112 protein-coding genes (2 of these 112 cut by a window edge) are annotated in these 112004 nt (G+C 68.9%); 72 read left to right on the top strand and 40 right to left on the bottom strand.

The genetic code is table 11. The features are described 5' to 3' along the window. The 5 genes from AC07U4_RS10315 to AC07U4_RS10295 form a co-directional block, all read left to right on the top strand. On the top strand, positions 1-449 hold the 3' portion of the coding sequence (locus AC07U4_RS10315) for an MFS transporter (protein WP_495195359.1). The gene continues 760 nt to the left of window position 1, outside the view; the window shows 449 of its 1209 coding nt (coding positions 761-1209); the start codon falls outside the window, past its left edge; it ends in the stop codon at positions 447-449. After that, the gene (locus AC07U4_RS10310) at positions 436-1665 is read left to right on the top strand and encodes an MFS transporter (RefSeq protein WP_495195358.1); all 1230 of its coding nucleotides are present in this window, start codon (positions 436-438) and stop codon (positions 1663-1665) included. Before AC07U4_RS10315 ends, AC07U4_RS10310 begins: the two co-directional genes overlap by 14 nt. Before the next feature lie 133 nt (positions 1666-1798). After that, the gene (epsC, locus tag AC07U4_RS10305; RefSeq protein WP_495179506.1) at positions 1799-2767 is read left to right on the top strand and encodes a serine O-acetyltransferase EpsC; all 969 of its coding nucleotides are present in this window, start codon (positions 1799-1801) and stop codon (positions 2765-2767) included. Next, positions 2767-3546 carry a gamma-glutamyl-gamma-aminobutyrate hydrolase family protein gene (locus tag AC07U4_RS10300; RefSeq protein ID WP_495195357.1) on the top strand — a complete coding sequence of 260 codons (780 nt, stop codon included), beginning with the start codon at positions 2767-2769 and terminating at the stop codon, positions 3544-3546. The genes epsC and AC07U4_RS10300 overlap by 1 nt, the downstream gene beginning before the upstream one ends. Next, entirely contained in the window at positions 3543-3779 is a 237-nt protein-coding gene (locus AC07U4_RS10295; RefSeq protein ID WP_038664143.1) for a hypothetical protein, read from the top strand. Before AC07U4_RS10300 ends, AC07U4_RS10295 begins: the two co-directional genes overlap by 4 nt. Positions 3780-3936: 157 nt before the next feature. On the opposite strand, the gene AC07U4_RS10290 is transcribed toward AC07U4_RS10295, so the two are convergent. The 3 genes from AC07U4_RS10290 to sucC form a co-directional block, all read right to left on the bottom strand. Continuing rightward, the gene (locus AC07U4_RS10290) at positions 3937-4866 is read right to left on the bottom strand and encodes an electron transfer flavoprotein subunit alpha/FixB family protein (RefSeq protein WP_495179508.1); all 930 of its coding nucleotides are present in this window, start codon (positions 4864-4866) and stop codon (positions 3937-3939) included. Next, a complete protein-coding gene (locus tag AC07U4_RS10285) occupies positions 4863-5609 on the bottom strand; it encodes an electron transfer flavoprotein subunit beta/FixA family protein (protein ID WP_495195356.1) in 747 nt (248 codons plus the stop codon). The genes AC07U4_RS10290 and AC07U4_RS10285 overlap by 4 nt, the downstream gene beginning before the upstream one ends. A 212-nt stretch (positions 5610-5821) precedes the next feature. Then, positions 5822-7021: an ADP-forming succinate--CoA ligase subunit beta gene (gene sucC, locus AC07U4_RS10280; protein WP_495195355.1), complete on the bottom strand. Its 1200-nt coding sequence runs from the start codon at positions 7019-7021 to the stop codon at positions 5822-5824. Positions 7022-7152: 131 nt separating this feature from the next. Between sucC and AC07U4_RS10275 the strand changes: the two genes are divergently transcribed. Together AC07U4_RS10275 and AC07U4_RS10270 are read left to right on the top strand one after the other, a co-directional pair. Beyond that, positions 7153-7671 (top strand): sterol desaturase family protein, encoded by a 519-nt coding sequence (locus AC07U4_RS10275; RefSeq protein ID WP_137898413.1) that lies wholly within the window; start codon positions 7153-7155, stop codon positions 7669-7671. A 24-nt stretch (positions 7672-7695) separates the two neighbouring features. Further along, positions 7696-8031: a PilZ domain-containing protein gene (locus AC07U4_RS10270; protein WP_137898412.1), complete on the top strand. Its 336-nt coding sequence runs from the start codon at positions 7696-7698 to the stop codon at positions 8029-8031. Positions 8032-8102: 71 nt separating this feature from the next. Here AC07U4_RS10270 and AC07U4_RS10265 read toward each other — a convergent pair whose 3' ends face one another. After that, a complete protein-coding gene (locus tag AC07U4_RS10265) occupies positions 8103-9038 on the bottom strand; it encodes a ribose-phosphate pyrophosphokinase (RefSeq protein ID WP_137898411.1) in 936 nt (311 codons plus the stop codon). A gap of 117 nt (positions 9039-9155) precedes the next feature. On the opposite strand from AC07U4_RS10265, the gene gltX reads away from it, so the two are divergent. From gltX to ribH, 7 genes are all read left to right on the top strand, one after another. After that, complete coding sequence (gene gltX, locus AC07U4_RS10260) at positions 9156-10484, top strand: glutamate--tRNA ligase (protein WP_495195354.1); 1329 nt, start codon at positions 9156-9158, stop codon at positions 10482-10484. 143 nt (positions 10485-10627) lie between these two features. Continuing rightward, positions 10628-11302: an energy transducer TonB gene (locus tag AC07U4_RS10255; protein WP_495195353.1), complete on the top strand. Its 675-nt coding sequence runs from the start codon at positions 10628-10630 to the stop codon at positions 11300-11302. 75 nt (positions 11303-11377) lie between these two features. After that, a complete protein-coding gene (locus tag AC07U4_RS10250) occupies positions 11378-11725 on the top strand; it encodes a hypothetical protein (protein WP_038664169.1) in 348 nt (115 codons plus the stop codon). Positions 11726-11748: 23 nt separating this feature from the next. Next, complete coding sequence (ribD, locus tag AC07U4_RS10245; RefSeq protein WP_495195852.1) at positions 11749-12780, top strand: bifunctional diaminohydroxyphosphoribosylaminopyrimidine deaminase/5-amino-6-(5-phosphoribosylamino)uracil reductase RibD; 1032 nt, start codon at positions 11749-11751, stop codon at positions 12778-12780. Continuing rightward, entirely contained in the window at positions 12765-13370 is a 606-nt protein-coding gene (locus AC07U4_RS10240; protein WP_495195352.1) for a riboflavin synthase, read from the top strand. The genes ribD and AC07U4_RS10240 overlap by 16 nt, the downstream gene beginning before the upstream one ends. Then, positions 13360-14499: a 3,4-dihydroxy-2-butanone-4-phosphate synthase gene (ribB, locus tag AC07U4_RS10235; RefSeq protein WP_137898407.1), complete on the top strand. Its 1140-nt coding sequence runs from the start codon at positions 13360-13362 to the stop codon at positions 14497-14499. The genes AC07U4_RS10240 and ribB overlap by 11 nt, the downstream gene beginning before the upstream one ends. 1 nt (position 14500) lies before the next feature. Continuing rightward, positions 14501-14920, top strand: coding sequence for a 6,7-dimethyl-8-ribityllumazine synthase (gene ribH, locus AC07U4_RS10230; protein ID WP_495195351.1), 420 nt, complete (start codon positions 14501-14503; stop codon positions 14918-14920). 356 nt (positions 14921-15276) lie between these two features. On the opposite strand, the gene AC07U4_RS10225 is transcribed toward ribH, so the two are convergent. The 3 genes from AC07U4_RS10225 to AC07U4_RS10215 form a co-directional block, all read right to left on the bottom strand. Continuing rightward, positions 15277-16635 (bottom strand): ammonium transporter, encoded by a 1359-nt coding sequence (locus AC07U4_RS10225; RefSeq protein ID WP_495195350.1) that lies wholly within the window; start codon positions 16633-16635, stop codon positions 15277-15279. 13 nt (positions 16636-16648) lie between these two features. Continuing rightward, positions 16649-16987 (bottom strand): P-II family nitrogen regulator, encoded by a 339-nt coding sequence (locus AC07U4_RS10220; RefSeq protein ID WP_137898404.1) that lies wholly within the window; start codon positions 16985-16987, stop codon positions 16649-16651. A 132-nt stretch (positions 16988-17119) separates the two neighbouring features. Further along, positions 17120-17326, bottom strand: a complete 207-nt coding sequence (locus AC07U4_RS10215) for a putative signal transducing protein (RefSeq protein ID WP_038664189.1) — start codon at positions 17324-17326, stop codon at positions 17120-17122. Between the two features lie 73 nt (positions 17327-17399). On the opposite strand from AC07U4_RS10215, the gene AC07U4_RS10210 reads away from it, so the two are divergent. Continuing rightward, entirely contained in the window at positions 17400-17636 is a 237-nt protein-coding gene (locus AC07U4_RS10210; RefSeq protein WP_495195349.1) for a type II toxin-antitoxin system CcdA family antitoxin, read from the top strand. A gap of 137 nt (positions 17637-17773) precedes the next feature. Beyond that, the gene (locus tag AC07U4_RS10205; protein WP_495195348.1) at positions 17774-17932 is read left to right on the top strand and encodes a CcdB family protein; all 159 of its coding nucleotides are present in this window, start codon (positions 17774-17776) and stop codon (positions 17930-17932) included. A gap of 9 nt (positions 17933-17941) precedes the next feature. Here AC07U4_RS10205 and tldD read toward each other — a convergent pair whose 3' ends face one another. Both tldD and AC07U4_RS10195 read right to left on the bottom strand, forming a co-directional pair. Further along, a complete protein-coding gene (gene tldD / locus AC07U4_RS10200) occupies positions 17942-19369 on the bottom strand; it encodes a metalloprotease TldD (protein WP_495195347.1) in 1428 nt (475 codons plus the stop codon). Between the two features lie 18 nt (positions 19370-19387). Beyond that, positions 19388-19621, bottom strand: a complete 234-nt coding sequence (locus tag AC07U4_RS10195) for a zinc-finger domain-containing protein (protein WP_038664196.1) — start codon at positions 19619-19621, stop codon at positions 19388-19390. Between the two features lie 116 nt (positions 19622-19737). Between AC07U4_RS10195 and AC07U4_RS10190 the strand changes: the two genes are divergently transcribed. Then, the gene (locus tag AC07U4_RS10190) at positions 19738-20661 is read left to right on the top strand and encodes an ABC transporter ATP-binding protein (RefSeq protein WP_137898402.1); all 924 of its coding nucleotides are present in this window, start codon (positions 19738-19740) and stop codon (positions 20659-20661) included. Then, positions 20658-22250 (top strand): L-aspartate oxidase, encoded by a 1593-nt coding sequence (gene nadB, locus AC07U4_RS10185; protein ID WP_495195346.1) that lies wholly within the window; start codon positions 20658-20660, stop codon positions 22248-22250. The genes AC07U4_RS10190 and nadB overlap by 4 nt, the downstream gene beginning before the upstream one ends. An 18-nt stretch (positions 22251-22268) precedes the next feature. On the opposite strand, the gene AC07U4_RS10180 is transcribed toward nadB, so the two are convergent. Continuing rightward, a complete protein-coding gene (locus tag AC07U4_RS10180; protein WP_038664205.1) occupies positions 22269-24053 on the bottom strand; it encodes a thiamine pyrophosphate-requiring protein in 1785 nt (594 codons plus the stop codon). 209 nt (positions 24054-24262) lie between these two features. Between AC07U4_RS10180 and AC07U4_RS10175 the strand changes: the two genes are divergently transcribed. From AC07U4_RS10175 to AC07U4_RS10165, 3 genes are all read left to right on the top strand, one after another. Then, the gene (locus tag AC07U4_RS10175; RefSeq protein ID WP_495195345.1) at positions 24263-25342 is read left to right on the top strand and encodes a serine hydrolase; all 1080 of its coding nucleotides are present in this window, start codon (positions 24263-24265) and stop codon (positions 25340-25342) included. A 131-nt stretch (positions 25343-25473) separates the two neighbouring features. Next, a complete protein-coding gene (gene polA, locus AC07U4_RS10170) occupies positions 25474-28230 on the top strand; it encodes a DNA polymerase I (protein ID WP_495195344.1) in 2757 nt (918 codons plus the stop codon). A gap of 133 nt (positions 28231-28363) precedes the next feature. Beyond that, a complete protein-coding gene (locus AC07U4_RS10165; protein ID WP_495195343.1) occupies positions 28364-29878 on the top strand; it encodes a lipopolysaccharide biosynthesis protein in 1515 nt (504 codons plus the stop codon). A gap of 37 nt (positions 29879-29915) precedes the next feature. Here AC07U4_RS10165 and purH read toward each other — a convergent pair whose 3' ends face one another. The 4 genes from purH to AC07U4_RS10145 form a co-directional block, all read right to left on the bottom strand. Beyond that, positions 29916-31478 (bottom strand): bifunctional phosphoribosylaminoimidazolecarboxamide formyltransferase/IMP cyclohydrolase, encoded by a 1563-nt coding sequence (gene purH / locus AC07U4_RS10160; protein WP_495195342.1) that lies wholly within the window; start codon positions 31476-31478, stop codon positions 29916-29918. Between the two features lie 58 nt (positions 31479-31536). Continuing rightward, positions 31537-33291 (bottom strand): heparinase II/III family protein, encoded by a 1755-nt coding sequence (locus AC07U4_RS10155; RefSeq protein ID WP_495195341.1) that lies wholly within the window; start codon positions 33289-33291, stop codon positions 31537-31539. Continuing rightward, a complete protein-coding gene (gene rpe / locus AC07U4_RS10150) occupies positions 33288-33959 on the bottom strand; it encodes a ribulose-phosphate 3-epimerase (protein ID WP_495195340.1) in 672 nt (223 codons plus the stop codon). Before rpe ends, AC07U4_RS10155 begins: the two co-directional genes overlap by 4 nt. A gap of 513 nt (positions 33960-34472) precedes the next feature. After that, positions 34473-35762 carry an RsmB/NOP family class I SAM-dependent RNA methyltransferase gene (locus AC07U4_RS10145; RefSeq protein ID WP_495195339.1) on the bottom strand — a complete coding sequence of 430 codons (1290 nt, stop codon included), beginning with the start codon at positions 35760-35762 and terminating at the stop codon, positions 34473-34475. A gap of 60 nt (positions 35763-35822) precedes the next feature. Here AC07U4_RS10145 and AC07U4_RS10140 point away from each other — a divergent pair, with 60 nt between their 5' ends. From AC07U4_RS10140 to AC07U4_RS10130, 3 genes are all read left to right on the top strand, one after another. Next, positions 35823-35984, top strand: a complete 162-nt coding sequence (locus tag AC07U4_RS10140; protein WP_137898393.1) for a DUF1674 domain-containing protein — start codon at positions 35823-35825, stop codon at positions 35982-35984. A 111-nt stretch (positions 35985-36095) separates the two neighbouring features. Continuing rightward, positions 36096-37919, top strand: a complete 1824-nt coding sequence (locus AC07U4_RS10135; protein ID WP_495195338.1) for an AsmA family protein — start codon at positions 36096-36098, stop codon at positions 37917-37919. Positions 37920-37990: 71 nt separating this feature from the next. Further along, complete coding sequence (locus tag AC07U4_RS10130) at positions 37991-38644, top strand: helix-hairpin-helix domain-containing protein (protein ID WP_495195337.1); 654 nt, start codon at positions 37991-37993, stop codon at positions 38642-38644. Positions 38645-38650: 6 nt separating this feature from the next. Here the strand turns inward: AC07U4_RS10130 and AC07U4_RS10125 are convergent, their stop codons facing one another. Genes AC07U4_RS10125 through AC07U4_RS10115 form a run of 3 tightly spaced genes read right to left on the bottom strand, consistent with a single transcriptional unit; the run spans position 38651 to position 41686 of the window. Then, positions 38651-39049: an acyl-CoA thioesterase gene (locus tag AC07U4_RS10125; RefSeq protein ID WP_495195336.1), complete on the bottom strand. Its 399-nt coding sequence runs from the start codon at positions 39047-39049 to the stop codon at positions 38651-38653. A 10-nt stretch (positions 39050-39059) separates the two neighbouring features. Continuing rightward, the gene (locus tag AC07U4_RS10120; protein ID WP_495195851.1) at positions 39060-39629 is read right to left on the bottom strand and encodes a DedA family protein; all 570 of its coding nucleotides are present in this window, start codon (positions 39627-39629) and stop codon (positions 39060-39062) included. Beyond that, a complete protein-coding gene (locus tag AC07U4_RS10115; protein ID WP_495195335.1) occupies positions 39626-41686 on the bottom strand; it encodes a S9 family peptidase in 2061 nt (686 codons plus the stop codon). The genes AC07U4_RS10120 and AC07U4_RS10115 overlap by 4 nt, the downstream gene beginning before the upstream one ends. Before the next feature lie 148 nt (positions 41687-41834). On the opposite strand from AC07U4_RS10115, the gene AC07U4_RS10110 reads away from it, so the two are divergent. Continuing rightward, entirely contained in the window at positions 41835-42767 is a 933-nt protein-coding gene (locus AC07U4_RS10110) for a DUF808 domain-containing protein (RefSeq protein ID WP_495195334.1), read from the top strand. 178 nt (positions 42768-42945) lie between these two features. On the opposite strand, the gene AC07U4_RS10105 is transcribed toward AC07U4_RS10110, so the two are convergent. Then, positions 42946-44415 carry an ATP-binding protein gene (locus AC07U4_RS10105; RefSeq protein WP_137899498.1) on the bottom strand — a complete coding sequence of 490 codons (1470 nt, stop codon included), beginning with the start codon at positions 44413-44415 and terminating at the stop codon, positions 42946-42948. Positions 44416-44529: 114 nt separating this feature from the next. Between AC07U4_RS10105 and AC07U4_RS10100 the strand changes: the two genes are divergently transcribed. The 11 genes from AC07U4_RS10100 (at position 44530) to AC07U4_RS10050 (ending at position 51312) form a co-directional block, all read left to right on the top strand. Beyond that, on the top strand, positions 44530-45069 hold the full coding sequence (locus tag AC07U4_RS10100; RefSeq protein WP_038664242.1) for a DUF1003 domain-containing protein: 540 nt from the start codon (positions 44530-44532) through the stop codon (positions 45067-45069). 29 nt (positions 45070-45098) lie between these two features. After that, a complete protein-coding gene (locus AC07U4_RS10095; RefSeq protein WP_038664245.1) occupies positions 45099-45842 on the top strand; it encodes a YebC/PmpR family DNA-binding transcriptional regulator in 744 nt (247 codons plus the stop codon). Between the two features lie 181 nt (positions 45843-46023). Next, positions 46024-46530: a crossover junction endodeoxyribonuclease RuvC gene (gene ruvC, locus AC07U4_RS10090; protein ID WP_038664248.1), complete on the top strand. Its 507-nt coding sequence runs from the start codon at positions 46024-46026 to the stop codon at positions 46528-46530. Next, complete coding sequence (gene ruvA, locus AC07U4_RS10085) at positions 46527-47123, top strand: Holliday junction branch migration protein RuvA (RefSeq protein ID WP_495195333.1); 597 nt, start codon at positions 46527-46529, stop codon at positions 47121-47123. Before ruvC ends, ruvA begins: the two co-directional genes overlap by 4 nt. 319 nt (positions 47124-47442) lie before the next feature. Further along, positions 47443-47649 (top strand): type II toxin-antitoxin system HicB family antitoxin, encoded by a 207-nt coding sequence (locus AC07U4_RS10080; RefSeq protein ID WP_495179535.1) that lies wholly within the window; start codon positions 47443-47445, stop codon positions 47647-47649. After that, the gene (locus tag AC07U4_RS10075) at positions 47642-47857 is read left to right on the top strand and encodes a type II toxin-antitoxin system HicA family toxin (protein ID WP_038664256.1); all 216 of its coding nucleotides are present in this window, start codon (positions 47642-47644) and stop codon (positions 47855-47857) included. Before AC07U4_RS10080 ends, AC07U4_RS10075 begins: the two co-directional genes overlap by 8 nt. Then, on the top strand, positions 47854-48879 hold the full coding sequence (gene ruvB / locus AC07U4_RS10070) for a Holliday junction branch migration DNA helicase RuvB (protein ID WP_495179536.1): 1026 nt from the start codon (positions 47854-47856) through the stop codon (positions 48877-48879). Before AC07U4_RS10075 ends, ruvB begins: the two co-directional genes overlap by 4 nt. Before the next feature lie 328 nt (positions 48880-49207). Beyond that, the gene (locus AC07U4_RS10065; RefSeq protein WP_038664261.1) at positions 49208-49519 is read left to right on the top strand and encodes a YggT family protein; all 312 of its coding nucleotides are present in this window, start codon (positions 49208-49210) and stop codon (positions 49517-49519) included. A 10-nt stretch (positions 49520-49529) separates the two neighbouring features. Further along, on the top strand, positions 49530-49832 hold the full coding sequence (locus AC07U4_RS10060) for a DUF167 domain-containing protein (RefSeq protein ID WP_322848373.1): 303 nt from the start codon (positions 49530-49532) through the stop codon (positions 49830-49832). Next, the gene (gene folD / locus AC07U4_RS10055) at positions 49829-50695 is read left to right on the top strand and encodes a bifunctional methylenetetrahydrofolate dehydrogenase/methenyltetrahydrofolate cyclohydrolase FolD (RefSeq protein WP_495195332.1); all 867 of its coding nucleotides are present in this window, start codon (positions 49829-49831) and stop codon (positions 50693-50695) included. Before AC07U4_RS10060 ends, folD begins: the two co-directional genes overlap by 4 nt. Then, a complete protein-coding gene (locus AC07U4_RS10050; RefSeq protein ID WP_038664271.1) occupies positions 50692-51312 on the top strand; it encodes a MarC family protein in 621 nt (206 codons plus the stop codon). Before folD ends, AC07U4_RS10050 begins: the two co-directional genes overlap by 4 nt. Positions 51313-51399: 87 nt before the next feature. Here the strand turns inward: AC07U4_RS10050 and AC07U4_RS10045 are convergent, their stop codons facing one another. Then, a complete protein-coding gene (locus AC07U4_RS10045; protein ID WP_495195331.1) occupies positions 51400-53181 on the bottom strand; it encodes an AcrB/AcrD/AcrF family protein in 1782 nt (593 codons plus the stop codon). A gap of 59 nt (positions 53182-53240) precedes the next feature. Between AC07U4_RS10045 and AC07U4_RS10040 the strand changes: the two genes are divergently transcribed. Beyond that, positions 53241-53672 carry a GtrA family protein gene (locus AC07U4_RS10040; RefSeq protein ID WP_081974442.1) on the top strand — a complete coding sequence of 144 codons (432 nt, stop codon included), beginning with the start codon at positions 53241-53243 and terminating at the stop codon, positions 53670-53672. Beyond that, on the top strand, positions 53672-54400 hold the full coding sequence (locus AC07U4_RS10035) for a class I SAM-dependent methyltransferase (protein WP_495195330.1): 729 nt from the start codon (positions 53672-53674) through the stop codon (positions 54398-54400). The genes AC07U4_RS10040 and AC07U4_RS10035 overlap by 1 nt, the downstream gene beginning before the upstream one ends. Positions 54401-54412: 12 nt before the next feature. On the opposite strand, the gene AC07U4_RS10030 is transcribed toward AC07U4_RS10035, so the two are convergent. Then, positions 54413-55432: a glycosyltransferase family 2 protein gene (locus AC07U4_RS10030; RefSeq protein WP_495195329.1), complete on the bottom strand. Its 1020-nt coding sequence runs from the start codon at positions 55430-55432 to the stop codon at positions 54413-54415. A gap of 94 nt (positions 55433-55526) precedes the next feature. After that, complete coding sequence (gene pyk, locus AC07U4_RS10025; RefSeq protein WP_038664282.1) at positions 55527-56981, bottom strand: pyruvate kinase; 1455 nt, start codon at positions 56979-56981, stop codon at positions 55527-55529. A 75-nt stretch (positions 56982-57056) separates the two neighbouring features. Here pyk and AC07U4_RS10020 point away from each other — a divergent pair, with 75 nt between their 5' ends. Both AC07U4_RS10020 and AC07U4_RS10015 read left to right on the top strand, forming a co-directional pair. After that, complete coding sequence (locus tag AC07U4_RS10020; protein WP_495195328.1) at positions 57057-57446, top strand: DUF1244 domain-containing protein; 390 nt, start codon at positions 57057-57059, stop codon at positions 57444-57446. 104 nt (positions 57447-57550) lie between these two features. Then, the gene (locus tag AC07U4_RS10015; protein ID WP_052075679.1) at positions 57551-57817 is read left to right on the top strand and encodes a DUF2312 domain-containing protein; all 267 of its coding nucleotides are present in this window, start codon (positions 57551-57553) and stop codon (positions 57815-57817) included. A gap of 212 nt (positions 57818-58029) precedes the next feature. Here the strand turns inward: AC07U4_RS10015 and AC07U4_RS10010 are convergent, their stop codons facing one another. Continuing rightward, a complete protein-coding gene (locus AC07U4_RS10010) occupies positions 58030-58704 on the bottom strand; it encodes a queuosine precursor transporter (RefSeq protein ID WP_038664288.1) in 675 nt (224 codons plus the stop codon). Positions 58705-58822: 118 nt separating this feature from the next. Between AC07U4_RS10010 and AC07U4_RS10005 the strand changes: the two genes are divergently transcribed. The 3 genes from AC07U4_RS10005 to clpS all read left to right on the top strand — a co-directional run bounded on the left by AC07U4_RS10005 (position 58823) and on the right by clpS (position 61804). Continuing rightward, positions 58823-60592, top strand: coding sequence for a PHA/PHB synthase family protein (locus AC07U4_RS10005; protein WP_495195327.1), 1770 nt, complete (start codon positions 58823-58825; stop codon positions 60590-60592). A gap of 90 nt (positions 60593-60682) precedes the next feature. Beyond that, positions 60683-61351, top strand: a complete 669-nt coding sequence (locus AC07U4_RS10000; protein WP_038664293.1) for a phasin family protein — start codon at positions 60683-60685, stop codon at positions 61349-61351. 129 nt (positions 61352-61480) lie between these two features. Next, complete coding sequence (gene clpS, locus AC07U4_RS09995; RefSeq protein WP_038664297.1) at positions 61481-61804, top strand: ATP-dependent Clp protease adapter ClpS; 324 nt, start codon at positions 61481-61483, stop codon at positions 61802-61804. A gap of 24 nt (positions 61805-61828) precedes the next feature. On the opposite strand, the gene AC07U4_RS09990 is transcribed toward clpS, so the two are convergent. Further along, positions 61829-62575 carry a Crp/Fnr family transcriptional regulator gene (locus AC07U4_RS09990; RefSeq protein WP_495179544.1) on the bottom strand — a complete coding sequence of 249 codons (747 nt, stop codon included), beginning with the start codon at positions 62573-62575 and terminating at the stop codon, positions 61829-61831. A gap of 160 nt (positions 62576-62735) precedes the next feature. Here AC07U4_RS09990 and murA point away from each other — a divergent pair, with 160 nt between their 5' ends. The 10 genes from murA to phbB all read left to right on the top strand — a co-directional run bounded on the left by murA (position 62736) and on the right by phbB (position 76359). After that, positions 62736-64019, top strand: coding sequence for a UDP-N-acetylglucosamine 1-carboxyvinyltransferase (gene murA / locus AC07U4_RS09985; RefSeq protein WP_038664300.1), 1284 nt, complete (start codon positions 62736-62738; stop codon positions 64017-64019). Positions 64020-64243: 224 nt separating this feature from the next. Then, positions 64244-66517 carry a phosphoenolpyruvate--protein phosphotransferase gene (gene ptsP / locus AC07U4_RS09980; protein WP_137899484.1) on the top strand — a complete coding sequence of 758 codons (2274 nt, stop codon included), beginning with the start codon at positions 64244-64246 and terminating at the stop codon, positions 66515-66517. Positions 66518-66615: 98 nt separating this feature from the next. Beyond that, positions 66616-67572 carry a helix-turn-helix domain-containing protein gene (locus AC07U4_RS09975; protein WP_495195326.1) on the top strand — a complete coding sequence of 319 codons (957 nt, stop codon included), beginning with the start codon at positions 66616-66618 and terminating at the stop codon, positions 67570-67572. Positions 67573-67647: 75 nt separating this feature from the next. Next, positions 67648-68586 carry a tetratricopeptide repeat protein gene (locus tag AC07U4_RS09970; protein ID WP_495195325.1) on the top strand — a complete coding sequence of 313 codons (939 nt, stop codon included), beginning with the start codon at positions 67648-67650 and terminating at the stop codon, positions 68584-68586. Continuing rightward, positions 68549-69580: a tRNA lysidine(34) synthetase TilS gene (gene tilS, locus AC07U4_RS09965; RefSeq protein WP_495195324.1), complete on the top strand. Its 1032-nt coding sequence runs from the start codon at positions 68549-68551 to the stop codon at positions 69578-69580. The genes AC07U4_RS09970 and tilS overlap by 38 nt, the downstream gene beginning before the upstream one ends. 55 nt (positions 69581-69635) lie before the next feature. Then, positions 69636-71609 carry an ATP-dependent zinc metalloprotease FtsH gene (gene ftsH / locus AC07U4_RS09960; protein ID WP_137899252.1) on the top strand — a complete coding sequence of 658 codons (1974 nt, stop codon included), beginning with the start codon at positions 69636-69638 and terminating at the stop codon, positions 71607-71609. Between the two features lie 72 nt (positions 71610-71681). After that, positions 71682-72047 carry a hypothetical protein gene (locus AC07U4_RS09955; RefSeq protein WP_245640730.1) on the top strand — a complete coding sequence of 122 codons (366 nt, stop codon included), beginning with the start codon at positions 71682-71684 and terminating at the stop codon, positions 72045-72047. A 319-nt stretch (positions 72048-72366) separates the two neighbouring features. After that, the gene (locus tag AC07U4_RS09950) at positions 72367-74556 is read left to right on the top strand and encodes a xanthine dehydrogenase family protein molybdopterin-binding subunit (protein WP_495195323.1); all 2190 of its coding nucleotides are present in this window, start codon (positions 72367-72369) and stop codon (positions 74554-74556) included. 1 nt (position 74557) lies between these two features. After that, on the top strand, positions 74558-75565 hold the full coding sequence (gene hemH, locus AC07U4_RS09945; protein WP_495195322.1) for a ferrochelatase: 1008 nt from the start codon (positions 74558-74560) through the stop codon (positions 75563-75565). A 71-nt stretch (positions 75566-75636) separates the two neighbouring features. Then, a complete protein-coding gene (phbB, locus tag AC07U4_RS09940) occupies positions 75637-76359 on the top strand; it encodes an acetoacetyl-CoA reductase (RefSeq protein ID WP_038664319.1) in 723 nt (240 codons plus the stop codon). 386 nt (positions 76360-76745) lie between these two features. Here the strand turns inward: phbB and AC07U4_RS09935 are convergent, their stop codons facing one another. After that, positions 76746-77129, bottom strand: coding sequence for a glycine zipper 2TM domain-containing protein (locus AC07U4_RS09935; protein WP_038664322.1), 384 nt, complete (start codon positions 77127-77129; stop codon positions 76746-76748). A gap of 103 nt (positions 77130-77232) precedes the next feature. Between AC07U4_RS09935 and AC07U4_RS09930 the strand changes: the two genes are divergently transcribed. Continuing rightward, positions 77233-78303 carry an esterase-like activity of phytase family protein gene (locus tag AC07U4_RS09930; protein ID WP_495195321.1) on the top strand — a complete coding sequence of 357 codons (1071 nt, stop codon included), beginning with the start codon at positions 77233-77235 and terminating at the stop codon, positions 78301-78303. 77 nt (positions 78304-78380) lie between these two features. On the opposite strand, the gene rpmB is transcribed toward AC07U4_RS09930, so the two are convergent. Further along, positions 78381-78686: a 50S ribosomal protein L28 gene (gene rpmB / locus AC07U4_RS09925; protein ID WP_038664329.1), complete on the bottom strand. Its 306-nt coding sequence runs from the start codon at positions 78684-78686 to the stop codon at positions 78381-78383. Positions 78687-78841: 155 nt separating this feature from the next. On the opposite strand from rpmB, the gene AC07U4_RS09920 reads away from it, so the two are divergent. Together AC07U4_RS09920 and AC07U4_RS09915 are read left to right on the top strand one after the other, a co-directional pair. Next, positions 78842-79051 (top strand): hypothetical protein, encoded by a 210-nt coding sequence (locus tag AC07U4_RS09920; RefSeq protein WP_137899257.1) that lies wholly within the window; start codon positions 78842-78844, stop codon positions 79049-79051. Between the two features lie 58 nt (positions 79052-79109). Next, the gene (locus AC07U4_RS09915; RefSeq protein ID WP_495195850.1) at positions 79110-79538 is read left to right on the top strand and encodes a nucleoside deaminase; all 429 of its coding nucleotides are present in this window, start codon (positions 79110-79112) and stop codon (positions 79536-79538) included. Between the two features lie 313 nt (positions 79539-79851). Here AC07U4_RS09915 and AC07U4_RS09910 read toward each other — a convergent pair whose 3' ends face one another. Beyond that, on the bottom strand, positions 79852-80523 hold the full coding sequence (locus AC07U4_RS09910; protein WP_038664335.1) for a YiaD family glycine zipper/OmpA-like lipoprotein: 672 nt from the start codon (positions 80521-80523) through the stop codon (positions 79852-79854). A 151-nt stretch (positions 80524-80674) separates the two neighbouring features. Between AC07U4_RS09910 and AC07U4_RS09905 the strand changes: the two genes are divergently transcribed. Together AC07U4_RS09905 and AC07U4_RS09900 are read left to right on the top strand one after the other, a co-directional pair. Next, positions 80675-81976: a hemolysin family protein gene (locus AC07U4_RS09905; RefSeq protein ID WP_038664338.1), complete on the top strand. Its 1302-nt coding sequence runs from the start codon at positions 80675-80677 to the stop codon at positions 81974-81976. 356 nt (positions 81977-82332) lie between these two features. After that, positions 82333-83310, top strand: a complete 978-nt coding sequence (locus tag AC07U4_RS09900) for a phosphatase PAP2 family protein (RefSeq protein ID WP_495195320.1) — start codon at positions 82333-82335, stop codon at positions 83308-83310. On the opposite strand, the gene ppc is transcribed toward AC07U4_RS09900, so the two are convergent. The 4 genes from ppc to AC07U4_RS09880 form a co-directional block, all read right to left on the bottom strand. Then, complete coding sequence (gene ppc, locus AC07U4_RS09895; RefSeq protein WP_495195319.1) at positions 83293-85977, bottom strand: phosphoenolpyruvate carboxylase; 2685 nt, start codon at positions 85975-85977, stop codon at positions 83293-83295. The genes AC07U4_RS09900 and ppc overlap by 18 nt on opposite strands. A 31-nt stretch (positions 85978-86008) precedes the next feature. Beyond that, entirely contained in the window at positions 86009-86161 is a 153-nt protein-coding gene (locus tag AC07U4_RS09890) for a hypothetical protein (RefSeq protein WP_495195318.1), read from the bottom strand. 88 nt (positions 86162-86249) lie between these two features. Then, on the bottom strand, positions 86250-86705 hold the full coding sequence (locus tag AC07U4_RS09885) for an EF-hand domain-containing protein (protein ID WP_249340703.1): 456 nt from the start codon (positions 86703-86705) through the stop codon (positions 86250-86252). Between the two features lie 17 nt (positions 86706-86722). Next, positions 86723-87289: an HNH endonuclease gene (locus AC07U4_RS09880; protein ID WP_038664347.1), complete on the bottom strand. Its 567-nt coding sequence runs from the start codon at positions 87287-87289 to the stop codon at positions 86723-86725. Between the two features lie 107 nt (positions 87290-87396). Here AC07U4_RS09880 and gluQRS point away from each other — a divergent pair, with 107 nt between their 5' ends. The 7 genes from gluQRS to AC07U4_RS09845 all read left to right on the top strand — a co-directional run bounded on the left by gluQRS (position 87397) and on the right by AC07U4_RS09845 (position 92712). Beyond that, positions 87397-88269, top strand: a complete 873-nt coding sequence (gluQRS, locus tag AC07U4_RS09875; RefSeq protein WP_495195317.1) for a tRNA glutamyl-Q(34) synthetase GluQRS — start codon at positions 87397-87399, stop codon at positions 88267-88269. Between the two features lie 3 nt (positions 88270-88272). After that, entirely contained in the window at positions 88273-88503 is a 231-nt protein-coding gene (locus AC07U4_RS09870) for a twin transmembrane helix small protein (protein WP_038664354.1), read from the top strand. Between the two features lie 4 nt (positions 88504-88507). Continuing rightward, positions 88508-89056 carry a cob(I)yrinic acid a,c-diamide adenosyltransferase gene (locus tag AC07U4_RS09865; protein WP_495195316.1) on the top strand — a complete coding sequence of 183 codons (549 nt, stop codon included), beginning with the start codon at positions 88508-88510 and terminating at the stop codon, positions 89054-89056. A gap of 358 nt (positions 89057-89414) precedes the next feature. Further along, the gene (egtB, locus tag AC07U4_RS09860; RefSeq protein ID WP_495195315.1) at positions 89415-90665 is read left to right on the top strand and encodes an ergothioneine biosynthesis protein EgtB; all 1251 of its coding nucleotides are present in this window, start codon (positions 89415-89417) and stop codon (positions 90663-90665) included. Continuing rightward, positions 90666-91643 carry an L-histidine N(alpha)-methyltransferase gene (gene egtD / locus AC07U4_RS09855; protein WP_495179562.1) on the top strand — a complete coding sequence of 326 codons (978 nt, stop codon included), beginning with the start codon at positions 90666-90668 and terminating at the stop codon, positions 91641-91643. Positions 91644-91699: 56 nt separating this feature from the next. Then, positions 91700-92569: a 3-hydroxybutyryl-CoA dehydrogenase gene (locus AC07U4_RS09850; RefSeq protein WP_495179563.1), complete on the top strand. Its 870-nt coding sequence runs from the start codon at positions 91700-91702 to the stop codon at positions 92567-92569. Then, positions 92566-92712 carry a hypothetical protein gene (locus AC07U4_RS09845; RefSeq protein ID WP_169742552.1) on the top strand — a complete coding sequence of 49 codons (147 nt, stop codon included), beginning with the start codon at positions 92566-92568 and terminating at the stop codon, positions 92710-92712. The genes AC07U4_RS09850 and AC07U4_RS09845 overlap by 4 nt, the downstream gene beginning before the upstream one ends. 49 nt (positions 92713-92761) lie before the next feature. Here AC07U4_RS09845 and AC07U4_RS09840 read toward each other — a convergent pair whose 3' ends face one another. From AC07U4_RS09840 to ykgO, 5 genes are all read right to left on the bottom strand, one after another. Then, positions 92762-93760 (bottom strand): IS30 family transposase, encoded by a 999-nt coding sequence (locus AC07U4_RS09840; protein ID WP_495195314.1) that lies wholly within the window; start codon positions 93758-93760, stop codon positions 92762-92764. A gap of 82 nt (positions 93761-93842) precedes the next feature. Then, complete coding sequence (locus tag AC07U4_RS09835; protein WP_495195313.1) at positions 93843-95201, bottom strand: amino acid permease; 1359 nt, start codon at positions 95199-95201, stop codon at positions 93843-93845. A 10-nt stretch (positions 95202-95211) separates the two neighbouring features. After that, positions 95212-96543: a NupC/NupG family nucleoside CNT transporter gene (locus AC07U4_RS09830; protein ID WP_038664365.1), complete on the bottom strand. Its 1332-nt coding sequence runs from the start codon at positions 96541-96543 to the stop codon at positions 95212-95214. A gap of 233 nt (positions 96544-96776) precedes the next feature. Next, positions 96777-97421: an HAD family hydrolase gene (locus tag AC07U4_RS09825; RefSeq protein WP_495195849.1), complete on the bottom strand. Its 645-nt coding sequence runs from the start codon at positions 97419-97421 to the stop codon at positions 96777-96779. 10 nt (positions 97422-97431) lie between these two features. Continuing rightward, the gene (gene ykgO, locus AC07U4_RS09820) at positions 97432-97557 is read right to left on the bottom strand and encodes a type B 50S ribosomal protein L36 (protein ID WP_003046794.1); all 126 of its coding nucleotides are present in this window, start codon (positions 97555-97557) and stop codon (positions 97432-97434) included. A gap of 137 nt (positions 97558-97694) precedes the next feature. Here ykgO and AC07U4_RS09815 point away from each other — a divergent pair, with 137 nt between their 5' ends. From AC07U4_RS09815 to AC07U4_RS09790, 6 genes are all read left to right on the top strand, one after another. Then, positions 97695-98306: a DUF4136 domain-containing protein gene (locus tag AC07U4_RS09815; RefSeq protein ID WP_137899266.1), complete on the top strand. Its 612-nt coding sequence runs from the start codon at positions 97695-97697 to the stop codon at positions 98304-98306. Positions 98307-98441: 135 nt separating this feature from the next. After that, positions 98442-99551, top strand: coding sequence for a M14 family metallopeptidase (locus AC07U4_RS09810; protein WP_495195312.1), 1110 nt, complete (start codon positions 98442-98444; stop codon positions 99549-99551). Then, positions 99551-100015 (top strand): GNAT family N-acetyltransferase, encoded by a 465-nt coding sequence (locus AC07U4_RS09805; RefSeq protein ID WP_495195311.1) that lies wholly within the window; start codon positions 99551-99553, stop codon positions 100013-100015. The genes AC07U4_RS09810 and AC07U4_RS09805 overlap by 1 nt, the downstream gene beginning before the upstream one ends. A gap of 12 nt (positions 100016-100027) precedes the next feature. Further along, complete coding sequence (gene gpmA / locus AC07U4_RS09800; RefSeq protein ID WP_038664381.1) at positions 100028-100714, top strand: 2,3-diphosphoglycerate-dependent phosphoglycerate mutase; 687 nt, start codon at positions 100028-100030, stop codon at positions 100712-100714. Between the two features lie 461 nt (positions 100715-101175). Further along, the gene (gene purE, locus AC07U4_RS09795) at positions 101176-101631 is read left to right on the top strand and encodes a 5-(carboxyamino)imidazole ribonucleotide mutase (protein ID WP_495195310.1); all 456 of its coding nucleotides are present in this window, start codon (positions 101176-101178) and stop codon (positions 101629-101631) included. Next, positions 101631-102686, top strand: coding sequence for a 5-(carboxyamino)imidazole ribonucleotide synthase (locus tag AC07U4_RS09790; RefSeq protein WP_038664388.1), 1056 nt, complete (start codon positions 101631-101633; stop codon positions 102684-102686). The genes purE and AC07U4_RS09790 overlap by 1 nt, the downstream gene beginning before the upstream one ends. A gap of 6 nt (positions 102687-102692) precedes the next feature. On the opposite strand, the gene AC07U4_RS09785 is transcribed toward AC07U4_RS09790, so the two are convergent. The 4 genes from AC07U4_RS09785 to AC07U4_RS09770 form a co-directional block, all read right to left on the bottom strand. Continuing rightward, entirely contained in the window at positions 102693-103457 is a 765-nt protein-coding gene (locus tag AC07U4_RS09785) for an energy transducer TonB (RefSeq protein ID WP_038664390.1), read from the bottom strand. A gap of 10 nt (positions 103458-103467) precedes the next feature. Continuing rightward, positions 103468-105366, bottom strand: coding sequence for a CocE/NonD family hydrolase (locus AC07U4_RS09780; RefSeq protein ID WP_495195309.1), 1899 nt, complete (start codon positions 105364-105366; stop codon positions 103468-103470). A gap of 78 nt (positions 105367-105444) precedes the next feature. After that, complete coding sequence (locus AC07U4_RS09775) at positions 105445-105744, bottom strand: hypothetical protein (RefSeq protein WP_495179572.1); 300 nt, start codon at positions 105742-105744, stop codon at positions 105445-105447. Between the two features lie 10 nt (positions 105745-105754). After that, positions 105755-108604 carry a M16 family metallopeptidase gene (locus AC07U4_RS09770; protein ID WP_495195308.1) on the bottom strand — a complete coding sequence of 950 codons (2850 nt, stop codon included), beginning with the start codon at positions 108602-108604 and terminating at the stop codon, positions 105755-105757. Positions 108605-108800: 196 nt separating this feature from the next. Between AC07U4_RS09770 and clpB the strand changes: the two genes are divergently transcribed. After that, positions 108801-111380 carry an ATP-dependent chaperone ClpB gene (clpB, locus tag AC07U4_RS09765; protein ID WP_495195307.1) on the top strand — a complete coding sequence of 860 codons (2580 nt, stop codon included), beginning with the start codon at positions 108801-108803 and terminating at the stop codon, positions 111378-111380. Between the two features lie 67 nt (positions 111381-111447). On the opposite strand, the gene AC07U4_RS09760 is transcribed toward clpB, so the two are convergent. Further along, on the bottom strand, positions 111448-112004 hold the end of the coding sequence (locus AC07U4_RS09760) for a TonB-dependent receptor plug domain-containing protein (protein ID WP_495195306.1). 2350 nt of this gene lie beyond the right edge of the window; 557 of the gene's 2907 nt are visible here — the last part of the coding sequence; the start codon falls outside the window, past its right edge — the gene reads right to left on this strand; its stop codon occupies positions 111448-111450.

Raw genomic sequence — 112004 nt, 5'->3', positions numbered from 1 at the left:
TCGGCACCGGCATGACGCTCGGCAACCTCGTCGTGCCGCGCTTCGCCGACCGCGCGCTGATGCCGACCGCGGGCGTGCTGCTGCTCTGGTCGGCGGCGGCGCTGTTGCTCTACCCGCTCGCCGCCGGCAACGTCTGGACGATGACACTCGACGTCTTCGCGATCGGCCTCGGCGGCGCGCTCGGCGCGGTCCTGCAGACGCGGCTGATGGACGTCGCCGGCGACGCCCAGTCGCTCGCCGCCGCGCTCAACCATTCAGCGTTCAACACCGCCAATGCGATCGGACCATGGCTCGGCGGCCTCGCCATCGCCGCCGGCTTCGGCTGGACCTCGACCGGCATCGTCGGGTGCGGGCTGGCGCTCGGCGGCCTGGCGATCTGGGGAATTGCGCTGATCGTCGAGCGCGGCCTGCCGGCGTTCGCGATCGGGCGGCGTCATGCCCGCCAGTGACCCGCGGCTGGCGAAGGGGACGCCCGCCTACCGGCGGCTGACCCTCGCCATGCTGTTCGCCGGCTTCTCGACCTTCTCGCTGCTCTATTCGGTGCAGCCGCTGCTGCCGCTGTTCGCCGCCGATTATCATCTCAGCGCCGAAGCGGCGTCGCTGGCGGTGTCGCTCGCTACCGGGCCGCTGGCGATCGGCATCCTGTTCGCGGGCATCCTCTCCGATCGCGTCGGACGGCGGCCGTTGATGGTCGCCGCGATGTTCGCCGCCGGCGCGCTGACCCTCGCCGCCGCGCTGGTGCCGGGCTGGACGACGTTGCTCGCGCTGCGGCTGCTCACCGGCGTTGCGCTCGCCGGCGTGCCCGCGGTGGCGATGGCCTATGTCGCCGAAGAGGTCGACGTCGCCTCGGTCGGTGCGGCGATGGGCCTCTACATCGGCGGCAGCGCTATCGGCTGCATGGGCGGGCGCCTCGTCGCCAGCCTCGTCGCCGATGTCGCCGACTGGCGCTGGGCGCTAGGCAGCGTCGGCCTCGCCGGCCTCGTCATGGCCGAGGCGTTCCGCCGCCTCGCGCCGCCGTCGCGCGGCTTCGTCGCCGGTGCCGGCGGCAGTCCGCTCGCCGGTGCCGCGGCGCTGTTCCGCGACCGCGCATTGCCGCTGCTCTATGCCGAGGCGTTTCTGCTGATGGGCGTCTTCGTCACCATCTACAATTACGCCGGCTTCCGCCTGCTCGCCCCGCCCTACGGGCTCAGCCAGGCGGCGGTCGGCGGCGTCTTCCTCCTCTATATCCTCGGGTCGGCGAGTTCGGCGCTGTTCGGATCGTTCGCAGGCACCGTCGGGCGGCGGCGCGTCTTCTGGTTGCCGATCGTGCTGCTGATCGCCGGCGTCGCCGCGACCGAGGCGCGCGCACTGGTCCTCGTCATCCTCGGCATCGCTTTGGTCACGATCGGCTTCTTCGGCGCGCATTCGATCGCGAGCGCCTGGGTCGGCCGCCGCGCGCGGGCCAATCGCGGCCAGGGTGCCGCTTTCTACCTGTTCTTTTACTACCTCGGATCAAGCGTGCTTGGCTCGGCCGGCGGCTTCGCCTGGACGCACGCCGGCTGGCCGGGCGTCGCGCTCTTCTGCCTCGCGCTCGGCGGCCTCGCGCTGCTGCTCGGCGTCGTGCTGGCGCGCATCCCGCCGCTGCCCGACCCCGAAATACGCCAGCCTGCCGCGGTCGAGCCGTGAACCGATGAGTCGTTCTTGGCGACGGGATAGCTTTTCTTCCTATTCCCACTAAGCCGATGGGATATCTTCCACGCTGGAGGTATCGGACGATGACGACGCTGTATTCCGCCGATCGACCGCGCAGGGTGCGCCGGTGACGGCCGCTGCCGCCCCGCTGCCGTCGCGCACCCCCGGCGCCACGCTCGGCGAGGCGGTCGATGCGTTGCGCGCCGCCCGCGCCGATTGGCGCACGCGGCAGACCCCGGCCCGCGCCGCCGCCGCCTTCCCCTCGCGCGGCGCGATCGAGCGGATCGTCCTGCTCCTCGCCGAGGCGCTCTATCCCCGCCGTCTCGGCCTGCAGCAGATCGCACCGGCGGACGAGGACCGGTTCGTCGCCGCCAAGCTCGGCAGCGCCTTCACCGAGCTGGAGCGCGAGATCGGCCATGAGCTCGGCTATTGGCAGGCGGAGGCGCGCACCGCCTTCGATCCCGACCAGGCCGCGACGATCGTCCGCCTGTTCGCCGACACGCTCGGCGACATCCGCCGGCTGATCGACAGCGATGTCGAGGCTGCCTTCCTCGGCGACCCCGCCGCGGGCAGCACCGACGAGATCCTCGTCTGCTATCCCGGCGCGATCGCCAGCCTGCACCATCGCATCGCGCATCAATTGTACGACCTCGGCGCGCCGATCGTCGCGCGGCTGATCTCCGAACTCGCCAACGAACGCACCGGGATCGACATCCATCCGGGCGCGCGGATCGGCGAACGCTTCTTCATCGATCACGGCACCGGCGTCGTCATCGGCGAAACCGCGATCGTCGGCACCGGCGTGCGCCTCTACCAGCATGTCACGCTCGGTGCGCGCAGTCCGCTCGGCGCCGCGCGGCGCGGTCCGCGCGAACGTTATGCCCGCCATCCGATCGTCGGCGACGACGTCGTCATCTATGCGGGGGCGACGATCCTCGGCCGGGTGACGATCGGCGCGGGCGCGACGATCGGCGGCAACGTCTGGCTGCTCGACGACGTGCCGCCCGGCGGCGTGGTGGTGCAGCCCGAAGCGAAGTTGCTCGCGCCCTCCGCCGGCCATGCGTTGCGCGACACGCTCGTCGCGGCGGTGGTGTGATGGGACGCCGCGTCGATCCAGAACGACGCCCGGTCATCGGCGTGCTCTGCTGCAACGAGATGGCGGAGCGTCCGGTGCAGGCCGTCGCCAGCCGCTTCGTCGCGCCGCTTACCCGCCTCGCCGGTGCGACGGTGCTGCTCGTCCCCGCCCTGCCCGACGCCACCGATGTCGCGACGCTCACCGCGGTGCTCGACGGGCTGCTGCTGACCGGATCGCGCTCGCACGTCGCGCCGTGGCGCTATGGCGCGCGGCCGCTGCCCGACGACCAGATCGTCGACGAGGATCGCGACGAGGTCGCGCTGGCGCTCGCCGGCGGGATGATCGAGGCGGGCAAACCCGTGTTCGGCATCTGCCGCGGCCTGCAGGAGATCAACGTCCTGTTCGGCGGCAGCCTGTGCGCCGCCGCCGACGCCGGCCGCCATCATCGCGGCGCCTGGTCGGGCGATTACGATTCGCTGTTCCACCACGGCCACGACGTCGAACTGTGCGCGCGCGGCCGGTTGGCCGACGCCACCGGCGTGCAGCGGGTGCGGGTCAATTCGGTCCACCAGCAAGGCACCGACCGTCTCGGCAGCGGCCTGACGGTGGAGGCGATCGCGGCGGACGACGGGCTGATCGAAGCCGTGTCGGCGCGGCCGTGCGGGGCCGACGTGCTCGGCGTCCAATGGCATCCCGAATGGGATACGGCGAACTCGCCTGCGAGCCGCGCCTTCTTTTCCCTGATCGGCGCCGGCCTGCGCGGCGGCACCGACCCAGTTTCAACACGGAGGACTGAATGAAGATCACGATCCTGGCTCCGGCGCTTGCGCTCGCTGCCCTGAGCCTCGCCGCCTGCGGCCCCAAGACCGACGCCGGCAACAATGCCGCCGCCACCGACACGCTGACCCTCAACGAGGAAGGCGACGCCGGCTTGAGCAACAGCGGCGACTTCGCCACCGGTAACGACATCACGCTCGCCAATGACGCGGCCGCCGACAACGCGCTCGCGCCGGCCGCGGGCAACGCACTCTAAGCTTTCGGTTCGACGAACACGCCAGGTCAGCTCCCTAGGCGTAGACTGCGGCTCGACATTGCTGGTGTCGGGCCGCTTTTTTGCGTGCGACGCCGCTCCGTGTCACGGGCGGGCGCATCGCAGCGGCGAGCAGGCTTCGCTGCCCGCCGCCTTGGCCTCACAGCTTCTCGGTCAGCTCCGGCACGACCTTGAACAGGTCGCCGACCAGGCCGATGTCCGCGACCTGGAAGATCGGCGCATCCTCGTCCTTGTTGATCGCGACGATGACCTTCGAATCCTTCATCCCCGCGAGATGCTGGATCGCGCCCGAAATGCCGACCGCGATATAGACTTCCGGGGCGACGATCTTGCCGGTCTGGCCGACCTGATAGTCGTTGGGGACATAGCCCGCATCAACCGCGGCGCGGCTCGCACCGACGCCGGCGCCGAGCTTGTCGGCGAGCGGCTCGATGATCGAATGGAAGTTCTCGCCATTCTGCAGCGCCCGGCCACCCGAGACGATGATCTTGGCGCTGGTCAGCTCGGGCCGCGCGTTCTGCGCGATCTCGGCGTTGACGAAGCGCGACACGCCGGTGTCGCCCTGCGACGCCACCGCCTCGATCTCGCCCGATCCGCCCTCGGTCGCCGCCTTTTCGAAGGCGGTGCCGCGAACGGTGATCACCTTCTTGGCGTCCGACGACTGGACCGTCGCGATCGCATTGCCGGCGTAGATCGGCCGCGTGAACGTGTCTTCGCTCTCGACCGACAGGATGTCGCTGATCTGCATCACGTCGAGCAGCGCGGCGACGCGCGGCGCGACGTTCTTGCCGGTGGTGGTCGACGGCGCGACGAAGGCGTCGTGATGCCCCATCAGCTCGACGACGAGCGGCGCGATATTCTCGGCCAGCGCATGCGCGTAGGCGACGTCGTCGGCGACGTGCACCTTGCCGACGCCGGCAATCTTCGCCGCCGCCTGCGCGACGCTGTCGACGCCTTGGCCGGCGACCAGCAGATGGACCTCGCCGAGCTGCGACGCGGCGGTCACCGCGGCGAGCGTGGCATCCTTGACGGCACTGCCGTCGTGTTCGACCCAGACGAGCGTCTTCACTTGGCAATCCCCATCGCATGCAGCTTGGTGACGAGTTCGTCGACATCGGCGACCTTGACGCCCGCCTGGCGCTTGCCCGGTTCGACGACCTTGAGCGTCGTCAATCGCGGCGTGACGTCGACGCCGTAATCGGCGGCGGTCTTCTGCGCGAGCGGCTTCGACTTGGCCTTCATGATGTTGGGCAGCGACGCATAGCGCGGCTCGTTGAGGCGCAGGTCGGTGGTGACGATCGCCGGCAGCGGGAACGAATCGGTCTCGAGCCCGCCGTCGACCTCGCGCGTCACCGTGACGGTGCCGTCGCCCAGCTCGACCTTCGACGCGAACGTCCCCTGGCCCCAGCCGAGCAGGCCGGCGAGCATCTGGCCGGTCTGGTTGTTGTCGTCGTCGATCGCCTGCTTGCCGAGGATGACCAGTTGCGGCTGCTCCTCCTCGACGATCTTGGCGAGGATCTTGGCGACGCCGAGCGGCTCGACCTTGGTGTCGCTGGTGACGAGGATCGCCCGGTCGGCGCCCATCGCCAGCGCGGTGCGCAGCGTCTCCTGCGCCTTGGGCTCGCCGATCGAGACGACGACGATCTCGGTGACGCCCTTGTCTTTCAGGCGGATGGCTTCTTCCACCGCGATCTCGTCGAACGGATTCATACTCATCTTGACGTTCGCCAGATCGACGCCCGTCCCGTCCGCCTTCACGCGAGGCTTCACGTTGTAGTCAAGCACACGCTTGACCGGCACCAGCACCTTCATCAGCTTCCTTCCGATTGCGCCCTCGACACCCGTTTCCGGCGTCGCATCGGCGGGTGAGATGGCTATTTTCCGCGGCTTTCGCAAGTCCGGTACGGGAAATGCCGCTTGCCGTAGCGGCAGTCTTCCTATGCCAAACGAATCGGGCCCGGACATCATGCCCGGGCCCGAAGATTTTTACGCATCTTCTTCCCCGCGCGGGGAAGCGCGACGGATCACGCCGCCTTCTGCACCTCGGCGACGATCTTCTTCGCCGCATCGCCCAGGTCGTTTGCCGGCACGATCGCGAGGCCCGAATTGGCGAGGATGTCCTTGCCGGCCTGCACGTTGGTGCCTTCGAGGCGGACGACGAGCGGCACCGACAGATTTACTTCCTTCGCCGCGGCGACGATGCCCTCGGCGATGATGTCGCACTTCATGATGCCGCCGAAGATGTTGACCAGGATGCCCTTCACCGCCGGATCGGCGAGGATGATCTTGAACGCCGCAGTGACCTTCTCCTTGTTGGCGCCGCCGCCGACGTCGAGGAAGTTGGCCGGGAACATGCCGTTGAGCTTGATGATGTCCATCGTCGCCATCGCGAGGCCGGCGCCGTTGACCATGCAGCCGATATCGCCGTCGAGCTTGATGTAGGCGAGGTCGTACTTCGACGCCTCCAGCTCCATCGCATCCTCTTCGGTGGTGTCGCGCAGCTCCATCAGGTCCTTGTGACGGAACATCGCGTTGCCGTCGAAGCCGACCTTGGCGTCGAGCACCATCAGCTTGCCATCGTCGGTGACGGCGAGCGGGTTGATCTCGATCTGCTCGGCGTCGGTGCCCAGGAAGGCGTCGTACAGCTTCGATGCGACGTTGGCGGCCTGCTTGGCGAGGTCGCCGGTCAGCTCGAGCGCGGCGGCGACGGCGCGGCCGTGATGCGGCATGAAGCCGGTCGCGGCGTCGATGTCGATGCTGTGGATCTTCTCGGGCGTGTCGTGGGCGACGGTTTCGATGTCCATGCCGCCCTCGGTCGAGGCGACCATCGAGACGCGGCCGGTCGCGCGGTTGACGAGCAGCGCGAGGTAGAATTCCTTGGCGATGTCGACGCCGTCGGTCACGTACAGACGGTTGACCTGCTTGCCGGCGTCGCCGGTCTGGATCGTCACCAGCGTGTTGCCGAGCATGTCGGTCGCCGCGGCGCGAACCTCGTCGGCGGTCTTGGCGAGGCGGACGCCGCCCTTGGCGTCCGGGCCGAGTTCCTTGAACTTGCCCTTGCCGCGGCCGCCGGCGTGGATCTGCGCCTTGACGACGTAGAGCGGTCCGGGAAGCTTCTCGGTGGCTGCGACGGCCTCTTCGACGCTGAGCGCGGCGAAACCGGCGGGAACGGGGACGCCGAACTTGGCGAGCAGTTCCTTGGCTTGATATTCGTGGATGTTCATGGCCTGCCTCGCGTTATGCTATGAAGAGGAGATTGGTGCGGCCTTTTGCACAGGCGGCGCGCCGAATCCACCCCGGATCGACAACCACGTTCGATCGTTATTGCAATCGCATCGCATTAGACGGAACGCTTATGCCCTGGCTCCACGGCATCCCCCTCTTCCTCGTCACCGTGATCGGCATGGAGGCGTTCGCTTATGCCGCGCACCGCTGGGTGATGCACGGCCCGGGCTGGTTCCTGCACGCGAGCCATCACCGCAAGCGGACAGGCGTATGGGAGCTCAACGACCTCTATGCCGCGATCTTCGCGGTGCCGTCGTTCGTCCTGCTGCTCGGCGGGCTGCAATGGGGCTGGTGGCCGGGATTCGTCTGGATCGGCGCGGGGATCGCTGCCTACGGCGCGATCTATTTCGGTTTCCACGACATCATCGTCCACCAGCGGATTCCGACGCGCTATCTGCCGAGATCGGCGTACATGCGGCGCATCGTCCAGGCGCACCGGCTGCATCACGTCGTCGAGACGCGCGAGGGCAACGTCAGCTTCGGCTTCCTCGTCGCGCCGCGGCCCGAAGACCTCAAGGCCGAACTCAAACGGCGTGGTCGCCAGGGGGTGCGCGCACCGGCCGCGGAGCAGACGTTGGCAGAAAAGTAACCAATCGCTGCCAGTGTCCGGGTCATGGAACAGCCGACTTTCACGCCACCCTATGATCCGGCCGAGCCGGGTGAGGAAGCCCGTCAGGCGCTGCGCAAGTCGGTCAAGATGCGGGCGCATCTGCGCGACCGCGGCCAGACGCGATTCGAGATCGAGGTGACCGATCTGTCGCTCTCGGGCTTCCGCGCCGAGACGAGCTTCACCTTATGGCCGGGAACGGTCGTGTGGCTGACGCTGCCGGGTCTTGCGGGGCTGGAGGCGGTGGTCGCGTGGCGCGACAAGTTCAAATACGGCTGCGCCTTCGCCAAGCCGCTGCATCCGGCGGTGTTCGACCATATCGTTGCGCTCTCGCAACGCTGAGCGGCACGCAGCGACGGGGGCTGTCGCTTACCCCGTGCTGCCTTGGCACAAACGAAACCGCGCGGCGGCCGTCAGTCGAAGAGCGACGACACGCTGGTCTCGTCGGCGATTCGCTTGATCGCCTCGCCGAGCAGCGGCGCGATCGGCAGGTGGCGGATCTTGGCGGCCTTGCCGATCGATTCGTGATTGCCGATCGAATCGGTGATCACCAGCTCGCGCAGCGCAGAGCCCTCGACCCGCGCCACCGCGCCGCCCGACAGCACGCCGTGCGTGACATAGGCGACGACATCCTCCGCCCCCGCCTCGCGCAGCGCCGCCGCGGCGTTGCACAGCGTCCCGGCCGAATCGACGATATCGTCGATCAGGATGCAGAAGCGCCCCTCGACGTCGCCGATGATGTTCATCACCTCCGATTCGCCGGCGCGTTCGCGCCGCTTGTCGACGATCGCCAGCGGCGCATTGTCGAGTCGCTTGGCGAGCTGGCGCGCGCGCACCACGCCGCCGACGTCGGGCGAGACGACCATCAGGTTCTTGCCCTTGAAGCGCGCGTTGATATCCGCGCTCATCACCGGCGCGGCATAGAGATTGTCGGTCGGGATATCGAAAAAGCCCTGGATCTGACCGGCATGCAGGTCGACCGACAGCACGCGGTCGGCCCCGGCGACGGTAATCAGATTGGCGACCAGCTTGGCCGAGATCGGCGTGCGCGGGCCCGGCTTCCGATCCTGCCGGGCATAGCCCATATAGGGGATCACCGCGGTGATCCGTCGCGCCGACGCGCGCTTGAGCGCGTCGATCATGATGAGCATTTCCATGAGGTTGTCGTTGGCAGGGAAGCCGGTCGACTGGAGCACGAAGACGTCCTCGCCGCGCACGTTCTCCTGGATCTCGACGAAGATCTCCTCGTCGGCGAAGCGGCGGACCAGCGCATCGGTCAGCGGGATCTCGAGATAGGCCGCCACCGCCCGCGCGAGCGGAAGGTTCGAATTGCCGGTCATCAATTTCATTGGTCAGCTCCCGCCCGTATCGCCCCGCGCCTTAGAGCCACCGTCACAAAATCGAAAGCATCGAGACGCGGAGGCGATGCGCTTGTCGCCGCGCGGCCGACTGACTAGGCCCCACCCATGACCGTCACCACCCGCTTCGCCCCCTCGCCCACCGGCATGCTGCACGTCGGCAACATCCGGGCTGCGCTGCACAATTGGATGTTCGCGGGGGGTCAGGGCGGGCGTTTCGTGCTGCGCATCGACGATACCGATGCCGAACGGTCGGAAGAGCGATTCGTCGCGGCGATCCGCGCCGATCTCGGCTGGCTGGGCCTGACGCCCGACACCGAGGTGCGCCAGTCGGAGCGATTCGCGCTCTACCAGCAGCGGTTCGACGCGCTGGTCGCGGCGGGGCGAATTTACCCCGCCTATGAGACTGCGCAGGAACTCGACCTCAAGCGCAAGATCCTGCTCGGCCGCGGCCTGCCGCCGGTCTACGACCGCGCCGCGCTCGCGTTGGACGCAGCGGCGCGCGCAGCGCTCGAAGCCGACGGCATCCGCCCGCACTGGCGCTTCAAGCTCGACCATGACGCGCCGATCGCCTGGGACGATCTGATCCGTGGCCCGCAGAGCTTCGATCCGAAGACGATGAGCGATCCGGTGATCCGCCGCGCCGACGGTTCGTGGCTGTATATGCTGCCCTCGGCGATCGACGACGCCGATCTCGGCATCACGCATGTCGTCCGCGGCGAGGACCATGTCTCCAACACCGCGCTGCAATTGCAGATGTTCGACGCGATGGGGGTGACACCGCCGCGCTTCGCGCACGAGGCGCTGCTGACCGGCGCGGAGGGCAAATTGTCGAAGCGGCTGGGCTCGCTCGGCGTCGACCATTTCCGCGAGGCGGGGATCGAGCCGCAGGCGGTGATCGCCTTGCTCGCGCGGATCGGCACCAGCGATCCGGTCGAACCGCTCGCCGATCCCGCGCCGCTGATCGCCGCCTTCGACTTCGCGCGCTTCGGCCGGGCGCCGGCGCGGTTCGACGAAGCGGAACTGGCGCAGGTCAATGCGCGCATCGTCCATCAATTGCCGTTCGATACCGTCGCCGATCGCCTGCCCGCCGGCATGGGCGCGGCGGAATGGGATGCGGTACGCCCCAATCTGACGCGCGTCGCCGAGGCGGCGGACTGGTGGCAGGTGATCGAGGGGCCGATCGCCGCCCCCGCGTTCGACGACGAGACGCGGGCCTATCTGGCGCAGGCCGCCGCCGCCGCGGAGGCGATCGACTGGGCGGGCGACCCGTGGCACGCGCTCACCGCCGCGCTCAAGGACACGACCGGCCGCAAGGGCAAGGCATTGTTCCTGCCGCTGCGGCAGGCGCTGACTGGCCGCGATCACGGCCCGGACATGGCGGCGCTGCTGCCGCTGATCGGCCGCGACCGCACGCTGGCGCGACTGTCCGCCTAACCCGCCGTTCGGGCGCCCACCCCATCGAGAAGGATGACGCTCCGTGCGCCCCGTGCACCGACACTTGACGTCGTAACGATACAACGTACCATCCATGTACTGCAGGAGAATCGATCGAGTCGCACCCTTCAAGGAGACGGACGATGTACGCCGACCGCTACGCCCAGCCGACCCGTTTCAACCCCGGCGGCCTCACCGCCGCGATCGCGATCAACGCCGCGCTGGTCGCCGCGCTGATGTTCGCCGGTCCGAAGATCCTGCCGGGCGCTCCCGAGCACGTGCTCGAAACCCGCAACATCCCGCTCGACCCGCCGCCGCCCGAACGGCCGGTGCCGCAGCCCCGGCCGCAGGAGCGGGTCGCCAACCATCCGACCGAGCAGATCGTCGCGCCGATCCCGCCGATCGCAATCCCGTCGACCTCGGACTTCACGACCAACGCCGTCGACCCGACCCCGCCCGCCGGTCCGACGATCGGCACCGACCCCGGCCCGGCCGCCGCCGAGCCGGTCGCCCCGCCATTGCCGCCGCTGGTCGGGCCGCAGATCGACCCGCGCTATGCCGACGCCTTCCAGCCGGTCTATCCCGCCGTCGAGCGCCGCGCCAACCGCGACGGCCGCGTCACGGTGCGCGTGCTGATCGGCACCGACGGCCGGGTGAAGCAGATCGAGCGGCTCACCGCGACCAGCGACGCCTTCTGGCAGGCGACGATGGAGCGCGCCACCCGCGCCTGGCGCTTCAAACCCGCCACCCGCGGCAGCGTGCCGGTCGAGGCGTGGCGGACGATGACGCTGACCTTCCGCATGGAGGATGCGGACTGAGACGCACGGTCGTCCCACCCGTCGCGTCCCCCCGGGGGGCTGGCCTCGCCGCCCCCCGTCACCTATCTTGCCGCCATGCAGTTCTTCCGCCGCTTCTCGCCGCTCCACGCCTTTCGCGACCTGCGTTTCTTCCTGTCGCAGCGCGAGCCGCGCGATCTCGGCTTTCTGGTGGCGGCGATGGCGGTGACCGGCTTCTTCGTCTACGCCTTCATGCGCAACGACATCCCGCCCGAACCGTATCAGCCCAACATCATCTACTTCAAGAATTACGCCGCCAATCGCACCGATGCGCAGATCAAGGCGCAGCAGGAGATCGACAAGGTCGAGCAGGATCAGCGCATCGCCGCGCAAAAGGCGCGCGAGGAGAAATTGCGCAGCCAGTTCAAGACGGTCGACGACGCGATGTCCAAGTGGGGCCTGTAAGTAGCGGCGACGACGCGCGCTGGATGGGCGCGGCGCTCGCGCTCGCCGAACGGACGCGCGGCCGTACCGCGCCCAATCCCAACGTCGGCTGCATCCTCGTCGCGGACGATCGCGTCGTTGGCCGGGGCTGGACGCAGCCCGGCGGCCGGCCGCATGCCGAGGCGATGGCGCTTGCCGCCGCTGGCGCGGCTGCGCGTGGCGCCACCGCCTATGTGACGCTCGAACCCTGTGCGCATGTCTCGCCGCGCGGCCCCGCCTGCGCCGACCTGCTCGTCGACGCGGGCGTTGCGCGGGTGGTCGTGGCGCTCGGCGATCCCGATCCGCGCACCGACGGCGCGGGCATCGCGCGGCTGCGCGACGCCGGGATCGCCGTCACGACCGGAGTACGCGCCGAGGACGCCGCGCGCAGCATGGCCGGCTTTCTGACACGCCGGCGCCTCGCCCGGCCGTTCGTGACGCTCAAGCTCGCCACTTCGCTCGACGGCCGCATCGCATTGCCCGACGGCAGCAGCCGCTGGATCACCGGCGCCGAGGCGCGCGCCCACGCGCATCTCGAACGCAGCCGACACGAGGCGATCCTCGTCGGGCGCGGCACGTGGGAAACGGACGTGCCGAGCCTCGACGTGCGGCTGCCGGGGCTGGAAGAGCGCAGCCCGTTGCGGGTCATCCTGTCGTCTCGCCCTCACCCTTCCGCGCCTGCGGCGCTCCCTCCCTCTCCCAATGGGAGAGGGAAAAGGCGCGCAGCGCCGAAGGCCGAGGGTGAGCGCGAGACGGTATCGATCGACTCGCCTGTCGCCATCGCCACCCTCCCCGCCGACCATATCCTCGTCGAGGGCGGCGCGGCGACCGCCGCCGCCTTTCTCCGCGCCGATCTGGTCGATCGCCTCCTGCTCTACCGCGCGCCGATCCTGATCGGCGCGGGCAAGGCGGCGCTCGGCGACCTCGGCATAGCCGATCTTGGCACCACCCATGGTCGCTGGCGGTTGCACGATGCGCGCGACCTTGGCACCGACCGTCTCGAGGTCTACGAGCGCACCCCATGTTCACCGGCATAGTCAGCGATATCGGCACCATCGAGACGGTCGAGGTCCGCGGCGACACGCGCGTCCGCATCGCCACCGCTTATGATACCGAGACGATCGACCTCGGCGCGTCGATCGCCTGTTCGGGCGTCTGCCTGACTGTCATCGACAAGGGGCCGGGCTGGTTCGCGGTCGATGTCTCGGGCGAGACGATATCGCGCACCGCGCAGGGACAATGGACGCAAGGCCGTCGCCTCAATCTCGAACGCGCGATGAAACTCGGCGACGAACTCGGCGGCCATATCGTCACCGGCCATATCGACGGCGTGTCCGAGATCGTCGCGATCGCGCCGGACGGCGATTCGAAACGGATCGGGTTCCGCGTCCTTCAGGAGGTCGCACCGTTCATCGCCCCCAAGGGCTCGATCACGATCGACGGCGTCTCGCTGACCGTCAACGGCGTCGAGGACGACGGCGCGACGACCCGCTTCTGGGTCAACCTCATCCCCCATACGCAGGCGGTCACCACGCTCGGCGGCCTCGCCGAGGGGCAGGCGGTCAATATCGAGATCGACGTGCTCGCCCGCTATCTGCAACGCATGGAGCATTATCGTGGCCGCTAAACCCGAGTTGGGGCGTCTGCGTCACGCCTTCCTGTCCTCGCCCGAGGAGATCATCGACGAGGCGCGCAACGGCCGGATGTTCATCCTCGTCGATGACGAGGATCGCGAGAACGAGGGCGATCTCGTCGTCCCCGCGCAGATGGCGACGCCCGAGAAGATCAACTTCATGGCCAAGCACGGCCGCGGCCTGATCTGCCTCGCGCTGACCAAGAAGCGTGTCGACGAGCTCGGCCTGACGCTGATGAGCCGCAACAACGGCACGCGCTACGAAACCGCCTTCACCACCTCGATCGAGGCGCGCGATGGCGTCACCACCGGCATCTCCGCCGCCGACCGGGCGCGCACCATCGCGGTGGCGATCGATTCGTCGAAGGCGCGCGACGAGATCGTCACCCCCGGCCACGTCTTCCCGCTGGTCGCGCGCGACGGCGGCGTGCTGGTGCGCACCGGCCATACCGAGGCGGCGGTCGACGTGTCGCGGCTCGCCGGGCTCAACCCCTCGGGCGTGATCTGCGAGATCATGAACGAGGACGGGACGATGGCCCGGCTCGACGACCTCGTCACCTTCGCGCAGTTCCACAATCTCAAGATCGGCACGATCCGCGACCTCATCGCCTATCGCCGCCGCTACGACCATCTCGTCGAGAAGCGGGCCGAGGCGCGCTTCACCAGCGAATGGGGCGGCGAATGGACCGCGCTCACCTTCTGGAACAAGGCGACCGGCACCGAGCAGATCGCGCTGGTCAAGGGTAAGGTCGATCCGGCGAAGCCGACCCTGGTGCGGATGCACGCGCTGTCGCCCTTCGCCGACATCTTCGGCGAGAATGGCGCGCGCGAGGGGCTGCTGCGCCGGTCGATGGAGATCATCGCGGAGGAGGGCGCCGGCGTGATCGTCGTCATCAACCGTCCGCGCGCCGACCAGTTCACCGTCGCGCTCCAGGCCAAGGCCGGGACGCTGCCGGCGGCCGACATGGAGGAATTGCGCGACTATGGCGTCGGCGCGATGATCCTGACCGAGCTCGGCGTCGAGGAAATGGTGCTGCTCACCAACACCCACCACACGTTGGTCGGGCTCGACGGCTATGGCCTGTCGATCGTCGGCGAACGGGCAATCGAGACGGACGACTGACATGGCGCATATCCTCATCGTCGAAGCGCGCTTCTACGACCATCTCAACGACATGCTGCTCGCCGGCGCCCGCGCGGCGATCGAGGCGGCGGGCCATAGCCACGAGACGGTGACCGTGCCGGGCGCGTTAGAGGTACCGGGCGCGATCGCGCTGGCGGCGGATACCGACCGGTATGACGCGTTCGTCGCGCTGGGCGTCGTGATCCGCGGCGAGACCTATCATTTCGAGATCGTCTCGAACGAAAGCGCGCGCGGCATCATGGCGCTGACGCTCGATGGTCTGGCGATCGGCAACGGCATCCTGACCACCGAAAACGAGGCGCAGGCGATCGCCCGCGCCGACCCGGCGCAGCTCAACAAGGGTGCCGGCGCGGCACAGGCGGCGCTGGCGATGCTCGCGCTGCGCGAGCGGCTGGGGTAATCGCTTAAGGGCTTTGGCGCGCGGAGACGCAGAGGGGTTTCGCCCGTTAGGGCGGCCACGTCCCCGGCAAAATCCCGCACCGCTTACCCCGCCCAGATGTCTTCTGAGCCTTCGCGCGAACATTGATCCACGCGAAGGCGCGAAGACGCAAAGATGTCGCCCTCGCGGCGACGCCATGCCCCGATCCGCCGTCATGAGAAGAGCAGGCTGACGCCTGCGCCACCCACATCCCCTTCGCGTCTTCGCGTCTTCGCGCGAATCAAAAAAGACCCGGTACGTTGCCGTACCGGGTCAAGGTCGTCCGCAGGAGGAACATCGTGGGGGGCGGAGGTCTCGTGCCCCCGCCCCCGATAGGATCAATTATAGGCGCGCTCGCCGTGCTCGCCGAGGTCGAGGCCTTCCTGCTCGACTTCGGGAGCGACACGCAGGCCGGTGATCGCCTTGGCGACGAGGATCGCGATGACGGTGCCGATCGACGCCCAGACGACGGTGGTGACCACCGCCTCGATCTGGACGAGCAGCTTGGCGCCCATTGCATAATCTGCCGCACCCGGCCCGCCGAGCGACGGCGCATAGACGATGCCGGTGCCGATTGCGCCGATCATGCCGCCGACGCCGTGCACGCCGAAGGCGTCGAGCGCGTCGTCATAGCCGAGTTTGGGCTTGAGCACCGAGACCGCGAAGAAGCAGACCACCGAGGCGACGGCGCCGAGCACGATCGCGCCGAACGGCCCCGAATTGCCCGCCGCCGGCGTGACGGCGACCAGCCCGGCGATGATGCCCGAGCAGAAGCCCAGCGCCGACCCCTTGTGACCGCGCGCCCGCTCGACCAGCATCCAGAACAGCCCGCCCGAAGCGGTGGCGACGAAGGTGTTGAGCATCGCCAGCCCCGCCGAGCCGTTCGCCTCCAGCGCCGAACCGGCGTTGAACCCGAACCAGCCGACCCACAGCAGGCCGGTGCCGACCCCGGTCAGCGTCAGCGAATGCGGCGGCATCGGCGTGGTGGGATAGCCCATCCGCTTGCCGAGCATGATCGAGGCGACCAGCGCCGAGACGCCGGCGTTGATGTGAACGACGGTGCCGCCGGCGAAATCCAGCGCGCCTGCCTTGAAGAACACGCCCGACGACGCCCAGACCATGTGCGCGATCGGGAAATAGACGATCGTGAGCCACACCGCGGCGAATACCATCACCGCGCTGAACTTCATCCGCTCGACCACCGATCCCAGCACCAGCGCGACGGTGATCGCCGCGAAGGTCATCTGGAAGCAGATGAAGACATATTCGGGGATCTCGACGCCGGCGGTGAAGGTCGCCGCCTGCGACGAGGCGGTGACGCCCTTCAGGAACGCCTTGTCGAGGCTGCCGATGACGTTCGACAGGCCGCCGGTGACGTCGGGGCCGAAGGCGAGGCTGTAGCCGTACATCACCCACAGCAGCATCGCCAGGCAGGCGACCGCGCCGATCTGCGTCATCGTCGACAGCATGTTCTTCGAGCGGGTGAGACCGCCGTAGAACAGCGCGAGGCCGGGCAGGATCATCATCATGACGAGGACCGTCGAGGTCATCATCCAGGCGGTGTCGCCCTTGTTCACCGTCGCGGCCGGTGCGGCGGCGGGCGCCTGCAAGGCGGCGTCCTGCGCCCAGGCGGGCAGCGCGGCGAACGCGAGGGCGGCAAGCCCCGCGGTGCCGGCGATCTTCAATCCGTGCTTCATCCTGTTACCCCCCTCAGAGCGCCGAATCGTCGGTTTCGCCGGTGCGGATCCGCACCGCTTGACCGACATCGAGCACGAAGATCTTGCCGTCGCCGATCGCGCCAGTGTTCGCCGAGGCCTGCACCGCCTCGACGACGCGGTCGGCGAGATCGCCCGGACAGACCACCTCGATCTTGATCTTGGGCACCATGTTGGTGCTGTATTCGGCGCCGCGGTAGATTTCGGTCTGGCCCTTCTGACGGCCGAACCCCTTGACCTCGGTAACCGTCATCCCCGCCACCCCCAACGTGGTGAGCGCTTCCCTCACCTCGTCGAGTTTGAACGGCTTGATGATCGCAATGACCAGCTTCATCCCTGCCCCCTCGATTGTCCGAGGGGCACGTCGCAATCATCGTGCCAATCGCTGAAAGGGAGATATAGGCGCGCTTTGTGACGCGTCGTGGGGTTTGCCCGTTAGATAATTGTGCAGATGCGAAAGACTGCCTTAAAATTGGGCAGCATCGACGATCGCTTTGGCGGCATCGACATCTTCGTCATCGACCATCACCCGTACCGGGATCAGCAGATAGCTGCCGTCGGCGATGCTCGCCCCGCCGTCGAAGGCGATCGCATCGATCCCCTCGGAGTCGAGCCGCCCGACGATGATATTGGCGAGGTTGCGATCGTAGCGACCCAGTTCGACGAGGCTCATCGGCTTCCTTGCATCGTTCGCATCAGCGCGGGCGTGCGTTGACCCGCATCACCATCAGACATATCATTCGGCCATGGCAAGCACACTCGACCTGCCGTCGAAAAGCACGCGCCAGATGACCGAATCAGAAGTCCGTGCCGAGGCAAAGCGCTTCGACGTCGCTCACGACGCCGATCTCGAAGTCATGCGCGCTGCTCTGAAGCGCGAGCTCGATCGTCGGTGGAAAGAGGGGAATCGCGAAGCGATTGAGGGGTGGAACCGCTGGATAGAAAAGAACGGTCTGCCGCTCGAGAGATATCGCTGCTGGTGAATGGCGCAGTTTGACGTCCGTATCCTCCCGGACGGAACGATGGTCATCAACCTGCAATCGGATCTGCTGTCTGGCTATCCAACGACCCTTGTCGCACCACTCCTCCCGAGGATGAATTACCCGTCGGGCGCTCGCGTATGCACCCGATGTTCCAGATTGACGGCCAAAGACTATTGCTCGCGCCACAACTGATGTCCGCCGTACCATCCCGTTCGCTCGGTCGGGTAAAAGCATCGCTCGGCGACCACGACTATGTCATCAAAGGCGCTCTCGATATGGTACTCAGCGGCTATTGAAACGGACGATCAGGTCGCAGTGCCGCCCACCGTCAATCCGTCGACCAGCAGCGTTGGCTGGCCCACGCCGGCCGGCACGCTCTGCCCGCCCTTGCCGCAGACGCCGATCCCTTCGTCCAGCGCGAAGTCGTTGCCGATCCCGGCGACCTTCGTCAGCACCGTCGGGCCGTCGCCGATCAGCGTCGCGCCCTTGATCGGCGCGCCGATCCGGCCGTTCTCGATCAGATACGCCTCGGTGCACGAGAACACGAACTTGCCCGAGACGATATCGACCTGCCCGCCGCCGAAGCTCTTGGCGAAGATACCGCGCTTGACGCGGCTCAGCAGCTCGGCGGGATCGTCGGTGCCGCCCTTCATGAAGGTGTTGGTCATCCGCGGCATCGGCGCATGCGCGAAGCTCTCGCGGCGGCCGTTGCCGGTCGGCGCGACACCCATCAGCCGCGCGTTGAGCCGGTCTTGCATATAGCCCTTGAGGATGCCGTCCTCGATCAGCACCGTCTCCGACGTCGGCGTGCCCTCGTCGTCGATCGACAGCGAGCCGCGTCGGTCGGGAAGCGAGCCGTCGTCGACCACGGTGACGCCCGGCGCCGCGACGCGCTCGCCGATCCGTCCCGAGAAGGCGCTGGTGCCCTTGCGATTGAAGTCGCCCTCGAGGCCATGGCCGATCGCCTCGTGCAGCACGATCCCCGGCCAGCCCGGCCCAAGCAGCACGGTCATCTCACCCGCCGGCGCCGCGACCGAGTCGAGATTGACCAGCGCATGCGCCAGCGCCTCGTCGATGCCGCGGTTCCATACCGTTGCGTCGAACAGCCGGTCGTACAGATAGCGCCCGCCGATGCCGAACGTGCCGGTCTCGCGGCGGCCGTTCTGTTCGACGACGATCTGGATGTTGAGCCGCACGAGCGGTCGCACGTCGGTGGCGACGAAGCCGTCGGGGCGGACGATCTCGACCACGCTCCATGTGCCGGACAGGCCGACCGAGACCTGCGCGACGCGCGGATCGCGCGCCCGCGCCGCGGCGTCGATCGTCTGGCACAGGTTCACCTTGTCGGCGAACGGCACCAGGTCGAGCGGATCGGCGTCAGTATAGAGGTGGCGATTGTTGCCCTGCGGTGGCGGCGCCTTGGCGCTCGTCGTCGGATCGATCAGCGCCATCGTCTCGCCGGCGCGGCGGATCGCTGCCTCCGACAGTTCGTTGGCGTGCGCGAAGGCGGTCATTTCGCCCGACACCGCGCGCAGGCCGAAACCGGCGTTGGTGTCGTAGCTTGCCGTCTTCAGCCGGCCGTCGTCGAAGCCGAACGCCTCGGCCTTGCGATATTGCAGGAACAGTTCGCCATCATCGGCGCGGCCCAGCGCATCCGCGGTGAGGCGGAGCGCGGCGTCGGGCGACAGAGCGTCGCGGTAGAGGAACGAGCGGGGATCGGCGGCTACAGTCATGCCCCCGATATAGGGGCGTTAAACGCTGGCGCCATCCGGATGATCGGGCAATTTCGACTGGTCGGCGCCGTCGGCGGGTCCGCCGATCAGCACGAAGCGCCGGTCGCAATAGCCGCAATCGACATAGCCCTCGTCGTCGATCTGCAGGAAGACGCGCGGATGGCCGAGCGCGGCGCCACCCGGAATATCGGTAGCGCCGTCACAGGCGACACGGCGTTGCGAGACGCGGATGGTTTCGGGCGGCGGGATCATGCGGAGGCGGATAGCAAGACGCGCGAGCCGCTTCAATCCTCCCGACGCGGGGAGGGGGACCGCCGTGCCGGGGAGGAATGGGTTGCACCCCATCACGATCCGCGTATTCCGCCTGCATGACCGAGGCCGCGATCCGCATCCAGAACCTCTGCAAGACCTATCAGGGCGGCAAGCGCGCGCTCGACGGGGTCAGTTTCGACGTGCCGCGCGGGCAGATCTTCGGCCTGCTCGGCCCCAATGGCGCGGGCAAGTCGACGCTGATCAACATCCTCGCCGGGCTGGTCAACAAGACCGAGGGCAGCGCCGAGATCTGGGGCTTCGACATCGACGCGCAGCCGCGCAACGCCAAGGCGTCGATCGGCATCGTCAATCAGGAGATCCTGTTCGACCCCTTCTTCACGCCGATCGAGACGCTGGAGATCCAGGCGGGCCTGTACGGCGTCCCCAAGGGCCAGCGGCGCAGCATGGAATTGCTGCGCGCGGTGCATCTGGAGGACAAGGCAAAGGCTTATGCCCGCACCTTGTCGGGCGGCATGAAGCGGCGACTGATGGTCGCCAAGGCGATGGTCCATTCGCCGCCGGTGCTGGTGCTCGACGAGCCGACCGCGGGCGTCGACATCGAATTGCGCCAGCAGCTCTGGGCCTATGTCCGCCAGTTGAACGACGCCGGCGTCACCGTGGTGCTGACCACGCACTACCTCGAGGAGGCCGAGGAATTGTGCGACCGGATCGCGATCATCAATCACGGCCGGCTGATCGCCAACGAACCGACCCGGGAGCTGGTCGGCAAGGCGCAGGAAAAGGTGGTGGCGGTCACCGTCGACCGCGACGTCGCGACGCTGCCGGTCAACGCCTGTTTCGGCAAGATCGTGCTGAAGGGCGCGCGGACGCTGGAGATCACCTATGCCAAGGACCGGGTCAACGCCGGCGAGGTGCTCGCCGCGGTCCAGCACGACGGCTTCGGCATCGTCGACGTCTCGACCAAGGAGCCCGATCTGGAGGACGTGTTCCTCAGCCTGACGCGCGCCAGCAACGCGTGACCGAAGCGACCCGCAACAGCGACGTCCTCATCGTCGGCTCGGGCGCCGCGGGGCTCACCGCGGCGCTCAACCTCGCGGAACGGTTCAGGGTCACCGTGCTCGCCAAGGGCGCGCTCAACGAAGGGTCGACCGCCTGGGCGCAGGGCGGGATCGCCGCGGTGCTCGAACCCGGCGATACGTTCGACAATCACGTCGAGGATACGATGGTCGCCGGGGCCGGCCTCAATGACCGCGATATCGTCGAATTCGTCGTCGAGGGCGCCCCCGCCGCGATCGAGCGACTGACACAGCTCGGCGTCCCCTTCGCCACCGAGGGGAATACGCTTCATCTCACCCGCGAGGGCGGCCACAGCCATCGCCGTATCGTCCATGTCGCGGACGCGACCGGCTGGGCGGTGCAGGAGGCGCTGCAACGCGCCGCCGAGGCGCATCCCAATATCACGCTCGTCCCCGATCAGGTCGCGATCGACCTCGCCACCAGCCGTCACGAGCAGCGCTATTCTGGCGCAGGCAACGTCTGGGGCGTCTATGCAGTCGATCGCGGCACCGGCCGCGTCACGCTCTACACCGCAAAGGCGACGGTGCTCGCCACCGGCGGCGCGGGGCGCACCTATCTCTTCTCCACCGCGCCGCGCGGCGCGACCGGGGACGGCATCGCGATGGCGTGGCGGGCGGGTGCGCGCGTCTCCAACATGGAGATGATGCAATTCCATCCGACCTGCCTCTACCATCTCGAGGTCAAGAACTTCCTCATCACCGAGGCGGTGCGCGGCGAGGGCGGGCGGCTGATCAACCCGACCACCGGCAAGCGCTTCATGTCCTATTACGATGCCGAGCGGATGGAGCTGGCGCCGCGCGACGTGGTCGCGCGCGCGATCGACGCCGAGATCAAGCGCTACGGCCTCGATTACGTCCATCTCGACATCAGCCACCAGCCCGCCGATTTCGTCCGCGGCCATTTCCCCAACATCTATGAGAAGTTACGCGGCCTCGGCATCGACATGACGACGCAGCCGATCCGGGTGGTGCCGGCGCAGCACTACACCTGCGGTGGCATCGTCATCGACCGCGACGGCCGCACCGATCTACCCGGCCTCTATGCCGCGGGCGAGTGCACCGAGAGCGGGCTGCACGGCGCTAACCGGCTCGCCTCGAACAGCCTGCTCGAATGTTTCGTGTTCGGCGAGGCCTGCGCCGACCATATCGCGGCGCATTGGGACGGGCTGCCGCCTGTCCCGGTGATCCGCCCGTGGGACGAGAGCCGCGTCACCGATTCGGACGAGGAGGTGGTGATCAAGCAGAATTGGACCGAGATCCGACGCTTCATGTGGAATTACGTCGGCATCGTCCGCACCACCAAAAGGCTCGAACGCGCGCAGCACCGCATCCAGATGCTGACCGAGGAGGTGGCGGATTATTACGGCCATTTCCGCGTCACCCCCGATCTGATCGAGCTGCGCAACCTGTTGCAGACCGCCGCGCTGATCGTCCGCTCGGCGCTGCACCGGCACGAGAGCCGCGGCCTGCATTATACGCTCGACTATCCCGAGACGCTGCCGGAGGCGGTCGATACGGTGCTGGTCCCGTAAGGGAAGCGATCGCCGCCCTCAGCCGGTCACCTCCTTGAACAATTGCCGTGCCGTCTCGGCGATCACCCGGCCGGCGCCGCGGTCGCCCTTGGCCATCGACGACATGAATGCCTTGGCCTGCGCCAACGTCAGATGCGGCGGCAACGGCGCGACCTCGGGATCGGTCTTCACCTCGAGGATCACCGGCCGGTCGGAGGCCAGCGCCGCCGCCCAGGCCCCCGCCAGATCCTCGGGTCGCTCGACGAAGATGCCCTTAAGCCCGATCATCTCGGCGAAGCGCGCATAGGGCACGTCGGGCAGGTCCTGCGTCGTCGGGAAGCGCGGATTGCCCTCCATCACACGCTGCTCCCACGTGACCTCGTTGAGGTCCTCGTTGTTGAACACGCAGACGATGAAGCGCGGATCGGCCCAACGCTGCCAATATTTCTGCACGGTGATCATCTCGGCGAGATTGTTCATCTGCATCGCCCCGTCGCCAACCAGCGCCACCACCGGCCGCTCGGGATGCGCGAACTTCGCCGCGATTGCATAGGGCACCGCCGCCCCCATCGACGCGAGCCCGCCGGACAGCGACGCGCGCTGTCCCTGCTTCAGCTTGAAGTCGCGCGCATACCAGTTGCAGCACGATCCGCTGTCCGAGGTGACGATCGCATTCGCGGGCAGCTGCGGTGACATCTCCCACACCACGCGCTGCGGGTTGACCGGTTTGGCCTCGGCCATCGCACGCGCTTCCAGCGTCTGCCACCAGTCGACGACGCCTGCCTCGATCGTCTCGCGCCAGCTACGGTCGGGCTTGGCGTGGAGCAGCGGGATCAGCGCCTCCAGCGTCTCGCGCGCACCGCCGTGCAGATTGACCTCGGTCGGATAGCGCAGCCCGAGCATGCCGGCATCGACGTCGATCTGCACCGCGCGGACCTTGCCGTCGGGCGGCAGGAACTCCGCCCATGGAAAGCCGGTGCCGATCATCAGCAGCGTGTCGGCGCCCTGCATCATGTCCCATGACGGCTTGGTGCCGAGCAGGCCGATCGCGCCGGTGACGAAGGGCAGTTCGTCGGACAGCACGTCCTTGCCGAGCAGCGCCTTGGCGACACCCGCGCCAAGCAGGTCGGTGACGCGCACCACCGCCTCGGCACCGTCGCGCGCGCCGGCGCCGATCAGGATCGCGACCTTCTCGCCGGCGTTGAGCACCTCCGCGGCGCGGGCGAGGTCGCGCGGCTGCGGCACGATCAGCGGCCGGCTGTAGCCGACGCCCGAGCGGGTGAAGCCGTGCTGGACTTTCGGATCCTCATAGGGTTCGTCCTGCACGTCCTTGGGCAGCACGATCACGCCGACGCCATTGCCCGCCACCGCGATGCGGATCGAGCGGTCGGTGACATGGCGGACCTGCGCCGGCGCGGTCGCCTCCTGCACGTAATCGGCGACGTCGGCGAAGATGCGGTCGAGGTTGAGCTCCTGCTGATAGCTCGCGCCGCGCACCGTCGTCTCCGCCTGGCCGGCGATCGCCAGCACCGGCGCATGATCGAGCTTGGCGTCGTACAGGCCAGTGAGTAGATGCGTCGCGCCGGGGCCACCGGTGGACAGGCAGACGCCGAGCTCGCCGGTGAACTTGGCGTGCGCGCTCGCCATGAACGCGGCCATTTCCTCGTGGCGGACCTGGATGAACTCGATGCCCTCGCCCGCCTTCTCCGCGCGTTGCAGCGCGCCGAGCACGCCGTTGATGCCGTCGCCCGAATAGCCGTAGATGCGGGTCACGCCCCAGGCTTTCAGCCGGTCCACGAAAAAGTCGCTGGTCATCTGTGCCATGGCGGTCGTCCTGATTGCCCGATTGCGGCAGTAACGGACGGGCCGCGGCAATGGTGCCCCGCGTTTCGCCGTACCGGTGCCGCGGTTCGTCGCAGTCGACCCGATCGCCGGTTCCTCCGCACCGTTCCTCCGATAAGGATCGTCGCCTTGCCAGCTGAGGCCCCTATTCCCGTATGATAGCGTATGGCCGTCCGGCCCGATCGATCCTGATGATCGCCAGTTGCGCCGCCCTTGCCGGCTGCGGCTCGACCTCGCGGCCGATCGGCAGCGGCCCCGCCCCCGCCGAGACACCGGCGCTCGCGGTGTCGATCCCGATCCCCGCCGCCGCACCGCCGCCGCGCCGGGTGGCACCGGCACAGCTGACCAGCGCAATCGATGCGCTCGCGCGCAATTTCGACGGCAAGTTCGGCATCGCAATCCGCGCCGTCGACGCGGGATGGACGGTGACCTCGCCGGGCGCGCGGATCCGCCTGCCGCAACAGTCGGTGAGCAAATTGTGGGTCGCGATGACGCTTATGGACCTGCGCGACCAGGGCAAGGCGCGGCTCGACGATCCCGTCGTCGTCCGGCCCGAGGACCTGACGCTGTTCCACCAGCCGATCGCGATGCTGGTCAAGGGCGACGGCTACCACACCACCGTCGGCGAACTGCTCACCCGTGCGCTGACGCACAGCGACAATACCGCCAACGACCGCTTGCTCACCTATGTCGGCGGCCCCGCCGCGGTGCGTGCGATGATCGAGCGCAAGCAATTGGGCGACATCCGCTTCGGCCCCGGCGAGCGCCTGCTCCAGTCGAGGACTGCGGGGCTGACGTGGAGCCAGTCGATGGCGGTCGGCGGCGGCTTCGAGGCGGCACGCTCGCGCCTGTCGCCAGAGGCGCGCACCGCGGCGCTCGACGCTTATGTCAACGATCCGCCGGACGGCGCGGCACCGCTCGCGATCGCTGACGCGCTGTCGCGGCTGGCGCGTGGCGAGCTGTTCACCGAGACCTCGACGCGCATCCTGCTCGATACGATGGGCGCCTCGGTGACCGGCCGCGCCCGGCTGCGCGCCGCCTTGCCCGCCGGCTGGCAGATCGCGCACAAGACCGGCACCGGGCAGGATCTCGGCGGCCGCAATGCCGGCTTCAACGACGTCGGCCTGCTCACCGCGCCGGACGGACGCCGCTATGCGATCGCGGTGATGATCGGCGATTCGCGACGGCCGATCCGCGAACGGCAGCAGCTGATCCAGTCGGTCGCGGCGGCGGTGGCGAATTATGCGGGGGGCGGGGCGACGGGCGCCTGACCCCTATCGTCATCCCGGCGAACGTCGGGATGATTAAGGCCCTGTTACCCCAAAGCCACACTCCGCCAAACCCGGCGTCCATCCCAAGCAGAGGTTGGTGCCGCCCGGCCGATCGGGTAAACGCAGCCACGATGCCCCATCTCTATCTCGTCGACGGCTCGGGCTATATCTTCCGCGCCTATCATCGCCTGCCGCCGCTCACCAACAAACACGGCGAGCCGGTCGGTGCCGTCTATGGCTATACCGCGATGCTGTGGAAGCTCGCCGACGAGCTGCACGCGGCGGAGGGGCCGACGCATATGGCGGTGATCCTCGACAAATCGTCGAAGACCTTCCGCAACGATCTGTACGATCAGTATAAAGCCCACCGGCCGCCGCCGCCCGATGATCTGGTGCCCCAGTTCCCGATGATCCGCGACGCCACCCGCGCCTTCTCGCTGCCGTGCATCGAGACCGAGGGGCTGGAGGCCGACGACATCATCGCCTGCTACGCCAAGGCGGCGCTCGCGCAGGGCTGGTCGGTGACGATCGTCAGTTCCGACAAGGATCTGATGCAGCTCATCGAGCCCGGCCTCGACCTCTACGACACGATGAACAACCGGCGGCTCGGCGCGGAGCATGTCGCCGAGAAGTTTTTCGGCATCGCGCCGAGGCAATTGGGCGACGTGCTCGCGCTGATGGGCGACAGCGTCGACAACGTGCCGGGCGTCCCCGGCGTCGGCCCGAAGACCGCCGCCAAGCTGATCCTCGAACATGGCGATCTCGAATCCGTCCTCGCCGCCGCGGAGGGGATGAAGAAGGGCAAGCTGCGCGACAATCTGATCGAGCATGCCGGCATGGCGCGGTTGAGCCGCGAGCTCGTCTCGCTGCGCTGCGACGTGGCGCTGCCCGAACCGCTCGAGGATCTCGAGCTCAAGGGTATCCCCGACGCGCCGTTGCGCGCCTTCCTCGAACATCACGGCTTCCGCACCCTGCTCGCCAAATTGGGCCAGGTCGCCGACGATCCCGTCCCTGCACCCGCCTCGGTGCCTTATGAAGCCGATCCGCCGTGCGAGCATGACGCCTATGAAACGGTGGTCGACGTCGAGACGCTCGACCGCTGGATCGTGCAGGCGCAGCATCAGGGCTGGGTGGCGATCGATACCGAGACGACCGGCACCGATGCGACCGGCGCCGATCTGGTCGGCGTCAGCCTCGCGCTCGGCGCCAACAAGGCGTGCTATATCCCGCTCGGCCACGGCGGCAGCGACCTGTTCGGCGAGACGCCGCCGCAGATCGAGCGCGACGCGGCGCTCGCCCGGCTGAAGGTCCTCTGCGAGGACGCGTCGGTGCTCAAGATCGGGCATAATCTCAAGTTCGACATGATCGTGCTCGGGCTGCATGGCATCGCGATCGCGCCGCACGACGATACGATCGTGATGAGCTTCGACCTCGACGCCGGGCTGCACGGCCATGGCATGGACGAGCTGGCGGCGACGCACCTGTCGCATAGCTGCATCGCGTTCAAGGACGTGGTCGGCACCGGCAAGACGCAGCGCGGCTTCCACGAGGTCGATCTCAAGGCGGCGACGCGCTACGCCGCCGAGGATGCCGACGTCACCTATCGGCTGTGGAAGCGCTTCAAGGCGCGGCTGCCCGCCGAGGAGGCGACGCGCGTCTACGAGATGGTCGACCGGCCGCTGGTGCCGGTGATCGCGCGGATGGAGATGCGCGGAATCAAGGTCGATCGCGAGCGGCTGTCCGGCCTGTCCGCCGAATTCACCGGCCAGATTGCCGGGCTGGAGACGGTGATCCACGGTCTTGCCGGCGCGCCGTTCACGATCGGTAGCCCCAAGCAATTGGGCGACGTGCTGTTCGAACGGATGGGCATCAAGGGCGGCCGCAAGGGCAAGTCCGGCGTCTATTCCACCGACGTCACCGAGCTCGAGCGGATCGCCGCCGACAAGGATTCTCCCGGCGCCGAGATCGCCGCGCGCGTGCTCGACTGGCGACAGCTCACCAAGCTCAAGAACACCTATACCGATGCGTTGCAGGCGCAGATCAACCCGCGCACCGGCCGCGTCCACACCAGTTACTCGCTGACCGGCGCGCAGACCGGGCGCCTGTCGTCGACCGAGCCCAATCTGCAGAACATCCCGATCCGTACCGAGGTGGGCCGGCAGATCCGCGACGCCTTCGTCGCCGAGCCGGGCAACGTCATCCTCGCCGCCGATTATTCGCAGATCGAGCTGCGGCTGGCGGCGCATATGGCCGACGTGCCGGCGCTGCGCGACGCCTTCGCCAATGGCGACGACATCCATAGCCTCACCGCGATGGAGCTGTTCGGCGAGGTCAACCGCGACACCCGCGGCCGCGCCAAGACGATCAACTTCGCAATCCTCTACGGCATCAGCCGCTGGGGGCTCGCCGGGCGGCTCGACGTCAGCGCCGAGGAGGCGCAGGCGATGATCGACCGCTATTTCGAGCGCTTCCCCGGCATCAACACGTATATCGCCGAGACGACGCAGAGCGTGCGCGAGCGCGGCTTCACCACCACCCTGTTCGGCCGCAAGACGCATTTCCCGCGCATCCGCAGTAAGGTGCAGCACGAACGGCAGGGCGCCGAGCGCGCCGCGATCAACGCGCCGATCCAGGGGACCAGCGCCGATATCATCAAGCGCGCGATGGTGCGGATGGAGCCGGCCCTGCGCGACGCGGGGCTGCCCAACGTCCAGATGCTGTTGCAGGTACACGACGAACTGGTGTTCGAACTGCCCGAGGGCGACGTCGACGCGGCCAGGCCGGTGATCGAGCGGGTGATGGCCGAGGCGGCGCAGCCGGCGGTGACGCTGTCGGTGCCGCTCGGGATCGAGATCGGGACGGGCGCGAGCTGGGGAGCGGCGCATTGATCGCTGACGGCGCGCGCTTGCCCTCACCCTTCGCCGCCTTCGGCGGCTTTTCCCTCTCCCGGCGGGAGAGGGAGGGAGGCGCGCAGCGCCGGAAGGGTGAGGGTGGGTGCGAGACGCTCACGATCGTCAACCCGTGACCGAATCGAAGGACATCGACGCGCTCGCCAAGGGCGGGCGCACCAATATCGCCGGCTTCGTGCTGCGCCTCGCCGCGCGCATCCCGTTCCTTTTCATCGCCGGCCGCCTCTATGGGCCGGATCTGGTCGGCCGCTTCGCACTCGCCGTCGTCGTGGTCGAACTCGCCGCATTGGTCGCCACACTGGGTCTCAAGCGCGGCCTCGCGCAGGCGCTGTCGTCCTCCGACCAGCCGCATGTCTGCGTCGTCTGGGATGCGCTGGCGCTCGCCTTCATCCTGTCGATCGCGGCGAGCGCGGTGCTGATCGCCTTTCCGGAAGTCATGTACGCCAATACGCAGGTGACCGGGCTCGACCGGTTCCTGCCGTGCATCATCGTCGCTGTGGCCTGGTCCGACGTCAGCCTGTCGGCGCTCGCCTATCGCCACGACGTCAAGGCGGCGGTGACCGCACGCGCCGTCGTCGAGCCGTGGACGATCTCGATCGCCGCCTGGGTCTTCTCCTTCTTCACGATCAAGGACGGACTGGTCCTGTCCTATGTCGCGTCGATGACCGCGGCGCTGATCGCCAGCTTCGTGCCGTTCCTGCGCAGCTACGGCCTGCCGCGCGGCTGGTCGCCGCATCCGGGGCAGCTGTTCGCGCTCGCCCGCGCCAACGCGCCGCTCGCCGGCGCCGATGCGCTGGAATGGGGCAGCCGCAACGTCGACCGCTTCATCCTCGGCGTGATGTTCGAACCGAAGATCGTGGGCATCTATTATATGGCGCAGCAGGTCGCGAGCCTGCCGCAGAAGCTCAAGACCAGCTTCGATCCGATCCTCGGCCCGGTCATCACCAAGAGCCTCGCGGTCAACGATCGCGCCGCGATCGCGCATCAGGTGCGGCAGGTCGCCTTCTGGATCATGGCGGCGCAGGCGGGGCTTGCGCTGATGGGGTCGATTCCGGCCGGCGCGGTGATGGGCGTGGTCGGGCCGCAATTCGTCGCGGGCAGCGCCGCGCTCGGCTTCCTGCTGACGGCGGAGGTGCTCGCCTCGACCGGCGCGGTGTGCGAATCGGCGCTGGTCTATACCGCGCGGCACCGCAACCTCATCATCTCGGTGGTGATGCTGGCGGTGCAGATCGCGCTGAGCTTCGCGCTGATCGTCGCGATGCGCCGGCTCGGCTGGCCGACGACGTGGCAGGCGGCGGGGCCGGCGGTGGCGCTGATGGTCAGCGTGGCGCTGACCTCGGTGGTGAAGGCGACGCTGCTCGGCCGTATCCTGTCCGCACCGGTGTCGCCGTGGCGCTGGCCGCTGCTGTGGGCGGTGATCGCGGCGACGGTGATCGGCGGCTTGTTCACCGCGCTGCCACCGCAATTCGAATGGCTCGAACTGGCCGGCGGCGAACCGGCGATTGCGGCGACCTATCTGTTCGTGCTGTGGAAATGGGCGTTCGGCCCGGCCGACCGTGCGTTGTTCGGCAAGATGCCCAATGCCGAGGAGGCCACCTTGCCGAACGTGGGATCGCCCGTCCGTTAGACTTGCAGCCCTCCCCCGCAAGGGAGGGCTATAGGCGTTAGTGGCGGAAGTGGCGCATGCCGGTGAAGATCATCGCGAGGCCCGCGGCGTCGGCGGCGGCGATCACTTCCTCGTCGCGGATCGATCCGCCCGGCTGGATCACCGCGGTCGCCCCCGCCTCGACCGCGGCGAGCAGGCCGTCGGCGAACGGGAAGAAGGCGTCCGACGCGACCGCCGAACCGATCGTCCGCGGTGTCGCCCAGCCCGCCTTGTCGGCGGCGTCCTTCGCCTTCCACGCCGCGATGCGCGCCGATTCCAGACGGTTCATCTGGCCCGCGCCGACGCCGGCGGTGGCACCGTCCTTGGCATAGACGATCGCGTTCGACTTGACGTGCTTGGCGACGGTCCAGGCGAAGCGGCAGTCGGCGAGTTCCTGCGCGGTCGGCGCCCGCTTGGTGACGACCTTCAGCTCGCCCGGCGTGCCATTGTCGCGGCCCTGCACCAGCCAGCCGCCGGCGATCGACTTGGCGAACAGACCGGCGCGCGCCGGATCGGGCAGGTCTCCGGTGAGCAGCAGCCGCAGGTTCTTCTTGGCGGCGAACAGCGCCAGCGCTTCCTCGTCGGCGTCGGGGGCGACGACCACCTCGGTGAAGATGCCGGTGATCGCCTTGGCCGTCGCCGCGTCGAGCGGGCGGTTGACCGCGATGATGCCGCCGAACGCCGAGACGGTGTCACAGGCGAAGGCCTCGGCATAGGCCGCCTCGAGGCTGGAGGCGGTGGCGACGCCGCAGGGGTTGGCGTGCTTGACGATGACGCAGGTCGGCGCAGCGTCGCGGAACTCGGCGACCAGCTCGAGCGCGGCGTCGGCGTCGTTGAGGTTGTTGTAGCTCAGCTCCTTGCCCTGCACCTGGCGCGCCTGGCCGATGCCGCGGACGCCGTCGTTGCTGGCGTAGAAGGCGGCGGACTGGTGCGGGTTCTCGCCGTAGCGGAGCGAGGCGGCGCGGGTCATCGTCACCGGCAGCACCGCGGGGAAAGGCTCGGCCTGATCGACGGTGCCGAACCAGCGCGCGATCGCGCCGTCGTAGCTGGCGGTGGCGGCAAAGGCCTTGGCGGCGAACAGGCGGCGCTGGTCGAGCGTCGTCTCGCCGGCCGCGACGATGGCATAGTCGGCGGGATCGGTGACGATCGCGACATAGGCGTGGTTCTTGGCGGCGGAGCGGACCATCGAGGGGCCGCCGATGTCGATGTTCTCGATGACCGTGTCGCGGTCGGCGCCGCGCGCGACGGTCGCCTCGAACGGGTAGAGGTTCACCACCACCAGGTCGATCGCGCCGATCGCATGGTCGGCCATCGCCGCGGCGTGCTCGGGGTCGTCGCGGACCGCGAGCAGGCCGCCGTGGACCATCGGGTGGAGCGTCTTGACGCGGCCGTCCATCATCTCGGGAAAGCCGGTAACTTCACTAACGTCGCGCACAGCGAGGCCGGCGTCGCGCAGCGCCCTGGCGGTGCCGCCGGTCGAGACCAGCTCGACGCCATTCGCGGCAAGTGCTTGAGAAAGCTCGACAATGCCGGTCTTGTCGGAGACCGACAGCAGGGCGCGCTTGATGGAGATGGTGGACATGGTCTTCCTTTGCGGCAGTCGCGCGTCCCCCTAGCGGCGGAACATGCGTCCGAACAGGTCAGATCGCGCGTTTCAATGCCCAGCTCACGTTGGCGCCGCCCGCCGGCGCCTCGCCGCTGACAACGAGCTGTTGCGTGGCGACCGGGTGGCCCTCGCCGTCGATCCACAGCGAATCCTCGATCGTCAGCGTGCCGCCACGGCAGCGGAACTGCCAGAGCGCGCCGCCGGGCAGGCGGAGCAGCGCCGCCAGACCATCGGCGGTCGGCGACGCCTCGACCTGCGACCCCAGATGGAAGCGCACCGCGAACGGCACGACGCCGAGCTTGCGGCGCCGGCCCTGCGGCAGCAGCGCATCCTCGCCGCGCAATTCCTTGCCGTCGCCGGTCAGCATCAGCTGGCGGCGGTGGACGAAGCCCCAGCGACGGACATAGCCGTCGTGGCTCGCCTCGATGCGGCTGGCGACGTCCGATTCCTGCCGCGACAGTTCGACCTCGGCGACGCCGCGGCCGAGCGTGCCGTCGGCGAGGATCGCGGTCGAGTTGGAATCGCCCACCACCAGCGTCGAATGCGCCGCAGTGGTGCGCAGCCCCTCGGCATAAGCGGCGGGCAGTTGCGGCACCGCGGCGCGCGCGCCGCCGCAATTGACGATCAGCCGGGTCTCGCCATCGGAGAATTCGAAGGCGAGCGTCGAGGCGCAGCCGCCCTCGACCAACTTGGCGATCGGCGGCGGCGCGGCGTCGACGATCAGCACCGCGCCGCCGGCGGCGAGCCGCTGATAGCCCCAGTCGCGCGCCTGGCGCAGCGGCCGGGTGCGCACGCCGCTCGCGGCGATCACCGCGGCGAGCGCATCGGGCATCGCCGGGCCGCCGCCCTGCCAGCTCGACAGCATGCCGTCGCCATGGGTGACGCCGAGCAGCGCCGGCACGGCACGGGTCAGCGCGGTCTGCGCCACGGCGGGCATCTCCTCGCGCCGTGCCGCATAGGTCTCGCGCAGCATGGCGAGCAGCATGATCGTGTCGAGCAGCATCACCGGGCTGCGCGACACCGAGCCGCCATCCTCGCTGAGCCCGCCGGCGAGCGCGCGGGCGAGCCCCGCCTCGCCGAAGCTGCGGCGCGGATCGCCGCCGGGGATCAGCAGCCCCGCCGCGACGACGCCGCACCAGGCCGCGATCCGCGGCGCGCCCGGCGGCGCCTTGTCGGCGCCGCGATCAAGGTGGCGGGCGCCGCGCGCCAGCGTGTTGAGCACGCTGGAGCGATAAACGAGATCGGTCGACGACAGGATCAGCGGCGCATGTGCGGTCCAGAACAGCAGGCGCCGGCCCCACAGGTCGGGACGCCAGGCGAGCGGATCGACGCGCTCGGCATAATCGCCGAGCCAGCGCGCCATCAGTGCCTCGGCGATCGGCGCGCCCTGCGCCCGCGTCGCCACCGTCGACAAGTCGCGCAGCCACGCGAAGCTATGGACGTACTCGGCGAAGGGCTTGCCCCATTCGCCACGCTTGAAGGCGAGCGTGTCGATCGGATGCGTCTCGCCGCGGAAGCTGAGATCGCCGCGCAGCATCGCCTGACCGCGGCGGACGTCACCGATGACGGGGTCGTCGGGGACGGCGATCAGCTTGAGCGGGTAGCGGCCCTTGAGGCGCATATTGTGGATCGGCGTGCGCCACGTCAGTTTGTGCAGCCGTTCCGAAAGGCGTTCGGCGAGGCTGAGCCCGCGCTCGCCGCCGACGCGCATCAGGCGCTTGCCCTCCTCGATCCCGTCGGGCGGCGATTCGGTGAGGGGGGCGTCGGTCGGCGGCGACAGGTCGTTCATCCCGCCGCCGGGGTGCCGCGCAGCGCGGCGATGTTGGCGGCATAACAGGACGGGCCGCCGCGGAAGGCGGCAGTGCCGGCGACCAGCGCGTCGGCGCCGGCGGCGACGCAGCGTGCGGCGTGGACCGGATCGACGCCGCCGTCGACCTCCAGGTCGATCACGCGGCCGGTCTGGTCGATCATCTTGCGGATCGCGGCGATCTTCTTGAGCTGGCTGTCGATGAAGCTCTGGCCGCCGAAACCGGGGTTGACGCTCATCACCAGCACCAGATCGACCATGTCGATGAGGTAATCGAGCATCTTGGCGGGGGTGCCGGGGTTGAGCACGACGCCGGCGCGCTTGCCGAGCCCCTTGATGTGCTGGATCGTGCGGTGGATGTGCGGGCCGGCCTCGGGGTGGACGGTGATGCCGTCGGCGCCGGCCTCGGCGAAGGCGTCGAGATAAAGGTCCACCGGCGAGATCATCAGATGGACGTCGAACGGCTTGCTCGTATGCGGCCGCAGCGCCTTCACCACCGCCGGGCCGATCGTGATGTTGGGGACGAAATGGCCGTCCATCACGTCGATATGGATCCAGTCGGCGCCCGCGGCATCGATCGCGCGGACCTCCTCGCCGAGTTTGGCGAAGTCGGCGGAAAGGATGGAGGGGGCGATACGGACCGGTTGCATGGCCTTTCTCTCTAACCGCCTGTCCTTCTATTACAATGCGCTTGGGGGCGGGGTTAACCAAATCTGCGGCGGTCGTGCTCCGGGTCCGCCGCAGGGTGGACCTTCGGAAAAGTCGAAACGTCGCGAACGTCCGCATCGGCGGTGGAGACGCACGGTGCTCCTGCGAAAGCAGGAGCCCAGGGTCACGTAGAACAACGCCTTACGGCGTGCGGGACTCCTGGGCTCCTGCTTTCGCAGGAGCACTGGGGCAGGTTCGAAGGGGGCCCGGACACGTCCGGGTGACGCGTTTTCCGGGTGATCGGTCGGCGTCGACGGTTCTTACGCGGGATAGCCCCGCACAGTCGCTGGAAGCGGCTGACCAAGTCCTCCCCCGCCAGGGGGAGGTGGCGGCGCGAAGCGCTGACGGAGGGGGAGGACAGGGTGAGAGTGCACTTATATAGCTCCCACCCTGTCCTCCCCCTCCACCACCACGCTGGCGCGTGGCGGTCCCCCTCCCCCTGGCGGGGGAGGAATTTATCCGTTCTGGCGTTTCAGCCTTGCGATGAAGAAGCCGTCGCAGCCGCCTGCGCCGGTCAGCATATTCGGCAGCGTGCGGACGTAGCCGTCGGGGTGGACGGGGATGCCCGCCGGGAGCAGCGCCGCGTCCGGTGCGTCGATCGCATAGTCCGGGCGTGCCGACAGGAAGCGGGCGAGCTGGTCCTCGCCTTCTTGCCGTTCGAGGCTGCACGTCGCGAAGACGAGCGTGCCGCCGGGCTTCACCCAGTCGGCGGCGCGGGCGAACAGACGCGCCTGCAGCGCCGCCATCTCCTCGATGATCGGCGGGTGGACGCGGTGGAGCACGTCGGGGTGGCGGCGGAAGATGCCGGTGGCGCTGCACGGCGCGTCGATCAGCAGCGCGTCGGCCGGCTCGGCCGGCGCCCATTTGAGCACGTCGGCGGCGATCACCTCCGCCTTCAGCCGCGTGCGGAACAGGTTCTCGCGCAACCGCTTGATGCGCGCATTGGAGACGTCGACCGCCGCCACGGTGAAGCCGGCGGCGGCGAGCTGGAGCGTCTTGCCGCCGGGCGCGGCGCACAGGTCGATCGCGCTGCCGTGCGCGGCATCGGCGAGCAGCCGCGCGGGCAGCGAGGCGGCGACGTCCTGCACCCACCAGCGCCCCTCGGCGAAGCCGGGCAGATCGGTGACCGAGCCGGCGTCCGCGATCCGGACATGGCCAGGCAGCAGGCTGGTGCCGCCGAGTTCGGCGACCCAATGGTCGGTCTCGGCGGGATCGGCGAGCGTGACGTCGAGCGGCGGCGGCGCGGCGATCGCCAGCGCCGCGCCGTCGATCATCGCGGCGCCCCATTCGCCCTCCCAGCGCGCCTCGGCGAGCGGCGGCAGCGCCGGGATTTCGGGAAGCAGCACGCCCGAGCGGACGATCGCGCCGAACACGCCATGGACGAGCTTGCGCGGACCGCCGTCGACCAGCGGCAGCACGGTGGCGATCGCGGCATGATGCGGCGTGCCGAGGACGAGCGCCTGGACCAGCGCGATGCGCAGCGCCATCCGCGCCTTGGCATCGTCGGGCAGCGGCCGTTCGGTGACCGAATCGATCAGCGCGTCGAGATCGGGCAGCCGGCGCAGCACCTCGGCGGCGATGGCATGCGCGAGGCCGCGATCGGGGCCGTAGACGTGGCGCGTCGCGGCGACGAGCGCCTGTTCGAGCGGCTCGCCGCGGCGCAGGACCGCATCGAGCAGGCGCAGCGCGGCGCGGCGGGAGGGGGTGCCGAGCGCATCGGAATCGGTATTGGAAGGACGGGGCAAACTTGTCTTACCTGACGGTGGGGACCATGTGGAATCCACCCCTTAGACCGGAGAGACGCAATGGGCCAACGTCCCGAGCATGTGAAGCCGCCCGCTTATCTGAGCCAGAATCCGCCGGTGCCGCAGCCGGAGGCGAAAAAGTCCGCACAGCCCGACCCGCTTGGCCTTGATCCGACGCGCTATGGCGATTGGGAGCTGAAAGGTATTGCGATCGACTTCTGACCATAACGGAACCATATCGGCCTGATGCGCGTCCATGATGCATGTTAGCGTGGCGTCAGGCTCGGGCCGAACGATGGGTGTGAGGCCGGGGGTGTGAGGCCGGGCAGACGCGTGCGCCTGCTGGTCATCGCTGGGGCGATACCGCTGGTCGCCCTCCTCGTCATCGCGGCCTTTCCGTTCGGGATGCTCAAGGGCGTCGTCGCCGACCGGCTGAGCAAGCGCTTCGGGCGGCCGGTGACGATCGCGGCGATGGCGCGGACCGACGGGTTCGGCTTCACGCCGACGATCGCGGTGCGCGGAGTGCGGATCGCGCAGGCGGACTGGGCGGGCGGCGGCGACTTCCTGCGGCTGCGCGAGGCGCGGGTCAGTTTTCCAGTGTGGCCGCTGCTCACCGGCACGTTCAAGCCGCGCGACATCGTCGTCGACGGATTGCAGCTCGCTCTGGTGCGCGCCGCCGACGGGCGCACCAACTGGTCGCGGCCGGGCGATCCGGAGCGAGGCGGATCGTCCAACGATCTCAAAGGGCTGACCGTAAGCGACAGCGTCATCGCCTATCGCGACGACAAACGGCAGCGCAGCGTGCGCGTCGCCTTCGCGTCGGACGCGCAGGGGCTGCGCGCCAAGGGCAGCGGGACGATCCGCGGCACGCCGGTGCGGATCGCGCTCACCGGCGCCTCGGTCGCGCAGCCGGTGGCGGGGCCGTGGGCGTTCACCGCGGCGATCGACGGCGCCGCGCTGCACATGCGCGCCACCGGCACGACCGACCGGCCGCTCGACACCGACGCGATGACGCTCGACGTCGCGGCGCGCGCCGCCGACCTCCGCCTGATCGACGCGGTGATCGAGGCGGGGCTGTTTGGGACGCAGCCGGTGGCGCTGACCGCGCACGTCCGCCATGCGGCGCCGCGGTGGATCGTCACCGACCTCAAGGGCACGATCGGCCGGTCCGACATCGCCGGCCATGTCACCGTCGACAAGCAGGACGGGCGCACCAGGCTGGACGGCGCGGTGACGGCGCGCCGGTTCGACTTCAACGATCTGTCGTCGGACGAGGGACTCGCCAAGGGTGCCGCGCTGGAGCGCGCGATCGGGCCGCGGCTGGTGCCGAACACGCGGATCAACCTCGCCAACATCGACCGGACCGACGGGCGGATCGCGGTGCACGTCGCACGCGTGTTCAGCCATGGCGGCGGCACGTCGGTGACGGGGATCGACGGCGTGCTGGCGCTCGACCACCAGCGGCTGCGGGTCGCGCCGCTGACCGTGCGGCTCGCCGGCGGGACGGCGCGGGGCAGCGTGACGGTCGACCAGCGCGGCGGGGCGAAGACGCCGATGCTGGCGGTCGACCTGCGGCTGGTCGGCACGCGGGTCGAGGCGTTCGACGGCGCCGCGGGCGCGTTCACCGGGCGGGTCGAGGCGCTGGCGCGGCTGCGCGGGCGCGGCGACACGATCCGCGCGGCGGTCGGGCGGTCCGACGGCAAGATCGGCCTGACGATCCGCGACGGCAGCCTGCCGGCGCGCTATGCGGCGGCGCTGGGGTTCGATGCGGGGCGGGCGCTGCTCGCCGGCGGCGGCGACAGCGCGCGGCTGCGCTGTCTGGTGCTGGCGCTGCCGGTGCGCGGCGGGCGCGGCAGCGCGGCACCGCTGGTCGTCGACACCAGCGCGAGCCAGCTGCACGGCGCTGGGACGGTGCGCTTCCCCGACGAGCGGATCGACCTGCGGCTGACCGGCGCGCCCAAGGGGCACAGCCTGCTGCGGCTGCCCGGGTCGGCGTTCGTCACCGGCAGCCTCAGCGATCCCCGGCTGACCGTGCCGGCGGAGGTGAAGTCGGCCGGCAACATCTTCAAGGCGATCGGCCGCGCGATCACCGGCCGGCAGGGGCCGAGCGCGGTCGATGCCGATTGCGGCGGGCTGGTGGCGCGGGCGCTGCGATAAGGGGGGCGGCGCTGCGATTCCCCTGACGTTTCCGCTCGCCGTGCCGTAGCGGCGCGGTTAGGGTCGGCGGCATGAACGACACCGCCTCCGCCACCGGCGCCAGCCTCCTGCCCGACAGCACCGACGCCTTCACCATCGCGCATCTCGCCGTCCTGGCGATCTTCGCGCTGCTGGTGATCGCCGCGATCGTCTGGGGCGCGCGGCTGAAGGCGCGGCGCAAGACCGCTGAACGCGATATCGAAAGCCGCAACGAGGACGTGATCGCCGCCGCCCCCGCCGAACCGACGCCGGTGCCGGTGCCGGCCCCGCCGCCGGCGCGGCGTGCGGCGGATGCGGCCCCCGCCGAGCCGGCGATCGAACCGGTGCGCGATCCGCTCGCCGACGAACCGATCGCCGCCGCCGCGCCGCTCGACGCCGCGCCGGCGGTCGAGGCGGTGTCGGCCCCCTCCCCTACTCCTGTCCCTGCCCCGGCGGGCGAGTCGCCGGCCGATGCGCCGGTGGGGACGCTGAAGGGCCTCGGGCCGAAGCTCACCGCGCGGCTGGCCGAGCTGGGCATCACCACGGTCGGCCAGGTCGCGGCGCTGAGCGACGACGAGGCGATGCGGCTCGATGCGCAGCTCGGGCCGTTCGCCGGGCGGATCACGCGCGACCGCTGGATCGAACAGGCGCGCTTCCTCGCCGCGGGCGACCGCGCGGGTTTCGAGGCGGTGTTCGGCCGGCTCTGACGCCGGTCAGCGGTCGAGGAACGGCGCGGCGAGGTCGGGCCGCACCCGCAGCAGCCGGCCCGTCGCGCGGTCGAGCAGCGCCCAGGTGGTGACCGCCTCCACCTTCACCTTGCCGTCGGCGCCGGTGAAGCGGACGTGGCGATCGAAGCGCGCACCTTTGGGCGGTTCGGGGACCCAGGTCTCCCCCGTCACCGTCTCGCCGGCGGCGACGTTGCCGCGATAGTCGATCGCGTGGCGGGTCACGACCCACACCAGCGCGGCACGGTCGGCCGCCGAAGCGACCGCCTCCCAATGCGCGACGGCGATGTCCTGGATCCAGCGGACCCACACCGCATTGTTGACGTGGCCGAGCTCGTCGATGTCGTCCGCCGCGGCGGTGATCGACAGGGTGAAGCGCCCGCTCATCGCTGCCCCCTCACCGCTGCCGCCGCCGACGCCACCAGCGGAAGGCGGCGAACAGCGTGCCGAGCACCACCGCCGCCAGCGCCACCCACAGCCATTGCCGGCCATGCGGGCGATAGCGGCCGAGCAATTCGGCGATGCCGGTGCCGAAGACATAGCCGAGGCTGGTGAACAGCACCGCCCAGACCGCCGCGGCGATCGCGTTGATCCACAGGAAGGTGCGTGTCGGCACGTGGGTGGTGCCGATCGCGATCGGGCTGACGGTGCGCAATCCGTAGAGGAAGCGGAAGATAAAGATGAAGCCGATCGGATAGCGTTCGAGCGTGTCGAGCGCCTTGGCGAAGGCGGGCTTCGACTGGGCGCGCTGCACCCAGCGATGGTCGCGGAAACGCCGGCCCGCCGCGAAGAACGCCTGATCGGCGACGAACGAGCCGGTCGCCGCGGCGATCATCGCGCCCGGCAGCGACAGCAACCCCTCATGCGCGAACAGGCCGCCGGCGAGCACCATCGTCTCGCCCTCGATCCCCGCGCCGAGGAATACCGCGGCAAGCCCATATTGGGCGATGAGCGTCTCGATGCTCAGCGGTCGATCCCGAGCTGCCAGAGGACGAAGGCGTGCTCCTCGGCGGCCTCGCGCAGCGATTCGAACCGGCCCGACTTACCGCCATGGCCCGCGCCCATATTGGTCTTGAGCAGCAGGACGTTATCGTCGGTCTTGGTGGCGCGCAGCTTCGCCGCCCATTTCGCCGGCTCCCAATAGGTCACGCGCGGATCGTTGAGCCCGCCCGAGATGAACATCGGCGGATATCCTTGCGCGACGACATTGTCGTACGGGCTGTAGCTGCGGATCAGCTCGAACGCCGCCTTATCCTCGATCGGATTGCCCCATTCGGGCCATTCGCCCGGGGTCAGCGGCAGATCGGCGTCGAGCATCGTGTTGAGCACGTCGACGAACGGCACGTCGGCGATCACCGCGCCCCACAGTTCGGGATCGGAATTGACGATCGCGCCCATCAGCTCGCCGCCCGCGGAGCGGCCGGCGGTGGCGATGCGGCCGGCTTTGGTCCAGCCGGCGTCGATCAGCCCCTTCGCCACGTCGACGAAATCGTTGAACGTGTTGGTGCGCTTGTCGAGCTTGCCGTCGTGATACCATTGCTGGCCGAGATCGTCGCCGCCGCGGATATGCGCGATCGCATAAGCAAAGCCGCGGTCGAGCAGCGACAGCCGCCCGGTCGAGAAGCCGGGCGGGATCGCATAGCCGTAGGCGCCATAGGCATAGAGGAACAATGGCTGCGACCCGTCGCGCTCGAACCCCGCGGGATAGACGATCGACACCGGGATCTCGGTGCCGTCGCGTGCGGCGATCCTGAGCCGTTCGGTGCGATAGCCCGCGGCGTCATAGCCGGCCGGGATCTCCTGTACCTTCAGCACTTCGAGCGCGCCGGTGGCGACATCGTAATCGTAGACGGTGCCGGGCGTGACCATCGATTCATAACCGAGCCGCAATGTGTCGACGGCATATTCGGGATTGTCGCCGAGGCCCGCGGCATAGCTGGCTTCGGGAAAGGCGATGCGCTGCGGTTCGGTCGGCGCGTCGTAGCGATGGATCGCGATCTGATCGAGGCCGTCCAGTCGTCCCTCGACGACGAAGAAGTCGCGATAGCATTCGACGCCGGTCATGTAGAAATGCGCGTCGGCGGGGATCAGCTCGTGCCACTCGCCCGGCGCGTCGATGCTGGCGGTGCACAGCCGCCACATCGGGTCGGTGTCGTTGGTGTGGATGAAGAGCGTGCCGTCATGCGCGTCGACGTCATATTCGCGCCCCTCCTTGCGGGGGGCGACGAGGATCGGCGTCGCCAGCGGGTCGTGCGCCGGGAGCAGCCGTACCTCGCTGGTGACATGGTTGCCGGTGCCGATCACCAGCCACTGGCGATCGCTCGTCTCGGCGACCGCGACGCGATAGCCCTCGTCCGCCTCGCGGAACAGCTCGACGTCGTCGCTCACCGGCGTGCCGAGCCGGTGGAAACGGGCATTGTCGGTGCGCCATTGCTCGTTGGCGAGGCCGTAGAGGAAGCCGGCATCGTCGCTGGTCCAGACGATGTCGGAGAGCATGCCGGGGATCACCTCGGGCAGATGCTCGCCGGTGGCGAGATCCTTGACGCGCACCTCGAACCGTTCGGCGCCGCTGTCGTCGATGGCGTAGGCGAGATGGCGGCCGTCGTTGCTGACCGCAAAGGCACCGAGCCGGAAATATTCCTTGCCCTCGGCGAGTGCGGGTTCGTCGAGCAGCAGTTCGTCGGGACCACCCGCGACGGGCTTGCGCCACCATTTGCGATACTGGCCGCCGGTCTCGTAGGCGGTCCAGTAGAGCCAGTCGCCGTCCTTCTGCGGCACCGAGGATTCGTCCTCCTTGATGCGCGCCTTCATCTCTTCGTACAATCGGTCGACCAGCGGCTGGTGCGGCGCCATCACGCTTTCGAAATAGGCATTTTCCGCCGCGAGATAGGCGAGCACGTCGGGGTCGGTCACCTCGGGATAGTTCGGATCCTTCAGCCAGGCATAGGAATCCTCGAGGGTAATGCCGTGCGTGGTGAAGCGGTGCGGGCGCCGGTCGGCGACGGGCGGCGTGATATCGGTCATTCCTATGCCTTAGCTGCGCGATCGGGGGCCGTCATGCCCTTCCCCATGCAATCGGACGGTCGAGCAACAAAGCGGAAACACCTCGACCATTGAACCGTTCCGGCCGCGCCGCCATGGCTGCTCCCCGGACGATTGGGGGACATGGGACATGGCCGGCGGATTGGTTGCGCTGCTCGACGATATCGCGGCGATGGCGAAGCTCGCCGCCGCCAGCCTCGACGACGTCGCCGGCGCGGCGGGCAAGGCGGGGGCGAAGGCGGCGGGCGTCGTCATCGACGATACCGCGGTGACGCCGACCTATGTCGTCGGACTGAGCCCGGCGCGCGAACTGCCGATCATCGGCAAGATCGCGCTGGGGTCGCTCAAGAACAAATTGCTGTTCCTGCTGCCCGCGGCATTGGTGCTGAGCGCGCTCGCGCCCTGGGCGATCACGCCGATCCTGATGCTCGGCGGCGCCTATCTGTGCTTCGAGGCGGCGGAGAAGATCGTCGGCGCGCTGACCGGCCACGGCCATGGCGACGATGCCGCGGTCGAGACCGATCCCAAGGCGCTGGAGGACCGGCAGGTGTCGGGCGCGATCCGTACCGACCTGATCCTGTCGGGCGAGATCATGGCGATCGCCTTGGGCGAGCTGAACGGGCAGTCGCTGGTCAATCAGGGAATCGCGCTGGCGCTGGTGGGGATCGCGATCACGGTCGGCGTCTATGGCGTCGTCGCGCTGATCGTGAAGATGGACGATATCGGCCTGCACCTCGCGCAGAAGCAGGGCGCGGGATCGCAGGCGTTCGGGCGCGGGCTGGTCGCGGCGATGCCGGTGGTGCTGAAGGCGCTGTCGCTGATCGGCACCGCGGCGATGGTCTGGGTCGGCGGCGGGATCATCGTCCACGGGCTGGAGGCGTTCGGCGTGACCGGGTTGCCGCATGCGCTCCACGCCGCCGCCGAGGGCGCGGCGCATGCGGTCGGCGTGCTGCCGGGGGTGGTGAACTGGCTGGTGACCGCGGTGGGATCGGGGATCGTCGGGCTGATCGTCGGCGGCGCGATCGTCGGGTTGCTGCACCTGCTGCCGCGCAAGGGGCATTGAGGGGCGCGCCTTATCAGGGCCCGACTGCCTGCCAAAAACGTCCCGTCACCCCGGACTCGTTCCGGGGTCCACCGGCCCACAAGGGCATGGATCGAGGCTCAAGCCGATCCCCTCGCCGCAGAGTGGACCCCGGAACAAGTCCGGGGTGACGGAATGCATTGGGATACGTCATTCCGATTCAGGAGGTCGCCTCGCTCGCTGCGGTGGTCCAGCCCAATCGCGGGATCGTGATCGAGCGTTTGCCTGACAGGTCGACCCGCGCGACGAACAGCTCGCGGCTCTCGATATAGCCGATCAGCCGCCGCACCCGCCCCAGCGAGCTCGTGCCATAGGTCTCCGCCAGCGCCGTATCCGACGGACACGGCTCGCCGCCCTTCGCGGCACGGGCGACCAGCAGGAAGGCGCCGATCATGTCGTCGGGCAGCGAATAGGCGAGCTCCATCGCCTCGGCCCATTGCGGGTCGGTGACGTCGAAGATCCCCGCGCGCGCCGCCGACAGCCGGCGGGTGAAGCCGGGCAGGTCGAGCGGCGGCTTGGCGAGGCCCGCCATGCGGCAGCGCACCTGGAAATCCTGGAACAGCACCGAGGGCGGGCGCAGTGCCGAATCGCGATCGGCGACGATCGCCTCCAGCACGCCCGCATAGATGCCCTCGACCTCCTCGTCCGATTTGTCGGGAAGCGGCGCCAATGTCGTCTGCTGCGACGCCGGCCGCTCGATCGTGTCGAGCAATTCGTCCGCCGGCACCCGGCGCGGGCGCGAGTCGAACGCCATCGGCAGTTGCGGCGCCGCATCGGGTGGCGGCGCGAAGATCAGTTGCTGGAGGTTCTCCGCCGGCGCGCTCGGCAACGGGGTCAGCTTGGGGCTGCCGCTGCGCGCCGAGGTGGCGACCTGGCCGATCTTCACCGTGATCGGCCGCCGCGACACCGCCGGCCCGAGCGCGAGGAAGGTGCCGCGCGCGAGATCGCGGATCACGTCGGCCTGGCGCCGCTCCATGCCGAGCAGATCGGCGGCGCGCGCCATGTCGATGTCGAGGAAGGTGCGCCCCATCAGGAAGTTGCTCGCCTCCGCCGCGACGTTCTTGGCGAGCTTGGCGAGCCGCTGCGTCGCGATCACCCCGGCAAGACCGCGCTTGCGGCCGCGGCACATCAGATTGGTCATCGCCGACAGCGACGCGCGACGCACCTCCTCGGCGACCTCGCCGCCCGTCACCGGCGCGAACAATTGCGCCTCGTCGACGACGACCAGCGCCGGATACCAATGCTCCCGCGGCGCATCGAACAAGGCCGACAGGAAGGCGGCGGCGCAGCGCATCTGTCCTTCCGCCTCCAGCCCCTCAAGGCTGAGCACCACCGAGGCGCGGTGCTCGCGCAGCCGGGTGGCGATGCGCGCGATCTCGGGCACCGAATAATCCGCCGCCTCGATCACGACATGGCCGTACGGCCCGGCGAGCGTGACGAAATCGCCCTCGGGATCGATCACCACCTGCTGCACCTGCCCCGCCGAGCCTTCGAGCAGGCGGCGCAGCAGATGCGACTTGCCCGACCCCGAATTGCCCTGGACGAGCAGACGGGTGGCGAGCAGTTCTTCGAGGTCCATGGTCACGGGCGCGCCGCGGTCGTCGCTGCCCATGTCTACGCTGACGGTCATTGGTTGCGCGTTTGGCGTATCCGGGGGGGCGGGGGCAAGCGGTTTGCGTCCGGTTGCCGCCCGGCGACGCGTCCGGTACGCCACCGCCGCCCGCCCCGACCAAGGACGCTCCCGATGGCACAGCTCCCCCTCGCCGATCTCGCCCAGCGCCTGCTGCGCAAACCCGCGCATGCGCTCGACCCCGAGGAGCGGCGCGTCCTCGATTCGATCGATTCCGGCACGATCGTCAGCCGCGACGCCGCCGACGAGGCGGATGCGCGCTCGAGCCTCGGCGACCGGCTTGCCGACCGCGTCGCGGCGGTGGGCGGATCGTGGGGGTTCATCATCGCCTTCACCGTCGTGCTGCTCGGCTGGATGCTGCTCAACACCGACGTGCTCGCGCATTTCGGCATGGCGTTCGATCCCTATCCCTACATCTTCCTCAACCTGATGCTGTCGACGCTCGCCGCGATCCAGGCGCCGGTGATCATGATGAGCCAGAACCGCCAGGCGGCGAAGGACCGGCTCGCCGCCAGCCTCGATTACGAGACCAATTTGCGCGCGGAGCTCGACATATTGCGGCTGCACGAGAAGCTCGACGGGATCGTGCTCGACCGGCTCGCCGCGCTGGAGGCGAAGATCGACGCTCTGGCGAAAAGCGTACCCACCGCCTAAAGGCACAGGATTATTCGCTAGAGGCAGTCATGGCAGGCCATTCCAAGTTCAAGAACATCATGCACCGCAAGGGCGCGCAGGATAAGAAGCGCTCGGGCATGTTCTCCAAGCTCAGCCGCGAAATCACCGTGGCGGCGAAAATGGGGATGCCCGACCCCGACATGAACCCGCGGCTGCGTGCCGCGGTCAACGCCGCCAAGGCGCAGTCGATGCCCAAGGACAATATCCAGCGCTCGATCGACAAGGCGAGCCGCAGCGATACCGAGAGCTACGAGGAGATCCGCTACGAGGGCTTCGGCCCGGGCGGCGTGTCGCTGATCATCGAGGCGCTGACCGACAATCGCAACCGAACCGCGACCAACGTGCGCACCGCGGTCGCCAAGAACGGCGGCAACCTCGGCGCGAGCGGCTCGGTGAGCCATGCCTTCGACCGCGTCGGCCTGATCAACTATCCGGCGAGCGCCGGCGATGCCGAGAAGGTGTTCGAGGCGGCACTCGAGGCGGGGGCCGAGGACGTTTCCTCGTCCGAGGACGGCCACGAGATCTGGACCGCGGTCGGCGACCTGCACGAGGTCGCCAAGGCGCTGGAGCCGGTACTCGGCGAGCCCGAGGGTGCCAAGCTCGCGTGGCGGCCGCAGACGATGGTGGCGGTCGACGAGGGCGATGCGGCGACGCTGTTCAAGCTGATCGACACGCTCGACGACGACGACGACGTGCAGACCGTCTGGGGCAATTACGAAGTTTCCGACGAGGTGATGGAGAAGCTGGGTTGAACCCTTGGCTCTGGCTGGGCCTCGCTGCCGCGATATATTGTTTCGCGCGGGGCGTCGGCGACCTTCGTCGGCGGGCATATGCCTGGGGGCTGGCCGGAATCACTAGCGGAGCCATCATGTTGATGATCCCGAATCCGAACAATGTGGTCTCGATCACTATCCCTGCTCCCGGAGCGTCACGCTGATCATTCTCGGCCTCGATCCCGGGCTCGGCACGACCGGCTGGGGCGTCATCCATGCCGATGGCAACCGGCTGTCGCACATCGCCAACGGGCAGATCCGCACCGATCCGTCGATGCCGCTGCCGCGGCGTCTGTCGAACCTGCATGCGGCGCTGATCGACGTGATCCTCACCGAACGGCCCGATGGCGCCGCGGTCGAGGAGGTGCTCGGCAACACCAATGCGCAGTCGACGCTCAAGCTGGGGCAGGCGCGCGGCGTCGTGCTGCTCGCCGCGGCGGGCAACGGGCTGCATATCGGCGAATATCATCCCTCGACCGTCAAGAAGGCGGTGGTCGGCACCGGCGGCGCCGAGAAACGGCAGATCCAGGCGATGATGGCGGTGCTGCTGCCCGGCGCCAAGCTCGCCGGCCCCGATGCGGCGGACGCGCTGGCGGTGGCGATCACGCATGCGCACCATCTCGCCTCGGCGCAGGGCATGGCGCGGCGGGCAAGGGTGACGGCATGATCGCGCATCTCAAAGGCCGGCTCGAATCGACCGGGATCGATCATGCGGTGATCGACGTCGGCGGCGTCGGCTACCTCATTGGCGCCTCGGCGCGGACGCTGGCGGCGATCGGCCCGGTCGGCGAGGCGGCGATGCTGCATACCGAGATGCTGGTCAGCGAGGATTCGATCCGCCTCGTCGGCTTCGCACGCGCCGAGGAGCGCGATTGGTTCCGGCTGCTCACGGGGGTGCAGGGCGTGGGCTCGCGCGTCGCGCTGGCGATCCTGTCGGCGCTCGACACGGCGGAGATCGCGCGCGCCGTGTCGGCGCAGGACAAGGCGATGGTGGCGCGCGCCAATGGCGTCGGGCCGAAGCTCGCCGAGCGGATCGTGCGCGAACTCAAGGACAAGGTCGGGACGGTCGCGCTCGGCCCGGCGGCGGCGGCGCAGGTGATGCCGGTCGGCGCGGCGGCGGACGCGGTGTCGGCGCTGCTCAACCTCGGCTTCCGCCCCGCCGAGGCGGCGAGCGCGGTCGGCGCGGCGGAGGAGGACCTTGGAACGGGCGCGACGCTCGACGCTTTGGTGCGGCTGGCGCTGCGCAAGGCGGCGAAGTAGTCGCCGCATTGCTGGACGCTCTGGCGAAACGGGACTATATCGGGAACATGACGCAGCTTCACGTCTCCTTGCCGACGAAGACCACGCGATGAATCGATATCTGCCGGGTCGGCCATGATGCCGACGCGGTACGGGTGAAGGCGTCGATCGACGAAGGAAGCGGCTTCAGCTGTCATCGATCGACAGCCCCCGTCCGATCGGTGGCGAGCCGATCGACGATCCGGACCGGTGTCGTCGAGCAAGGCGGGGCGGCCAGGTGGTCACGCTGGCGCGGCATGCAGGGGCGAGCTAGCAACGAAATATTCCCGAGGAGGCTTGCATGCACGTGACCGCAATTCTGAGCCATGCCGACGAGGGGGGCTTTACCGCCTTTAACCCCGAAACCGGCACCGCCACGCAGGGCGAGACGCTCGACGAGGCGCTCGCCAATCTGCGGGAGGCCGTCGAACTGTATCTCGAGGAATTCCCGATGGCGACGCGTGCAGCGCCATTTGTCACCACCTTCGATGTCGCGGTGCATGCCTAAGCTGCCGATCTTGTCGGGTGCGGAGATCATCCGGATGCTGGAACGACTGGGTTTCGAACAGGTGAGGCAGCGCGGCAGTCATGTCGTCCTGCGTCGCGGCGATGTCGGCTGCGTCGTTCCCCTCCACAAGGCCGTGAAGACCGGCACGCTGGCAGGCCTGCTCCGTCAGGCCGGCGTGACGATCGACGAATTGTTGGCAGCCCATTGACCGACGACCGTCTCCTCTCCGCCAGCCGCCGTCCCGAGGACGTCGATGCGGCGCTTCGTCCGCGCAGTCTCGATGAGTTCGTCGGACAGCAGGCGGCGCGCGAGAATCTGCGCGTGTTCATCGAGGCGGCGCGCGGGCGCGGCGATGCGCTCGATCACGTGTTGTTCTTCGGGCCGCCGGGGCTCGGCAAGACGACGCTGGCGCAGATCATCGCGCGCGAGATGGGCGTCGGCTTCCGCGCCACCTCCGGCCCGGTGATCGCCAAATCGGGCGATCTCGCCGCCTTGCTCACCAATCTCGAGGACGGCGACGTGCTGTTCATCGACGAGATCCACCGCCTGCAACCCGCGGTGGAAGAGGTGCTGTATCCGGCGATGGAGGATCGCGCGCTCGACCTGATGATCGGCGAGGGGCCGTCGGCGCGCAGCGTGCGGATCGACCTGCCCAAGTTCACGCTGGTCGGCGCGACGACGCGGCAGGGGCTGCTGACCACGCCGCTGCGCGACCGGTTCGGCATTCCGGTGCGGCTGCAATTCTACACGGTCGAGGAACTGACCCGCGTCGTCACCCGCGCCGCCGGGCTGCTCGACCTCGGCATCGCCCCCGATGGCGCGAGCGAGATCGCGCGGCGCGCGCGCGGTACGCCGCGCATCGCCGGGCGGCTGCTGCGCCGGGTGCGCGACTTCGCCAATGTCGCCGGCACGCCGACCGTCGACCGCGCCGCCGCGGATCGCGCACTCAACCGGCTCGAGGTCGATTCGCTCGGGCTCGACGCGATGGACCGGCGCTATCTGCACATGATCGCCGACATCTATCGCGGCGGGCCGGTGGGCGTCGAGACGCTCGCCGCCGGGCTCAGCGAGCCGCGCGACACGATCGAGGAGGTGATCGAGCCCTATCTGATCCAGCTCGGCCTCGTCGCGCGCACCGCGCGCGGGCGCGTGCTCAATGCGGGCGGCTGGAAGCACCTCGGCCTCAACCCGCCCGCCGGATCGCAGGACGGCCTGTTCGACGTTCCCTGATGATCCGGTGTCGGCCCCGGGGCAGGCTGGCGCGCGGAGATGGCTCATGAGGATCGCGGCGAACCCTTTGGAAATCCCGTCACCCCGTACTCGTTCCGGGGTCCACCGGGCCGCATCTCATCGGCCTGAGCCTCCAACCTTTCTCCTCGCCGCAGAGCGGACCCCGGAACGAGTCCGGGGTGACGGAGTAAGCGTGGATGGCGCGAGGCCAAAATGAACGCGCATGTTCCACCGCACTGCGGTCTGGAGAGCGTTCCCCCTACAAACGCTGTTCGCCGCGCCCCGGACAGGCTAGATCGACCGCCACATTCTTATCCCGGAGCCTCGCGTGATCGCGCTTACCCTCATCCAGATCATCCAGGTGCTGCTGAACGTGCTGTGGTGGATCATCATGATCCAGTTCGTGCTGTCGCTGCTGATCGTGTTCAACGTCATCAACACCTCGAACAATTTCGTCAGCCAGCTGCATTACGGCCTCGATCGGCTGACCGAGCCGCTCTACCGGCCGCTGCGCCGGATCCTGCCCAACATCAGCGGCATCGACCTCGCGCCGCTGGTGGTCCTGATCATCATCCGCATCCTCGACAGCGTCATCCTGCCGAACATCGCGACCAGCCTGCTGGTCAACGGCGCGGTCTGATCCGCCGCCGATGCCGGCCTGGACGATCCGCGACGACGGTCTGCTCGTCGCGATCCGGGTGACGCCGCGCGGCGGGCGCGATGCGATCGCCGCCGGCACCGAAGAGCATCTCGCCGCGCGGCTCGCCGCCGCGCCGGTCGACGGCAAGGCCAATGCTGCGCTGATCGCGCTGGTCGCCAGCACCTTCGGCGTTCCGAAGCGCGCCGTCACGCTGGTCGGCGGCGATACCGCGCGATTGAAGCGGTTGCACGTCGCCGGCGACGCCGCCGCGCTGGCGAAAATCGCCGCCGCGCTTTATGAGACCGCGGCATGACCGCCACGATCATCGACGGCAAGGCGCATGCCCTTGCCCTGCGCACCCGCGTCGCCGCCCATGTCGCGTCCTTCCGCGAGGCCACCGGCCGCGCCCCCGGCCTCGCCGTCGTCCTAGTCGGCGAGGACCCCGCCTCGGCGGTCTATGTCCGCAACAAGGGCAAGGCGACGCGCGACGCCGGCATGGCGAGCTTCGAGCATCGCCTGCCCGCCGACACCGATGCCGCGACGTTGCTGGCGCTGGTCGCGCAGCTCAACGCCGATCCCGCGGTCGACGGCATACTCGTCCAATTGCCGCTGCCGGCGCATATCGATGCGGAAGCGGTGCTGCTCGCGATCGATCCCGACAAGGACGTCGACGGCTTCCACCCGGTCAACGCCGGCCGGCTCGCGATCGGCGCGGAAGGCTTCGTGCCGTGCACGCCGCTCGGCTGCCTGATGCTGCTGAAGGACATCCACCCTAATCTGTCGGGGATAGAGGCGGTGGTGGTCGGCCGGTCGAACATCGTCGGCAAGCCGATGGCACAATTGCTGCTCCAGCAGAGCTGCACCGTCACGATCGTCCACAGCCGCACGCGCGACGTCGCCGCGCATCTGCGCAGGGCGGATATCGTCGTCGCCGCGGTCGGTATCCCGCGCTTCATCCAGGGCGATTGGATCAAGCCGGGCGCGAGCGTGATCGACGTCGGCATCAACCGCACCGACGACGGGCTGGTCGGCGACGTCGACTTCGCCACGGCCAGCGCGGTGGCGGGCGCGATCACGCCGGTGCCGGGCGGCGTCGGGCCGATGACGATCGCCTGCCTGATCCGCAACACCTATGTCTCGGCGTGCCGCCGCGATGGTGTCGAGGCTGCCCTGTGATCGAGCTGTTCGTCTCGACGCTGATCACCTTCTTCGTCATCATCGATCCGCTCGGCTGCGCGCCGATCTACGCCGGCCTGTCGGCGGGCGCCTCGCCGGTGCAGCGGCGCGCGATGGCGATCCGTGCGGTCGGCGTCGCGACGGTGATCCTGCTCGTCTTCGCGCTGGCGGGCGAGGCGCTGCTCAAGGGGCTGGGCATCAGCCTGGCGAGCTTCCGCATCGCCGGCGGCATCATGCTGTTCCTGATCGCGCTCGAAATGGTGTTCGAGAAGCGCACGCAGCGCCGCGAGGATCGCGCCGCCAAGGTGGCGCACGATCCCGAGGCGGACGACGTCTCGATCTTCCCGATGGCGATGCCGATGATCGCCGGACCGGGCTCGATCGCCTCGGTGATGCTGCTCGTCGCGCGCACCAACGGCATCGAGGCGACCTTGGTCGTGCTCGCGGCGATGGGGGTGATCCTGCTGCTGACGCTGGTGGCGCTGCTCGCGGCGGGGCCGCTGATGCGGCTGCTCGGCGCGCGGATCGAGGCGGTGATCACGCGGCTGCTCGGCGTGCTGCTCGCGGCGCTGGCGGTACAGTTCGTGATGGATGGGTTGCAGGTGAGTTTGCGGTAACCGCGGGCGTCCCCCTTTCCTCCCCCTCCGTCAGCGCTTCGCGCTGCCACCTCCCCCTGGCGGGGGAGGACACGGCGCCCTCCCGGCTCAATCCACCTTGAACAAGCGCAGCGGCGAATTGGCCGGCAGCGGCAATGGCGTCAGCCATGCCGGCACCTCGCCATGCGCGAGCTGGTCGTAGAAGCCGCCCGGATTGCGCGCGCGATAGTTGGTCGATTCCGAATGGTTCGGGCAGAGCATCAGCATCGTCGCGCCGTGGCGCCTGATGATTGCATGCGCCTGATCCGCACTTCCGCCGAAGGCATGCTGGACGTCGAGGATCGCGGCGCCGTTGCGGTGATACGGCCCCGCGATCGCGTCGTGATGCGTCACCGTGATCAGCCGCGGCCCGAGGTCGACGAAGGTGAAGATCGTCTGCGCCGGATAGCGGTCGAGCGCCTTCAGCACCGTATAGCGCACGCAGCTCCCGGTCGAACGGTTGACCCGCTTGGTATAGGCGTTGGGGACGTCGACCGGCAGATATTTGATGATCAGTCCGGCGAACAGGCCCGAGACGATCAGGAACGCCGCCACCGTGCCGCCGATCCGCACCGGCCACGAGCGATGTTCGAGCAGCCACGGCAGCACGATCCAGCCGAGCAAGGTCGCGCCCGGCACCGCGAGCAGCTGCGCCGCCGGCCCGGCGCGCACCTGCCACAGCAGCATCAGGCAGGCGAAGGTGACGAACAATGCCACCGCGCTCCAGCCGATCAGCGCCGGCGAGCGCCGCGCCCGCCACGTGCCGAGGATCACGCCGACGACGCCGACGATCGGCAGCGCCGCGATCGGAAAGCCGAGGCGGAACGGATGTTTGTAGATCGGCTTCGCCTCGCGGACGTTGTTCAGCCAGTTCTTCTGGAGCTCGGGCGAGACCCCCTCGGGCCGACCGAGGCATTGCGGGAAGAAATGGACGAACCCCGCCGCGATTCCCGCCCCCGCCGCCACCGCGAGGCCGATGCGCAGCCCCCGCGACGTCGGGTTGAGCCACGCCAGCAGGAACAGCAAAGCCCCCGCCGCGACGGTGACGCTGAGCCACACCGGGGTCAGCGCGTCGCAGCGCATCGCGTAATTCGCGGTCGAGGCGAACGCCGCGAAGCCGATCGCGCTGCCGCCGCCGAGGCTGAGCGCATAGGCCTGCAACCGCCGCGCCTCGCCGCGGTCCCACACCCAGCGCAGCGCGAGGATCGCGCCCGCCATCGCGCAATAGGGCAGCATCTCGAGCCCGATCGCGAGACTGACCGCGCTTGCCAGCCCGACCATCAGCCCGCCGCGCGCGCCTTTGGCATCGCACAGGCCGGCGACGGTGAGGCTGAGCATCGCGAGCTGCCAGCCGTGATGGTCGATCCGCTCGGGCAGAAACATCAGCATCGTCGCCGAGGTGCCGAGCAGGAACAGCAACGCCAGCGGCCACGCGCGCGGATCGATCAGCCGCCGCACCGTCGCCGCGACGCCGAGCATCGCGATCGAGAGCGGCAGCAGCGGCGCGATCCCGCACGCCAGCCGCTCCGCCCAGAAATTGCTGGTGAACAGGCGGAAGAACAGGATCAGCCCGGCGATCGGCAGATCGACGATGCGGCTCCAGTGGATGTCGAAGCCGACCGGCGGATTGAGCCGGTAGTTGCGCAGATCGTACCAATCCTGCCCGGCGAGCCAGGCGCGCACCTGCATCAGCCGCATATTGTCGTCGGTGTCGCCGAGCGACAGCCAGCGGATCAGGTTCCAGTCGTTCCAGACGTACCAGACCATCACCCCGAGCCAGGTGACGAGGGTGAGCGCGATCCAGTGCCGGGCGAGCGCGTCGTCCAGCCGACCGCGGGGAGCTATGTTCAACTGAGCGACTTTCGTTTTGGCCGTTTCGTTCCCGGAGCAATGGCTTTAGGGCGGAGCGGATGGCGAGGGAAGCACCGGCACGACTTGCGGCGATACGCGACAGCGGCATGCTGGGGCAGATGATCCGCTTCGGTATCGCCGGGGGCATCTCGACGCTGATCTATTCGGCGGTCTATCTGCCGCTGACCGCCTGGGTCTTCCCGCGCGAGCATGCGGTCTACGCCGTGCCGTTCGCCTTCGCCGTCGCGGTCACCGCGGGCTTCTTCCTGCACAGCCGCTGGAGCTTCAAGGGCCATGGCACGCGTCGCCGTGGCGGCTGGCAGCAGGCGCAGTTTGTCGGCGTGCAGGCGACCGGCATGGCGCTCAACGCGATCGTCACCTGGATCGGCACCGCGCATTTCGGTCTGCCCGCCTGGGCGCCGCTGTTGCCCGCGGTGGCGCTGGCGACGATCGTCACCTTCATCCTCAATCGCTGGCTGGTGTTCGCTTAATGGATCGCATCGTCTACGACCGTATGGCCGCGCATGATTCCACCCATTGGTGGTATCGCGCGCGACGCGACATCCTCAGCGACTATCTGACCCGCTACGGCGCCTTGTCCAAGGACGCGCGCATCCTCGAGATCGGCTGCGGCACCGGCCACAATCTGCCGATGCTGGCGAGCTTCGGCGAGGTCGATGCGATCGAGATCGATCCCGCCGCGCGCGCGATCGCCAGCGAGCGGCTCGGCCGCCCGGTCGGCGATGCGCCGCTGCCCGACCTGCCCGGCGTCGCGCGCGGATCGTACGACCTCGTCGCGGTGCTCGACGTGGTTGAGCATATCGAGGACGATGTCGCGGCGCTGAAGGGGATGGCGAGCCTGCTCAGGCCGGGCGGCAAGATCCTGATCGCGGTGCCGGCGCACCAATGGCTGTGGAGCGCGCACGACGTCGTGAACCACCACCATCGCCGCTATTCCAAGGCGTCGCTGGTCAAGGCGATCGCGGCGGCGGGGCTCGCGCCGCGCAAGCTCACCTATTTCAATTCGCTGCTGTTCCCGCTCGCCGCGGCGGCGCGGATCGCCGGGCGACTGACGGGCCGCGACGACAGCGACGATTCGCCCCCCGCCAAGCCGCTCAACGCATTGTTCGAGAAGATCTTCCGGCTCGAACGCCACGCGGTCGGCCGCGTGCCGCTGACGCCGGGCGTGTCGATCGTGACGCTGGCGGAGCCGAACTGACCCGAAGGGCGGCTATTCGGCCGCCCGTCGTTCGTCCGGCATCTCGAACTCGGGCGAGGGTTCGGCGGCGTTGAAGCCGAGCGTCGAGCGGCCCTTTACCGGGCCGGCGATGTCGGCGACCAGATAGAGCGGCCGCCGCTTCGATTCGATATAGAGCCGGCCGAGATATTCGCCGATCATGCCGAGGACGAACATCTGTGCCGCCGACAGCACGGTGACGACGAGCATCGTCGAGGTCCAGCCCTGTACCGGCGAGCCTTCGAAAAAGCCCCACAGGATATAGAAGAGCAGCAGCAGCGACGCGCCGGCGAGGATCACCGAGGCGTGGCTGGCGAAACGCAGCGGCGCGGTCGAGAAACCGGTGACCGCGTCGAAGGCGAGCCGCACCATCTTGCCGAGCGGATAATTGGTCTCGCCGGCATGGCGCTCGGCGCGATCGTAGGGAAACGGCACCTGACGGAAGCCGACCCATGCCACCATGCCGCGAATGAAGCGCGCCTGTTCGGGCAGCGACAGCAAGGCGTCGAGCGCGCGGCGGCTCATCAGCCGGAAATCGCCGGTGTCGAGCGGGATCGGCGTGTCGGTGACGCGGTCGAGCACGCGGTAGAAAGCCGCGGCGGTCGCCTTCTTGAAGATCGTCTCGCCCTCGCGCTTGCGGCGCACCGCATAGACGACGTCGGCGCCCTCAGCGCTCATCGTCGCGCGCATGTCGGTGAGCAGTTCGGGCGGGTCCTGGAGATCGGCGTCGATGATGAGGATCTGTTCGCCCGAACACAGATCGAGCCCGGCGGTCAGCGCCAGTTGGTGGCCGTGGTTGCGCGACAGGTTGATCGCGACCAGCCGCGGGTCCTGTTCGCTGAGCCGCTGCATCACCGCCCAGCTGTCGTCGCGGCTGCCGTCGTTGATGAGGACGATCTCGTGATCGTCGCCAACCGCGGCGCGGGCCGCCGCCGCGACCCGCGCGTGCAGCAGGTCCAGGCACGCGGCCTCGTTGTAGCACGGGATGACGACGGACAGGGCGGGACGGTACATGACGCCCCGTCCTTAGCGGCTCACACGCCCGTCATCCATACGTAACGTGGCGGCGCATGGTCGTAGGCGCCACGCGGCGCCTACGACGCGATGCTCAGCTATAGTCCTTGAGCTCGTCGCCGATGATGCGGACGACGTGGAGCACGTTGGTCGACCCCGGCGTCCGGAACGGCACGCCGGCCATCACGATCACCCGGTCGCCCGCCTGCGCGATGCCGGTGCGCAGCGCCATGCGCTTCGCCTTGCCGACCATGTCCTCGAACGATTCGACGTCGCGGGTGTGCACCGCATGCGTCCCCCACAGCAGGCCGAGCCGGCGCGCGGTCTCCTTGCTCGGGGTGAGCACGAGGATCGGCACCGAGGGCCGCTCGCGCGCGATGCGGCGCGCGGTCGAGCCCGAGGTGGTGAAGCAGATGATCGCGGTCGCCGACGTGGTCTTGGCGATCTGCTTGGCGGCTTCCGACAAAGCGTCGGCGGTGGTCGGGTCGGGGCGCGTCACGGTGAAATGGACGCGATCGCCGTGCATCGGATCGCTTTCGACCGAGACGCCGATCGAATTCATCATCGCGACCGATTCGACCGGCCACGCGCCCGCCGCGCTTTCCGCCGACAGCATGATCGCGTCGGCACCGTCGTAGATCGCGGTGGCGACGTCGGACACTTCGGCGCGGGTCGGCGACGGGCTCTGGATCATCGATTCGAGCATCTGCGTCGCGACGACGACCGGGCGGCCGAGCCGGCGCGAGGTCTCGACGATGCGCTTCTGCAACGGCGGCACGGTCTGCGGCGGCAGTTCGACGCCGAGATCGCCGCGCGCGACCATCACGCCGTCGCACATCTCGACGATCTCCTCGAGCCGGTCGATCGCCGCGGGCTTCTCGATCTTGGCGAGCAGGGCCGCCTTGCCGCCGATCAGCTTGCGCGCCTCGGCGAGATCCTCGGGCCGCTGCACGAAGGAGAGCGCGATCCAGTCGACGCCCTGTTCGACCGCGAAGGCGAGGTCGCTGCGGTCCTTCTCGGTCAGCGCCGCCATCGGCAGCACGACGTCGGGGACGTTGAGCCCCTTGTTGTTCGACAGCGCGCCGCCGACCTCGACCAATGTCTCGATCCGGTCGGCGTCATGGTCGGTGACGCGCAGCACCAGCTTGCCGTCGTCGAGCAGCAGGCGCGCGCCCGGTTCGATCGCGGCGAAGATCTCCTTGTGCGGCAGCTCGACGCGGGTGGCGTCGCCCGGCGTCGGATCGCGGTCGAGCACGAAGGTGCTGCCGTGTTCGAGCACGGTGCGCCCGCCCTCGAACTTGCCGACTCGCAGCTTCGGGCCCTGCAGATCGGCGAGGATTGTCGTCGGGCGGTTGAATTCCTGTTCGAGCGCGCGGATCGCCTGGATCACCGCGACCTTGGACTGCTGGTCGCCGTGGCTCATGTTGACGCGGAAGGCGTCCGCGCCCGCCTGGAACAGCGTCGCGATCATCTCGGGGGTGTTGCTTGCCGGACCTAATGTCGCCAGCACGCGAACCTTTCGCGCGCGGGGCGCAATGGCAGTCGTCATAGAAAGGGCTCCTGGGGAATGGCCGCGCTCCCCTCTAGCCCCTATCTAGGACCGATCAACTTCCGAAAGGTTTTCATGACCGACAAACTCGCCGCGCTGCCCGACGCCGTCGCCGCGGCGGCGTTCCGCCGCCTCGTCCGCCACCTGCGCCATCGCACCGATGCGCAGAACGTCGACCTGATGGGCCTGTCGGGATTCTGCCGCAACTGCCTGTCCGACTGGATCGAGGAGGCCGGCGGCCTGAGCAAGGCCGAGGCGCGCGAGACGATCTACGGCATGCCGCAGGCCGAGTGGAAGGCGCGCTACCAGAGCGATGCGACGCCCGAACAGCTCGCCCGCATGGAGGAAAGCCTCAAGCGCAACGAGGGCCGCGACGCCGCGCAGGAGGATGCGCTGGACGAGGCGCTTGACGAGAGTTTCCCGGCGAGCGATCCGCCCGCGATGACCGAGCCCGGCCGGGGTTGAGCCCGGCGGGCTAAGCGCCTAGACGCCCGCCCCTACCGGTCGTGACCGGTATCCTTTCAGCGAATCATATGAGGGCCGCAGGGCGCCTGCGGCGGGGTGGGACAATGGCGGAAGAACGGCAAGACGGCATGGGCGGCGGCCAGGTCGCGGCGGACGAGCTGCGCCTCCTGATCGAGCGCGCCGAGCGGCTCGAGGAAGAGAAGAAGGGCATCGCCGACGACATCAAGGACGTGATGGCCGAGGCCAAGGGCCGCGGCTACGACCCCAAGGCGATCCGCAAGATCCTCTCGATCCGCAAGAAGAAGAAGGAAGAATATCAGGAGGAGGAGGCGATCCTCGAGGTGTACATGCAGGCGCTCGGAATGATCTGATCGCTGGGTGCGGAGATAGCGGCGTGTGGCCGCACCTTTTCTCCCACCCACGCCGTCACCCCGGACTCGTTCCGGGGTCTACCCTGCGGCGAGGAGAATGGCCGGAGCCGTGAGCGCGCGCCTGTGGCCCCGTGGACCCCGGAACCAGTCCGGGGTGACGGGTTTCGAATGGCGCAGTGGCGAGCCTTGATGGGGCACTGGCCATCGGCGAATCACCCCCGGTCGAGCCGCCGGCCCAATCCGACGAACAGATAGATCAGCGGCGGCACCAGAATCGCCGACAGCAGCACCTTGGCGATCATCTGGCCGAGCAGCAGCTCGCCGATCGGGAAGACGCCGGCGAAGGCGATCGTCACGAACAGCAAGGTGTCGACGATCTGGCTGAGCACGCTGGCGATGCCGGCGCGCAGCCAGAGCAGCCCGCTCCCCTCGCGCCCTTTCAGCGCGGCGAAGATCGTCACGTTGAGCGTCTGCGAGATGCCGTAGGCGACGATGCCGCCGAGCCAGATGCGCGGCGTGCCGCCCATCATCAGCGTGAAGGCGTCGCGCCGCGCCGGGTCCATGTCCGCGGCGGCGGGCACCGACAGCACCACCACCGACAGCAGGATCGACACGATCAGCGGCGCGAAGCCGATCCGCACCAGCCGCGTCGCGGTGTCGCCGCCGTGCAGTTCGGCGATCGCGCTCGACACGACGACGAGCAGCAGGAAGGCGAAGATGCCCGCCTCCACCGCGAGCGGGCCGAGCCCGACAAGCGGCCCCAGCGCCGACAGCGGGCCGAGCGCGACCTGTTTGTTGCCGAGCACGCCGGCGATGCAGACCATGCCGCCGTAGAAGATCGAGAAAGCGAAGAGCGAGCGCGGGATAGCGCGAACCGGAGTGTCCATCGCCGCGACGCTAGCGGCTTTCGCCCGGCCTGCAAACCGCGCGCGGGGCGGCCGGTGCGGATAGCCATTCCCACGCAGGCGCGCGACGGGTAACGTCGCCCGCGGAGAAGAGGATGCCATGGCCGATCCGCACGACGACCAGACCGCCCACGCACAGGATGCCGCCCCCGGCGCGCCCGATCTCGCCGAGCTCCAGCATTGGACCTGGGTGATGGGCCGCGCGCAGCAGATGATGATGGAGCAGGGCCTGGGCCTGATGACGGCGGGCGGCGCGCTGCCCGACGCGGCGCCCTCCCCGCTCGTCAATCCCGCGCTGGTCCGCCAGACGCAGGATTACTGGCGCGACAATCTGGCGCTGTGGCAGCGCTTCGTCGATCCCGCCGCGGCGGTGCCGCCGCCGCCGCAATCGGACGGCGACGCGCGCGATAAGCGTTTCACGGCGGCGGCGTGGCGCGACGATCCCTGGTTCGACTGGATCCGCCGCAGCTACAATCTGATCGCCGACCATATGCTGCGCGGCGTCGACGCGCTCGACGGCGTGCCCGAGCGGCAGAAGGAGCAGTTGCGCTTCGCCGCGCGCGGGCTGGTCGAGGCGATGAGCCCGTCCAACTTCCCGCTGACCAACCCCGAGGTGGTCGAGAAGACGATCGCGACCAAGGGGCAGAACCTGCTCGACGGGCTCAGGAACATGCTCGCCGACATCCAGAAGGGCCAGCTCACCCATACGTCCGAGGGCGCGTTCGAGGTCGGCCGCAACCTGGCGACGACGCCGGGCAAGGTGGTCAAGCGCACGCCGCTGTACGAGCTGATCCAATATACGCCGACCACCGACCGCGTCATGACGACGCCGCTGGTGATCTTCCCGCCGTGGATCAACCGCTTCTACATCCTCGATCTGACCCCCGAGAAGAGCTTCATCCGCTGGGCGGTGGAACAGGGCATCACCGTCTTCATGGTGTCGTGGAAGTCGGCGGACGCGTCGATGAAGGACGTGGTGTGGGACGATTACGTCACCGCGCAGGTCGACGCGGTCGACACGATCCGCGCCGCGCTCGACGTGCCGGCGGTGCATACGATCGGCTATTGCGTCGCCGGCACGACGCTGGCGGCGACGCTGGCCCTGCTCGCCGCGCGCGACGAGGCGGACAAGGTCGCCAGCGCGACCTTCTTCACCGCGCAGGTCGATTTCGCGCAGGCCGGCGAATTGCAGCATTTCGTCACCGACGAGCAACTGGCGCTGATCGGCACCTTGTCGCCGCAGGGCTTCCTCGACGGGCGCTACATGGCCGCGACGTTCAACCTGTTGCGCGGGCGCGACCTGATCTGGAACTACGTCACCAACAATTATCTGTTGGGGTCCGACTATACCCCGTTCGACCTGCTTCACTGGAACGGCGACACCACCAACCTGCCGGCGAAATGGCATCTGTCGTACCTGACCGATCTGTATCGCGACAATCTGCTCGTCCAGCCCGGCGCGATGTCGGTGGCGGGCGAGGCGCTCGATCTTCGCCGGGTGACGACGCCGGCCTATGTCCAGGCGGGGCGCGAGGATCATATCGCACCGGCCGACAGCGTCTGGCGAATCACCCATTTGCTGCGCGGGCCGCTGCGCTTCGTGCTCGCCGGATCGGGGCATATCGCGGGCGTGGTGAACCCGCCGGCGGCGGGCAAATACCAATATTGGACCAACGAATCGGGTGCCCAGAGCCTCGCCGAATTCGTCGCCGGCGCGACCGAGACGAAGGGAAGCTGGTGGCCGGACTGGCTCGCCTGGTTGCGCGCGATCGACGGCGACACCGTCGCCGCGGCGGACGCACGGCTGCCCGGCACGGGGGCGCTGACCGCGCTTGGCGAGGCACCGGGAGACTATGTCCGCGCGCGGTAACGCTATCATGCTGCACCGCAACAAATTTAGTTGAAAGTGAGGGCGATACCGACTATTGTGCGTTGCAGCATAATAGCTGGAGTAGGATCGATGGACGATACCGTCCCGAAGTCGCCGATCACGCCCGCCCGCCGTGGCGCCGGCGCCGCGCGTGGCGCCGATAGCGCCGCCGCCCCGTCCCAGCGTTCCAAGATCAAGCCGACCGGCAGGAAGCCGGCTGCGGTGCGTGCGCCCGAGCCGGCGACCGCATCGCTTCCCGTCGTGCCCGCCGCCGTCCCGGTCGCGGTCGCGCCGATTGTCCCACCCGCAGCAAAGGAAGTTCCCATGGAAACGATCGAGAACGTCACCGCCACGACCCAGACCGCCTTCACCGATGCGACCGACCGCGCCAAGGGTGCCGTCGACAAGAGCCAGAAGCTGCTCCAGGAGGCCAGCGAGTTCGGCAAGGGCAATATCGAGGCGCTCGTCGAATCGTCGAAGATCGCCGCGCGCGGCCTCGAGACGCTCGGCCAGGATGCCGCCGCTTATGCCAAGAAGTCGTTCGAGGAGGCCGCCACGGTCGCCAAGACGCTGACCTCGGTCAAGTCGCCGACCGAATTCTTCAAGCTGCATTCGGATTACGTCCGCTCGTCGTTCGACGCGCTCGTCCAGCACAGCTCTCACAATGCCGAAGCGGTGCTGAAGCTCGCCGGCGAAGTCGTGCAGCCGCTGTCGAACCGCGTCGCGCTCGCCGCCGAGAAGCTGAAGGTCGCGGCGTAAACGTCCATTCGATCCAGAGCAAAGGGGCGGCCGCAGCGATGCGGTCGCCCTTTTCCTGTTCCAAGCCCTTGCTCCGCGCGCCCGGCGTGCCATATTTCGGCGATCACCATGACAGTTGAAGCGATCACGATGGCCGAACGCCGCGACGATGGAACGGATGAGGGCACCGGCCTCGCCACCAAGACCCGGACGCGGACCAAGCAGCCAACGCCGTACCGCGTATTGATGCTCAACGACGACTATACGCCGATGGAATTCGTCGTCCTGTGCCTGCAACGCTTCTTCCGGATGAACATGGAGGAGGCGACGCGGGTCATGCTGCACGTCCATCAGAAGGGCGTCGGTGTCTGCGGCGTGTTCTCCTACGAGGTCGCCGAGACCAAAGTCGGGCAGGTCATGGACTTCGCCCGCCAGAACCAGCATCCGCTGCAATGTACGCTGGAGAAGGCGTAAACGCCCGACGGGCCGCCGTCGCCGTTATCGCGCGCCCGGCAGCCAGCTGAAGTCGAGACCCGCCGCGCGCGCGGTGTCGCGCGCGGTGTGATGCGCGGTCCGCACCAACATGGTTTCGTCGACGAAGGTCATCCGGCCGCCGTCGCGCGCGATCATCCCATCGTCCTGCAACTGGCGCAGCATGCGGTTGACGTGCACCGCGGTGAGCCCGGTGGCATCGCCGATCTCCTCCTGCGTCAGCCCGAGCTGGAAGGTATTGCCGGCGGTGCCGTCGACGATGCGCAGCCGGTTGCGGATGTCGATCAGCAGCGCCGCGACGCGCGCCTTGGCCGAGGTGCGGCCGAGCCCGGCGAGCCGGTCGGTGAGCGCGACGCGTTCGATCTGGTCGACCGCGATCAGCAGCGCGGCGAGTCGGGGATGATCGGCGCTGAGCGTGCCGATCGCCGCCCGCTCGACCGGCGCGACGGCGCATTCGGTGAGTGCGATCACCGTTTCGGGCGAGTTGCGATAGACCAGCCCCGCCATCGCCACCAGGTCGCCGCGGAACAGGAACCGCAGGATCTGGCGGCTGCCGTCGGGCAGGATGACATAGCTCATCATCGTGCCGCGTTTGACCACGAACAACTCCGGGGATTTGTCGTGTTCGCGCAGCAGCACCGCGCCGCGGCGCAGCGTCCGTTCGCGCTGTTCGAGGCTGTCGAGGGCCGCCTTCTCATTGTTCGACAGGTCGATCAGTTCGCCGAGGCGCTCGGCGAGGCAACTGGTCGTCACGCTGTTGAAATCCCCCAATTAATCGATTCTGGGTAGCAGCAACCCAAGTCGGTGCATTAAAATCAATCAACAAGCCGGGTTAAAGTTGGTTATGCGGGTGCGATCGTCCATCGCCGCATTCGCGTCTTGCGCGGGCGCGGCGGCGCGTTAGACGACGGGGATGGACCGTATCCTCATCCGTGGCGGCAATCGCCTGTCGGGCCGCCTGCGCATCTCGGGCGCCAAGAACGCCGCGCTGACGCTGATGCCCTGCGCCTTGCTTACCGACGAGCCGCTGACGCTGCGCAACCTGCCGCGGCTCGCCGACGTCGACGGTTTCGGGCATCTGCTCAACCAATTGGGCGCCTCGACGCGGATCGAGGGGACGCGGCCGGAGGATTTCGGCCGGGTGATGACGATCCGCGCCGGCAAGCTCACCTCGACCGAGGCGCCCTACGATATCGTCCGCAAGATGCGCGCATCGATTCTGGTGCTCGGCCCGGTGCTGGCGCGCGCCGGCGAGGCGACGGTGTCGCTGCCCGGCGGCTGCGCGATCGGCAATCGCCCGATCGACCTGCACCTCAAGGCACTGGAGGCGATCGGCGCCGAGCTCGAAATGGCGGCGGGCTATGTCAAGGCGACCGCGCCGGGCGGGCGACTGACGGGCGGGCGCTATCGCTTCCCGGTGGTGTCGGTCGGCGCGACCGAGAATGTCGTGATGGCGGCGGTGCTGGCCAAGGGCAGCAGCGTGATCGAGAATGCGGCGCGCGAGCCCGAGATCGTCGACCTGTGCAACTGCCTCGTCGCGATGGGCGCGAGGATCGAGGGGATCGGCACCGAGACGCTGGAGATCGAGGGTGTCGACCGCCTCCACGGCGCGACCTATGCAGTGATGCCCGACCGGATCGAGGCGGGCAGCTATGCCTGCGCCGCGGCGATCACCGGCGGCTCGCTCGAGCTGCTCGGCGCCAATGCCGCCGACATGCAGGCGACGATCGACGCGCTGCGCGAGGCGGGCGTGACGGTGACCGAGACGCGCGACGGCGTGTCGGTCGAGGCGAATGCGCCGCTCGGCCCGATCACATTGTCGACCGCGCCCTATCCGGGCTTCGCCACCGACATGCAGGCGCAGTTCATGGCGATGCTGTGCAAGGCGTCGGGCGCCAGCGTGCTGACCGAGACGATCTTCGAGAACCGCTACATGCACGTGCCCGAGCTGGCGCGGATGGGCGCCGACATCCAGGTCCACGGCCGTACCGCGGTGGTCAAGGGCGTCGACCGGCTGGTCGGCGCGCCGGTGATGGCGACCGACCTGCGCGCGTCGATGAGCCTGATCCTCGCCGGGCTGGCGGCGGAGGGCGAGACCTCGGTCGCGCGCGTCTACCACCTCGACCGCGGCTACGAGCGGCTGGAGGAGAAGCTTTCCGCGGTCGGCGCCGACATCGAACGCGCCAGCGACGGGTGACCCCAAATTCCTCCCTCGCGAAGCGGGGGAGGGGGACCGCCGGCCGCAGGCCGGTGGTGGAGGGGGCGTCTCCGCAAACGCGACGTTCGCCGTATCCTCCCCCTCCGTCACGCCTTCGGCGCGCCACCTCCCCCTGGCGGGGGAGGAATTTGGAAGTCTGAGAACCCCCACCCCCGACGAATGGTGCATGGCACCCTGCCCCGGCATCTGTTAGCCCTGCTGTCATGCCCAGTTCGGCCGCCGCATCCGCCCGTGAGATCCTGACCCGCCTTCACGACGTGATGGCGGGTCGCAACCCGGCGCAGGCCAAGCTCAACGCCGTCGTCGGCATCATCGCCGAGGCGATGGATAGCGAGGTCTGCTCGATCTATCTGCTGCGCGAGGGCGTGCTCGAACTGTTCGCGACGCGCGGGCTCGACCAGGCGGCGGTCCACGTCACCAAGCTGGCGCTCGGCGAGGGGCTGGTCGGCTCGATCGCCGAGGATGTCGAGGTGCTCAACCTCGACGAAGCGGCGAGCCACCCCGATTTCGCCTACAAGCCCGAGACCGGCGAGGAACGCTATCACAGCTTTGCCGGCGTGCCGATCATCCGCCGCGAGCGCGCGGTCGGCGTGCTCGCCGTCCAGCACAGCGAGCAGCGCAAATATCAGGACGTCGAGATCGAGGCGTTGCAGACCGTCGCGATGGTGCTGTCGGAACTGATCGCCAACGCCGGGCTGATCGACAGCGCGACCGCCGGCAGCGACCGGCCGCAGTCGACCGCGGCGGTGCGCCTGCCCGGGCAGAAGCTGGTCGAGGGCATGGCCTCTGGCCACGCCGTCTTCCATCAGCCGCGCATCGTCGTCGAACATACCGTCGCCGAGGATACCGACGCCGAGCGCCACCGCGTCTATGCCGCCTTCGACAAGATGCGCGAACAGATCGACCGGATGACGCGCGAGGCGGAATTCGGCGTCGGCGGCGAGCATGAGGAGGTCCTCCAGACCTACAAGATGTTCGCCTATGACGAGGGCTGGGCGCGGCGGATCAACGAGGCGATCGATTCGGGGCTCACCGCCGAGGCCGCGATCGAGCGCGTCCAGCAGCGCACCCGCCAGCGCATGCGCCAGATCGACGATCCGCTGCTCGCCGACCGGATGCACGATCTCGAGGATCTGGCCAACCGGCTGCTGCGCATCGTCTCGGGCCAGATGGGCACGGCGGCGCAGATGGGGCTGCGCCAGGATACGATCCTGATCGCGCGCAACCTCGGCCCCGCCGAATTGCTCGAATATGACAAGCGGCGGCTGAAGGGGGTGATCCTGGAAGAAGGGTCGCTCACCGCACATGTCACGATCGTCGCGCGCGCGATGGGCGTGCCGGTGCTAGGGCGCGTCCGCGACGTCCGCCGATTGATCGCCGAGGGCGATCTGCTGCTGCTCGATTCGGTTGCCGGCAACGTCTTCGTCCGCCCGTCGGCGGCGATGGAGGAGGCGTTCGAAGCCAAGCTCGCGATGCGCCAGAAACGCAAAGCCGCCTTCGCCGCGCTGCGCGACGTGCCGCCGGTGACCAAGGACGGCCACCGCGTCACGCTGATGGTCAACGCCGGGCTGCGCGACGACGTCGCCGCGCTCGACGTGACCGGTGCCGACGGCATCGGCCTGTTTCGCACCGAATTCCAGTTCCTCGTCTCGGCGACGCTGCCGCAGCGCGAGCGCCAGCAGCGGCTCTATCGCGAGGTGCTCGACGCGGCGGGGACGCGCCCGGTGATCTTCCGCACCGTCGACATCGGCGGCGACAAGGCATTGCCCTATCTCAACAAGGAAGATGCCGACGAGGAGAATCCGGCGATGGGCTGGCGCGCGCTGCGGCTCGCGCTCGACCGCGACGGCCTGATGAAGGTGCAGGCGCGCGCGCTGATCGAGGCGGCGGCGGGGCGCACGCTCAACGTCATGTTCCCGATGGTGTCGGAGGCGTGGGAATTCGCCGAGGCCAAGGCGCTGTTCGAGGCGCAGCGCGTCTGGCTCGACGCGCGCGGCCGTCGGCCGCCGCTGGCGATCCGCTATGGCGCGATGCTCGAAGTGCCGGCGCTCGCCGAGCAGCTCGACCTGCTGCTGCCCGACATCGACTTCCTGTCGGTCGGCACCAACGACCTCACGCAATTTTTATTCGCGGCCGATCGCGCCAATCCGCGGCTCGCCGAACGCTACGACTGGTTGAGCCCGTCGATCCTGCGCTTCCTGTCGCGGGTGATCGGGCCGTGCCGCGACGCGGGCGTCGACCTCGGCGTCTGCGGCGAGATGGGCGGGCGGCCGGTCGAGGCCATGGCGTTGATCGGATTGGGAATCGATCGGCTGTCGATCACCCCGGCGGCGATCGGGCCGATCAAGGCGATGGTGCGCAGCCTCGATCATGGCGCGGTCCAGCGCTTCGTCGCCGAGCTGATCGCGCGTCCGCCGCGCGACATGCGCGGCGCGCTGACCGAATGGGCGGCGCAGCACGGCGTCGATCTGGCCTGAAAGGCTGCCGAACCGCGGCCACCCCGCGTTGACTTGCAGCAAGGCATCGGGGAATGTCATGCACGTCAGCGATCCGCAGCCCTCCCTTGGAGACACGAATGGACGAGGTCGATCCCGGCCAGCCGAACCCGACCCCCGTTGCCCAGGCTCGCCCGGGTGAACGGCTGCGCCAAGCGCGGGAGATCAGGGGGCTGAGCCTGGCCGAAGTCGCGGCGCGGACGCGCGTGCCGCAACGACATCTGGAGGCGTTGGAGACCGGCGACTACGCGCTGCTGCCCTCGCCGACCTATGCGATGGGCTTCTCCAAGGCCTATGCGCGCGCCGTCGACGCCGACGAGGTCTCGATCGCGCAGGACGTGCGCCGCGAGCTCGACCGGCTCGGGCCGCGCCAGCCCGAATACGTCCCCTACGTCACCGCCGACCCGGCGCGGGTGCCCTCGCGCGGCGTCGCGGTGATCGGCGCCGGCGTCGCGCTCGCGGTCTTGATCCTCGTCGCGCTCTGGTATGGCAGCAGCCTGTTCCAGCCGCAGGCCACCACCACGGCGGCGAACGACGACGTCGCCACGCAGGCGGTCGCGCCCAAGCCGACCGCGGCGCCGTCGCCGGCGATCCCGACCGGCGGCCAGGTGGTGCTGACCGCGACCGACACGGTGTGGCTGCGCGTCTACGACGCCGACGACAAGGTGCTGTTCCAGGGTACGATGAAGCCGGGCGACCGGTTCGAGGTGCCCGCTGCCGCCAAGGATCCGATGATCAACGTCGGCCGTCCCGACAAATTGGCGGTCACGCTCAACGGTTCGGCGATCCCGCCGCTCGGCGACGGATCGCGCCCGATCAAGGATGTCGCGGTCAGCGGCTCGGCGGTCGCGCTGCGCCTCGCCGGCCAGCCCGCCGCCCAGCCCACCGGGACGCCGACGGCGGCGCCTCGACCGACCCGCAGCGGCGGGGCACGGCGCGACGGCGGCAACCGGCGCAGCAGCGCCGCCGACACCGCCGGCGCCGACCGCATCGTCCCGCAAGAGCCGGCGGCGACAGGCAATTCTTTCGCACCTTAAGGCTGGCGACAGGTGGCCGGATGCAGCTATGGCGGCATGGAAATGACCCAAGCCGCGCCGGGGGGTGCCAAGATTATGCGTACGATCATCTGGGCGTTTGCCGCCACCTCGCTGATACCGGTCGCCGCCGCGGCGCAGAGCAACGTCGAAGGCCGCGTCGGCAAGCTCGAGAGCGAGATGCGCGCGGTGCAGCGCAAGGTGTTCCCGGGCGGCGCCGGCCAGTATCTCCAGCCGGAGATCACCCGCCCCGACGCGCCGCAGCAGGCGGGCGGCACGCCGGCGACCAGCGCGGTCGCCGACCTCACCGGCCGCGTCACCGCGCTGGAACAGCAGATGGCGTCGATGACCGACCAGATCGAGCAGACCGGGTTCAAGCTGCGCCAGCTGCAGGATCAGTTCGACGCCTATAAGCGCAGCAACGACGCGCAGCTGAAGACGCTGGCGACCACCCCGGCGCTGGCCGCCGCGCCCGGCTCGGCACCGCTCGGTGGTGGCGACGACAGTGCGCGCCCCGCCGCCACGCCGGCCAGGAGCAACACACCCGTGTCGGTCGCCGCCGCCGGCGACACCGCCCCCTCCGCCGCCGCGGTGGCCGGCGCCAAGGTCGACAAGCCGAGCACCGGCGACACGCCCGAGGACGAATATCTCTACGGCTATCGCCTGTGGGCGGCGAAGCAATATCCGCAGGCCGAGGTGCAGCTTAAGAAGGTCGTCGCCGACTATCCCAAGCATCGCCGCGCGAGCTGGGCGCAGAACCTGCTCGGCCGCGCCTATCTCGACGAGGGCAAGCCGAGCCTCGCCTCGATGGCCTTCTACGACAATTACAAGAAGATGCCGGACGGCGAACGCGCCCCGGACAGCCTCTATTATCTCGCCCAGGCGCTGATGAAGCTCAACAAGCCGGCCGACGCATGCAAGGTCTATGGCGAACTGACCGACGTCTACGGCACCAAGATCTCTCCGAGCATGAAGGCCGATGTCCAGAAGGGCCGTACCGCCGCCAAGTGCAAGTGACCCGTTCGCCGTCGCGGCGGAGCGGTTCCATCACGACCTCAACCGCGCGCTCGGGGTCGAGCCGCGCGGGGTGATCCTGCTCGCCGTGTCGGGCGGGCCCGATTCGATGGCGATGCTGACGCTCGCCGCGGCGACCTTCCCCGGCCGTATCCGCGTCGCCACCGTCGACCACCGGCTGCGCGCCGCCGCGGCCGGGGAGGCGGCGATGGTGGCGAACCATTGCGCGTTGCTCCACGTGCCGCATGCGACGCTGATCCCCGACGAACCGATCACCGGCGCGAGCATCCAGGCGGCGGCGCGGCAGGTCCGCTATCGCCTGCTCGCCGACCACGCCCGCGCCATCGGCGCCGAGACGATCGCCACCGCGCACCATGCCGACGATCAGGCCGAGACCTTCCTGATGCGCGCCGCGCGCGGATCGGGCATCGCCGGGCTCGCCGGGGTGCGGCCGCGCGCGACGATCGAGGGCGCCACCGTCATCCGGCCGCTGCTCGAATGGCGCCGGGCCGAACTGCGCGCGATCGTGCGACGCGCCGAGGCGCCGTTCGTCGACGATCCCTCCAACGCCGATCCGGCGCACGACCGCACCCGCTTCCGCCGCCTGCTCGACGCCAACGAATGGCTCGGGCCGCCGCAGCTCGCCCGCGCCGCCGCCGCGCTCGCCGAGGCGGATGGCGACGTGCGCGCGATCGTCGAATGGCTGTGGTCGAGCCGCGCGGCCGCCGATGGCGCCGGGGTGCGGATCGACATGGCCGGCCTGCCCCGCGAACTCGTCCGCCGCCTCGCCCGCCGCGCGATCGGACAGGTCGTCGCGGCCGCCGCTTTGCCCGCGCCGAAGTGGAGCGACTCGGCGAATATCGAGGCGCTGCTCGACGCGCTCGCCGCCGGCCGGCGGGCGACGCAGGCGGGCGTGCTGGTGTCGCCGCACGGCGAGAGCTGGCGTTTCCGTCCCGCCCCGGCGCGTCGTTCTTCCGGATCGGCCGAATCAGGCTGAGCGTTCCATTGCCATTAACCTCCACACGCCTATCTTGTGCTGCGAAAGGTTCCCCATGAACGATAACGACAAGCAGCCCCAGAACGGCGATGGCGGCAACGGCGGCAACGGCGGCAACCCCTGGATGAAGAGCCTGCTCATCTGGGTCGGCATCCTGCTCGCGCTCGCGCTGTTCGTCACGATGTTCAACGGACCGAATACGGCGGGCGCGCGCAACACCGTCGCCTATTCGAAATTCCTCGACCAGGTCGACGAAGGTACCGTGAAGGATGTCGCGATCAGCCGCGACGTCATCACCGGCACCTATTCGAGCGGCGAGACGTTCCGCACCTATCCGATCCAGGACCCGACGCTGGTCCCGCATCTGCGCCAGAAGAACGTCACCATCGCCGCCAAGCCCGACGAGGGCACGTCGATGTGGATGCTGCTGCTCTACCAGTCGCTGCCGTTCCTGCTGTTCCTCGGCATCGCCTTCTTCGTCATCAAGCAGATGCAGAAGAACACTGGCGGCGGCGCGATGGGCTTCGGCAAGAGTCGCGCGCGCATGCTGACGCAGAAGGAAGGCAAGGTCACCTTCGACGACGTCGCCGGCATCGACGAGGCGCGCGCCGAGCTGACCGAGATCGTCGACTTCCTCAAGGACCCGACCAAGTTCGCGCGGCTCGGCGGCAAGATCCCGAAGGGCGCGCTGCTGGTCGGATCGCCCGGCACTGGCAAGACGCTGCTCGCCCGCGCGATCGCGGGTGAGGCGGGCGTGCCGTTCTTCACCATCTCGGGCTCCGACTTCGTCGAGATGTTCGTCGGCGTCGGCGCCAGCCGCGTCCGCGACATGTTCGAACAGGCCAAGAAGAGCGCGCCGTGCATCGTCTTCATCGACGAGATCGACGCGGTCGGCCGTCATCGCGGCGCCGGCCTCGGCAACGGCAACGACGAGCGTGAGCAGACGCTCAACCAGTTGCTCGTTGAGATGGACGGTTTCGAGGCGAATGAGGGGATCATCATCGTCGCGGCGACCAACCGTCCCGACGTGCTCGATCCCGCATTGCTGCGTCCGGGTCGCTTCGACCGTCAGGTCGTCGTGCCGCGCCCGGATATCGAGGGCCGGATCAAGATCCTCGAAGTCCATATGAAGAAGGTGCCGCTGGCGCCCGACGTCGACGCGCGGGTGATCGCGCGCGGCACGCCGGGCTTCTCGGGTGCCGATCTCGCCAATCTCGTCAACGAGGCGGCGCTGATGGGCGCGCGCAAGGGCAAGCGGCTCGTCGCGATGGCCGAGTTCGAGGAGGCCAAGGACAAGGTCATGATGGGCGCCGAGCGCCGCAGCATGGTGATGACCGAGGACGAGAAGCGCATGACCGCCTATCACGAGGCGGGCCACGCGATCGTCTCGATCCACGAACAGGCGAGCGACCCGATCCACAAGGCGACGATCATTCCGCGCGGCCGTGCGCTGGGCATGGTGATGCGCCTGCCCGAGCGGGACAGCTACAGCTATCACCGCGACAAGATGTACGCCAACCTCGCGGTGTCGATGGGCGGCCGCGTCGCCGAGGAGATCATCTTCGGCTACGACAAGGTTTCATCGGGCGCGAGCGGCGACATCCAGTACGCTACGGGTCTGGCGCGCGACATGGTCACCAAATGGGGCATGTCGGACAAGGTCGGCCCGGTCGAATATGCCCAGCCCGAGGGCGAATCGTTCCTCGGCTATTCGTCGTCGCAGCCGGTCCGCATGTCGAATGCAACCGCGCAGCTGATCGACGACGAGATCAAGGGCATCGTCGAGGGCGGCCTCGCCCGTGCCAAGCAGTTGCTGACCGAGCATGTCGACCAGCTCCACCTGCTCGCCGGTGCGCTGCTCGAATATGAGACGCTGTCGGGCGACGAGATCAAGAAGCTGATCGCCGGCGAGGAGATCGGCCGCATCGACTCGGGTCCGAAGCCGAGCGTGCCGCGGGCCGGCACCTCGATCCCCAAGACGCGCCGCCCCGGCGGCCCGTTCGGCAACCCGGCGCCGGCGGGGGCGTAACCCCCGCGGCGGTTCAGCCCGCCGTCAGTTTGTTCGCGCTAATCGGCGGCATTCCCTTTCGGAGTGCCGCCGATGTCGCGTAAAGCCTTGATCGCCCTTGCCGTTTCCCTCGCCGCCGCGGCGCCGGCGAGCGCCGCGATGAGCGTCGGCACCTTCCTCACCCGCGCCGCGCCGTTGCGCGAGAATCCCTTCACCGCGCTGACCAACCCCGATTATCAGGTGCTCAAGGCGGAGGCCGACACCGCCACCCGCCAGCTCCGCGCCGACAGCGCCGCGCGCGTCGCCGCCGGCAAGAAACCGATCGCCTGCATGCCCGAAGGCGCCAAGATCGGCATCCTGCAGATGCTCGGCGGCCTCGACGCGCTGTCGCCGGCGGAGAAGAAGCTGCCGCTCAAGGAGGGATATGCGCGGGTGCTGGCCAAGACCTATCCGTGCTGAGCGTAGTGGGCGGGATCTAAGCGCGGAGGCACGGAGGCGCGGAGATGCTGCTGGGTGGCGGGCGATGCCCCGTCCGTCATCCCGACGAAAGTCGGGACCCATGGACGCGCTGGCGGACATGATGTGCGCGACATCGGCGGCGTCGTATCCATGGGTCCCGGCATCCGCCGGGATGACGAATGGGGGCACGGCGCTCGCAGGGGGATATGCGGGCGGGGCTCGCAGGCGGTAGCCGGCTTCCCGGCGCCCCCGCCACGCCGCCGCCCTCAAAACGCGCGCGAACCTTTCCACGCCCGGCAAGCCCCGATACAGCCGCACGATGAGCCCCACCCGACGCACGTTCCTGATCGGCGGTGGTGCCGGCGTCGGGCTGGTCGTCGCCTGGGGTATATGGCCGCGCCGCTACGCGCCCAATCTCGCCACCATCCCGGGCGAGACCGGCTTCGGCGCCTGGCTCAAGATCGGTGCCGACGGCCATGTCACGGTCGCGGTGCCGCAGCTCGAACACGGGCAAGGCGTCTATACCGCCCTCCCCCAGATCGTCGCCGACGAGCTCGGCGCGGACTGGCGCACCGTCGGGGTGGAGGCGGCGCCGATCAACCCGCTGTACGCCAACCCGCTCGCGCTCGACGAGCTGTTCGAAGGCACGCTCATCCACGTGCCCGAATCGGTCGAGATGACCGTCGCCCGCCGCGGCGCGCTGATCGTCACCGGCGGATCGACCTCGGTGCGGATGTTCGAGGACGATTGCCGCACCGCCGGTGCCGCCGCCCGCGCATTGCTGTGCAAGGCGGCGGCGCGGCGCTGGGACGTCGCCTGGACCGATTGCGCGGTCGATGCCGGCTTCGTCACGCACGGCGCGCAGCGCCTCCGCTTCGCCGACCTCGCCGCCGCCGCGGCCGCCGAGACCATCCCCGACCCGCTGCCGATCGGCGTGCAGGGCGCGGGCAAGCTCGTCGGCCGGTCGCTGCCGCGGCTCGACGTCCCCGCCAAGGTCGACGGTTCCGCCGGCTTCGCCGGCGACATCCGCCTGCCCGACATGGTCCATGCTACGATCCGTCAGGGGCCGATCGGCGACGCGCGGCTGATCGGCGTCGACCGCGCCGCCGCCGATCGCATCCGCGGCGTACTGACGGTGGTCGAGACGCCGCTTTGGGTCGCCGCGATCGCCACCACCGGCTGGGCCGCGCAACGTACGCTCGACGCGCTCGCGCCGCGCTTCGCCAGCGACGCGCCGCTTCCGGACAGCGCCGGCATCGCCCGTACGGTCGACGCCGCGCTCGCCAAGCCGGGCCAGCGCATCGCCGCGATCGGCGACCTCGGCACGTTGCTCGACGGCGCCGGCGTCGTCACCGCGGACTATACCGCCGCCCCCGGCGTCCATGCCGCGCTGGAGACGACCAGCGCCACCGCCGCGTGGCGCGACGGCCGGCTCGAACTGTGGCTGCCGACCGCCGCGCCCGCCGCCGCCCGCGCCGCCGCGGCAAAGGTCGCAGGGATCAGCGAAAGCGCAGTCGTCCTCCATCCGACGCTCGCCGGCGGCGGCTTCGGCGCAACGCTCGACCCGTTGGTCGCCGAACAGGCGGCGCTGCTCGCGATGCGGCTCAAGCGCCCGGTCAGCCTCGTCTGGTCGCGTGGCGAGGACAATGCGCACGACCGCTTCCGCCCGCCCGCGCACGCTCGGCTGCGCGCCCGCCTGTCGAGCAACGGCGCGATCGCGGCGTGGCATGCCGCGATCGCCGCGCCCGCCACCGGCCATGCGCTCGCCCACCGGTTGCTGCCCGGCGCCGGCTGGGCGCTCGGCACCGGCGATCCCTATGCGGTCGCCGGCGCGCAGCCACCTTATCGCATCCCGGCGCTGCGGATCGACCATCACCCCGCGGAGATCGGCGTCCCCACCGGCCATCTGCGCGGCGGCGCGCACGGCTATACCGCCTTCTTCACCGAATCGTTCGTCGACGAGCTCGCGCAGGTCGCCGGCACCGAGCCGCTCTCCTACCGGATCGGCATGCTCGGCGGCGATGCGCGGCTGGCGCGCTGCCTTACCACGGTGGCGGCGCTCGGCGGCTGGTCGGGCGGCGCGGCAGGATCGGGCCAGGGCATTGCCTGCCACAGCTTTCGCGGCAGCCATATCGCGGTGCTCGCCGAGGCGGAGCTGGCGAACGGCCGCCCGCGCGTCGCGCGACTCGTCGCCGCGGTCGATTGCGGGCGGACGATCAACCCCGATCTGGTGCTGCAACAGATCGAGGGCGGGCTGATCTTCGGCCTCGCCCACGCGCTCGGCGCGTCGACGGGGATCACCGCCGGGCGCAGCGACGTGCGCGGGCTTGCCGGCCTCGCGCTGCCGCGGCTCGCCGATACGCCCGACATCGTCGTCGAGATCGTCCGTTCGGACGAGCCGCCCGGCGGGGTCGGCGAACTCGGCGTCCCCGCGGTCGCGCCGGCGATCGCCAACGCGCTGCATGCCGCAACCGGTATCCGCCTGCGTCACCTGCCGCTAAGGCGGTAAGATGTTGATCCCCGCCGACCATCCGCCGATCCCCGCCCGCAAGATCGGCGTGCTGCTGACCAACCTCGGCACCCCCGACGGCCCCGACGCCAAATCGGTCAAACGCTATCTCGGCGAATTCCTGTCCGACAAGCGCGTGGTCGAGATCCCGGCGATCGCGTGGCAGCCGATCCTGCGCGGCATCATCCTCAACACGCGGCCGAAGAAGTCGGCGCACGCCTATGGCCTGGTGTGGAGCGAGGAGGGCTCGCCGCTCGCCGCGATCACCCGCCGGCAATCGCAGGCCTTGCAGGGCGCGTTCGGCGAGGGGGTCATGGTCGATTATGCGATGCGCTACGGCAATCCGGCGATCGCCGACCGGCTGACCGCGCTCAAGGACGCGGGGTGCGAGCGCATCCTGATCGCGCCGCTCTATCCGCAATATTGCGCCGCGACGACCGCGACCGCCAACGACAAGGCATTCGCCGCGCTCGCCGACATGCGCTGGCAGCCGGCGATCCGCACCTTGCCGCCCTATCACGACGATCCCGCCTATATCGCCGCGCTCAAGACGCAGGTCGAGATGCAGATCGCGACGCTCGATTTCGTCCCCGATGCGGTGATCGCCAGCTTCCACGGCATGCCGAAGCGGACGCTGCAGCTCGGCGACCCCTATCATTGCCACTGCCAGAAGACCGCGCGGCTGCTCGGCGAGGCGATGGGACGCGAGCTGGTCGTCGCCTTCCAGTCGCGATTCGGCCCGGCCAAGTGGCTCGGCCCGGCGACCGACGAGACGCTCGAGGCGCTGCCCGCCAAGGGCGTCCGCAAGGTCGCGGTGATCGCGCCGGGCTTCTCCGCCGACTGCCTGGAGACGCTGGAGGAGCTGGCGATCCGCGGCCGCGAGAGCTTCATGACCGCGGGCGGCACCGATTTCGCCTATCTGCCCTGTCTCAACGACGGCGCGCCGGGAATGGCGATGCTGCGCACGCTGATCGCGCGCGAGCTCGCCGGCTGGATCGCCGACACGTAAAATTACGCTACGGCCATTGCCAGTTCAGCGGCCTCTGCCTAGCCTCAGGTTAAGCATAAGGAGAGGTACGGATGGCCAGGGTAGCGATCGTCACGGGTGGTACGCGTGGCATCGGCGAGGCGATCAGCCTCGCCTTGCAGGAAGCGGGCGTCACCGTCGCCGCCAATTATGCCGGCAACGACGAACGCGCCCGCGCCTTCACCGAGCGGACCGGCATCCGCGCGTTCAAATGGGACGTCGCCGACTTTGACGCCTGCCAGCAGGGCTGCGCGCAGGTCGCCGCCGAGCTCGGCCCGGTCGACATCGTCGTCAACAATGCCGGCATCACCCGCGATGGCACGATCCTGAAGCTCACCTATCAGGCGTGGAAAGAGGTGATCGACACCAATCTCGGCGGCTGTTTCAACATGGCGAAAGCGGTGTTCCCCGGCATGCGCGAACGCAAATGGGGGCGGATCGTCAACATCGGCTCGATCAACGGCCAGGCCGGCCAATATGGCCAGGTCAATTACGCCGCGGCGAAATCGGGCATCCACGGCTTCACCAAGGCGCTGGCGCAGGAGGGCGCGCGCGTCGGCGTGACGGTCAATGCGATCGCGCCGGGCTATATCGACACCGACATGGTCGCCGCGGTCCCCGGCGACGTGCTGGAGAAGATCGTCGCCAAGATCCCGGTCGGCCGCCTCGGCCAGGCGAGCGAGATCGCGCGCGGCGTCGCCTTCCTGTGCTCGGACGAAGCCGGCTTCGTGACCGGATCGACGCTGAGCATCAACGGCGGCCAGCATATGTATTGACCGTTCGAGGCGCGGCCACGCCCGCGCCGCTGCGCGCAGCGCACGAACGGTCACGGCCGGCGGGTCGGCCAAGGCCGAACCCGTCCGACGACGGCTTTGCCGGCGTCCTGATTGGCCCCATGGCGTAACCACGCCCGTGCTCCCGCGAAAGCGGGAGCCCAGGAGTCGCGTACGTCATCAGATGTTGCTTCGCTTGGCCCTGGGTTCCCGCCTCCGCGGGAACACATGCAGGGTTTGACAAGGGCCGGGGCACGTCGCGCGTGAGCGAATAACCCGGGACGGCCCCAAGCCTCGCCATCGCCATCCCCGAACGACACGAAGCCCGGTCGCCATACGGCAACCGGGCTTCACCCCTCGAAACGCTACGCGAGGGCAAGCACTGCCGCTTAGCGGCAGTAACCGGGGCGATCCGAGCGTTCGACCGCGCGGCCGGCGAGCGCACCCGCACCGGCGCCGAGCACCGTGCCGAGCGCACGGTCGCCACGGGTATCGATCGTGCGGCCGAGCAGGCCGCCGGCGATCGCGCCGACGATCGTGCCGGTGGTGCCGCTGTTGCAGCGCTGGCCGCCGCGATAGCCGCGATCGCCGTAATAGCCGCGACCGCCGCGATAGACGCGGTCGTCACGATAGCCGCGGTCATAGCCGCGCTGCTCGTAGCCACGGTCGTAGCCGCCGTAATAGCCGCGCTGCGCGGCGGCGGGGGTGGCGGGCACGAGGGCGGCGGCGGTCATCGCGAGGGCGGCGCCGGCGAGGCTCAGGGTCTTCATCATGGGTCTTCTCCCGAAAATCTGTCCAACTCGGCGGCGGCCCGGTGGGGGACCTTCCCGTCGTCGATGCACATCATTTGCCCGATTCGCGTTGAGCGGACCCTGAATGCCTCCGTTATCGTGCGTTCAGGCTATCGCCGCCGCGCCCGCCGCTTATGGAGGCGCGATGCGCGTCCTGTTCGTCGTCCTCGCCGTCCTGCTGCTCGTCCCCGGCTGGACCGGGGAGGAGCGGCTGGCGCTGCTCGGCGACCGGCCGCAGCTGATCGCCACGCCGGTCGCGCTCGACCCGCACGATCCGCAACGCCGACGGCTGGGCTCGCTCACCTATCTCGGCGGGGTCGCGCTGCGCAGCCTCGATCCCGCCTTCGGTGGCTATTCGTCGCTGAGCGTGGTGCCGCAGGCCGACGGCGACCGCTTCACGCTGCTGAGCGACGGCGGCAACGCCGTCGCCTTCACGATGGGTGCCGATTGGGCGCCGCGCGCCTTACGCTTCCGCAACCTGCCCGGCGGTCCCGGCATCGGCTGGGAGAAGCGCGACCGCGACAGCGAATCGATGGCGCGCGATCCGAAGACGGGGGCGATCTGGGTCGGTTTCGAACGCGCGAACGCGATCTGGCGCTATTCGGCCGGCTTCGCGCGGGCACAGGCGCAGCGCGCGCCGCGGGAGATGGCGGGCTGGCCCGACAACGGCGGCCCCGAATCGCTCGCCCGTATGCCCGACGGGCGATTCGTCACGATCAGCGAGATGCGGCACGTCCCCCGCTCGCGCTGGCACGGCCCCGAGGCGGCACGGCTCGCCAGCCGCGATGCTCTGATCTTTCCGGGCGATCCGATCGTCACCCGGCCGCACCGCTTCGCCTATCTCGGCTACGGCCGCTTCGATCCCGCCGACGCGACCGCCTTGCCCAACGGCGATCTGCTGGTGCTCGATCGCGCCTTCCGCCTGCCCTATCGGTTCAGCAACCGGCTATCGCTGGTGCCCGCCGCGGCGATCCGGCCGGGGGCGGTGGTGCGTGGCAAGCTGCTGGCGACGCTCGACGCGCCGCTGATCCACGACAATTTCGAAGGCGTCGCGACGACGGTGGAACGGGGCCGGACGATCGTCTGGCTGGTGTCGGACGACAATCAGTCGATGCTGCAACGCACCCTGCTGCTCAAATTCCGGCTGGAGCGCTGAGCCGCGCGCAACGGCGAAAACCCGCCGCTCTCGGGGAGCGGCGGGTTTCGAACCACGGCAATCGCGACGCGAAACGCTTAGGCGGCTTCCGCCGTCGACGTCGTCGCCAGCTTCTTGACGATCTCGCGCTTCAGGCGGCGGCAACGCAGCGAGAGCTTGTCCTCGCTGGTCTTGACCAGCCAATTGTCGAGGCCGCCGTTATGCTCGACCGAGCGCAAGCCGTGCGTCGAGACGCGCAGGCGGACGCCCTTTTCGAGCGAATCGGAGATCAGCGTGACGTTCTGCAGGTTGGGCAGGAACGTACGCTTGGTCTTGTTGTTGGCGTGGGAAACGTTGTTGCCCACCTGCCGGCCCTTGCCGGTCAGCTCGCAAATGCGCGACATGGTTTTTGATCCTGAATTCGGTTGCCCGGAAAGTCGGCGCCACTAGCGGCAATCGGCTCCCTCGTCAACCAGTGCCGTCCACCGGCGGCGATGCAACGGAGTCGCCGCACCGGCGTTGTTACGCCATCGTAAAGGTCGTCGGTAGGGGAAATCGCATGCGCACGTTGCTGGTACTGCTCGGGATCGTCGCGCTGGTCGTTGTCGCGGCGATGCAGTTCGGCCTGGTCAGCATCGACCAGACGCATCCTGCCGTCGTCCAGGCGCCGCAGTTCAAGGCGGACGTCGCCCGCGTCAGCGTCGGCACCGAGAACAAGACGGTCGCCGTTCCCACGGTCAACGTCGAAAAGCCCGCCAACGCGCAATAGGCTTTACCCGGTCGACCGGGGCCGGCAGGGCGCGGCGATGTTCCCGCTGCCGATCCCGATGCGCCGCGCGCTCGACGCCGCGGCGGAGGCGGCGCTGGCCGGCGAGGTGCCGGTCGGCGCCGCGCTCGTCTGGCGCGGCGAGATCGTCGCGGTCGCCGCCAACGCGCCCCGCGCCCTGTGCGACCCCACGGCCCATGCCGAGATGCGCGTCATCCGCGCCGCCGCTGCCGCACTTGGCCGCGACCGGCTGGAGGACGCCGAACTGTGGGTGACGCTGGAGCCTTGCGCGATGTGCGCCGGCGCGATCGCGCACGCCCGCATCGGCCGCCTCTATTACGGCGCGAGCGACCCCAAGGGGGGCGCGGTGGAGCATGGGCCGCTGCTGTTCGCGCAGCCGACGCTGCATCACCGGCCGGAGGTCTATGGCGGGATCGGCGAGGGCGAGGCGGCCGATCTGCTGCGGACGTTCTTCCGGTCGCGGCGATAGGGGCGCGACGGCGCGGGATAGTTGGTTCGCGCAGAGGCGCAGAGGCGCGGAGAGGGTAAGTCGTGGATCACCCCCCCTCCCCCGATTTCGTCATCCCGGCGAAAGCCGGGATCCATGGGTGCGGTGGTGGCAATGGTCCGTGAACCGCGGCAGCATCGAGACCATGGGTCCCGACTTTCGTCGGGATGACGATCCGGGCGGGTGCGCGCCCGCCATGAACGCGACACCCTCCGCGCCTCCGCGCGAGAACCTTCTTCGCTACCTCGCGCTAACCAAAGCGCCGCCCCGGCCCGGACCGAAGCGGCACCCCGAATCAGCGCAGGTCGTTCTGCGAGATCGGCACGATCTTCACCTCGACGCGGCGGTTCGCCGCGCGCCCGGCATCGGTGTCGTTCGACGCGATCGGCTGCGTCTCGCCGAAGCCGCGCGTGCCGATTCGCGCCGGCTGCACGCCGCGGCTGGCGAGATAATCCGCCACCGAGGTCGCGCGCCGTTCCGACAGCGTCTGGTTGTAGGAATCCGAACCGGTCGAATCGGTATGGCCGTACACGTCGATATAGGTCTGGTTGTACTGCGCCAGCGTCTCGGCGACCTGGTCGAGCGTGCGGCGGAACTGCGGCTGCACGTCGGCGCTGTTGTAGGCGAAGGTGATCCCCGACGGGATGTTGAGCACCAGATTGTCGCCCTCGCGCGTCACCTGCACGTCGGTGCCGGCGGTGCGGGCGCGCAGGTCGCGCTCCTGCTTGTCCATATACGCGCCGATCCCGGCACCGGCGAGGCCGCCGATGCCCGCGCCGAGGATTTTCTCGGTCCGGTCGCGGCGTCCGCCGACGAGGTCGCCGAGCAGATAGCCGCCCAGCGCGCCGCCGATGCCGCCGATCGCGGTCTTCGAGATGCGGCGCTCGCCGGTCTCGGGATCGGTGGTGCAGGCGCTGGTGGTGACCAGCGCGGCGAGCGCCGCGGCGGCGAGGAACTTCGACTTCATGACAACCCTTTCACGTTCGTTCCCGGCTAAACTCGGGTCCGTTATGGCTTGTTCCGCTAGCGATCTGAACCGCGGCTGACACGCATAATCACGTCATCGCGATACAGACAGTTGTCGCCGCGCGCGTTGTGCGGCAAAGACACGTCCGCCGATGGCACCGCTTCCGCCCTTCCCCTGGATCGACGTCGTGATCATCCTCGCATTGGTCGCGCTCAACGGCGTGTTCGCCATGAGCGAGCTGGCGATCGTGTCGTCGCGCAAGGCGCGGCTGGAGGCGATGGCGCGCTCGGGGCGCAAGGGGCCGGCCGCCGCGCTGAAGCTCGCCGCCGATCCCGGCAAGTTCCTGTCCTCGGTGCAGATCGGCATCACGCTGATCGGCATCCTCGCGGGTGCCTATTCGGGCTCCAGCCTCGGCGGGCCGACGGCGGCACGGCTGCAGGCGCTCGGCCTGTCGGCGGAGACGGCGCAGACCGCGGGATTCGCATTGGTCATCGGCCTGACCACCTACGCCTCGCTGATCATCGGCGAGCTCGTCCCCAAGCAATTCGCGCTGCGCAAACCCGAGACGGTGGCGTCGCTGGTCGCGCTGCCGATGCGCTATATCGCGGTGGTCTGCGCGCCGCTCGTCTGGCTGCTCGATTCGTCGAGCGCTTTGGTCTTCCGCGTCCTCGGGCTCAACCGCGAATCGGAGGATCAGGTGACGGCAGAGGAGCTGCACCTGATCGTCGCCGAAGCCTCCAAGTCGGGCGTGATTGAGGAGCATGAGCGCACGATCATCTCGGGCGTCGTCCGCCTCGCCGACCGGCCGGTGCGCGAGGTGATGACGCCGCGCACCGAGGTCGACTGGCTCGACTGCAACCTCGGGCCGGAGGGGATCCGCGACACGCTGCTGGCGACGCCGCACACGCGCCTGCCGGTCGCCGACGGCTCGGTCGATGCGGTGATCGGCGTCGTCCAGGCGCGCGACATCGCCGCGGCGCTGTTCCGCGGGCAGGCGCTCGACCTGCGCAAGCTGATGCGCAAGGCGCCGGTGGTGATCGACCGGATCGACGCGATGGACGCGCTGATCGCGCTGCGTCAGGCCGAGGTGCCGATGGCGCTGATCCACGACGAATACGGGCATTTCGAGGGGATCGTCACCCCCGCCGACCTGCTCGCCGCGATCGCCGGCGAATTCGCCAGCGACGCCGATCCCGACGATGCGCCCTCGGTCGTCGTGCGCGACGACGGCTCGCTGCTCGTCGCGGGCACGATGGCGGCGGATGCGCTCGCCGAACGGCTCGGCATCGATCTGCCCGAGGACCGTGATTATGCCACGGTCGCGGGGCTCGCGCTCGCCGCCTTCCGCCACCTGCCCGGCGAGGGCGAGAGCTTCGAGGAACAGGGCTGGCGGTTCGAGGTGGTCGACCTCGACGGCCGGCGGATCGACAAGTTGCTCGTCAGCGAGGCCTGACGGCGGGGTTCCGCACAGGAGTGCGGACGCCCTTCCGTTCGTCATCCCGACGAAGGTCGGGACCCATGGATGCGCTGGTGGACAGGTGAGCACGCGACCTCGACGCGCATCGCGACCATGGGTCCCGGCCTTCGCCGGGATGACGATGGGAGTAGGGACCGAGCGAGCCACGCGCGCCCCTTCGCGGCTTCGCGTGAACCAATCCTGCGACACCCCGAGGAAAGTTTCCCCGCACCACACCGTCTTCGCACGAATCCACCCGCTCACCGCGACCGACATGCAAAGGACGCATTCAATTCATCGCCACTTCAGCTAATCGGGCCGACGAGCATCGTCCGAACGACCAAGGCAGTTGAATGCTATCGCAGCGCGTCCACGCGGCCCGGCCCGCCTTCTCTCCGAGTATTGCCCACCGCGCCGCCGCCGACACGCCCGGCTTCTCGCGTCCGACGATCGTCGCGGCATTGCTCGCCGGCCTGATCGCCACCGCCTGGCTGCTCCACCGCGCCGAGCTCAGCGTCGCATTGTGGAGCCGCAGCAACCTGCCGTTCGTGCTCGCCGCGGTCTGCGTCGCCGCCCTGCGCAGCCATGTCGTACCGCGCGGCTGGCGCCATGCCGCGGCGCTGCGCGACGGGGCGGGCTATTATGCGGTGTTCACGCTGATCGCGCTGACCGGCGCGGTGGCGAGCTATCCGCTCGCCGCGCTCACCCACGGCTATGCCGATCAGACCCTGCAACGGATCGACACCGCGCTCGGCTTCGACTGGCTCGCCTGGTACCGGACGGTGGCCGATCATCGCCCGCTGCAGATCCTCGGCATCGCCTGTTACGAAAGCATCTATCTCACCCCCGCGATCCTGCTCGGCTGGTTCGCCCGGACCGGCCAGCGGCGCGAGGCGCATCGCTTCCTCGCCGGCTTCTGGCTCGCCGCGGTGCTGACGCTGGCGCTGTTCACGCTGATGCCGGCGATCGGGCCGCTGTCCTATCTGTGGCGCGGCGCGGTGCCCTATATGCCGGTCAGCGAGACCTGGCAGTCGAACCTCATCCCGGCGCTGCGTGCGCATACCATCCACGCCGTCGATCTCGGCGCGTTGCGCGGGCTCGTCTCGGCGCCGAGTTTCCACGCCGCCGCCGGCACGCTCTACCTGCGCACGATCTGGCGGACGCCGCCGCTGCGCCGCTGGCTGACGTGGCTGGTCGCGGCGATGCTGCTCGCCACTCCGGTCGAGGGGACGCATTACCTCATCGACATGATCATCGGCGCCGCCGTCGCGATGCTGGCGATGGAGATCGTCGACCTGCTGCTCGCGCGCCGCCTAGCCGCTGTTGCGTAGCGCCGTCGCGACCGCGTTGATCGACAGCAGGATGCCCTCGCCGATGCGCGGATCGTCCTCGCCGGCGCGATGGCGCTTCATCAGCTCGATCTGGAGCAGGTTGAGCGGCTCGATATAGGGCAGCCGCAACCGGATCGACGCATCGAGCGCCGGATGCTTCTCGAGCAACCGCGTCTGCCCGGTCACCTCGAGCAAGCCGTCGTGCGTCTGGTGCCAGGCATCGCGGATGCGGCCGAAGATGCCGCTGCGCAGCGCCTCGTCCTCGACCAGCTCGGCATAATGGCCGGCGATCGCGATGTCCGATTTGGCCAGCACCATCTCCATATTGGCGAGCGTCGAGGCGAACAGCGGCCAGCCCTGCGCCATCTCCCGGAGCAGCCCCTTGTCCGCGAAGCCGGCGATCGCCTGCCCGACGCCATACCAGCCCGGCAGCATCACGCGCGCCTGCGCCCAGCTGAACACCCAGGGAATGGCGCGCAGATCCTCGATCGCGTCGCTCTTCTTGCGGCTCGCCGGGCGGCTGCCGATCTTGAGCCCGGCGATCTCGCCGATCGGCGTCATCTGGCGGAAGAAGGTGCGGAAGCCTTCGGTGCCGTAGACGAGGTCGCGATAGGCGTGGAAGGCGGTGTCCGACAGCGCGTCCATCGCCGCGCAGAAATCGTCGTTCTCCGCATTCGACAGACGCTCGGGTTCGAGGCTGGCGAGCAGCGTCGCCGCGGCGATCGCCTCCAGATTGGTCATCGCGCTGTCGCGGGTGCCGTATTTGGCGGCGATCACCTCGCCCTGTTCGGTGATGCGGATACGGCCCTGCACCGTTCCCGACGGTTGCGCGCGGATCGCCGCGAACGCCGAACCGCCGCCGCGCCCGACCGCACCGCCGCGACCGTGGAACAGCTGCATGCCGACGCCGGCCGCCTCGAACACCGGCTTCAGCGCGGTCGACGCCTTGGACAATTGCCAGGTCGAGGTGAGATAGCCGCCGTCCTTGTTGCTGTCCGAATAGCCGATCATCACTTCCTGATGGCCGCGCTTCGCTGCGATCGCGGCGATCTCGGGCAGCGCGAACCAGTCGGTCATGATCCCCGGCGCCGCTTCCAGATCGCCGACCGTCTCGAACAGCGGCACCGCCATCACCGCCGCGGTCGGTGCGTCGCCGGGCCGGTAGAGGCCGACCTCCTTGAGCAGCAGGTTGATCTCGAGCAGGTCGGACACCGACTGCGCCATCGAGACGATGTAATTGGTGATGCACGCCGGACCGTATTTCGCATGCGCCTCGGCGGCGGCCTGGACGATCGCCAGTTCGGACGTCGTCTCCTCCGAATAGGTCATGAAGCGGCTGGCGAGCGGCCGCGCATTGGCGAGTTCGCGGCGCAGCAACGCGACCCGCGCCGCTTCGTCGAGCGCGAGATAGTCCGCTTCGACGCCCGCGGTCCTGAGCAATTCGGCGACGACGCGTTCGTGCACCGCGCTGTTCTGACGCAGGTCGAGCGTCGCGAGATGGAAGCCGAACGTCTCGACCGCTCGAATGAGCCGGCCGAGCGCGCCGCCGGTCTTGAGCGCTCCGGCTGTCGACAGGCCGTGCGCGATCGCGACGAGATCGGCGCGGAACGCCTGCGGATCGGGATAGGGTTCGCCGTGGAGATGGCCGGGGCGCGGCGCCGCCTTGCCGGTCAGCGCCTGATGCGTCGCGGCGAGCCGTGCGTAGATGCCGGACAGCGCGCGGCGATACGGTTCGTCCGCGCGGCTTTGCGCGGTATCGCCGCTCGCCTCGGCCAGCGCCTCGACCGCGGCATCGACGGGGACGTGCTCGGTCGAGATCGACAGTTCGGCGCCGAGCGCGTGCACCCCCTCCAGATAGAAGCCGAGCACCGCCTCGCAGGCGCGGCCCAGAGCGGTGCGCAGCGAATCGGCGGTGACGAAGGGATTGCCGTCGCGGTCGCCGCCGATCCAGCTCCCCGGCCTGACGAAGCTCGGCACGCGCTCCCCGAATGCGCGGTCCCAGCGCTGGTAGAGCGCGGGCAGCGCCGGCAGGAACACCTCGCGCATATAGGACAGCGCCGTCTCGACCTCGTCGGTGACGTAGAGCCGCTCGCGGCGCAGCACGCGCGTCTGCCACAGCAAGGCGATCTGGCGGGTGATCGCATCGTCGACGCGGTCGCCGTCGGGCGTCTCGTCGCGGCCCATGTCCTTGAGTGCCATCAATTGCGCGATGCGGTTGCGATGGTCGATCATGCTCTTGCGCCGCACCTCGGTGGGATGCGCGGTGAGCACCGGGACGATCAGCGCATGGGCGAGCAATTGCTGCACCTGGTCGCGGCCGATCCCCTCGCCTGCCAGCTTGGCGAGCGCGGCGGCGACGTCGGCGCCCTGTTCGGCGGCGATCCCCTGCCGGTCCTCGGCGAGATTGGCGAGCATCGAGAACAGCATGAAGCCGCGGACGAAATCGAGCGTCTCGTCGAGGCCGAGGTTCTGGAGCTGCTGGTGGACGCTGTCGCTGCTGCCGGTGCCGCGATGCCGCTCGACCGAGGCGCGGCGGATCGCCTCGGTCGCCTCGAACAGCGCCTCGCCGCCATAAGCGCGGATGACGTCGCCGAGCTGCGCGCCGAGGAAGCGGACGTCGGGATTGTTGGCGATCGGCGGAAGCGAAGCGGGGTCGTGCGTGGCCATGGCCCGATGCTGCGCTGCGGCGGGAGTCGGGTCAACCGGTCATGGCGTTGGAGACGCGGGAAATCGCAGCGGGCTCCCGATTCGATTCGTCAGAAAAGAAGAATGGTTCGCGCGAAGACGCGAAGGTGTCGCGCTTGCAGCAGTCGCGGCCCGTCACATCAAGCCATTGCAATGACAGGGCCACGCTCGTCCCAGGCGGAACACCTTCGCGTCTTCGCGCGAACGAGACCTTCTGCATCCCGTCCCGGCGTCAGGTCCTTACTAGCGAGGGCCTACCGCGTGCTATTGCCCAGCGGATCGCCCGGCACCGGCGGTGTCGGCCGCGTCGCGGGCTCGCGGCCTGCATCGCGCGCCGCGCGCCATTCCTTTTCCTCTTCCGAGGTGACGGTGCCGTCGTGGTTGAGATCCATCTGGTCGAAGCGCTTGAGCGTGCCCTCGTCCCATTCGATCAGGCTGATGACGCCGTCGCCGTTGCGGTCGAGGCTCATCAGGCGGCTGTTCTGGCGGGGCAGTTCGGTCTTGTCGAGCCGATCGTCGGCATTGCGGTCGAGCGTGCGGAAGCGGCGCTCCATCGTGCTGGTGAAATCGACGCGGCTGGTCACCGCCGGTGGCACGAAGCCCGCGGCGTTCGCGTCCGCCTCCGCCACCTTGTCCTCGCGCGGGCCGCATCCGGCCAACGTACCCGCCGCGACAAGCGCCGCCGCCGCGATGATGATCCCCGTCCGCAAACCCGGTCTCCGTATCGTTACGCTTCCAGCTCAACGTCCCAGTAGAGCCAGTCGTGCCACGTGTCGTGGAGATAGTTGGGCGGAAAGGCGCGGCCATGTTCCTGCAGATGCCAGTTGGTCGGCCGGATCGGCTCGACGTACAGCGGCATATGCGCCTGTTTCGGCGTCCGCCCGCCCTTCTTGAGGTTGCACGGCGCGCAGGCGGTGACGACATTCTCCCACGTCGTCCGCCCGCCTTGCGCGCGCGGCACGACATGGTCGAAGGTCAGGTCGCGCCCGACGCCGCAATATTGGCAGGCGAAGCGGTCGCGCAGGAACAGGTTGAAGCGGGTGAACGCCGGAAACGCCGAAGGACGCACATATTGTTTGAGCGCGATCACCGAGGGCAGCTTGATCTCCGCCGTCGGGCTGCGCACCGAGCGTTCGTAATGCGCGACGATGTCGACGCGATCGAGGAACACCGCCTTGATCGCGGTCTGCCACGGCCAGACGCTCAGGGGATAATAGGACAGCGGCGTGTAATCGGCGTTGAGCACCAGCGCCGGACAATTGTCGGGGTGACGGATCAGATCGGGATGAAACACGGCTCCTCCCACGGATTACCCGCGGGCCATGTCGCCCACGAGAGTGACGCTGGTATGACAGCACGCCGCATCGATGCCGGTCAAGCCTTCTGCGGCGGGACGCGCGCGTGAGCCGCGTCGTCACCCGCTTCGCGCCGAGCCCGACCGGACGGCTGCATCTCGGCCATGCCTTTGCCGCGCTGCAGGCGCACGATCATGCGCGTGCGGCGGGTGGCGGCTTCCTGCTGCGCATCGAGGACATCGACGGCACGCGCAGCCGCGAGGGCTTCGTCGCCGGGATCGCCGAGGATCTGGCGTGGCTCGGCCTGACGTGGGACGGGCCGGTGCTGCGCCAGTCGACGCGGCTGGACGTCTATGACGCGGCGCTGGCCGGGCTGCGCGACAATGGCCTGCTCTACCCGTGTTTCTGCACCCGCGCCGATATCGCGGCGAGCGCCTCGGCGCCGCATCACGGTCCGGACGGCCTCGTCTATCCCGGCACCTGCCGGAACCTGCCCTCGGGCGAGGCGGCGGCGCGGATTGAGGCAGGCGTGCCGCATGCGTGGCGGCTGGCGACGGACCGCGCCGCGGCGCTCGCCGGCCCACTCGACTGGAGCGACGCGCTCGCGGGGCCGCAGCACGCCGACCCGGTGGCGTTCGGCGACATCGTCCTCGCCCGCAAGGACGCGCCCGCCAGCTATCACCTCGCGGTGACGATCGACGACGCCGCGCAGGGGATCACCGACGTGGTGCGCGGCCGCGACCTGATGCGCGCGACCGACATCCACCGATTGCTGCAGGCCCTGCTCGGCCTGCCGACGCCGCGCTATCGCCATCATCCGCTGCTGCTCGGCCCCGACGGCACCCGCCTCGCCAAGCGCAACGGCGCCCCCGCGCTCGCCGATCTGCGTGCCGCAGGCGAGGACGGCGAGGGGCTGGCGGACGCCCTGCGCGCCGGCCGGCTTCCCATTGGCTTTGCCGTCGCGAGCGCTTACCTATAGCGAATGAACACCTTTCTCGTCCTCCTGCTGATCGCGGCGATGCTGGCGACGGTGGTCGCATTGGTCCGGGGCGTCATCGCCTTCCTCCAGGAATCGCACGCGCAGGTCCGCGACGGCCAGGGGCCGTCCGCCGCCTCGCTCAAATCGAACAAGATGATGCAGATGCGCATCTTCTTTCAGGCGATCGCGATCCTGATCGTCGTGCTGATCCTGTTCCTCGCCGGACGCACCTGAGCCGTTGGTCAAGCTCAACCGCATCTACACGCGCACCGGCGACGCCGGCACGACCGGCCTCGTCGACGGCTCGCGCGTGTCGAAGGCCGATCCGCGCATGGCGGCGATCGGCGACGTCGACGAGGCGAACAGCGCGATCGGCGTCGCGATCGCCGCGCTCGGCGAGCGGGCGCCCGCCGCGGCGCTGCTGACCATCCAGAACGACCTGTTCGACCTCGGCGCCGATATCGCCACGCCCGCGGGGATCGACGGCGCGCTGCGCATCGTCCCCGCGCAGGTCGCCCGGCTCGAGGCGGAGATCGACGCGATGAACGCCGATCTCGCGCCGCTGACCAGCTTCATCCTGCCCGGCGGCGATGCCGGTGCGGCGTCGCTGCATCTGGCCCGTGCCATCGTCCGCCGCGCCGAGCGCAGCACGGTGGCGGTCGACGGGCTCAACCCGCCCGCCCTCGCCTACCTCAACCGCCTGTCCGACTGGCTGTTCGTCGCCACCCGCGTGGTCAACGGCGCGGGCGCCGGCGACATCCTCTGGCAACCGGGCGCGAGCCGCTAGCGTCCTCCGGCCTCGCGGGACATTCGCCCCGCCCCCTCCTTCCGCCCGGATTCTTTGTTCGCGCGAAGACGCGAAGACGCGAAGGTGTTCCGCCTGGGGCGACCGTGGCCCTGTCATCGAAATGGTTTGATGTGATGGGCCGCGACTGCGGCAAGCGCGACACCTTTGCGTCTTCGCGTCTTCGCGCGAACCATTCTTCGGTGCAGCGGAGCGCATCCGTCCAACTGGACCGAGTGTAAAACAGCCTCGAACCCATCGAAATCGCACCGCATCGCGCGAAACGTCCATCCCGGCTGCAACCCTTTGCCGTTTCGCGCGCTGTCCTGACTTGCGTTAAGACGCGCGGGGGAGGCCAGCCATGTTGAAGATCGCACCTCAGCCGCTAACGCCGCTCGCCGAGCGCTTCTCTGCCGTCCGCGCACTGACGCTGGCGCTCGCCGCGCCGCTGTCCGACGCCGACGCCACCGTCCAGTCGATGCCGGACGCGTCGCCGACCAAATGGCATCTCGCGCATACGACGTGGTTCTTCGAGACCTTCGTGCTGCGCGACCACGTCCCCGGCTATTGCCTGCACGACGAACGCTTCCCGTTCCTGTTCAACAGCTATTACGAGGCGGAAGGCCGCCGCCACGCGCGCGACCGCCGCGGCATGATCACCCGCCCGACGCTCGACGAGGTCCGCGCCTATCGCGCCTATGTCGACGCAGCGCTCGTCGCCGCGCTGCCCGACCTGCCCGAGGGCGCGCGCGAGCTCGTCGCGCTCGGCTGCCATCACGAGGAGCAGCATCAGGAGCTGCTCGTCACCGACATCCTGCATCTGTTCGGCGAGAATCCGCTCGAACCGGCGATCTGGCCTGCCGCGCCCAAGGTGCCGGTGGCGATGCCCGGGCCGGTGCGCTGGATCGACCATGCCGGCGGTATCGTCCGCATCGGCCATGACGGCAACGGCTTCGCCTTCGACTGTGAGGGGCCGCGCCACGACGCCTTGCTCGCCCCGCATGCGCTCGCCGACCGCACCGTCACCAACGGCGAATGGGCGGCGTTCATCGCCGACGGCGGCTATCGTGATCCCGCGCATTGGCTCGCCGACGGCTGGGCCTGGGTGAAGACCGAGGGAATCGTCGCGCCGCTCTATTGGGAGGAGCGCGACGGCAAATGGACGCGCTTCGGCCTCGACGGCCGCCGCGCGATCGACCCCGCCGCGCCGGTGACGCACGTCAGCCTCTACGAGGCGGACGCCTATGCGAGCTGGGCCGGCGCCCGCCTGCCCACCGAATTCGAATGGGAGGCCGCGGCGCAGGCACAGGACGCACGCTGCGGCAACCAGATGGATGCCGCCAGCCCGGTCGAGCCGCGCCCCGCGTCCGGCCCCGCCTTTTTCGGCGACGTCTGGGAATGGACCGGCAGCGCCTATCGCCCCTATCCCGGCTTCCGCACGATCGAGGGCGCGGTCGGCGAATACAATGGCAAGTTCATGAGCGGCCAGTTCGTGCTGCGCGGCGGCAGTTGCGCGACGCCGCGCGGCCATGCCCGCGCCAGCTACCGCAACTTCTTCTACCCGCATCAGCGCTGGCAGTTCACCGGCGTGCGGCTCGCCAAGGACCTCTGAATGTTGAAGCCCGAAGTCGAGGACGGCGAGCAGACGCTCGCCGATCCGCAGTTCCGCGCCGACGTGCTCGCCGGGCTGGAACGCCGGCCCCGCGCCATCCCCGCGCGCTGGTTCTACGACCGCCGCGGCTCCGAATTGTTCGAGGACATCACCAACGTCCCCGAATATTATCCGACCCGCACCGAGACCGCGATCCTCGAGACGATCTGTCCGGAAGTCGCGGACGTCGCCGGGCGCGGCCGCGCGGTGGTCGAATTCGGCTCGGGCTCGTCGGTCAAGACGCCGCTGCTGCTCCGCTGCACCGAACCCTCCGCCTACGTCCCGATCGACATTTCGGGCGACTTCCTGCGCGACTCGTCGCGCGCGCTGTCGGAAGCCTTCCCCGGTCTGCTCGTGCTGCCGTTCGAGGCGGATTTCATGCGCCCGCTCACCCTGCCGGCGACGATTGCCGATACGCCCAAGCTCGGTTTCTTCCCGGGCTCGACGATCGGCAACATGATCCCGCTGATGGCGGTCGACCTGCTCCGCACGATGCGCGCCTCATTGGGCGAGGGCGCGATGCTGCTGATCGGCATGGACCGGATCAAGGACGAGGCGACGCTGGTCGCCGCCTATGACGATGCCGGCGGCGTCACCGCGGCGTTCAACCGCAATGTGCTCGACCGCATCAATCGTGAGCTTTCCGGCACGATTCCGGTCGAATCCTTCGCGCACGAAGCGCGCTGGAACGACGATCGCGCGCGCATCGAGATGCACCTCGTCGCCACCCGCGACGTCGCATTCACCGTCGACGGCCAGCCCTTCGCGATGGCGGCGGGAGAGAGTATCCACACCGAGAACAGCCACAAATACGGCTCGCGCGATGCGCGCATCCTGCTCCGCTCGGGCGGCTGGACGCCGATCCGCGAATGGACCGATCCCGACGGCCTGTTCGGCCTGTTCCTCGCCGAGGCGCAGGCGGAGCGCCCCGCCCCCTGACGGCTGGCAGACGCGTCGAAAGCGGCTATGGCGCGTCAAAAGCATAGGAGATGGACGTGGAGTCAGTCGGAGTCATCGGTTCGGGCCAGATGGGCGCGGGCATCGCGCAGGTATCGGCGGCGGCGGGCTATCGCGTGTTCTTGAGCGACGTCTCGGTCGAGCGCGCCGAGGCAGGCAAGGCGGGGATCGCCAAATTGCTCGCCCGCGCGGTCGACAAGGAGAAGATCGACGCCGCGACCCGCGACGCGACGCTCGCCCGCATCGAACCCGTCGCCAATGTCGAGGCGATGGCCGGGTGCGGCCTCGTCATCGAGGCGGCGACCGAGCGCGAGGAGATCAAGCGCGCGATCTTCGGCCAGGTCGGCAAGGTGCTCGGACCCGACGCGATCCTCGCCTCCAACACCTCGTCGATCCCGATCACCCGGCTGGCGCAGAGTTCGCCCGATCCGCAGCGCTTCATCGGCGTGCATTTCTTCAATCCGGTGCCGGTGATGGGCCTGATCGAGGTGATCCGCGGCCTCGCCACCTCCGACGCGACCGTCGGCGTGATCGAGGCCTATGCCGACCGGCTCGGCAAGGCGGTGGTCCGCGCCAACGACGCGCCGGGCTTCATCGTCAACCGCGTGCTGATGCCGATGATCAACGAGGCGGTGTTCGCGCTCGGCGAGGGCGTCGCGACGATCCGCGACATCGACCTTGCTTGCCAATTGGGGCTCAACCACCCGATGGGGCCACTGACGCTCGCCGATTTCATCGGCCTCGACACCTGTCTGGAGATCACCCGGGTGTTGTTCGAGGGCACCGGCGACCCCAAGTTCCGCCCTGCCCCGCTGCTGGTGAAATACGTCGAGGCCGGCTGGTACGGCCGCAAGACCGGCCGCGGCTTCTACGATTACAGCGGCGCCACTCCGGAGCCGACACGATGAGCCTCGACGATATGATGGTCGACACGCCCGACGGGCCAATGACCTACAAGGAATGGAAGAAGAAGAACCCGGTGCAGCTCCCCTCGCGCCGCACCAAGGGCAAGGACCTGCCCAACAAGGTCAAGATGCGGACGGACGAATAACTTATCGTCATCCTCATTATGTCATCCCCGCGCAGGCGGGGATGTGGAGTCACGTTTGAAGTGCACCGGTTGAGGCATGGAGGAATGCCTCGGCGGGGGTCTGGAAGTCGAGGCATTTTCTGGGGGTGTCGTTGAGGCGCTGTGCATAGGCTTGCAGTTGGTCGGGCGAGAGGGTGTGGAGATCGGTCCTGCGGGGCAGCATGCGTCGCAGGCGGCCGATGGTGTTTTCGATGCCGCCTTTCTGCCATGGGCTGCGGACGTCGCAGAAGAAGGTCTGGAGTCCGAGGCGATGCAGCCGATGATGTTCGGCGAACTCGGTTCCGTTATCGAAGCTGATGGTGCGGCGCAGGGCGTTCGGAACGGTGCGCAGCTGGTGGGCGATGCGCAGTGCGGTGGTCGCCGCCCTGCGCGTGGGCGGCTGGTCGAGCAGGGTGAAGCGGGTCGTTCGCTCGTGGAGGACGAGCACGTTGTCGCCATAGCGGGCGAAGAGCATATAGTCGGCTTCCCAATGGCCGGGCTGTTCGCGGCCGTCGGCTTCGGGGGTGCGCTCGGCGATGGAGCGGCGCTGGCGGATGAAACTGGCCGGGCTGCCGCCACGCCGGGCATAACGGCCGCGCCGGGACTTGGCGCGGGGGAGGAGGCGGTGCCAATAGTCCTTCTGGGCGGACCGGTGATAGACGAAACGGTAGATTGACTCGTGGCTGATGACGGTGCGACCAGCGTCGCGCGCCAGTCTGCCGGCGATCTGCTCGGGCGAATGTCCCATCGCAAGGCTTTGCCTGACGCGGTCCCGCAGGTCAGGCTGGCGCACCAGCTTGAAGCGGCCGTCCCATCGTCGCCGACGTAGCGCCAGGCCGTGCGCGCGCGCCGGAGCGTAGCCGCCACGCCACGCCTTGGTCGCACGGCTGTTGCGGCTTAGCTCGCGACCGACCGTCGTGTGGCTGCGCCCGATCGCGGCGCCGATGCGACGCCCTGACCAGCCCGCCTCCCGTAGCCGCGCAATCTCGATCCGCTCGTCAAGGCTGAGCTGCCTGTATCTCTGTCCCATCGCGCACCCACCTTATCAGTGGTGCACTTCTCTCGTGAATCCGGCGGATCCAGACGCGCGGGTCCGCGCTTGAGCCGCACCGTCAGCGTCTTTGGATCCCCGCCTCCGCGGGGATGACGATCGTTGGGGGGCGGGCGCGAAACCACATCGCATACACCCCCGCCAGCACCGCCATAAACGGCACGCCATACACCAAAGTCAGCGCGAACGGCGCGGTGAACGGCGTCGTCAGCAGGATCGCCACGATCGCCCCCGCCCCGGCGAGGCTTGTCCACGGATGCCCCCACAGCCGGAACGCCGCCGGCGCCCCATGCCGCCGCCGGAAGGCGAGATGCGTCACGAAGATCATCCCCCAGGTGAACAGCGCGCCGAAGATCGACACCGCGATCATCACCCCGAACGCCGCCTCCGGCCGCCACGCATAGACGCCGCCCGCCACCGCGATCCCCCCGCCCGACACGAGCAGCGCCGCCGCCGGCACGCCGCGCCGGTCGACCCGCGCCAGCGCACGCGGCGCGAGGCCGCTCTCGGCGAGGCTGAACAGCATCCGCGACGCCGCATAGAGCTGGCTATTCATCGCCGACAGCGCCGCGATCAGCACCACCGCGTTGAGCACGCCCGCGGCATAGGGCACGCCGCTCGCCTGCATCACCGTGACGAACGGGCTCGTCGCCGTCCCAGCCTGCGTCCACGGCACGATCGCCAGCATCACCGCGAGGCTGCCGAGATAGAAGAGCGCCAGCCGCAGCATCGTCGAGCGGAAGGCGCGGACGATCGCCCGTTCGGGATCGCGCGCCTCGCCCGCCGCGACCGCGATCATCTCGATGCTGATATAGCTGAAGATCGCGACGATCACCGCGGTCCAGATCCCGCCCAGCCCATGCGGCGCGAAGCCGCCGGCGTCGGTATAATGGGAAAAGCCGATGCCATGCGCGGCGATCACCCATGATCCGACCGCGATGAAGATCAGGATCGCCGCGATCTTGATCGCTGAGAAGACATATTCGACCGCGCCGAACAGCCGCACGCTGGCGAGGTTGACGCCGAGCAGCGCCAGCGAGAAACCGGCGATCCACCACAGGCCCGGCACCCCCGGCGCCCAGTAGCGCATGTAGATCGCCACCGCGGTCACCTCGGTGCCGATCGCGAGGATCACCGCCGCGGCATAGGCATAGCGGACGAGGAAGCCCGCGAACCGGCCGAGATAGCGTTCCGCGAACAGCCCGAACGACCCCGTCGCCGGATCGGCGACCGTCATCTCGGCAAGGCAGCCCATCAGCGCCAGCGTCACCAGCCCGCCGATCGCATAGCTCACCAGCACCGCCGGCCCGGCCAACCCGATCGCGAGGCCGCTGCCGAGGAACAGCCCGGTGCCGACCGCGCCACCGATCGCGATCATCGCGAGCTGGCCCGGCCCGAGCGTGCGTCGCAAGCCGGTCATCGCGTGCGGCTCACCCGATCAGCAGCCCGGCGAGCGCCGCGCTCATCAGATTGGCGAGGCTGCCCGCCGCCAGCGCGCGCAGGCCCAGCCGCGCGATCGTCGGCCGCTGGTTGGGCGCGAGGCTGCCGGTCACCGCCATCTGGATCGCGATCGACGAGAAATTGGCGAAACCGCACAGCGCGAAGGTCACCACCGCGACGGTGCGCGGCGACAGGCTCGTTTGCGTGCCGAGATCGATATAGGCGACGAATTCGTTGAGCACGATCTTCTCGCCGAACAGCCCGCCGGCGATCCCCGCCTCGTTCCACGGCACGTTGAGCAGGAACATCACCGGCTGGAAGACATAGCCGAGCAGCGCCTGGAAGCTCAGCCCCGGCAACCCGACCATATTGCCCAGCCCACCGAGCAACCCGTTGGCGAGCGCCACCAGGGCGACGAAGGCCAGCACCATCGCGCCGACCGCCACCGCCAGCCGCACGCCGGTCTGCGCGCCCTGTGCGGCGGCCATGATGAGGTTGGCGGGCTTTTCCTCGTCATGCGTCGCGTCGGGCAAAGGCTCGCCCGGCACGCCCTCGGGCAGCAAGGCGGCGGGGCCGGCGCCGCTGATCCGCGCCTCGGCGAGGCGGATGTCGCGATTTTCGTCGGGCAGGTCGCCGAGCGGCAATTCGCCTTCGGGAGTGACGCGGCGATCGGGCATGATGATCTTCGCCATCAAGATGCCGCCCGGCGCCGCCATGAAGCTCGCCGCGAGCAGATATTCGATGCGGATGCCCATCGAGGCATAGGCCGCGAGGATCGTGCCGGCGACGCCCGCCATGCCGCTGGTCATCACGGTGAAGACCTGCGGCGGGGTGAGGCCGGCGAGATAGGGGCGGATCACCAGCGGCGATTCCGACTGGCCGACGAAGATGTTCGCCGCCGCGCAGAGCGATTCGACCTTCGAGGTGCCGATGACGGTCTCGATCGCGCCGCCGACCCAGCGCACCACCACCTGCATCACGCCGAGATAATAGAGGATCGAGACGAGGCTGGCGAAGAAGATGATGACCGGCAGCGCCGCGATCGCGAAGCTCTGGCCGCCGATCTCGGGCGCGGCGAGCTTGCCGAACAGGAATTCGGTCCCCTTCTGCGAATAGCCGAGCAGCGCGGCGACCCCGGCCGAGGCGCCGGCGAGCGCCTGCCGCCCCGGCCCCCAATAAAGGACGACGGTGGCGATCAGCGCCTGCAACGCGAAGGCCGCGCCGACGACGCGCAGCCGGATCGCGCGGCGATCGGCGGAGAGCAGCACGGCGATGCCGAGGATGACGAGGATGCCGGCGACGCCGATCAGGATACGATGCATGATTCATCCCGCGGGGAAGTGAACGACGCGGCCCCCCGGCAGCGCGGCCGCACCATACACGGCGTTTATCAGGAGACTAGCGGCGAATGGGCGGTGGGACGCCCCCTCCCTTCCACATCCGTCATCCCCGCGAAGGCGGGGATCCAGACGCGCGGGTCCGGCTTGCGCCGCACCGTCGGCGTATATGGATCCCCGCCTGCGCGGGGATGACATGGAATTGGAAGGTCGGGTCCCTAAACCGGCTGCGCCAGCAACCCCAGCGCCACCAGCTCGCGCCGCAGCGTCGGCTCGTCGGTGAAGTGCAACCCGATCAGCCCGACGCTGCGCGCGCCGTCGATGTTCGCCGCATTGTCGTCGATGAACACCGTCCGCGCCGCCGCCAGCCCGAACCGGTCGAGCGCCAGCCGGTAGATCGCCGGATCGGGCTTCACCATCTTCTCCACCCCCGACACGACGATGTCGCGGAAGCGATCGAACATCGCCGCCTCGCGCGCGCGGAACGGCGGCCAGAATTCGTGGCTGAAATTGGTGATCGCGAACAGCGGCACCTCCGCCGCCTCCAGCTCATCGACCAGCGCCGCCATGCCGGCAATCGGCGCCCCGATACTCTCCAGGAACCGCGGTCCCCAGAGTCCGATCAGCGCCGCATGCTCCGGATACAGCGCGGCAAGCTCCGCCGAGGTCTCGGCGAAGTCGCGTCCGGCATCGTGCTGGAAATGCCATTCGTGCGTGACGACGTCGCGCAGGAACGCATCGAGCGCCCGATCGTCGTCGATCAGGCGCCGGTAGAGGATCCGCGGATCCCAGTCGTACAGGACCCGGCCGACATCGAAGATCACGGCCGTCGGGGCCGTGAGCGACACGTCGGCCGCGGGCATACCCAAAGGGTTAGCCCTGGCGCGCCTTGAAGCGACGGTTGGTCTTGTTGATGACGTAGGTGCGGCCGCGGCGACGGATCACGCGATTGTCGCGATGACGGTCCTTGAGCGACTTCAGGCTATTGCGGATCTTCATGATCGATTCGCTTCTTTTCGAAATTGACGGTGTCGGTGAAAGCGCGAGCGCCTAAGGGCGGAGGCCGTAATAGTCAAGCAACGCCACACGCGTTAGAGCGTTTCCCAGACGCAACGTATCGCAAAGGTATCCCCGTGATGAGCATCCGTCCGTTCCTGGCCCTCGGCGTCGCCGCCGCGGCACTTGCAGGCTGCGCGACCACGTCGCCGCTCCCGCCGACGGAGGTGATCCGCTACCATCTCGGCGCGCCGATCGCGCGCGGCACGATCGCGGTCGAGCCGCTCTCGGGCGGCGCCCCCGCCAGCCTCGAGTTCAAGACCTATGCCGCCGCGGTCGAGGCCGAATTGCTCAAGGTCGGCTATACCTTGCCGGCGCAGGGCGCGACCCCCGACTATGTCGCCACCGTCGCCTTCACCCGCACCAGCCGCGAGGGCCCGCCGCGCCAGTCGCCGGTCAGCATCGGCATCGGCGGCGGCGGGTTCAGCGGCGGTGGCGGCCGGCGCGGCGGCGGCGGCGTCGGGCTGGGCGGCGGCATCGGCTTCCCGATCGGCAGGAGCCGTCCGACCGAATTGCTCGTCGCCGAGCTCGCGGTGACGATCAAGCGCCGCGCCGACCAGTCGCCGATCTGGGAAGGCAAGGCGCAGGGGATCAGCGACATCAAGGGCGCCGACCAGCAGGCCGGCAAGCTCGCCCGCGCGCTGTTCACCGGCTTTCCGGGCGATTCGGGCCGCACCATCACGGTGAGGTGATCGCCCTCGCCCTCACCCTGCGCCGCCTGCGGCGTCTTTCCCTCTCCCGGCGGGAGAGGGAGCCGCGAAGCGCCGGAAGGGTGGGGGTGAAGCCATCCCCTTCGCCAAGCATCCTCTACCAATCAGGCACGCCTCATGACCCTCAGCATCAACGCCGCCTTCGACGGCGGCAACATCCGCGTCGTCGCCATCGAGGGCGACCGCGTCGACCTCGAGATCGTCAACGACCGCGAGTCCGACTTCTTCCAATGGTTCTATTTCCGCGTCGCCGGCGCGCACGGCCGACGGCTGCGCTTCCGCATCGTCAACGCCGGCAAGTCGGCCTATCCGTTCGGCTGGCCCGGCTACAGGACGCGCGTCAGCACCGACCGGCAGGCGTGGCGGATGATCGACACCACATATGACAAGGGCGTGCTGTCGTTCGATTACGCGGTCGAGGGCGAACTCGCCTGGTTCGCCTATTTCGCGCCCTATACGATGGAGATGCACCACGATCTCGTCGCGCGCATCGCCGCCCGGCCCGGCGTCACGCATCGCGAGCTCGGCACCTCGCTCGACGGCCAGAGCATCGACTATCTCCGCATCGGCGACGGTCCCAAGCCGGTGTGGCTCTACGCCCGCCAGCATCCCGGCGAATCGATGACCGAATATTGGATGGACGGCGCGCTCGACTGGCTGACCAGCCCCGCCGCCGCGCCCTTGCTCGCCAAGGCGACCGTCCATGTCGTTCCCAATATGAACCCCGACGGCACCCGCCGCGGCCATCTGCGCACCAATGCGGTGGGGGTGAACCTCAACCGCGAATGGCACGCGCCGACGCCCGAGCGCAGCCCCGAAGTGCTGTGCGTCCGCGATGCGATGGACGAAACCGGCGTCGCCTTCGCGATCGACGTCCATGGCGACGAGGCGATCCCGGCGAATTTCATCGCCGGCTTCGAGGGCATTCCCAACTGGACCGAAGACCATGGCGCCAAATTCTACGCCTTTGGCCGCCGCCTTGCCGAGCACACGCCCGATTTCCAGACCGAGAAGGGCTATGAGAAATCGAGCGCGGGCAATGCCAATCTCTCGATGTCGACCAACCAATTGGCGCAGCGCTTCGGCGCGGTGTCGGTGACGCTGGAGATGCCGTTCAAGGATCACGATCCCAATCCCGACGCCGAATTCGGCTGGTCGCCCGAACGTTCGCGCGCGCTGGGCGTGTCGTGTCTTGAGGTGCTTACCGGGATGATCGACGAAATCTGATGGAGATCAGGCAGGACGATCCCGCCGCGCCTTATGTCGCGGACCTGCTCGCGCATCACCTCACGGAGTTGCGCGGGCAGATGGCGGATTACGCCTTCGCGCTCGATGCCGGCGGCCTGTCGGCGCCGGGCGTGACCTTCTGGACCGCGTGGCGCGATGGCACGCTGGTCGGCTTCGTCGCGCTCAAGCAGCTCGATCCGCGCCACGGCGAGGTCAAGTCGATGCGCGCCGCCCCGGCCGCGCGCGGCACCGGCGTCGGCCGGGCGCTGCTCGATCATGTCGTCGCGGTCGCCCGCGATCGCGGCTACGACCGGCTCAGCCTCGAAACCGGCACCGCCGCCCTGCACGCGCCCGCGGTCGCTTTGTATCGCAGCGCCGGCTTCATCGACACCGGGCCATTCGCCGACTATCGGCCGAGCCCGCACAACCAGTTCTTCGCCCTCGACCTTCGTCCTCGATCCTAAAGGGAGCTTCCGATGCCGCGCCTCGTCCTGATCCGCCACGGCCAGTCCAGCTGGAACCTCGAAAACCGCTTCACCGGCTGGTGGGACGTCGACGTCACCGAAAAGGGCGCCGCCGAGGCGCGCGCCGCCGGCGAGATGATGGCCGCCAAGGGCCTCGACTTCGACATGACCTTCACCTCGCTGCAGACGCGCGCGATCAAGACGCTCAACCTTGCGCTCGAGGCGATGGGCCGGCTGTGGTTGCCGACCGAGAAGGACTGGCGGCTCAACGAGCGCCATTACGGCGGCCTCACCGGGCTCGACAAGGCGGAGACGTCGGCCAAGCACGGCGAGGCGCAGGTCAAGATCTGGCGCCGCAGCTTCGACGTGCCGCCGCCGCCGATGGAGGCCGGCAGCGACTATGACCTGTCGGCCGATCGCCGCTATGCCGGCATCGCCATCCCGGCAACCGAGAGCCTCAAGGACACGATCGCACGCGTCCTGCCTTATTACGAGGAGCGGATCGTGCCGGCACTGCGCGACGGCCAGCGCGTGCTGATCTCGGCACACGGCAATTCGCTGCGCGCTTTGGTCAAGCATCTGTCGAACATCCCCGACGACGAGATCACCGGTCTGGAAATCCCGACCGCGCAGCCGATCGTCTACGAACTCGACGACGCGCTCAACGCCACCGACCGTTATTATCTCAGCGAACGGTAAGGTGGGGAGGGCACCACGCCTTCCGCTCTTCCTTTGTCCTTTCGCGGGAACAAGGTCCTTGCGAACATCCACCAGTGCTCCTGCGAACGCAGGAGCCCAGGAGTCTCGAACTCGATAAGCTGTTGCTTTGCTTGACCCTGGGTTTCTGCTTTCGCAGGAACACTGGAAGGCCAAAGTGACCGAGCGGACTTTAGAGAGGTCTCGCCTCCGCGGGGGATGACGAAGGTGGCACCAAATTTTCGCCCCTGTCCTACACCGGTCCCACGCGCTAAACCCGCCGCGCTCTGTCTCATCGTGACCCCCGATCACCACCAAAACGGAAACGATAGACCCGGATCGTTTCCGTTAAGGTGTCCATCTTGTCCATGTCGTCCAACACGGGTGCGCGCCTGCCGGTGCAAGCCGTTGCCCTCCCTCCGCTCTGCCGCTAACCGCCGTCTATGACATTGGTCGGCATCATCATGGGTTCGACGTCCGATTGGGACACGATGCGGCACGCGGCGGACGTGCTCGCCGAACTGGGCGTCGCGCACGAGACGAAGGTCGTCTCCGCGCATCGCACTCCCGACCGGCTCTACGATTACGCCAAGACCGCGGCGGACCGCGGCCTCAAGGTCGTCATCGCCGGCGCCGGCGGCGCCGCGCACCTGCCCGGCATGGCCGCGGCGATGACGCACCTGCCGGTGCTCGGCGTGCCGGTCCAGAGCAAGGCGCTGTCCGGTCAGGACAGCCTGCTCTCGATCGTCCAGATGCCCGCCGGCATCCCGGTCGGCACGCTGGCGATCGGCAAGGCCGGCGCGACCAACGCCGGGCTGCTCGCCGCGGCGATCCTCGCGACGCACGATGTCGCGCTCGCCGAACGCCTGCAAGCCTGGCGCCAGCGGCAGACCGACGCGGTCGCCGACGAGCCCGCCTGATGCTCACTCCCGGCAGCACGATCGGCATCCTCGGCGGCGGGCAATTGGGCCGGATGCTCGCCGTCGCCGCAGCGCAGCTCGGCTATCGCACGCACGTGCTCGCCCCCGAGGCGGACAGCGTCGCGGCGCAGACCGCGGCGAGCCTGACCCGCGCCGATTACCACAATCGCATCGTCCTCGCCGACTTCGCCGCCGCCTGCGACGTCGTCACCTACGAGTTCGAGAATATCGCGCTCGGCCCGGTCGAATGGCTCGCCGAACGCGTGCCGGTCCATCCGCATCCGCGCGCGCTCGCCGCCGCGCAGGAGCGGATCGCCGAGAAGCGCTTCGTCGAGCGCGTCGGCGGCCGCCCGGCGCGCTGGGCCGCGGTCGACAGCCGCGAGACGCTGATCGCGGCGCTCGACCATGTCGGCACGCCCGCGGTGCTCAAGACCGCGCGCTTCGGCTATGACGGCAAGGGCCAGATGCGCCTCCACGGCCCCGCCGACGCCGATGCGGCATGGGAGGCGATCGGCGGCCCCGCGGTGCTCGAGGCGTTCGTCGACTTCAGCCACGAATTCTCGATCCTGATCGCGCGCGGCCAGGACGGCGCCACCGTCCGCTACGACCCGCCGCAGAACGTCCATGTCGACGCGATCCTGCGCACGTCGCGCGTGCCGGCGCCGCAGCCGATCCTCGACCAGGCCGAGGAAGCGACCGCGCTCGCCTGCCGCATCGCCGCCGAGCTCGACTATGTCGGCGTGCTCGCCTGCGAATTCTTCGCCACCGCCGACGGCCCGGTGTTCAACGAAATGGCGCCGCGCGTCCACAATTCGGGCCATTGGACGATCGAGGGCGCCGAGACCTCGCAGTTCGAGAACCATATCCGCGCGATCTGCGGCCTGCCGCTCGGCAGCACCGCGCTGACGGGCAGCGCGGTGGCGCTCGAAAACCTGATCGGCGACGATGCGTGGCAGCCGGCGCTGACCGAGCCCGGCGCGCATCTCCACCTCTACGGCAAGGGCGCGGCGCGGCCCGGCCGCAAGATGGGCCACGTCACCCGCGTCCAGCGCTGAACCGGATCAGCGCGTCTTCGCCGATGGCGGCTTCGCGATGTCGAAGGCGACCGGCACGATCACCGGCACGGGCAGCACCTTGCCGTTGCGCAGCACCGGCCTGATCCGGAACAGCGGCGCCATCTGCACCGCGGCGGCGCCGAAGCCGATGCCGGTGGGCGTATCCGACACCACCCAGCACCGTTCGGGCCGGCCCGAGCGCGGCACCCGACAGGCGAGCAGGGCATGCCCCGAAACGCGGTCGCGGACCGCATCGGGCGGCCAGAAGCGCCGCAGTTCGGCGTCCGTTGGCCGGTAGATCCAGCTCGCCCGCGCATAACGGACCTTGCCGCCGCCGCCATCGCCCGCGCCATTGCCTGCACCGCGACCGGTTCCCGTCCCCAGGCCCGCTCCGACCGACGGCGGCCCGACGAGCTGCGCCACGTCCTGATCCGCACCGAAGGGTGACGGTATCACCGCGCTCGGCGGCGGCGGTGGCGCGAGCGGTTGCGGCGTCGTGTCGATCGGTGGCGGCGGCGGCGGTCGCGAGGCCGTCGGCGGCGCACCGCCTGACGGTGCCGGTACGGGCGGGGGTGGCCGTTTCGGCGGCGGCGGCAGTTCGGGCGGTGGCGGCGGCGGCGGTGGCGCCACGTCGAACAGCGTCAGTGCCGGTGGCGATGGCGGCGGTGCCGGCAACGGCGGCCGCGCCAGCAGGAGCAGCAGCAGCAACGCGCCATGCACCCCGAGCGCCAGCGCGAGCGCCGGACGATCGGGGGCATGGCGGTGTCTCACCGCGGCACCGTCATTTCACGACGGGCAACGCGATATAGCTCGCATCCGGCCCGGCGACGGTGATCTTCTGCGTCGCCGTCACATAGTCCTTCGGCTGCGCGAAGAAGATGTTCGGCACGAAGGTCTGCGGATTGCGGTCGTAGAGCGGGAACCAGCTCGACTGCACCTGCACCATGATACGGTGGCCGGGCAGGAAGACGTGGTTGGTCTCGGGCAGCGCGAACTGGTATTTCAGCGGCGCATTGGCGACGAGCGGCTTGGCGACCGCCAGGTCCTCGCGATAGCGGCCGCGGAAGATGTCCATCGCGACGGCGAGCTGATAGCCGCCCATCTCCGCCTGCTTGGGCATCACCTCGGGATAGACGTCGACCAGCTTGACCACCCAGTCGCTGTCGGTGCCGCTGGTCGAGGCGGTCAGATGCACTTCCGGCGTGCCCGCGATCGTCACCGGCGCGGTGAGCACGTCGCTGGTGAAGGTGACGACGTCGGGCCGCCCCGAAACGGCCCGCTGGTCGTCGACCAGCCAATTCTTCCACGTCGAACCCTCGGCATAGATCGGCCGCGTCGGGCGGACGCGATAGGACACCGGATGCGCCGGGTCGGAGACGTAATCCGCGGTTTGCGCCGCACCCCCCGTCGCGGCGAAGCCCAAGGCGCCGCCGGGCTTGAGATAGAGCGGCGTCGGCGTCGGCTGCGTCCACGCCTGCAACCGCTGCCATTCGTTGGCGCCCGACTGGAAGGCGGTGACCGGGGCGACGTCCATCGCCGGCTGGTCGCTCTTGAGATAATGCGCGAGGAACGGCCGCAGCACGTGCCAGCGCCACCATTTGGCGGTGTCCTGATCCCATTTGATCGCGCCGAGCGCGCTGCCGTCGCCGACCTCCTGCCCGTGATACCACGGGCCGAGCGTCAGGAAGACCATGTCGTTCTTCGTGTCCTTCGGCTCGAGCGCGCGATAGACCGCGGGCGCGCGGTAGATGTCCTCCTGGTCCCACAGCCCCGCGACGAGCATCGTCGGCACCTTCAACGGCTGCGCGGCGAGGATCTTGTCCATCGCGGCGCTCGACCAATAGCCGTCATAGGCGGGATGCGCGGCGACCTTGCGGTAGAAGCCCGACGCCTGATCGACGCCCTGCGCCTTCGCCACCGCACCCGCCGAGACGTTGCGCAGCCAGTAATCGTAATCGTCGGCGGTGTCGGTGATCCACGGCGTGCTGGCGTCGCGCGTCCCCTGCTGGCCGAGCATATAGGGCAGGCCGATCTGGCGGAAGGCGCCGTTGTGGAACCAGTCGTCGCCGCGCCAGCCGTCGACCATCGGGTTCATCGGCACCGACACCTTGAGCGCCGGATGCGGGTTGATCAGCGCCATCAGCGGCAGGAAGCCGTCGTAGCTGATGCCGCTGATCCCGACGCGGCCGTTGCTCTCCGGCACGTTCTTCACCAGCCAGGCGATCGTGTCGTAGGTGTCGGTCGAATCGTCGGTCTTCGTTGGATTGTTGGGCGATCCGGCGGGCGTCGGGTTCATCAGCGTGATGCCCTGGCTGCCGTGCATGCCGCGCACGTCCTGGATGACGCGGATATAGCCGTCCGCCGCGATGAGGTCCCACGGCCCGTCGCCATGCGACAGGATGCCGGCGAAGGTACCGCTGTCCGCCTTGGTCTGGTCGTCCGCGTCATAGGGCGTGCGGGTCAGCAGGATACCGGCGTCCTTGGTCCCCTTGCGGATGACGATCACGGTGTGGAGCTTGACCCCGTCGCGCATCGGTATCTCGACCGCCTTGCGGACGTATTCGTAATGGGTGTCGCGTGGCGCCAGTTTGGCGGGGCGCTCGTCGTAACTCTGCGCGCCGGCGGCGGCGGCGGTGGCGAGCGCGCCCAGAGCGCAGGCGGCGAGAAGCGATCGGATCATGCGGCGGCAACCCCAAAACGAAACGGCCCGCCTCCGGTGGGAGGCGGGCCGCAATGTGTCCCGATTATTGCCGGCGAATCAAGCGCTACGCTTGCCCGACAGCGGGAAGCTGCCGAAGGCGCCGGCACCGACCGTACCGGTCAGCGTATCGCCCTCGGCGGTCGCCTCGCAATCGAGTGTCATCGGCATCGGTACGGTCATCTGGAGCTTCCAGCTGATCGTATTGCCCGACACCGTGCCGGCGACGTCGCCCGAGCCCATCGCACCCGAGGCGGTGCCGGTGAAGGCATCGCCCTCGCTCTGCACGACGAGCGTCAAATTCTGATCGCCAAGCGGCGACTTCACGATGCAATCCCAGCTGCCATCAACCTCGGCCATCACGCTCTCCTCATTTCGCTGCGGTCACAGCACCGGCCGGGGCGCCGGCGACTGCGCTTGCCGGGACGACCTCGACCGGCAGGCCGAGGCTGTCAAGCTGCGGCTTTACCTTGGAAGCATCGCCGACGACGATCCAGGTCAGCCTGGCCGGATCGATCGTCTGCGCCACCGCGCTGCGCAGCTGCGGCAGCGTCATCGCACGATAGCGGGTGGCGACCGTCGCGTAATAATCGTCGGGCCGCTTGAACAGGTCGTTCGCCTGCATCGCCCCCAGCACCGCCTGCGAGGTTTCGAACTGGCCGGGCAATTGCAGCGTCGCGCCCTTGATCGCGAGGTCGAACTCGGTTTCCGTCATCGGTTTGGTGGTGACGAACTGCGCGACGTCGTCGCGCGCCGAGGCGAGCGCCGGGCCGGTCTTGTCCGCCTGCACCCCCGCCTGCAACAGATAGGGTGCGGCGAATTCCGACGGCTGGAAGCGGCCGCCGGCACCATAGGACCAATGCTTCTCCTCGCGCAGGTCCATGTTGAGCCGGCTGAGGAAACTGCCGCCGAGCGCATCGTTGACCGTGTTGAGGACGAGCAGGTCGTCGGTACCCTTCAGGCCGGTGCGCTGACCGCCGACGATGATCGACTGCGGGCTGTCGGGGCGATCGACGAGGACGATGCCCGGCTTGAGCGGCGACGGCGTGCCGGCGAACGTTTTGGTGCCGGCCGTGCCCGTCCCCTTCCAGTCGCCGAACCGCGCCTCCAGCGCCGCCTTCACCTCGGCGAGCGGCCGGTCGGAGACGACGAACAGCTTCGCCTTCTCGGGCCGCAGCCACGCCTGCTGGTAACTGCGCAGGTCGGCCGGCGTCAGTGCCGCCACCGCGACCGGATCGCCGCTGCCCTGCGCCTTCGCATAGGGCGTGCCCGCCGCGAGGATGCGCGTCGACATGCGCTGCGCGAGCGCGCCGGGGTTGGTCAGCTCCTGCTGGATCTGCGCCACCTGCTGCGCCTTGAAGCGGGCGACGTCGGTGTCGCCATAGGCCGGCCGCCGCGCGACCTCGGCGAACAGGTCGAGCGCCGGGCCGAGGTTGGCGCTCGGCACGCCCATCGACAGCGTGCTGCGATCATTGCCCGCCCCCGACGACAATTGCATGCCGAGCCGCTCGCGTGCTTCGGCGAGCGCGTTGACGTCGTAATGTTCGGTGCCTTCGTCGAGCATATTGAGCGCGACGAGCTGCGTGCCGAGCTTGCCCGGTACATCGGCGGCATAGCCGGCGTCGAAGCTCAGCACCGCCTGCGTCACCGGCACCGCATTGCGCTGCGCATAGACCAGCTCGATACCGTTCGACAGGCGGCTGCGCTCGACCTTGGGGAAGGACAGGCCGGTGACCGCACCGACCGCGGGGATCGCGCCACGCGTCCCTTTCGCCGGCTGTTCCGGTGCAGCGACGACATCGACCTTGGGCGGCACTTTCGCCTCGGCATAAGCGTCGCGCGCGCCGGGCACGACATTCACGGCGAGCACCGGACGGCCGAGCCATTTGTCCGCCGCCGCCTTGACGCTTGCCGGGGTCTGCGCGGCGAGGTCGGCAAGCTGCTTCTTGTAGAAGCCGGGATCGTTCGAATAGAGCGCACCCTCGGCGAGCGCGACCGCCTTGCCGCCGAAGCCGCCGACGGCCTCGAGCCCGCGGACGCGGCCGGCGACGCGGGTGGTGACGAAGCGCGACACCTCGTCCTGCGTCGGGCCGGTGCGCAGGAAGTCGGCGACGACCGCATCGAGCCGCTGCGCCGCAAGCGCCGGATCGACGCCCGGACGCACCAGCCCCTCGATCGCGAACGTGCCGACCTGCGCGAAGGCGCTATTGTCCGCGGAGATTTGCGTGAACAGCTTCTCCTTGCGGATCAGCTCGTTGGTCAGGCGCGACGAGGCCATGCCGCCGAGCACGCCGGCCGCGACCTCGAGCGGTGCGGCATCCTTGTCGTTGAGCCCCGGCACCGTCCAGTTGCGGCTGATCATCGTCGCGGCGACGCGATCCTTCAGCGTCACCGTCTTGGCGGCGGGCAGGGTGACGGCCGGGGCAGCGGGCAGCACGCTCTTGGGGCCGGCCTTGATCGCACCGAAATATTTCTCGACCAGCGGTCGCGCGCTGGCGACGTCGACGTCGCCGGCGAGCACCAGCACCGCATTGTTCGGGCCGTAATGGCTGCGGAACCAGTTCTTGACGGTGTCGAGGCTGGCCGCATCGAGATCGGCCATCGATCCGATCGTGTCATGGCCGTACGGGTGGGTCGCCGGGAACAGCCCCTCGGTGACCGCATAGCCCATCAGGCCATAGGGGCGGTTGTCGCCCTGCCGCTTCTCGTTCTGAACGACGCCGCGCTGCTCGTCGAGCACGCCCTGCGTGATCGCGCCGAGCAGATAGCCCATCCGGTCGGATTCGAGGAACAGCGCGCGCTCCAGCGCCGCGGTCGGCACCGTCTCGAAATAATTGGTCCGGTCGAAATAAGTGGTGCCGTTGAAGTCGGTCGCCCCGACCTGCTTCAGCGGTGCGAAGAAGTCGCCCGGCGCATTCTCCGACCCGTTGAACATCAGATGCTCGAACAGGTGCGCAAAGCCCGTCGAGCCTTGCGGCTCGTGCTTCGAGCCGACGTCGTACCAGACGCTGACCGCGACGACCGGCGCCTTGCGATCGGTATGGACGACGACGCGCAGGCCGTTCTTCAGCGTGAATTGCTGATAGGGAATGTCGACCGCCTTGACGAGCGCGGCGACCGGCGCGGCCTTCGCCGAGGCGGGAGCGGGCGTGGTCTGCGCGTGCAGCGGCGCGACCAGCGCGATCGATGCGACGCCGGCAAGTGCGAATAGCTTCGTCATGAGAATAGAGTCCCCCGCTTCGTCCTGAACCTATGAACTGGTCGAGCATAACCGGGGGGCGAACACTGGCAAGCGACCGCGGCGGCTTTTTTGAAAATGCGTCGCGACGGCGACGCCATCATCGCAGTCTCGATCGGATACCCTTGTGTTGCACAATGGCAACACTACATCCGGGCCATACAGGCAAGGGGATTTTATGAACCTCGAACGATTTACCGACCGCGCCAAGGGATTCCTCCAATCGGCGCAGACCGTTGCGATCCGCATGAACCATCAGCGGATCGCGCCGGACCATCTTTTGAAGGCGCTGCTCGAGGACGAGCAGGGCATGGCCGCCGGGCTGATCCAGGCGGCTGGTGGCGACGCGAAGCGCGCGGTCGCCGAGACCGACGCCGCACTCGCCAAAATTCCCGCCGTCTCGGGATCGGGCGCACAGCAGACGCCGGGACTCGACAACGATACCGTCCGCGTCCTCGATCAGGCCGAGCAGGTCGCCCAAAAGGCGGGCGACAGCTTCGTCACGGTCGAGCGGCTGTTGCTCGCACTCGCGCTGGCGACCACCACCGCCGCCGGTCGCGCACTGGCGAGCGCCGGCGTGACCGCCGAGTCGCTCAACGGCGCGATCAACGCGCTGCGCGGCGGTCGCACCGCCGACACCGCCAGCGCCGAGGATCGCTACGATGCGCTCAAGAAGTTCGCCCGCGATCTCACCCAGGCGGCGCGCGACGGCAAGCTCGACCCGGTGATCGGCCGCGACGAGGAGATCCGCCGCACGATCCAGGTGCTCGCCCGCCGCACCAAGAACAATCCGGTGCTGATCGGCGAGCCCGGCGTCGGCAAGACCGCGATCGTCGAGGGGCTGGCGCTGCGCATCGCCAATGGCGACGTGCCCGACGGTCTCAAGGACAAGACGCTGATGGCGCTCGACATGGGCGCGCTGATCGCCGGCGCCAAATATCGCGGCGAATTCGAGGAACGGCTGAAGGGCGTCATCGACGAGGTGAAGCAGGCCGAGGGCCAGATCGTCCTGTTCATCGACGAGATGCACCAGCTGATCGGCGCCGGCAAATCCGAGGGTGCGATGGACGCGGGCAATCTGCTGAAACCCGCGCTCGCGCGCGGCGAGCTGCATTGCGTCGGCGCGACCACGCTCGACGAATATCGCAAGTATGTCGAGAAGGATCCGGCGTTGCAGCGCCGCTTCCAGCCGGTGTTCGTCGGCGAGCCGACGGTCGAGGACACGATCAGCATCCTGCGCGGCCTCAAGGAGAAATACGAGCTGCATCACGGCGTGCGGATCACCGACGGCGCGCTGGTCGCCGCGGCGACCCTGTCGAACCGCTACATCACCGACCGTTTCCTGCCCGACAAGGCAATCGACCTGATGGACGAGGCCGCATCGCGCATCCGCATGGAGGTGGAGAGCAAGCCCGAGGAGATCGAGACGCTCGACCGCCGCATCCTGCGCCTCAAGATCGAGCGCGAGGGGCTGCGTCGCGAGACCGACGAGGCCTCACGCGACCGGTTCGCCGCGCTGGAGGAGGAGCTGGTCAATCTCGAGGAGCAATCCGCCGCGCTGACCCAGCGCTGGCAGGCCGAGAAGGACAAGATCGGCCGCGAGGCGAAGCTCAAGGAGCAGCTCGACGCCACCCGGCTCGAACTGGAACAGGCGCAGCGAGCGGGCGACCTGACCAAGGCGGGCGAACTCGCCTACGGCCGCATCCCGACGCTGGAGAAGCAGCTCGCCGAGGCGCAGGGCGCGACGCAGGGCGCGATGCTGCGCGAGGAGGTTACCGCGGACGACATCGCCGGCGTCGTCAGCCGCTGGACCGGCATCCCGATGGAGCGGATGCTGCAGGGCGAGCGCGACAAATTGCTGCGCATGGAGGAGGTGATCGGCCAGCGCGTCATCGGCCAGGCGCAGGCGGTGCGCGCCGTCTCCACCGCGGTGCGGCGCGCGCGTGCGGGGCTGCAGGACCCGAACCGGCCATTGGGCTCGTTCCTGTTCCTCGGCCCGACGGGTGTCGGCAAGACCGAACTGACCAAGGCGCTCGCCGAATTCCTGTTCGACGATCCGTCCGCGATGGTGCGCATCGACATGAGCGAATTCATGGAGAAACATGCGGTCGCGCGGCTGATCGGCGCACCGCCGGGCTATGTCGGCTATGAGGAGGGCGGCGTGCTCACCGAGGCGGTGCGGCGCCGGCCCTATCAGGTCGTGCTGTTCGACGAGGTCGAAAAGGCGCACGGCGACGTGTTCAACGTGCTGCTCCAGGTGCTCGACGACGGCCGGCTGACCGATGGCCAGGGGCGGACGGTGGATTTCAGCAACACGCTGATCATCCTGACGTCCAACTTGGGTTCGCAATATCTTGCCGCGGTCGAGGAGGGGCAGGCGGTCGAGACCGTCGAGCCGCAGGTGATGGAGGTCGTCCGCGCCCATTTCCGGCCCGAATTCCTCAACCGGCTCGACGAGATCATCCTGTTCCACCGGCTGGGCCAGAGCCACATGGCGCCGATCGTCGACATCCAGGTGGCGCGCGTCGGCAAACTGCTCGCCGACCGCAAGGTGACGCTCGACCTGACCGACGCCGCGCGCAACTGGCTGGGCCGGGTGGGCTACGATCCCGTCTACGGCGCCCGGCCGCTGAAACGCGCGGTGCAGCGCTATCTGCAGGACCCGCTCGCCGACCTGATCCTGCGCGGCGAGGTGAAGGACGGCGCCACCGTGCACGTCGACGAGGGCGACGGCAAACTGGTGCTGACGGTGGCGTAAAGCGACATGAACGAAAGGGGCGGCTCCTTGCGAAGCCGCCCTTCCTCGTCGGAATGTCTTACGACGCTTAGAACTTAACCGTCGCACCTGCACGAAAGTACCGGCCGACCACGCCGGCCGACGACCATGCCGGATTGTAGTTGTTGCCGCCATAGGTGTTCGGGTCGAACGGCGCCTTGGCGTCGAGGAGATTGACGACGTTCATGTAGAAGGTGAAGTTGTCGTTCACCCGAACGCTGCCGGACAGATCGACGTCGATCCAATGCTTGACGGTGCACTGCAGCGGACCGGTGTTGGTCGCCTGCAGATTGGCATTGTACGTCACCGTCTTGGCAATGGCATCGGCGCAGGTGCTGCCCGGTCCGCTGTTATCGTCGGCATAGCCCTTGTAGCCGCTCACGAAATACGTCGTCGCGGTGAGCGAGTAGGGACCGGCGTCCAGCGTGTTCTGCCAGCTTGCCCGCCAGCGCGGCGTACCCGACGCGGAGGTGGTGGCATAGGACGCCAGGGTGCCAACGAACTTCTGCACGCCTGACCCGGTGCCGTCATCGACGTTGTACTTCAGGATCTCCGTGCCTTCGAGGATCGAGGTGAACTTGACGTCGTCGGCGAGCGGGATGGCTG

The sequence above is a fragment of the Sphingomonas sp. GW821-FHT02B09 genome (assembly GCF_059421875.1).
This window is presented reverse-complemented; position numbering and strand designations above follow the sequence as displayed.

Bases quoted from the DNA above. Each gene is read 5' to 3' on its own strand.
- AC07U4_RS10310 (WP_495195358.1), top strand. From the start codon at position 436: ATGCCCGCCAGTGACCCGCGGCTGGCGAAGGGGACGCCCGCCTACCGG.
- AC07U4_RS10300 (WP_495195357.1), top strand. From the start codon at position 2,767: ATGGGACGCCGCGTCGATCCAGAACGACGCCCGGTCATCGGCGTGCTC.
- AC07U4_RS10295 (WP_038664143.1), top strand. From the start codon at position 3,543: ATGAAGATCACGATCCTGGCTCCGGCGCTTGCGCTCGCTGCCCTGAGC.
- AC07U4_RS10285 (WP_495195356.1), bottom strand. From the start codon at position 5,609: ATGAAGGTGCTGGTGCCGGTCAAGCGTGTGCTTGACTACAACGTGAAG.
- sucC (WP_495195355.1), bottom strand. From the start codon at position 7,021: ATGAACATCCACGAATATCAAGCCAAGGAACTGCTCGCCAAGTTCGGC.
- AC07U4_RS10275 (WP_137898413.1), top strand. From the start codon at position 7,153: ATGCCCTGGCTCCACGGCATCCCCCTCTTCCTCGTCACCGTGATCGGC.
- AC07U4_RS10270 (WP_137898412.1), top strand. From the start codon at position 7,696: ATGGAACAGCCGACTTTCACGCCACCCTATGATCCGGCCGAGCCGGGT.
- AC07U4_RS10265 (WP_137898411.1), bottom strand. From the start codon at position 9,038: ATGAAATTGATGACCGGCAATTCGAACCTTCCGCTCGCGCGGGCGGTG.
- gltX (WP_495195354.1), top strand. From the start codon at position 9,156: ATGACCGTCACCACCCGCTTCGCCCCCTCGCCCACCGGCATGCTGCAC.
- AC07U4_RS10255 (WP_495195353.1), top strand. From the start codon at position 10,628: ATGTACGCCGACCGCTACGCCCAGCCGACCCGTTTCAACCCCGGCGGC.
- AC07U4_RS10250 (WP_038664169.1), top strand. From the start codon at position 11,378: ATGCAGTTCTTCCGCCGCTTCTCGCCGCTCCACGCCTTTCGCGACCTG.
- ribD (WP_495195852.1), top strand. From the start codon at position 11,749: ATGGGCGCGGCGCTCGCGCTCGCCGAACGGACGCGCGGCCGTACCGCG.
- AC07U4_RS10240 (WP_495195352.1), top strand. From the start codon at position 12,765: ATGTTCACCGGCATAGTCAGCGATATCGGCACCATCGAGACGGTCGAG.
- ribH (WP_495195351.1), top strand. From the start codon at position 14,501: ATGGCGCATATCCTCATCGTCGAAGCGCGCTTCTACGACCATCTCAAC.
- AC07U4_RS10225 (WP_495195350.1), bottom strand. From the start codon at position 16,635: ATGAAGCACGGATTGAAGATCGCCGGCACCGCGGGGCTTGCCGCCCTC.
- AC07U4_RS10220 (WP_137898404.1), bottom strand. From the start codon at position 16,987: ATGAAGCTGGTCATTGCGATCATCAAGCCGTTCAAACTCGACGAGGTG.
- AC07U4_RS10215 (WP_038664189.1), bottom strand. From the start codon at position 17,326: ATGAGCCTCGTCGAACTGGGTCGCTACGATCGCAACCTCGCCAATATC.
- AC07U4_RS10210 (WP_495195349.1), top strand. From the start codon at position 17,400: ATGGCAAGCACACTCGACCTGCCGTCGAAAAGCACGCGCCAGATGACC.
- AC07U4_RS10205 (WP_495195348.1), top strand. From the start codon at position 17,774: ATGCACCCGATGTTCCAGATTGACGGCCAAAGACTATTGCTCGCGCCA.
- tldD (WP_495195347.1), bottom strand. From the start codon at position 19,369: ATGACTGTAGCCGCCGATCCCCGCTCGTTCCTCTACCGCGACGCTCTG.
- AC07U4_RS10195 (WP_038664196.1), bottom strand. From the start codon at position 19,621: ATGATCCCGCCGCCCGAAACCATCCGCGTCTCGCAACGCCGTGTCGCC.
- AC07U4_RS10190 (WP_137898402.1), top strand. From the start codon at position 19,738: ATGACCGAGGCCGCGATCCGCATCCAGAACCTCTGCAAGACCTATCAG.
- AC07U4_RS10180 (WP_038664205.1), bottom strand. From the start codon at position 24,053: ATGGCACAGATGACCAGCGACTTTTTCGTGGACCGGCTGAAAGCCTGG.
- AC07U4_RS10175 (WP_495195345.1), top strand. From the start codon at position 24,263: ATGATCGCCAGTTGCGCCGCCCTTGCCGGCTGCGGCTCGACCTCGCGG.
- polA (WP_495195344.1), top strand. From the start codon at position 25,474: ATGCCCCATCTCTATCTCGTCGACGGCTCGGGCTATATCTTCCGCGCC.
- purH (WP_495195342.1), bottom strand. From the start codon at position 31,478: ATGTCCACCATCTCCATCAAGCGCGCCCTGCTGTCGGTCTCCGACAAG.
- AC07U4_RS10155 (WP_495195341.1), bottom strand. From the start codon at position 33,291: ATGAACGACCTGTCGCCGCCGACCGACGCCCCCCTCACCGAATCGCCG.
- rpe (WP_495195340.1), bottom strand. From the start codon at position 33,959: ATGCAACCGGTCCGTATCGCCCCCTCCATCCTTTCCGCCGACTTCGCC.
- AC07U4_RS10140 (WP_137898393.1), top strand. From the start codon at position 35,823: ATGGGCCAACGTCCCGAGCATGTGAAGCCGCCCGCTTATCTGAGCCAG.
- AC07U4_RS10130 (WP_495195337.1), top strand. From the start codon at position 37,991: ATGAACGACACCGCCTCCGCCACCGGCGCCAGCCTCCTGCCCGACAGC.
- AC07U4_RS10125 (WP_495195336.1), bottom strand. From the start codon at position 39,049: ATGAGCGGGCGCTTCACCCTGTCGATCACCGCCGCGGCGGACGACATC.
- AC07U4_RS10115 (WP_495195335.1), bottom strand. From the start codon at position 41,686: ATGACCGATATCACGCCGCCCGTCGCCGACCGGCGCCCGCACCGCTTC.
- AC07U4_RS10110 (WP_495195334.1), top strand. From the start codon at position 41,835: ATGGCCGGCGGATTGGTTGCGCTGCTCGACGATATCGCGGCGATGGCG.
- AC07U4_RS10105 (WP_137899498.1), bottom strand. From the start codon at position 44,415: ATGACCGTCAGCGTAGACATGGGCAGCGACGACCGCGGCGCGCCCGTG.
- AC07U4_RS10100 (WP_038664242.1), top strand. From the start codon at position 44,530: ATGGCACAGCTCCCCCTCGCCGATCTCGCCCAGCGCCTGCTGCGCAAA.
- AC07U4_RS10095 (WP_038664245.1), top strand. From the start codon at position 45,099: ATGGCAGGCCATTCCAAGTTCAAGAACATCATGCACCGCAAGGGCGCG.
- ruvA (WP_495195333.1), top strand. From the start codon at position 46,527: ATGATCGCGCATCTCAAAGGCCGGCTCGAATCGACCGGGATCGATCAT.
- AC07U4_RS10080 (WP_495179535.1), top strand. From the start codon at position 47,443: ATGCACGTGACCGCAATTCTGAGCCATGCCGACGAGGGGGGCTTTACC.
- AC07U4_RS10075 (WP_038664256.1), top strand. From the start codon at position 47,642: ATGCCTAAGCTGCCGATCTTGTCGGGTGCGGAGATCATCCGGATGCTG.
- AC07U4_RS10060 (WP_322848373.1), top strand. From the start codon at position 49,530: ATGCCGGCCTGGACGATCCGCGACGACGGTCTGCTCGTCGCGATCCGG.
- folD (WP_495195332.1), top strand. From the start codon at position 49,829: ATGACCGCCACGATCATCGACGGCAAGGCGCATGCCCTTGCCCTGCGC.
- AC07U4_RS10040 (WP_081974442.1), top strand. From the start codon at position 53,241: ATGGCGAGGGAAGCACCGGCACGACTTGCGGCGATACGCGACAGCGGC.
- AC07U4_RS10035 (WP_495195330.1), top strand. From the start codon at position 53,672: ATGGATCGCATCGTCTACGACCGTATGGCCGCGCATGATTCCACCCAT.
- AC07U4_RS10030 (WP_495195329.1), bottom strand. From the start codon at position 55,432: ATGTACCGTCCCGCCCTGTCCGTCGTCATCCCGTGCTACAACGAGGCC.
- pyk (WP_038664282.1), bottom strand. From the start codon at position 56,981: ATGACGACTGCCATTGCGCCCCGCGCGCGAAAGGTTCGCGTGCTGGCG.
- AC07U4_RS10020 (WP_495195328.1), top strand. From the start codon at position 57,057: ATGACCGACAAACTCGCCGCGCTGCCCGACGCCGTCGCCGCGGCGGCG.
- AC07U4_RS10015 (WP_052075679.1), top strand. From the start codon at position 57,551: ATGGCGGAAGAACGGCAAGACGGCATGGGCGGCGGCCAGGTCGCGGCG.
- AC07U4_RS10010 (WP_038664288.1), bottom strand. From the start codon at position 58,704: ATGGACACTCCGGTTCGCGCTATCCCGCGCTCGCTCTTCGCTTTCTCG.
- AC07U4_RS10005 (WP_495195327.1), top strand. From the start codon at position 58,823: ATGGCCGATCCGCACGACGACCAGACCGCCCACGCACAGGATGCCGCC.
- AC07U4_RS10000 (WP_038664293.1), top strand. From the start codon at position 60,683: ATGGACGATACCGTCCCGAAGTCGCCGATCACGCCCGCCCGCCGTGGC.
- clpS (WP_038664297.1), top strand. From the start codon at position 61,481: ATGGCCGAACGCCGCGACGATGGAACGGATGAGGGCACCGGCCTCGCC.
- murA (WP_038664300.1), top strand. From the start codon at position 62,736: ATGGACCGTATCCTCATCCGTGGCGGCAATCGCCTGTCGGGCCGCCTG.
- ptsP (WP_137899484.1), top strand. From the start codon at position 64,244: ATGCCCAGTTCGGCCGCCGCATCCGCCCGTGAGATCCTGACCCGCCTT.
- AC07U4_RS09975 (WP_495195326.1), top strand. From the start codon at position 66,616: ATGGACGAGGTCGATCCCGGCCAGCCGAACCCGACCCCCGTTGCCCAG.
- AC07U4_RS09970 (WP_495195325.1), top strand. From the start codon at position 67,648: ATGCGTACGATCATCTGGGCGTTTGCCGCCACCTCGCTGATACCGGTC.
- tilS (WP_495195324.1), top strand. From the start codon at position 68,549: ATGTCCAGAAGGGCCGTACCGCCGCCAAGTGCAAGTGACCCGTTCGCC.
- ftsH (WP_137899252.1), top strand. From the start codon at position 69,636: ATGAACGATAACGACAAGCAGCCCCAGAACGGCGATGGCGGCAACGGC.
- AC07U4_RS09955 (WP_245640730.1), top strand. From the start codon at position 71,682: ATGTCGCGTAAAGCCTTGATCGCCCTTGCCGTTTCCCTCGCCGCCGCG.
- AC07U4_RS09950 (WP_495195323.1), top strand. From the start codon at position 72,367: ATGAGCCCCACCCGACGCACGTTCCTGATCGGCGGTGGTGCCGGCGTC.
- hemH (WP_495195322.1), top strand. From the start codon at position 74,558: ATGTTGATCCCCGCCGACCATCCGCCGATCCCCGCCCGCAAGATCGGC.
- phbB (WP_038664319.1), top strand. From the start codon at position 75,637: ATGGCCAGGGTAGCGATCGTCACGGGTGGTACGCGTGGCATCGGCGAG.
- AC07U4_RS09935 (WP_038664322.1), bottom strand. From the start codon at position 77,129: ATGATGAAGACCCTGAGCCTCGCCGGCGCCGCCCTCGCGATGACCGCC.
- AC07U4_RS09930 (WP_495195321.1), top strand. From the start codon at position 77,233: ATGCCTCCGTTATCGTGCGTTCAGGCTATCGCCGCCGCGCCCGCCGCT.
- rpmB (WP_038664329.1), bottom strand. From the start codon at position 78,686: ATGTCGCGCATTTGCGAGCTGACCGGCAAGGGCCGGCAGGTGGGCAAC.
- AC07U4_RS09920 (WP_137899257.1), top strand. From the start codon at position 78,842: ATGCGCACGTTGCTGGTACTGCTCGGGATCGTCGCGCTGGTCGTTGTC.
- AC07U4_RS09915 (WP_495195850.1), top strand. From the start codon at position 79,110: ATGCGCCGCGCGCTCGACGCCGCGGCGGAGGCGGCGCTGGCCGGCGAG.
- AC07U4_RS09910 (WP_038664335.1), bottom strand. From the start codon at position 80,523: ATGAAGTCGAAGTTCCTCGCCGCCGCGGCGCTCGCCGCGCTGGTCACC.
- AC07U4_RS09905 (WP_038664338.1), top strand. From the start codon at position 80,675: ATGGCACCGCTTCCGCCCTTCCCCTGGATCGACGTCGTGATCATCCTC.
- AC07U4_RS09900 (WP_495195320.1), top strand. From the start codon at position 82,333: ATGCTATCGCAGCGCGTCCACGCGGCCCGGCCCGCCTTCTCTCCGAGT.
- ppc (WP_495195319.1), bottom strand. From the start codon at position 85,977: ATGGCCACGCACGACCCCGCTTCGCTTCCGCCGATCGCCAACAATCCC.
- AC07U4_RS09870 (WP_038664354.1), top strand. From the start codon at position 88,273: ATGAACACCTTTCTCGTCCTCCTGCTGATCGCGGCGATGCTGGCGACG.
- egtB (WP_495195315.1), top strand. From the start codon at position 89,415: ATGTTGAAGATCGCACCTCAGCCGCTAACGCCGCTCGCCGAGCGCTTC.
- egtD (WP_495179562.1), top strand. From the start codon at position 90,666: ATGTTGAAGCCCGAAGTCGAGGACGGCGAGCAGACGCTCGCCGATCCG.
- AC07U4_RS09845 (WP_169742552.1), top strand. From the start codon at position 92,566: ATGAGCCTCGACGATATGATGGTCGACACGCCCGACGGGCCAATGACC.
- AC07U4_RS09840 (WP_495195314.1), bottom strand. From the start codon at position 93,760: ATGGGACAGAGATACAGGCAGCTCAGCCTTGACGAGCGGATCGAGATT.
- AC07U4_RS09835 (WP_495195313.1), bottom strand. From the start codon at position 95,201: ATGACCGGCTTGCGACGCACGCTCGGGCCGGGCCAGCTCGCGATGATC.
- AC07U4_RS09830 (WP_038664365.1), bottom strand. From the start codon at position 96,543: ATGCATCGTATCCTGATCGGCGTCGCCGGCATCCTCGTCATCCTCGGC.
- AC07U4_RS09825 (WP_495195849.1), bottom strand. From the start codon at position 97,421: ATGCCCGCGGCCGACGTGTCGCTCACGGCCCCGACGGCCGTGATCTTC.
- ykgO (WP_003046794.1), bottom strand. From the start codon at position 97,557: ATGAAGATCCGCAATAGCCTGAAGTCGCTCAAGGACCGTCATCGCGAC.
- AC07U4_RS09815 (WP_137899266.1), top strand. From the start codon at position 97,695: ATGAGCATCCGTCCGTTCCTGGCCCTCGGCGTCGCCGCCGCGGCACTT.
- AC07U4_RS09810 (WP_495195312.1), top strand. From the start codon at position 98,442: ATGACCCTCAGCATCAACGCCGCCTTCGACGGCGGCAACATCCGCGTC.
- AC07U4_RS09805 (WP_495195311.1), top strand. From the start codon at position 99,551: ATGGAGATCAGGCAGGACGATCCCGCCGCGCCTTATGTCGCGGACCTG.
- gpmA (WP_038664381.1), top strand. From the start codon at position 100,028: ATGCCGCGCCTCGTCCTGATCCGCCACGGCCAGTCCAGCTGGAACCTC.
- purE (WP_495195310.1), top strand. From the start codon at position 101,176: ATGGGTTCGACGTCCGATTGGGACACGATGCGGCACGCGGCGGACGTG.
- AC07U4_RS09790 (WP_038664388.1), top strand. From the start codon at position 101,631: ATGCTCACTCCCGGCAGCACGATCGGCATCCTCGGCGGCGGGCAATTG.
- AC07U4_RS09780 (WP_495195309.1), bottom strand. From the start codon at position 105,366: ATGATCCGATCGCTTCTCGCCGCCTGCGCTCTGGGCGCGCTCGCCACC.
- AC07U4_RS09775 (WP_495179572.1), bottom strand. From the start codon at position 105,744: ATGGCCGAGGTTGATGGCAGCTGGGATTGCATCGTGAAGTCGCCGCTT.
- AC07U4_RS09770 (WP_495195308.1), bottom strand. From the start codon at position 108,604: ATGACGAAGCTATTCGCACTTGCCGGCGTCGCATCGATCGCGCTGGTC.
- clpB (WP_495195307.1), top strand. From the start codon at position 108,801: ATGAACCTCGAACGATTTACCGACCGCGCCAAGGGATTCCTCCAATCG.